Source organism: Vreelandella vilamensis, assembly GCF_031451755.1.
GTDB lineage: Bacteria > Pseudomonadota > Gammaproteobacteria > Pseudomonadales > Halomonadaceae > Vreelandella > Vreelandella vilamensis.
This window is the reverse complement of sequence record NZ_JARWAN010000015.1, coordinates 1-95756: the sequence shown is the minus strand read 5'-3', so window position 1 is coordinate 95756 and position 95756 is coordinate 1. Positions and strand designations below refer to the sequence as shown.

Below are 95756 nucleotides of genomic sequence, written 5' to 3'. Positions count from 1 at the left end.
ATACGTCGTTCGATAGCCTCAACGCGCCCACCATGCAGACGTAAAGCGCTAAATAATGGCCCTACCACTGCCGCGATGAATGAGGCGGGTTCATAAGGGGTGCGTCGCGGTTATTGCGGTTACGTTTTCTCAATATTGTCACGTGGCTGTCACCCTCATAACGCACGCTATGCGTTGGAGTTTGACGGAAGGTGACGACAGGTATGACCGCTCAGGAAGCACAGTGGCTAACACGCATCATCGCCGATGAGGCGCTCGATGTCCTTTTTCAGCCCATCGTGGATACCAGCCAACAAGCGATTTACGGCTACGAGGCGCTGGTGCGTGGCCCGGTGGCATCGCCGCTGCATTCACCGCTACGGCTCTTTGAGGTGGCTACTCAAGCCGGCAAGCTGGTGGAGCTGGATATTCTTTGCCGCCGATTGGCGATTCAGCGCTTTGCGGCGCTAGACTTGCCCGGCTTTCTTTTTCTCAACGTGATGCCGCTGACCATTGTCGAACGCGATTTCCGCGAGGGGCTAACGCTCGGCTTTATTAACGAGGCTGGCATTCCCGCGGAAAGAGTCGTGATCGAGCTCACCGAGCACGTACCAATCCATGACTACGCGCTGATGCGCCAAGCGGTGGATCATTACCGTGACATGGGGTTTCGCGTCGCCTTGGACGATCTGGGGGCGGGCCATTCCAGCCTGCGCCACTGGTCGGAGCTGCGGCCCGATTTCGTTAAGCTGGATCGTCATTTTATTTCCGGGGTCGACCAAGAGCCCGCCAAGCGCGAGTTCCTGCGTTCGATTATTGGGGTCGCGCGTAGTCTCGATTGCAAGCTGATTGCCGAAGGCGTTGAAACGGCCGCCGAGCATTTATGCCTGTGGGAACTCGACCGGGGTCTCTCATTGCTGCAGGGTTTTTACTTCTCCCGCCCCCAAAGCGAGCCGCCGATTAAGCTTTCGATGCCGCTGCCGGGTACCGCGCCGCTTCAGGCCATCGCCGGGCGCAATGCGCGCACGATTTGTCGGCAGGTGGCCGAGGTAGCCCCTGAGTGTTTGGTCCCCAACCTTGCCGAGCGTTTCCGCTGTCACCCAGAGCTTCGCTGTGTGGCCATAGTCAAAGACGGTAAACCGCTCGCGGTCGTTCGGCGCAGTCGCTTTTTAGCGCTCTTTACCAACCCCTTTAGCCACGCGTTGTACGCCAAAACCCGCGCGCTGGAGGTGGCCGATAAACGCATGCTAGTGGCCGAAGCAGAGATGCCGCTGGAAGTGCTGAGTCAGCGGCTAACCGATAGCCATGAGATTGAGCAGGAAGATTTTGTAGTGACGCAAAACGGCGGCTATTTAGGGATGGGGAATATCGTCGATCTGCTGCGCGAAATTACCGCCATTCAGGTCCGCCAAGCGCGTCACGCCAATCCACTGACTGGGCTTCCCGGCAATATTTTGATCAACGACACCTTGAACGATTACCTCAGTTCAGGTGAGGGTTTTGCCGCGGCTTACGTGGACCTGGATAACTTTAAAGCCTTTAACGATGTTTATGGCTATGCACGCGGGGATCACGTGATTATTTCCGTGGCGCGGCTGCTGCAAGCCCAAGTAGAGAGCGTCGGTGGTTTTATCGGCCACATCGGCGGCGATGATTTTATGCTGCTGTTACCGCTTGCCCATTGGGAGAAAACCACGCGTCAGATTTTGGCGCACATCGACGCTATTGCGCCGGGCTTTTACGAAGCGGCGGATCGCGAGCGGGGCGGCATCAAGATTGAAAATCGCCAAGGGGCCGTGAGCTTTTTCCCTTTTTTCAGCGTCTCGGTGGCGGTCAAACCGGTAGCCGCCGGCGCTGGCTTAAAAGCGTTGGATATCGCCAGCGACTTGTCGGAATTAAAGCACCAGGCAAAGAAAATCGCCGGTAACAGTCTGTTTGTTGAGCGTCGCGACAACTTTGCCGCGCTTCGGCTCGCCACGTCGTAACGTTGTCTTTTGCCGTCGTAAATGAGTAGGTTAGGGCGCCAGGTGGCGCCCTTTTATTTTGTCTTTGCGCTCGGTAAGCGATAATGCGCTTTTGACTTGCATCAATCTTTTTTGTTGCAAACGTCGCAAAAACGTCTTAGTTGCCTCTTTTCTTATGCGGGGTCCGCTATGATTCTCTTTTAGACGCTGCAAAACGGGGCTAAGGCTGACGAGTTTCAGGAGTAACGCAATGAGTACCCCTTCTCAGCACGATAATAATGCCAATGACATGACCAACAAAAAAGCCACAGATGACTTGATGAGCCTGCGCTTTGAGCAGTTTTATATTGCCGTTGAACAGAGTCCTGTGGCAACGGCCATTACCAATGCGGATGGCTGCATTGAGTTCGTCAACCAGCGATTTTTGGAGATTACCGGCTATTCCCGCGATGAACTGCGGGGTAAAACACCGGCGCTGATTCAATCCGGCATGACGCCGAATCGTGTGTACGATGATATGTGGTCAACGCTTCACGCCGGTAACGTCTGGAAGGGAGAGATTTTAAACCGGCGCAAAAACGGCGAGCTTTACTGGGAGGCACAAACCATCACGCCGGTGAAAAGCGCCGAGGGCGAGATTCTGAATTTTGTCGCCGTGAAAGAGGATATTACCCTCCGTCGTCAGCAAGAAAATGAACTGCGTTTAATGGCGACTGCCTTTGAAACCGGGCAAGCCACGGTGATTACCAATGCCGATATGGTGATTGAGCGCGTGAATCAGGCGTTTACCGATATTACGGGTTATGAAAGCCACGAAGTGATCGGAAAAACGCCGAAACTCTTTAAATCCGGACGTCACGATAAAGCGTTTTATCGACGGATGTGGCAAGCGCTTCACGAAACCGGCCACTGGCAGGGCGAAATATGGAACCGTAATAAATGGGGCGATATTTACCCGCTCTGGCAGTCGATTACCGCCGTGACGGATGCCGATGGGGAGGTGCGCCATTTTGTGTCGGTCTTCCACGATATTGCCGAGCGTAAACGTATTGAACACGAGCTTGAGGACCAAGCGACGCGTGACCACTTGACCGGTGCGTATAACCGTCGTGCCTTTGATTCCGCGTTAAGCCAGTGCGTAAGCGATGCCATGCATGCTCACCAGCCGTTTGTGCTACTGATGTTTGATATTGATCACTTCAAGCGTGTGAACGACACCTACGGTCACGACATCGGCGATGAGATTCTGCGCCAGTTAGCAGTGTGCATAAAAGGTTGTTTGCGCGACAGCGATATTATGGCGCGCTGGGGCGGCGAGGAGTTTGCTATTTTGCTGCGCAATACGCACCAACCGGGCGGTGAAACCTTTGCCGAGCGGATTTGCCAGCGGGTACGCAGCCGTTTGTTTTCGGGACACGGCATCACGATCAGCATTGGTGTAGGGGAATATCATCTTGGTGAAACCCAAGACATGTTGATAAGTCGCGTCGACCAAGCGCTCTATGCTGCCAAGCATCAAGGTCGCGATACCGTGGTGGCGTGTGAGCAGGAAGAAGCCGACAACGTAGAAGCAAGTGCATGGTGATCGGCGTATTTCACCCACAGCTCAGGAGCCGACAAGGATGTGCCAATTGATACCGCAGAATTACCAGACTGCGACGCCATCGGCGGAGGCTGAAGACCTGACGGAGGCGGTATTTCGCCAAGCTAACGAGGCGATTATTATCACCGACGCCGAAAATCGGGTCTTGCACATCAATCCCGCTTTTCGCGAGCTGACCGGCTTTACTCTAGAAGACGTACTGGGTAAAACGCCGGAAGCCTTTAGCATTCTGCCGCTTGATGACACCCAAACCACCCGGTTTATGCGCGAAGAGCTAAGGCTACGCGATCGCAGTAAAAGCCAAGTGAGTTATCAAAGCCACGATGGCCAATTCTATCCAGGCATGATGTCGATTAACCGTGTGCGCGACCTGCACGGTGAGGTAAATCACCACGTGATTGTGCTGGCGGATCTTTCCGCGATTCCCTCCCACGCGCGCCACTTAAGCCGTGAAGTGTATTTTGATGCGCTGACGGGGCTGCCTAATCTGCATCTTTTGACTCAGCTGATTCAAGAGTCCATGGCGCATGCTGATAAAAGCCAAACCCCGCTGGCGGTATGTTCTCTGGATATCGATTTTTTCAAAAAAGTGAACGACCAACTGAGCCCACAAGTGGGCGACGTGTTGCTATCAACATTTTCTCAGCGGATTAGCCATCTGCTGTTTGGCGATGATGTGCTCGCGCGCGTGGGTGGGGATGAGTTTGTTTTGCTGTTGCATTACGGGGTGGATGAGGCGTTTTTCGACAAGCTGTTGGCCTCTATTCGCAAGCCGCTAATGATCGAAGGGCAAAGCGTACGTTTAACCGCAAGCCTTGGGGTGACGCTTTACCCACAGGATGCCGTGCAGGGCGATGTGTTGCTGCGCCATGCCAACCAAGCAATGTACCGTGCCAAGCAGCGCGGCCGCGATACCTTCCACATTTTCGACCCAGATCACGACCGCTTGCTGCAAGTGCGCCACGAGCAGCGCCAGCGCTTTATTGTCGCACTGAAAAATGATGAGTTGCGCTTACACTATCAACCGCAGGTGGATATGCGCAGCGGCGAGGTGGTGGGGGTTGAGGCGCTGGTTCGCTGGCAGCATCCCGAGCATGGGCTGCTTCCCCCGGCGGAGTTTTTGCCGGTGATTGACGCGACCTCGTTGGAAGTCGACTTAGGCGAGTGGGTATTAGAAACGGCGATGCGCCAGCTAAGCCTGTGGTCGCAAAACGGGATCAAACTACCGATTAACGTCAATATTAGCCCGACCCATTTGCTGGTCAGCGGTTTTAGCCAGCGCTTAGCCGCGCTGTTAGCGCGCCACCCCGATGTGCCGCCGAGGATGTTAAAACTGGAAGTGCTTGAGAGTGCGGCGATGCACGATATTCAGTCAGCACTGGAGACCATGGCGGCGTGTCAGCGTCTTGGCGTTAATTTTGCCATCGATGATTTTGGCACCGGTTTTTCATCGCTGACGCATCTGCGCCAGTTACCGGTGAACTTGATCAAGATCGATAAGAGTTTTGTGCGCGATATGCTAAGCGATCAAGACGACATGGCCATTGTGGAAAGTGTTATTTACATGGCCAACCGTTTTAAGCACCCCATGCTGGCAGAGGGAGTGGAGACGCTTGCCCATGCCAAAGCCTTGCTCGCGCTGGGCTGCGAGCTGGCACAAGGCTACGGCATCGCCAAACCCATGCCAGCGGAAGCATTGCCTATGTGGCTATCCGATTGGCCCACGCGTGAGGACTGGAGTGCACTGACGCATTAGCGCGAGGCGAAAGAGGGCGTAAAAAAACGGGGTGTGGCCCACTGTGCCACACCCCGTTTTCGTGCTTCGCTGTGTTTGTCAGTACGTGCTGAGTTAATAGATGCTTAGTCAGTGCGTCAGCAGTACAAGGCTAGGCAGCGTGAGCGGCTGGGTCAGGGTTCGCCGTCGGGTCAACGGCGTTAGGCGGCTGAGCCACCGACGCGGCCGCTAAACTGCCTCGTGCCGACGCGGCACTTGCCGGGTCTGGCGCCATCATCGCGATAGCACCGGCGTTTTCATTGGTAGAAGGAGCACTGTCAGCCTGAGCAGTCGCTCCGGCAGCGTCAACGCTTTCATCGCGGTTTGATTCGGCGCCGGCGCGGGCGGTATTCATTTCACTTTGCTGCATGGCCGCTTCTAGCTTGGCTTCCAGCATGTACTGGCGTGCTTGAGACGCCACTTGACGGTCCTTCGATGAGGGCTCAGCAGGCGCCATTGCGGCGGAAATGACCGTCTGCATTTTATCGATAGTGGCTTGCGGGTCGCCGGGTACCGGGCCGTAATCAATCGGAACTTCGCCGGCGACGGCATAGCGCTCGCCATCCGGGCCGGCTTCATATTCATAGCTGGCACTACCGGTGTAAGGCCCTCCCGCCACTTCGTGAGCGCGTTCGTGCTGACGAACTTCTTGGTCGGTGCGCTTGAGCTGATCAAGCTGGCGAATTTCCTGGTCGTCCAATGGCGTGCCGTCGGGGCGCGTTGGGCCAGGGCTAACCGCGGATTCGCTTTTTTCCTCTTCGCGGCGTGGTTCGCCGGGCGCTTCCTGACTGCCATCAGCGGCGCGCTCTGTTGAGCGGCGGCTATTAGCACTTTCTTCCGTGGCGGTCGCGCTTTGGCTCGCCTCGCGATACGCCGTACTGCCTGGCGGCATCGCGCGTTGATCGGCCTGCGATAGCGTCATTTCTCCCGCACGCGCCGTGGCATTGGTGCGCGCATTTTCGGTTGCGGTAACCGACCAGTAGGTCGATGGTGTGCTAACGGGTGAAATTTGCATAAGCCTTACCGGGATACGAAGCGATAGGATAAAATTAAGTATCGACGACCCACGCGAAGACTGCAAGATTTAAACTAGGTGAGTAAACACAGGGCCATTTCGAGCAATGCATAGTATTGATATTGTGCTTCATCTCTCGTTTGACGAGTGTTTGGCTCACTACGAGGGGCGTATTGCCAATGTGCGCACGCGCAGTGTCGATGGACGCTGGGTGATTTTTCCCGCCGAGGCAATCCGCCGGGTGGTCACGCGCGACGGCGTGCATGGGACGTACCGACTTGCCTTCTCCGATGAAGGCAAGTTTATCAGCATCAAGCCGCTGCGCTAACGGGGCGTTGCGGCGTTGTCGTCAGCTCCCGCCTTCAGTTGGCCGATCTCTTGTTCCTGAACGCTGGGCAGTCGCTTGCCGCTCAGCTGAAAAACACCGCGCAGCAGCGTATCGTTGCCTACCGTGAGATTGTTCGTGGCGACGATGAAACGCAGCTGGCGCCGCGATATCTTAACCTGCGCGCTGGCCGTATAGCCTGGGTTGTTGGCAATCTTGCGCAGCGTGGCGAACGCCATGCCAATCGACCAGCTGCAAAAGCGTCGAATACCCGCTTCTGAGGCCGGGATACGCAGCGTGTACTCTTGAGCCAAGCGTAAATGATGATGGGCGACGGCGACCAGAAAGTGGATGCCGTCGCGATAGCCGGGGTGGTCTTGCCAGTGTTGTGTTTGTGTCAGGTCAATGCCGCGTGCCGCGAAGACGTCACGCGGGAGCCAGCAGATACCCCGCTGGCGGTCATCCCAAACGTCTTTCAAAATATTGGTCATTTGCAGCCCCTGGCCAAAGGCCAACGACAAGTGCCGCAGCTCCTCGCGCTGATCGTGGATACGCGGGTGGATATCGGCGAACAGCCGGGTCAGCATTTCGCCCACGCAGCCGGCGACCACGTAACAATAGTCGCGCAGGTAGCCGCTGTCTTTTAGGCCATACGGGTTTTTCAGGCGTTCGAAATCGGCCATGCCATGGCACATGGTGGTGACGCAGTCGCGCAAAGCCGCCTGTTGCTCGGCCGGCAGTTCGCCGAAGGCGCGCAGCACGCCGGGTGTTTGATTGATGAGCTCTCGTTCCAGTGGGTCTTGTATCAGGCCGGTACCGAGCAAGGCCTCGGAGAACTTTCGCGCGGCGCTTTCGTCATCCAGTCCTGCCAGCAGCCGCCGGTAGTGGGCGTCTTTGTCGTCGGGCGCCATGGCGGTGCTGTCTTCCACGGTGTCGGCAATGCGGCACAAAAGATAGGCATTGGTGATCGCCGGGCGCAGGGCTACTGGTAATTGCGGAATAGTCAGAGCAAACGTCCGGGAAACACCGGGCAGTAACCGGTTCTGTAGGGCGAGCGAGGCAGGCCTCATAGCAGCATCATCTCCGATGTCGGGAGCAGGTATTTTCCCCGCTCAAGCCAGGTCATAGTGAATGCCTCCGCTCTACCGGGATTGACGTGAAAAGGGTTATGGGCGATAACAAGGCCGCAAGATTAAAAGCGTACCGGCCTGGTCATCGACCTGCAACGGCTGATGCCATCCTCAATATCCCCGGCGGGGTAAGTACGACGTCAAACGCTTTATGTCAGCGGGGCGGTCACTGCCCTTGAGTATCTTTATGATTCACGTTCATTACCTGGAAAAGTCCCGTGCACATCGCATTCTCTGGCTGCTGGAAACGTTGGCCCTTGAATACGAGATTATCACCTACCCGCGTGATAGTAAGACCCAGCTCGCCCCCGACTCGCTCAAGCGTGTCCATCCATTGGGTAAGTCGCCGGTGATTACCGATGGCGATATTACCGTGGCGGAATCCGGCGCGATTATCGATTACCTGCTGAGCCGCTACGGCGAGGGGCGTTGCCAGCCAGGCGCTGACGAGACCGCAGAATGGGTCAATTACCGCTACTGGATGCACTACGCGGAAGGGTCGCTAATGCCGCTTTTGGTGATGCGCTTGGTGTTCGCTCAATTGCCTAAACAGTCGCCGTGGCTGATCAAGCCGATCGCCAAGGGCATTAACGCGACAGTGAATCAACGTTTTATCGCGCCGCAGTTAAATGATCACCTGGCCATGATCGAAAGTCATTTGCGTACGCGTCAGCAGTTTTCCACGGCTTGGCCAAGCGGTGCCGATGTGCAAATGAGCTTCCCCTTACAGGCACTGTCGATGTCACAATCGCTCAAACACTACCCCGCGACGGCGGCCTTTGTTGCGCGTATTGACGCCGATTTAGGTTGGCAGCGGGTCGTTGAGCGTGTCGGTCCGCTGACGCTGCCTGGTTAGGCGCTTTTTGGCCGCCCAGTGCCGGAAGAAGCGCTGTGGGAGGCCAGCACGGCCGGGCTTAAGCGCTAGCCAGGCGATTCGCTGCGTGATAGACTGCGCCATCCTCTCAGACAAGACCCGTGGACGGGCAGCCTAATTTGCTGCCGGTTGCACATTCTGGCTAGCGAAAAAGTTTAGCCAAATCAAAGCAGTGTTAATCCAACGCTGGCTTTGAAAACGTTACGGAAACGCTGTACTGAGGTTACGACCCAGGCGGCGATAATCAGTTAATCCGTTGCCAAAATAGGCAACCTTTTTTTCTCCAAGGAGATACCCTGTGGCGAACAGCAAGCAAGCTCGCAAGCGCGCCCGCCAGGCCGAGAACCGTCGCGTCCTGAAAGCTGGCCAGCGCAGCATGGTCCGCACCTACATCAAGCGTGTGATTAAGGCCATCAGCACCGGCGACCACGCGAAAGCGATGGAAGAGTTCAAGGTGGCGCAGCCGGTCATCGACCGCATTGCGGACAAAGACGTGCTGTCTAAAAAGAAAGCCGCGCGTCTAAAAAGCCGCTTGAACAAGCGCATTAAGGCACTGGCGGCGTAAGCCGGCAGGTGCCCTAAAAAACCGGCTGCGGCCGGTTTTTTTGTGTCTGTAACTGGCCTGGTTGAGGTGTGAGGGGGATGTAAAAGCCGTTCGGGAGCCTGTCGAAGACCATCTTTCGACAGGCACAGGGCGAGCGAAGATCATGGGCATCGGGAAGCGTGCATGAGCGAGCAAACACCAGCAGATTCAAAAATCACTCCCGCGCGCCGTGGCCTAATGGGCTCGGGGGTGATTGTCAGCGCCATGACCATGATCTCACGGGTGATGGGCTTGGCGCGCGACGTGGTGATCGCCGCGTTGTTGGGCGCGGGTAACGGCGCGGATGCGTTTTTTGTCGCCTTCAAAATCCCCAATTTTCTGCGCCGCCTGTTTGCTGAGGGCGCGTTTAATCAGGCGTTTGTGCCGGTGCTCTCGGAGTACTCGACGCAACGCACCCGGCAAGAGATTCGCGAGCTCTTAAACGCCACGGCAGGCAGCTTGACCGCGGTGCTGGCGCTGATCACGGCGGTGGCGATGCTCGGCGCGCCGTGGCTGGTGTGGATATTTGCCCCCGGCTTCGGCCGTGACCCGGAAAAGCTTGCGCTCACCGCCGATATGCTGCGGCTGACGTTTCCGTACCTGTTGCTAATTTCGCTGACGGCGTTTTCCGGCAGCGTGCTCAACACCTGGAACCGCTTTGCCGTGCCCGCCTTTACCCCGGTGCTGCTGAACCTGTCGCTGATCGGCGCGGCGCTTTTGCTAATGCCGCTGTTTGAGCAGCCCGCCATGGCGCTAGCCTGGGGGGTGTTGATTGCCGGGGCCGCGCAGTTGGCGTTTCAGGTGCCGTTTTTGCTGCGTTTGGGGCTTTTGCCCACGCCGTGGCCGCAGTTTGCCCACGAGGGCGTTAGGCGCATTCTCAAGTTGATGGCGCCGGCGCTGTTTGGGGTGTCGGTGTCGCAGATTAATCTGCTCCTCGATACCGTACTCGCGTCGCTGCTCGCGGCGGGCAGTGTGTCTTGGCTCTATTACTCCGACCGCTTGGTGGAGCTGCCGCTGGGTGTATTTGGCGTGGCCATCGGCACGGTGATTTTGCCCGCGCTCTCCAAGCGCCACGCCGAGCAGTCAAGCGCGCATTTTGCCGCCATGCTCGATTGGGCTATCCGGGTGGTGTTGCTGTTGGGGCTACCCGCCGCGCTGGCGTTAGCAGTGCTCGCCGAGCCGCTTCTGATTACGCTGTTTCACTACGGGGCGATGACCGATCACGATATTCAAATGGCGGCCATGAGCTTGCGCGCTTACGCCTTTGGGCTGTTGGCGTTTATGTTGATCAAAGTGCTGGCGCCGGGCTTTTTTGCCCGTCAAGATACCGCCACACCAGTGAAAGTCGGCATTATGGCGATGGTCGCCAATATGGTGTTTAACCTGTTGCTGATTTGGCCGCTAGCCCACGCGGGGTTAGCCTTGGCCACTGCGCTCTCGGCGTTTATGAACGCGGGGCTACTGGGCTATTTGCTGCGTAAGCAGGGCGTTTTGGTGCTTCAGCCCGGCTGGGGGCGTTTTGCCTGGCAGCTGATTGGCGGCAGTGCGGTGATGAGCGTGGGGCTTTACGTGCTTGCGCCAAATTGGCAAGCGTGGCTTGAGTTTGGGCTATGGCAGCGGGTGAGCTGGGTGGCGGCGCTGGTGGTGCTGGGCGCGGGGGTGTACTTTGCTTGGCTCGCCGCCTTTGGCTTACGCCTGCGTCATCTGAAAATGCACAGCTAACCCAGGTCAGGCATACTTTGCCGCCGGTGGGTTGGGTATAATCAGGCAATCTTTATTCTGTTCGTCCTTCGACAGGCTCAGGATGAACAGAAACCAGAACCGTTCGCCCTGAGCTTGTCGAAGGGGTGAGTTGAGCGCTTTATTTCAACGGCTTGAGGTGCCATGCGCGTCATTCGAGGACTGCACAACTTAACGTCAGCGGATCGTGGCTGCGTCGCCACCATCGGTAATTTCGATGGCGTGCACCGCGGCCACCAGGCGATTTTGCAGCAGTGTCGTGAGCATGCCGCGCGCTTGCAAGCGCCGTTGACCGTGGTGGTGTTCGAGCCGCAGCCGCGCGAGTTCTTCGCCGGTGAACAAGCACCGCCGCGCCTGACGCGCCTGCGCGAAAAAGTGCGCCTGCTGATGAAGCACGGCGCCGAGCGCGTGGTATGCCTGCCATTTAACGATGCCTTGCGCAGCCTTACCGGGCGTGAATTTATCGACCAAGTGCTGATTGAGGGGTTGGGCGTAAAACATTTAGTAGTCGGCGATGACTTCCGTTTTGGCTGTGATCGCCGCGGCGATTTCACCTTGTTGGAAGCCGTGGGCCGCGAGATGGGCTTCGGCGTTGAGCACACTCGCACGTTTACCATCGACGGTGAGCGCGTCTCCAGCACCCGCGTGCGCACGATGCTGGCGAGCGGCAACTTCCGCGCGGCGGCAACCCTGTTGGGGCGCGCTTATTCGCTCAGTGCCCGCGTCGTGCGCGACCAGCAGCTCGGGCGCACCATCGGCGTGCCCACCGCTAACCTGCCGCTGTTGCCTCAACCGCTAACGCTGCGCGGTGTGTTTGCCGTGGTTGCCGAGCGTGAAGATGGCACACGCTACCCCGGTGTCGCCAACGTGGGCTTTCGTCCTACGGTGGGTTCAGAACGCCCCACGCTGGAGGTTCACTTGTTTGATTTTGCCGGCGACCTTTACGGCGAGCGCTGCACCGTTTACCCCTGCGCACGGCTGCGCGGGGAGACCAAATTCGATGATTTTGACGCGCTAAAAGACCAGATCAAACGCGACCAGGCCCGCGCGCGACGCTTCCTGGCTGACTTTGCCAGGGGCGATGACATGCTGCCGCTGGCCTCGGCCCCGCTCGGGCGCGAGACTTCTTCTTTTGACTCCACCTCGGCTGGCAACGCCGCCGACGCTAACGATGGCTGACCGGACTATGGATTATAAGCACACGCTAAATTTGCCCGAAACCGACTTTCCTATGCGCGGCATGCTGCCCAAGCGGGAGCCCGGCCGAGTGTCGCAGTGGCAAGACATGAACCTGTATCAGCGCCTGCGCGAGACGCGCGCGGGTAAGCCGCTGTTTGTGCTCCATGACGGCCCTCCCTACGCCAACGGCAGTATTCATATCGGTCACGCCGTTAACAAGATTTTGAAAGACATCATCGTTAAGTCGAAAAACTTGGCGGGCTTTGACGCCCCTTACGTGCCCGGTTGGGACTGCCACGGCCTGCCCATCGAGCATAAGGTGGAAACCACCCACGGCAAGCACCTGGAACCCGAAAAAGCCCGTGGTCTGTGCCGTGAGTACGCCGCGGCGCAGATCGAAACTCAGCTGGTTGATTTCGTGCGCCTGGGCGTGGTCGGCGATTGGGATAACCCTTACCGCTCGATGGATTACGCCAACGAGGCCGGCGAGATGCGCGCGCTGGCCGATATGGTTAAGGCGGGCTACGTCTTCAAAGGCTTAAAGCCGGTCAACTGGTGTTTTGACTGCGGCTCGGCCCTGGCCGAAGCCGAAGTCGAGTACGCCGATAAAACCTCCGACGCCATCGACGTGGCTTTTCCGGTGGAAGAGGCGGGCAAACTGGCAATGGCCTTTGGTTTTTCTGAACTGCCCAAACCCACCGCCATCGTGATCTGGACCACCACGCCGTGGACCATCCCCGCTAACCAAGCGCTCAACGTCCACCCGGAATTTACCTACGCGTTGGTGGACACCGGCGAGCGGCTTCTGGTGTTGGCCGAAGAGCTGGTGGAAAGCTGCCTAGAGCGTTACGGCCTTCAAGGTGAAGTGATCGCCACCGCGAAAGGCGAGGCGCTGGATCGCATTTATTTCCGTCACCCGTTTTATGATCGCCTCTCGCCGGTTTATCTGGCGGACTACGTCGAGTCTGAAGTGGGCAGCACCGGTATCGTGCACACAGCACCCTCTTACGGCGTTGATGACTTCAACATCTGCCGCGACCACGGCATGAGCTTTGACGACATGCTCAACCCGGTGCAGGGCAACGGCGTGTATGCCGATGATTTGCCCTTTTTCGGGGGGCAGATGATCTGGAAGGCCAACCCGCAGATCGTCGACAAGCTGCGCGAAGTCGGCGCGCTGATGAATCACACACCGTATCAGCACAGCTACATGCACTGCTGGCGCCACAAAACGCCGGTGATCTACCGCGCCACGGCGCAGTGGTTTGTGGGCATGGACGTGGCAGGTAAAGACGGCAAAACTCTCCGTGAGCGCGCCCTTGAGGGTATCGAGGCGACGCAATTCACCCCGGCCTGGGGGCAGGCGCGCCTGCACTCGATGATCGCCAACCGCCCAGACTGGTGTATCTCGCGCCAGCGCAACTGGGGCGTGCCGATCCCATTCTTTTTGCACAAAGCGACCGGCGAGCTGCACCCGCGCACCATTGAGCTGATGGAAGAAGCCGCCAAGCGTGTCGAGAAAGAGGGCATCGATGCCTGGTTCCGTCTCGACCCCGCCGAGCTTCTGGGCGCGGAAGCGGCCGAGTACGACAAAGTTACCGACACGCTGGACGTGTGGTTTGACTCCGGCACCACGCACCGCCACGTGCTGCGCGGCTCGCACCCGCACGGCCACGAGACAGGCCCGCGGGCGGATTTGTACCTGGAAGGCTCCGACCAGCACCGTGGCTGGTTCCACTCCTCGCTGCTCACCGGCTGCGCCATCGACGGCCACCCGCCGTATCGCCAGCTGCTGACCCACGGCTTCACCGTCGATGCCCAGGGCCGCAAGATGTCCAAATCCATGGGCAACGTGGTCGCGCCACAAGAGGTAATGGACAAGCTCGGCGCCGACATTCTGCGCCTGTGGGTCGCCTCCACCGACTACTCCGGTGAGATGGCCGTATCGGATGAGATCTTGAAGCGCACGGCGGACGTGTATCGCCGTATTCGCAACACCGCACGCTTTTTGCTTTCTAACCTGAACGGCTTTGACCCGGCCAAAGACGCCGTGGCGTTTGGCGATATGCTGGCGTTGGATCAGTGGGTGGTGGATCGCGCCGCGCAGCTGCAGGGCCGTATTAACACCGCGTATGAAGAGTACCGCTTCCTCGATGTTTACCAGCAGGTGCACGGCTTCTGCGCCCGCGAACTTGGCGGCTTCTACCTCGACGTCATCAAGGATCGCCAATACACCACACAAACCGATTCGCTCGCCCGGCGTAGCGCGCAAACCGCGCTCTACCACGTGGTCGAAGCGCTTAGCCGTTGGGTGGCGCCGATTCTCTCCTTCACTGCCGAGGAGATTTTTGAACACATTCCGGGTGAGCGCGGCGATAGCGTGCTGCTGGAAGAGTACTACACCGGCCTTGAAACACTGGATGGCAACGCCGAGATGGGGCGCGCCTTCTGGGAGCACGTGCTGGAAGTGAAAAACGCGGTCAACAAACGCCTGGAAGACGCCCGTAACGCCAAGGTGATCAAAGGCAGCCTCGCCGCCGAGGTAACGCTTTACGTGGATGACACACTCCATACGATGCTTGCCAAGCTCGGCGATGAGCTGCGCTTTGTGATGCTCACCAGCGAAGTCACGCTCAAGCCGCTGGCTGAGGCGCAAAACGCCGAAAGCACCGAGCTTGAGGGCTTGAAAGTCGCCGTGGCGGCAAGCGACAACACCAAGTGCGAGCGCTGCTGGCACCACCGTGAAGACGTGGGCAGCCATGCGGAACATCCGGACCTGTGCGGGCGCTGTATCAGCAACTTGGCCGAAGGCCCCGGCGAGTCGCGCCGCTATGCCTAAGACGCAGCCTGAGACGCAAGCCGTATCGCCCATGCGGCGGCCGCTGCGTTGGCTGTGGCTGGCGCTGGCGGTGGTCGTGCTTGATTTGGCGACCAAATACGCCGCCAGCGCATGGCTTAACTACGCCGACCCGGTGGAGGTGCTGCCGTTTTTCAACCTGACACTGCTGCACAACACCGGCGCGGCATTTAGCTTTCTCGCCGATCACCCCGGCTGGCAGCGCTGGTTTTTTGCCACGGTGGCAATCGGTGCGAATATCGCGCTAACCGTGTGGCTCTCGCGGCTAAAAGCCGATGAAAAATTGCTGGCGGTCGCGCTGCCGCTGATCATCGGCGGGGCGTTGGGCAATCTGTATGATCGGCTGGTCCACGGCTACGTGGTGGATTTTCTCTCTTTCCACGTGGCGGGGTGGTACTACCCCGCGTTCAACATTGCCGATATTGGCATCACCCTCGGCGCGGCTGGGCTGATTTGGGAGTCGATCTTCGGCGAACGCCGGCGCAGGAAGCAGACGGATGAGTGATGGATAAGACTGACTTTATCCGGCGTAGAAAGAGGTACTGGACTTTACCTTTCCGTTGATCACCCTTAGTGAACTACCGCATCGAGATGCGCTATTAAGCAGCAGGAACCCTTTTGCTGTTATCGTGCAAGCGCAGCGCGAAGCTCATGTGACGCGGCAAAACCAACAGGCACGTCTACTGTCAAAGTTTGCGTTGATTAAATATCTACTGTTGACCGGCTACCAGCGCCAAGATGTTTTGGAACTACTGCGGCTGGTCGATTGGATGCTAGCGCTACCTCCGGAGCTAGAGTTACAGCTTGAAGACCAGGTGGCACGCCTTGAGGAGGAACAGAACGTGGCCTATGTTACATCGTTTGAGCGCATCGCCGAGAAGCGCGGTATGGAGCGAGGCATGGAACGTGGTATGGAGCGCGGCATGACGCGTGGCTCTCAGAGAACATTACGTAAGTTGCTCACGTTGAAGTTTGGCGAGCTTCCTTCCTGGGCGGAGCAACGTTTGGTGGAGGCGAACTCCGAGCAGCTTGATTTATGGCTTGAGCGCGTCCTTGAGGCCGAGCAGCTAGAAGCGGTTTTTGAATTACCATCACATTAACGGATACATGATGAGCGATTACGCAATCGGTGAAGGCATGGAAATCACCTTGCACTTCACGCTGAAATTAGAAGATGGCACCGTGGTGGACTCCACCAAAGAAAAAGCGCCGGCGACGTTTCAGTTTGGCGATGGCAACTTGCCGCCGGGGTTTGAAAACCCCCTCAAAGGCATGGCCGCAGGCGAAAGCGGCACCTTTGAGATTACGCCTGAGCATGCGTTCGGCCAGCATAACCCCCAGAATATCCAGACGTTGAAGCGCGATGACTTTGGTGACGAAACGCCGGAGCTGGGGATGGTGCTCTCGTTTGCCGATAAAGCGGGAACGGAATTGCCTGGCATGGTCAAAACGATTGACGGTGACCGGATTGAGGTGGACTTTAACCACCCGCTGGCGGGGCGTACCCTGACCTTTGACGTCGAGGTGCTGGACATAAAGCCCGCGACGACGCATTAACGGCACGACGCGTTTTTAGTTCCACTTTTCAGCGATGCTCGGCATCAAGGCGCGATTTATGCAATCACAGCAGCAAACACACCCCATCGAAATCAAACTGGCCAACCCGCGCGGCTTTTGCGCGGGGGTTGACCGGGCAATCGATATTGTTAACCGGGCGTTGGATGTGTTTGGCCCACCGATCTACGTGCGCCATGAGGTCGTTCACAACCGCTTTGTGGTCGATACGTTGCGCGAGCGCGGCGCGGTGTTCGTTGAAGAGCTGGATGAAGTGCCGGATGACGTCATCGTAATTTTCTCTGCCCACGGGGTTTCCCGCGCGGTGCAGGAAGACGCTGAGCGACGTGGGCTGAAAGTTTTCGATGCCACCTGCCCGCTGGTCACGAAAGTTCACATGGAAGTGCTGCGCTACGCCAAGCGCGGCCAGGAGTGCATTCTGATTGGCCACGAAGGCCACCCCGAAGTGGAAGGCACCATGGGGCGCTACGACACCTCCCACGGAGGGCGTATCTATCTGGTGGAAGATGAGCACGACGCGGCCAATTTAGAGGTCAAAGATCCCACAACGCTGGCGTTTGTGACCCAGACCACGCTCTCAATGAGCGACACCGCCAAGGTCATCGAGGCGCTGCAGGAAAAATTTCCCGAGATCAGCGGGCCGCGCACGGACGATATCTGCTACGCCACCCAAAACCGCCAAGACGCGGTGCGCGAGCTGGCCGCCGAGAGTGATTTGGTGCTGGTGGTGGGCAGCCCCAACAGTTCCAACTCTAATCGCCTGCGAGAGCTTTCTGAAAGTGTGGGTACACCCGCGTATTTGATCGACAATGCCGAGCAAATCGATGAGAGTTGGCTGGATAACGTGCAGCGCATCGGCGTCACCGCCGGCGCCAGCGCGCCCGAGGTACTGGTGAAAGGCGTGATCGAGCGGCTGAAGTCTCACGGCGCTGCCACACCGGAAGAACTCGAAGGCCGCGAAGAAACCATCACTTTCTCCATGCCCCGTGAGCTGCGTCAACAGGTGATCGCCAGCGGATGATGCAAAGTGTATCGGCTTGCGACATACTGAAAACGTATGAAACGCCGATAACAGGAGCATTACCCCGTGTCATTTACTCGCCAGCCTGCAAATCGCCAGCACGGTTTCACCCTGATAGAGCTAATGATTGTTGTCGTGATCATCGGCATCATCGCCTCCGTTGCTTACCCCAGCTACACGCGCTATGTAGAGCGCAGTCGTCTTAGTGATGGCAAAGCCGGTTTGATGCAGGCCGCGTCGGAAATGGAGCGCTGCTACACTTCAAATTATAGTTATCCAAGTGATTGCTTTTCAGATAGACCGTCACCTGAAGGTGTGTATACGATAACAATTTTTCAGCCTGATTCTGGTTCTGCCTCTACTTATCGAATTAAAGCAACTAATGGCACAAACGTGCCTGCTAACTGCGTGGAGCTGTGGATCGAGAGCGATGGTGATCGGGGGCCGGATGATTGCTGGTAAAGCCCTGTAGGAGCGCAATTTATTGCGCGAACGTGGGTAAATTCGCCCGATAAATCGGGTTCCTACAAGGCTGGCGCAGTATTTGACCGCTCGCCCTGAGCCTTTCGAAGGGTGAGCGGAAAGGGATAAGCTTCTAGGCAAGGCCCAATATCCTTCGACAAGCTCAGGATGAACGGCATCACTCAAGCGGCATCACGCACCAACGGGGAATCATGAAACAACGCGGCTTCACGTTAATCGAGCTACTGATTACTTTAGCCATCGCGGCAATTCTCGCCACGGTGGCCGTTCCCGCGTTTAATACTTTTCTCGCCCGCCAGCAGCTTGCCAGTGATGTGAACGAAATGATCTCGGTGTTGAGTTTTGCGCGTAGCGAAGCGATCAAGCAGCGTACCGATGTAAGCGCAAAAATATCCAGTGGGCCACCTTGGGCGATTACCGTGACGCGCAATAGTGATGATGGTAGTGATGGTCTGATGTTACGCCGTATAGAAGGTCGAAGAAGCGATATTGGTATTTCCAATGATACGGAGCTTACGTTCGGTTCGTTAGGCGCTAGAGAAAACTGCACCCCTGAAGACTGCCAATTTACAGTGAGTCACGATGATATGGTGACTTCTCGACTAATTGAGATAAGCCCGGCTGGCGGTATTCGCAGAGAGGTGCTCAAAAATGATTAAACAGCGCGGCTTTAGCCTAATCGAAGCACTGATCGCCCTCGTCGTTCTTTCCCTTGGGCTAATCGGCATGGCGGGGATGCAGCTCAAGGCACTGAATAGCGCTACCCAAGCTTATCAGCGTTCGGTTGCCACGCTTGCAGCCGTGGATGCGCAGGAAAGATTGTGGGCAGCGTTGGCACAATTACCCAGTGGAGACGATTGCTCCGATATTGATCCCCAAGATGCAGTATCGCCTGGTGATGAAAGTATCGAAGATATATGGATAGAGCACTGGTTTGATGGCAGTGAAACACCAATCCGAGGTTCCAACGGTACTATTTCTTCACTAGAAGGCGACTGCGAATTCAAGATCATTATTGCCCTCGATCAGGTTCCTGACAATACCGACGGCAATTTTACTTATACTTTTCGCTTGCCTGAGCTTTGAGGCTTCTCTATGTTAAACCAGCATCAAAAAGGTTTTACTCTCGTTGAACTAATGGTGGCTATGGCTATCGGTACACTGGTGATTCTGGGTGCTGGGCAGCTTTTTATTACGACACTAAAAACTTTCCAGAAAGTGGAAGAAATAAGCCGAAAACAAGAAGTGGTAGTGTTTGCTGCCAATACACTAGTGAATGGCTATCGAAAAGGTAATGGTAATTATGAATTGCAATCGACAAAAGATAGTAGTGGTAATGAGTTAGATGAATGCTCCATTTTTGACTTGGATATCGAACCTAATTCACAACCTATTGTTGGTGGATTGGCTGATGATTTTGATTGCGATAATAATCGTTTCGTCCAGGATGCTGGGTTAAATGGATATAGAAAGTTTACGCTAGATTTCGAACGTGACGGCGATACTTTGGAAACACTTTCCTTTCATGTAATGAATAGGTCCCAAGCCGTTAATCCAGTGCAATAGCCATTCCTATATTTCCCGAGGTGCTGTGATATGAACACGCAACCCATACCTAAAAAGCAAAAAGGGGCCGCCCTCGTTATCGTAATGGTATTGCTCGCCAGCGGCTTGATAATTGGTATTTCTGGCATGAGCTCTGCGCTAATTGATGAAAGGCTGGCGGGAAATTATCGCGCTTCAGCTTTAGCGCAGATGGCAGCTGAAGTAGGTGCATCGGTTAAAATTGAAAATGTTAAAGATGATTCAAGTTTCAATGTGTCTGGAAATACTAAAAGTTGTCGTAAAGCATCAGGAAGCGATGAGAATGGCGTGTATGAAGATATTTTAGATGATTTGGGTAGTTTTAATGGTTATGGACGCAGTGAAGTTGAGTACGAAACTTCATATTATGTTGGGTATTACTATGTAGGCTGTAAACAAGGCGATGAAGATGCTGACATTGTTGTGGGTCAAGTAAAAGAATCGGAAAGCTCCGATAGTGTTATCTCTATACATTTCATATTGGTTGCAAATAAACCTGATGACGGTGATGAAGACGATGTAGGACTGACTTTAGGTGGGTCTCCTGAAGCACTTGCACCTCTAGTTTGTTTGTCTAGTAGCTGTGGGTGGAACGATAATAATGTTTCAGGATATTTCGATGGAAGGACACATCCTGTTCCAAGTGATTTTGGATGTAATGGCGATAGCTGTCGAACTAGTCCTGAAGGAGAAGAGGGAGAAGCGATCAGCTATGATCCGGATTCAAAAAGTAAATGGGATGACTTTCTATATGGTCCCCCACCTCTAGAATTTAATAGGTCGATTACTGGCGGTGGTGGAGAAAAGTTATCCCAAGGTGAACGGGGCGTTTTTGAAAATATAGAAGTACTTTCTGGAAATAAGGGTAAAAATAGTGTGAGTGCTGGTGGGAATTTAAATACATCTGGGATAATAGTTATAAGAAATGGTGCAACGTTAGATGCGAATGGCACTGGGCATCATGAGGGTTTGATTATTGTCGAGGAAGGCGGAACGCTAGAAATGGGTAATAATTACAATGTGTATGGTGCTGTTGTGGCAATGGGGAATATAACTTTGGATGCGGGGAATGGCGGTCAGGGAGGTGTGCGGTATAGTACGTTTTCTTCAGGAGAAGATAGCAATGATGGCGATAATGCAGGCGGCTTAGTCTGGCTCCCACTCTAACTTCGGCTTTGCCCGTTCGCCTTGGCAATGGCGTCGCGTTATCATGGCGCCATTTGACCAAGAGCCTGAGCCATGACCCAACCCAAAACCCGTGTTCTCACCGGCATCACCACCACCGGCACCCCGCACCTTGGCAACTACGTCGGAGCGATCAAGCCGGCGATTGAAGCGAGCCAAGACCCTAGCGTGCAGTCGTTCTACTTTATGGCCGACTACCACGCGTTGATTAAATGCCAAGACCCGAAGCAAGTGCAGCAGTCGCGCTTGGAAATCGCCGCGACATGGCTGGCGCTGGGGCTGGACACCGATAACGCGATTTTCTACCGCCAGTCGGATATCCGCGAGATCCCCGAGCTTACCTGGATGCTCTCTTGCGTGTGTGCCAAAGGGTTGATGAACCGCGCCCATGCCTACAAGGCCGCCGTGGCGGAGAACGAAGAAGCGGGCAATCAAGACCCGGATAAAGGCATCACCATGGGGCTGTTCGGCTACCCGGTGCTGATGGCGGCGGATATCTTGATGTTCAACGCCAACAAGGTGCCGGTCGGGCGCGATCAGATTCAGCATATCGAGATGGCCCGCGATATCGCCGGGCGTTTTAACCACCTTTATAAAGGCCAATATTTCACCCTGCCCGAGGCGGTGGTGGATGAAAAGGTAGAAGTGCTGCGCGGCTTAGACGGGCGCAAGATGTCCAAGAGTTACCACAACACCATTCCGCTGTTTGTCTCCGAGAAGAAGCTGCAAAAGCTGGTGCGCAAGATCAAAACCAACTCACTCGAACCCGGCGAACCCAAAGACCCAGACACCTGCACGCTGTTTCAGATCTATTCTGCCTTTGCCTCAAGTGAAGAAACCGAGGCCATGCGCGCGCAGTACGCCGAGGGTATTGGTTGGGGCGATGCCAAAAACCAGGTGTTTGAATACCTTAACGCCCACCTAGCCGAGCCCCGTGAGCGTTACAACGCCCTGATGGAAGACCCCGGTCACATTGAAGCCGTGCTGCAAAAAGGCGCCGAGCGCGCACGGGAAGAAGCCACGGTGACCATGGACAAACTGCGTGATGCGGTTGGGTTGGGGCGGTTTATTTAACGCCATCCCATTCGCCCTGAGCCTGCCGAAGGGTGATAAAGCGCTGCTTTTTATCCTTCGACAAGCTCAGGATGACCGGTGGTGGCGCGTTCAAGATGGTCGCGCTTATATCTAGATAGAATAAAAACGTCACGATAAAGAATTTTAAGTTATTTTTTTCTAGCGTTATTCTGATCCCCATTTTTAAAGCGCCCGTTGCATAGCAGGCGCTTTTTCAACCTAAGGGGATGGTTATGTCTACCGCTTCTGCCTCAATGGCGGCATCGCAGCCGCGCTCCCGCGTGCCGTTGGTGGCGGGTGCGCTGATTGTGCTGGGCGCCTTGATGATTGGTGCCGTGTTTGATGCCAACACCGGCTTGCTGATGATTGTCGGTGGCCTTTTGGGCATGGTGCTCTACCACGCCGCGTTTGGTTTTACCTCGGCGTGGCGGGTGTTTATTACCGAGCGCAAAGGGCGCGGCCTGCGGGCGCAAATGGTGATGCTGGCGATTGCCGTGGTGTTGTTCTTCCCCGCGCTTGGGACGGGCTCGCTGTTTGGCACGCCGGTTTACGGCTTTGTCGCGCCGATTGGCGTCTCGGTCATTGTCGGGGCGTTTATTTTCGGGCTGGGGATGCAGCTTGGCGGCGGTTGTGCGTCGGGCACGCTGTTCACCGCGGGGGGTGGCAACGCCAGGATGATGATCACGCTGCTGTTCTTTATCGTCGGCTCCGTGATTGGCTCGGCGCATTTCGCCTGGTGGCAAAGCCTGCCCTCGTTTCAGCCGGTGTCGCTGGTGAACGTGGCGGGCACTGGGGGCGGCATTGCCATTAGCTTGGCACTTTTTGCCGCCATTGCCGCTTTCACCGTGGTCATGGAGAAACGTCGCCATGGGCAATTAGAGCAGGCGCCTGCGGTTAACAAGCACGGTATGGAGCGTTGGCTGACCGGCCCTTGGCCGTTGGTGGCGGGGGCCGTGGGGCTGGCGCTGTTGAACTTTGCCACCCTGGCCTTGGCGGGGCGCCCGTGGGGTATTACCTCGGCGTTTGCCCTGTGGGGCGCCAAAGCGTACACATTGGTTGGCGGTGATGTGAGCCAGTGGGGTTACTGGCAATTCTCCTGGAATGCGGCCGCGCTAGAAGCGAGCGTGTGGCGCGATATCACCACGGTAATGAACGTTGGCATTATCCTTGGGGCGTTAGCGGCGGCCAGTTTGGCGGGGCGTTTTGCGCCGAACTTCAAGATTCCGTTGAGATCTGTCGTGGCCGCTGTCATTGGCGGGCTGATGCTGGGCTATGGCGCGCGGTTGGCTTTTGGCTGCAACATCGGCGCCTATTTTAGCGGTATCGCCTCCGGTAGCCTGCATGGCTGGGTATGGCTGGTGGCGGCGTTCGCCGGCAATATGCTCGGCGTGAAGCTGCGGCCTTACTTCTTCGCGGGAGAAGCAGGGAAAAAACCGGCAGCAAAAACGTGCTAACTACCCGCCACCATTAATCAATGCGCCTCGGCTTTTGGTCGGGGCGTTTTCGTTTTAACGCACGGGGCATGCTAGGTTGTCATGACATTGGCAACGAGGCCCCTGGCGTGGCGAAGCTTTTTTTCAACGACCGTCTTCTCAACAGCACCCTTCCCAAAAGAGCCGCTATTGGCGCTGGCTACAATACCTCGGCGGCGCGCTGATTGTGGCGTTGTTGCTGGCGGAAAGAGTGGGCGTGATACGTGCCAAAGTCCTCCTAACAGGTAAAGAGTTTGCCTTAGGGCCGTGTTACATTATGGCTATGCTAACGTAAGTGCTTGGTTTTATTGCGCTGCAGCAGTCATCAGAGATAAAAATGCGGAGAGTGCCCATGACCCACGAAAAACGTCCCCTGTATATTCCTTATGCTGGCCCATCGCTTTTGGAGATGCCGCTGCTCAACAAGGGCAGCGCGTTCTCCCAGCAGGAGCGTCTGGCGTTTAATTTGATTGGGCTCTTGCCGCAAAAGGTCGAGACCATTGAGGATCAGCTAGCGCGCGCGTATCGCCAGTATCAGCAGTGCCGCAGTGACCTTGAGCGCCATATTCATCTTCGCGCGATTCAAGACGACAACGAAACGCTCTACTTCCGCTTGGTTTCTCAGCACTTGGAAGAGATGCTGCCGATTATTTATACCCCCACCGTGGGCAAGGCGTGCCAAGAGTTCTCTAATATTTATCGCAATCACCGGGGGCTTTTTATCGGCTACTCGGATCGCGAACACATGGACGACATTTTGCGCAGCGCCACCAAAGACAACGTCAAGGTGATCGTGGTGACCGACGGTGAACGCATTTTGGGGTTGGGTGATCAAGGCATCGGCGGGATGGGTATCCCGATTGGTAAGCTGGCGCTTTATACCGCGTGCGGGGGAATTAGCCCGGCCTATACGCTGCCCATCATGTTGGACGTGGGCACCAACAACCAAGCGCTGCTGGATGACCCCATGTACATGGGCTGGCGCCACGAGCGGGTGAGTCAGGAGGAATATGACGCCTTCATGGACGAGTTTGTGGCCGCGGTCAAACGCCGCTGGCCGAACGTGCTGCTGCAGTTTGAAGACTTTGCCCAAGCCAATGCGGTTCCGCTATTAGAGCGCTACCGCGACGAGCTTTGCTGTTTCAACGATGACGTGCAGGGAACGGCATCCGTCGTGGTGGGCACCTTGATGGCGGCTTGCCAAGCGCGGGAAGAGACCATTGCGGGGCAGCGCGTGGTATTTGTCGGCGGTGGCTCGGCCGGCTGTGGCATCGCCGAGCAAGTGGTGGTGTCGATGATGGCGGAAGGCTTAAGCGAAGCGGAGGCTCGCTCGCGCATCTACATGGTCGACCGTGACGGGTTGATGACCTCGGATCAAACGTGGCAGCGCGATTTTCAGCGCCGTTTAGCCCACGACCCGACACTGGTGGCAGAGTGGAACGGCCAGGCGTTGGAAGAGACCATCGCGCAAATCAAGCCGACCGTGTTGATTGGCGTGTGCGGTCAGCAAGGGATTTTTACCGAAGACGTGATTCGCACCATGCACGCCGGCTGCGAGAACCCCGTCATTATGCCGCTCTCCAACCCGACCTCCCGCGCCGAAGCGTTGCCAGAGGATGTTATCCATTGGACGGACGGCAAAGCGCTCGTGGCAACCGGTAGCCCCTTCGCGCCGGTGGTGCATAACGGCCGCACCTACCCTATCGCGCAGTGCAATAACGCCTATATCTTCCCCGGTATTGGGCTTGGGGTGCTCGCCGCGAATGCCTCGCGAGTGACCGATGAAATGCTGATGAGTGCGTCACGTGCGTTGGCACGCGAAGCGCCGCTGGTAAAAGAAGGTAAAGGGGCGCTATTGCCGCCGCTTTCGCGCATTAATGAGATCAGTAAGTCCATTGCCTTTGAGGTCGCCGCGCAGGCGCAACAAAACGGCGTGGCCTTGAAAACAAACGGTACCAAGCTGCGCGAGTCCATCGAGCGTAATTGTTGGTCGCCGGAGTATCGCGCTTACCGCCGTCGCGCGTTTTAATCTCAAACAAAAAAAGCCCCCACCGAGGTGGGGGCTGCAAGCATTGGATCGGTCGGTTGCCCGACTAGGCTGCGCCAATCATATTGCGCAACACATAATGAAGGATACCACCATGACGGTAGTACGCCAGCTCATTAGCGGTATCGATTCGACATTTGGCGTTAAGGTCGTGCACTTCACCGTCAGCTTTCAAGATTCTGACCTTAACATTGCCGCCTGGGCTTAGCTCGGAAAGCCCTTCGATAGAGACTTCTTCATCCCCGGTTAACCCGAGCGTTTGACGGCTCTCGCCTTCGGGGAACTGCAGCGGTACCACGCCCATGCCGATCAGGTTGGAGCGGTGGATACGTTCGAACGATTCAGCGAGCACCGCACGCACGCCGAGAAGCCGCGTGCCCTTGGCCGCCCAATCGCGCGAGGAACCAGTGCCGTACTCCTTGCCAGCAATAACGACAAGCGGTTTGCCTTCCTCTTTGTACTTCATGGCGGCATCAAAGATCGCCATCTGCTCGCCGCTTGGCACGTGGCGGGTTTCACCGCCGATCACGCCGTCGAGCATCTCGTTTTTGATCCGCACGTTGGCGAAGGTGCCACGCATCATCACTTCGTGGTTACCGCGGCGCGAGCCGTAGGAGTTGAAATCGACTGGCTTGACGCCGTGTTCCTGCAAGTAACGGCCAGCGGGGCTATCGGGCTTGATCGCACCGGCCGGTGAGATATGGTCGGTGGTCACTGAGTCGCCGAGCATCGCCAACACCCGCGCGTTTTTCACGTCGTCAATGGCGTCGGGCTCACGGTCCATGCCTTCAAAGAAGGGCGGATGCTGGATATAGGTCGACTCTGGCCACTGATAAACCTTGCTTTGCGGTACATCGATCGCTTTCCAGGTGTCGTCACCTTCAAATACCGCGCCGTATTCCTTGCGGAACATCTCGGTATTCACTTGCGCCACGGCTTCGGCGATCTCCGCTTGCGACGGCCAAACGTCTTTCAAGTACACCGGGTTGCCGTCGCTATCAAAGCCTAGCGCGTCTTGGGTAAGGTCGCACTGCACGTTGCCGGCGAGCGCGTAGGCCACCACTAACGGCGGCGAGGCGAGCCAGTTGGTCTTCACCAGCGGGTGAACGCGACCTTCAAAGTTACGGTTACCCGAGAGCACCGAGGCAACGGTTAAATCCCCATCGGTGACGGCTTTCTCGATTTCTTCCGGCAATGGGCCGGAGTTACCGATACACGTCGTGCAGCCATAGCCCACCAAGTTGAAGCCGAGTGCGTCTAAATCGTCGTTCAGGTTGGCGGCTTCGAGGTAATCGGTGACCACCTTGGAGCCGGGTGCGAGCGATGTTTTAACCCACGGCTTGGTGGTTAAGCCTTTCTTGCGGGCATTGCGCGCGACAAGGCCGGCCGCCATCATCACGCTGGGGTTGGAGGTGTTAGTGCAGGATGTGATCGCCGCAATTACCACCGCGCCTGGGTCGAGCTTGAACGCTTCGCCTTTGAAGTTGACGTCTTGGCTGTCGTCGTGCTCATAGCTGCGCTCGACGCCCACGGCGGTTTGGCCGCCTTCCGAGTCGAGTTTACCCGGCGATGATTGCGGTTCCATCGTTTTGCCGTCGTCTTGCATGACTTGGGCGAAAGCCGTCGGCATGTCTTTCAGCTCAACGCGGTCTTGCGGACGCTTCGGACCGGCAAGGCTGGCTTCAACTTCGTCCATGTCCAGGTGTAGCGAGTCGGTGAAGACCGGCTCGTCACCCGGCTCGCGCCATAAGCCTTGACTCTTGCTGTAGGCTTCCACCAGCGCCACCTGCTCGTCGTCGCGGCCGGTTAAACGCAGGTAGTTGAGCGTTTCATCGTCAACCGGGAAGAAGCCACAGGTAGCGCCGTATTCCGGGGCCATGTTGGCGATGGTGGCGCGGTCGGCCAGGGGTAAATCTTTTAGGCCGTCACCGTAGAACTCAACAAACTTACCGACAACGCCTTTCTTGCGCAGCATTTCGGTGACCGTCAGTACAAGGTCAGTGGCGGTGATGCCTTCGCGTAGCTTGCCGGTAAGCTTAAAGCCGATCACTTCCGGGATCAGCATCGACACCGGCTGGCCAAGCATGGCGGCTTCCGCTTCGATGCCGCCAACGCCCCAGCCGAGCACGCCCAAGCCGTTAATCATGGTGGTGTGGGAGTCGGTGCCCACGAGCGTGTCAGGGTAGGCAAAGGTCTTGCCGTCTTCCTGTTTCGTCCACACCGTTTGGCCAAGGTACTCCAGGTTGACCTGGTGGCAAATGCCGGTACCGGGCGGTACCACGCGGAAGTTATCAAACGCTTCCTGCCCCCAGCGCAGAAATTCGTAACGCTCGCGGTTACGCTGCATCTCAATATCGACGTTATCCTGAAACGCTGTCGCGTTGCCAAAATTATCCACCATGACCGAGTGGTCAATGACCAGATCCACCGGTGTCAGCGGATTGATGCGCGCCGGGTCTTCGCCAAGCTTGGCAACGGCGGCGCGCATGGAAGCAAGGTCCACCACGCCGGGCACGCCGGTAAAGTCTTGCATCAGCACGCGTGCCGGGCGGTAACCGATCTCACGGCTCGATTTGCCTTCTTTCTGCCAATCGACCAGCGCTTGCATATCTTCTACCGCAACGCTCTCGTCATCGGCGAAGCGTAACTGGTTTTCAAGCAGGGTTTTGAGTGTCTTAGGCAGGCGGTCGATGTTACCTAGCACGCTGGCGGCGTGAGGGAGGCTGTAGTAGTGATAGTGCTGGCTACCCACCGTGAGGGTCTGTAACGCCTCGGCTTGTAGCGATTCGGGACTCTTGCTCATAGGTTTCTCCTTTTCAACGATTCAGCCTAGCGGCCGTTTCGCAGAGCGACGATCTGGGTTTTCTTTTACCGTGTCTTCTCTTGGTGTTGGGTACCTCGACAATCGTTTTCGACAGCAGGCGACTCAATACACTAATAGCACATGGGTGTGTGGATAAATGATTTCAAGGCAATATTTGCCTAATCGATAAGATTGCGCCTTGTAATCACGCTGAGCTGGTACCATTTATTGACGCAAATCGTTTTCGGTCGCCCTGAGCTTGGCAAAGGGCGACCCCATTTCATTTCATCTAGGTGCTTGCATGGAAACACGTCACGAATGCTTGATTATTCTCGGCTCCGGCCCGGCCGGCTATACGGCCGCCGTTTACGCCGCGCGTGCCAATCTCAACCCGTTACTGATCACTGGTATCCAAGCGGGCGGTCAGCTCACCACCACTACCGATGTGGATAACTGGCCGGGGGATGCCGAGGGCGTGCAAGGGCCTGAGCTCATGGAGCGGATGAAACGGCACGCGGAGCGTTTTAACACCGAGGTGCTGTTTGATCATATTCACGAGGTTACCTTGGGCGAAAAGCCGTTCACCTTGAAAGGCGATAACGGCACGTACACCTGCGATGCGCTGATTATCGCCACCGGGGCCAGCGCGCGTTATCTTGGCCTTGAGTCCGAGCAAGCGTTTATGGGCCAAGGCGTGTCGGCGTGTGCGACCTGTGATGGCTTTTTCTACCGTAAGCAGGAAGTGGTTGTGGTGGGCGGTGGCAATACCGCCGTGGAAGAAGCGCTGTATTTGTCCAATATCGCCTCCAAGGTCACCTTGGTGCATCGCCGCGACACGCTGCGTGCGGAAAAAATCCTTCAAGATAAGCTGTTTGAAAAAGTGGAAAGCGGCAATATGGCCGTCGAATGGTTCCAAGAAGTCGACGAGGTATTGGGCGATAACACCGGTGTCACCGGCGTGCGGCTGAAGTCCACCCAAGACGGCAGCACCAAAGAGCTTCAAGCGCCGGGGCTTTTCATCGCCATTGGTCACAGCCCGAATACGGGGATGTTCGAAGGCCAGCTGGAGATGAGCGGCGGCTATATCAAGGTGAAATCGGGCCTTGACGGTAACGCCACCGCGACCAGCTTGCCGGGTGTGTTTGCGGCGGGCGATGTGATGGATCACGTCTACCGCCAGGCGATTACCTCCGCTGGCAGCGGCTGCATGGCCGCACTCGATGCCGAGCGTTATCTTGATGGGCTGAGCTAAGTGCATCGTCAGAAGTAAAGCGCTTACGATGAGGAGCAGTCATAGGGCTGCTCCGTCACCCGCAGGCGCCCGAGCTGACTCAGCACGAGTTCTTTTCCTTTTTCGGCGTTAGCCGGGCAGACAAAAAATCGCCCGTTATAGCCGCTGCTATGCCCTAGCGGCGTGAACTTGATGCGTCTCCAGTTGCGGCTGTAGCTGATCTCAGCCCTTGGCGTTGAGGGAAATACCCGCACGATATCGTCGGTGTCCAAGTTTTTCTGTTTGTCGCCGGTGAGCACGAGAATGGGGCCGCTCCATTCGGTAACACAATTTTGCCGTTTTTCATCCGACGGGCAGACCGTCACCTCCTGGCGTTGCGTAATCGCCGTGTTGCGTGCGAACGACAACGTGCTTTGAAGCTGGTTTACTGCCGCGCTGCGGGCGTTGCGCTCGCCAAAGGCAAGAAAGCTGGGCGTGGCTAACGTGGCCAGGATCCCCACCAGCAAGATGACCACCAGTAACTCCAGCAGAGTGAAACCTCGGGATGGGAGTTTCACGGTTAAGCCTCCCTGGCCGTGATGAATGCCGCTTGATTCCCTCGTCTGCGCGGTTATGCTCATGGTCGGCGGTCAGACGGCGGTGTCTTACTCATCAAGTTAGACGCTGCTGACCAACGTTATGTAAGCCAAAACGGACAAAACGTGTGAGCAATTTCTTAATTATTGGTGGCGGGGTTATCGGCATGATGACCGCGCTGCAGTTGGCGGATGCCGGTCAGCGGGTCACGTTGGTCGAGCGCCGTGAGTGCGGGCAGGAATCCTCTTGGGCCGGTGGTGGCATTGTGTCGCCGCTTTATCCGTGGCGCTACGCCACGCCGATTTCGCAATTGTCGCGCTGGTCAGAAGGCGCTTACCCCACGCTTTCTTTGCGCTTGCTGGAAGAAACGGGCATCGACCCGGAGTATCGCCAGAAGGGGCTTTTGTACCTCAACGTTGACGACGAGGCGAAAGCCCTTGCCTGGGCGCGCGCCATGGGTAAGCCGCTTAAGCGCGTCGATAGCGGTTTCGTGGCCGAGAAAGAACCGCACGCGGCGCCGAGCGAGCGAGCCCTGTGGATGCCGACACTGGGCAGTATTCGCAACCCGCGTTTGGCGCATGCACTGAAAGCGTGCTTGAGCGCGATGTCCGAGGTCACCTTGCGCGAAGGATGCGATGTACAGCGCTTTATCCGCCACGGAAACACCGTTAACGGCGTGGAAACCGCCCAAGGACCACTTTACGGCGAACACGTGATTGTTTGCGGTGGCGCCTGGGCAGCGGGGCTTTTGGCAACGCTTGAGGTAACGCTCCCGGTCAGGCCCATTAAAGGGCAGATGATTGCCTTTCAAACGCCGCCGGGGCTGGCCAACCGGGTGATATTGAAAGACGGGCGCTACGTGATTCCCCGCGCCGATGGGCTGGTATTGGCCGGCTCAACGCTGGAAGACGTCGGGTTTGATAAAACCACCGACGCCGAGGCGCTGGCGCTGCTGAAGCAGAGTGCCGAAGCCATCGTGCCCGCCTTGGCCGGTTACCCGGTGGCCCACCAGTGGGCAGGGCTGCGCCCCGGTTCGCCCGATGGCACGCCGTTTATCGGCGCGGTACCAGGCTTTGAACGGCTCTATGTTAACGCCGGGCATTTCCGCAATGGCTTGGTGTTGGCGCCCGCCTCGACGCATTTGCTGGTGGACCAGCTTCTGGGGCGTGAGGCGTTGATTGACCCGGCGCCATACCGGCTAGAAGGGCGCTTGTCTTAAGTCGGCTCGGTTTAGTCGCGCTTGTCAGAATCCTCGTGCGTTTCCTGGTTTTCTTCGGGAGCGGCATCGCGCTGCTTCTGAAGGAAGCGGTCGCGGTGGGCACTTGAGCAGAACCACTGATTTTGTTCGCGCAAGGCGTCCTCTTCCGGCACGTGAACGTCGCACCATTGGCAGCGCACCATCTGGCCGCCATCGCGGCGTTCGGGTTTTTGTTCCAGCGCTTCGCGATCAAGCTTCCACTCGCGATACATGCCATAAAGTTTGAGGCCGGCAAAAAACAGCACGGCGAAAATAATTAAACGAATGATCAACAGGTTCATCCTTAAAAACTCCCAGGGGTGTCAGCGCGACCTTTGCCAGCCGTTAGCCCTTGCGGGACAATGGGGTGAGTAAAGCGTCACTGTGATTTCACGATTCTCAAGAGATTTGAACGCCCATGCAAGACTTAACGCTGGTCATGGCCCAACTCGACCCTTTGGTCGGGGATATTCCCGGCAACGCCGCCCGCGCAATTGAAGCGGTGCGCGAGGCGCGCATCGAGCACGGCGCCGATATTGTTGTCTTTCCGGAACTGTTTCTTTCTGGCTACCCGCCAGAGGATTTACTGCTACGCCCGTCGATGGAGACGCGCTTACGGGAGGCGCGCGCGACGATGGCAGAAAAAGTCGCCCGCGATGTGCTGGTGATTATCGGTTACCCCGGCGTGCGCGAAGGGCATCGCTATAACCTCGCCGGCATTTTGTATAACGGCCGGTGGGAGGCCGAGTACGCCAAGCAGGCGCTACCGAATTATCAAGTCTTCGATGAGCAGCGCTATTTTACGCCGGGTCGCGAGCCCTTGGTGTATGAACACAAAGGGGCGAAGCTCGGGCTTTTGATCTGTGAAGATTTGTGGGACGGCGAGCCGGTTAACGCGGCTTGCGACGCCGGGGCGGAAGTGCTGATTAGCCTTAATGCGTCACCCTATCATCACGACAAACCCAACGAACGGTTGCGCCTGCTGGAAGCGCGTGCTGAAGAAGTGCAAACGCCGATTGTTTACGTCAATACCATTGGCGGCCAGGACGAGCTGGTGTTCGATGGTGGCTCGTGCTGCGTTGATGCGCACGGTGAGCTCAGCGTGCTGGCGCCGTATTGGCAAGCGGGATTGATGCCCGTGCAATTTTTACAGCAAAGTGCGGCGGTCTGGGTACCGCAGCCAGGCGAGATTGAACCCGAGGTCGAGCCGGAGGAGAGTCTGTACTGCGCGCTGGTGACGGGCCTTCGCGACTACGTCAATAAAAGCGGCTTCAAAGGGGTGGTGCTCGGGCTTTCCGGCGGGATTGATTCGGCGCTGTCGCTGGCGATTGCGGTCGATGCCCTTGGCCCGCAGCGGGTGCAGGCGGTGATGATGCCGTATCACTATACCGCTGATATTTCGAAGGAAGATGCCGCCGAGCAGGCCAAGATGCTGGGCGTCGAGTACGAGATTATGACCATCGAGCCGCTGGTGGATGCCTTCATGCTGACCCTGGCGAATACGTTCGCCGGCACCGAGCGCGACACCACCGAGGAGAATCTGCAATCGCGCTGTCGTGGCGTGCTGCTGATGGCAATCTCCAACAAGAAGGGCCTGATGGTGCTGACCACGGGTAATAAGAGCGAGATGGCGGTGGGCTACGCCACGCTCTACGGCGATATGGTGGGTGGCTATAATGCGCTAAAAGACGTGTATAAAACCTGGGTCTACCGCCTTGCGCGCTGGCGCAATACCGAGTCGCCCGCGGTGCCCGAGCGGGTCATTGAACGCCCCCCAAGCGCTGAGCTGGCGCCTGATCAGCAGGATAGCGACTCGCTGCCCGACTACGACACGCTGGACGCCATCTTGGTACGCTATATCGAGGGCGATATGAGCGCGGAAGCGATTATCGAGGCGGGCTTTAAGCGCGACGACGTGTACCAGATCGTCAAGCTCGTTGACCGTTGCGAGTACAAACGCCGCCAAGCGCCGGTTGGCGTGCGCGTCACCCCGCGTGGCTTTGGGCGCGATCGCCGCTATCCGATCATCAACGGCTGGCAGCCAGGGGAGTAACCCGCAGCCGCTGCGTCATCGTGAATCGCCGTCATGTGAGTAATCCAGCAAGTAAAAACGCCGCCTTTTTGCGTTAAGGCGGCGTTTCGGTTGTTCGCCAGTCAAGGCGCTGCGCGCCATAGAAAAAAAACCACGCCGCAGCGTGGTTCCATATCATGATTTCGTTGTACAGCAATTAGTTTTTACAGTAATCAGTTTGTACAGAACGGTTGTACAGAAAGTCAGTACGGAGATCTCAAGCAGAAAACTTGTACATAATTTTGTTATAAATAAGTCACTCAATGTTATTTAAAGGTGTTTAGGTTGAAATTCGCCGCCATTAAGTTGTTCGTGGTTCGGCGCGTTTTCCCGTAACACGTCAAGCACTTCTTGCACGCGGTCATTCATCCCGAGACCCATGTAACCTTCCACCATGGTAGCGAGGGCATCGTGAGACGCATTGGACTCGGGGTAATTCTCAATCACCCAGCGGCCGCGCTCCACCGCCGCGACAAAGGCCCCGCGACGCAGGTAGTAATCGGCAACATGCAGTTCGTGGCGGGCGAGAACTTCGCGTAAATAAATAATACGTTGTTGGGCGTCGGCGGCATATTCGCTACTGGGGTAGCGCTGGATGAGCTCGCGGAAATCGTTGTAAGCGTCGCGGGTGGCGCCCAAATCGCGTTTGGAAATATCGATTAAACGCAGGCGCTCAAGGCTAAAGCGGCCCGCCTGCCACGCGGCTAAACCGCGCAAATAGTAGGCGTAATCCACTTGCGGGTGATCGGGGTGCAGGCGAATAAAACGGCTTGCCGCTGCCCGGGCTTCTTCCCAGTCGTCGTTTTCGTAGTAAGCGTAAATCAACTCAAGCTGCGCTTGTTCGGCGTGAACGCCAAAGGGAAAGCGGGTATCGAGTGCTTCCAAACGCTCAATGGCAAGCGGGTAAAGGCTGCTGTCCAGCGCAGCGCGGGCGCTCTCGTACAGCTCCCGTTCTGCGACGTCAGCATATTTTCCCTCGTCGAAGGAGTCGGTTGAGCCGTTGCTGGCACAGCCGGCCAATAAAGCCAAACTTATGGCAAGTGCGCCAAAGCGGGTCGCAGCAGAAAAAACGCGCATGGTGATCCTCGTGACAATCCAGCCAATCGCCGAAAAGCGATAGCGGCCATGGTAGAATGAGTCGTTGATAGCCCACTATAAATCACCTCAGCGCAAAACGCAGGCGTAAAGCCATTGTTGTTAAAAACGTTGTTAGAAACTGAGGTGCGTTAAAGGAACCTTTATGCCCCGCACTGTTGAAGCCACACAGCGGGTACCGGCAACCCTTGCCGGCGCGCGTTTAGACCAAGCGGCGGCTGAGCTATTTAGCGACTATTCTCGCGAGCGTTTGAAAGCGTGGATCAACGCTGGCGAGCTTACCGTTGATGGTGCTCGTGTGAAGCCCAAAATGAAACTTCACGGCGATGAGACGTTAGACCTCTGCGCCACGCTGGAAGAAGAAGGTCGCTTTAAGCCGCAGGCGATTGCCCTTGACGTGGTGTTTGAAGATGACGACCTGATGGTGATCAATAAGCCCGCCGGCATGGTCGTTCACCCGGCGGCGGGTAACCCTGATGGCACGCTGCTTAACGCGCTGTTGCACTACCATCCGGAAATCGCCCAGCTGCCGCGCGCCGGTATTGTCCACCGCCTGGATAAAGACACCACGGGCTTGATGATGGTGGCGAAAACGCTGCCGGCGCAAACCGCACTGGTTGAGCAGCTGCAGGCGCGGACGGTGTCACGCCAGTATGACGCCGTGGTGATCGGCACGCCGGTGGCGGGTGGCACCGTGGAGGCGCCCATTGGCCGCCACCCAAAGGATCGCAAACGCCAAGCCGTGAATGCGTCGGGCAAACCGGCCGTGACGCACTTTCGCGTGGTGGAGCGCTTTCGTGCCCACACCCATGTGCGCTGCAAGCTAGAAACCGGCCGCACCCACCAGATTCGCGTTCACATGGCGCATGCGCGCTACCCGCTGATTGGCGACCTGGTCTACGGTGGGCGACCCAAGCTGCCGCCGGGAGCCGCCGAGCCGCTAAAAGAGATCTTGCGCGAATTTCCGCGTCAGGCGCTGCACGCGCGCAAGCTTTCTTTTATCCATCCGCAAACTCAGCAAACCATGACCTTCCGCGCGCCGCTGCCGGATGATCTGTTAATGTTGCTGGATTACCTGCGCGAAGATCACGCGACCATGCGCTAAAGCGCCTTAAGGAGCTGTCATGAGCGACGCCATTGACCTTCGTCCCACATTAATCACCCCCGATTGGCCGGCGCCGCCTAACGTAGGGGCTTTCGTCACCACGCGTGAGACCGGCCCCAGCCAGGGCGACTTTGCTGCCTTTAACTTGGCGCATAACGTCGGCGACAATTCGGACCACGTCGACCTGTGCCGGCGCCAGCTCCACAAAGAGCTAAGCGACGAGCGCCCGTTAATGTGGCTAAACCAAACCCATGGGGCGCGAGTGCAGCAGCACTTCGAGGAATCCCCGCCCGACGCGGATGCCGCGCTCGCCGACTCCCGCGACTACGCTTGCGTGGTGTTGACGGCAGACTGCTTGCCGGTGCTGTTTTGTGACCGTGCCGGGACGCGTGTGGCGGTTGCCCATGCGGGTTGGCGCGGGTTGGCGGGCGGTGTGTTAGAAGCGACGGTGGCCGCGCTCAACACGCCGCCAGACGACGTGCTGGTGTGGCTGGGGCCGGCCATCTCTAACGCCCAGTTTGAGGTGGGGCCAGAAGTGTACGACGCTTTTATTGCCGTGAACCCTGAAGCGGCGGAGGCGTTTGATCACAGCCCCTACCGCTTAGGGCACCAAATGGCCGACTTGTATCGTCTGGCGCGGCTGCGGCTAGAGGCCCTTGGTATCCATCATGTAAGCGGTGGCCATTTTTGTACAGCGTGTGAGTCCCGCTTTTATTCTTATCGTCGCGACAATGGCCGTACTGGGCGCATGGCCAGCGTGATCTGGCTCAAATAGTTCCTCGCTTGCGTATCGGCTCCTCTTGAAAGTGATGAGAATTGGCACCATAAATTATGTTAGGCGCGGCTCAACACGTGGCCGCAAGCATGATTTAGGGGCAAAACGGTGCGTCCAAACGCGCCGTCATCCCGAGAGGAGAGTTGTATGCGATTCGATAAATTTACCGCCAAGCTGCAAAACGCGATTGCCGATGCGCAGTCGCTGGCCGTAGGCCATGGGCACAACCAGCTAGAACCCGTTCACCTGCTGCTTTCGCTGATCGACAATCAAGATACCGGCATCAAAGCGCTGGTGCAGAAAGCCGGCGGCGATAGCTCGCGGCTGCGCGAGGGTCTTAACCAACAGCTAGACGACTTACCCAAAGTCAGCCAGTTTGACGGCGAGGTGCAGCCCTCGCGGGACTTGATCAAGCTCTTCAACCTGACCGACCGCGAAGCGCAAAAGCGCGGCGACCAGTTCATTGCCTCGGAGCTTGTGCTACTGGCAGCCCTTGAGATGGGCCAGGTTGCTAAGGCCTTAAAAGAGGCTGGCGTATCGCGCAAGGCGCTGGAAACCACCATTGAAGGCGTGCGCGGCGGCGAAAAAGTCGACGACCCCAACGCTGAAGATCAGCGCGAGGCGCTGAATAAGTACACCCTGGATCTTAATGAACGCGCCGCCAGCGGCAAGATCGACCCGGTGATCGGGCGCGATGACGAGATCCGCCGTACCATCCAAGTGTTGCAGCGCCGGACGAAAAATAACCCCGTGTTGATTGGCGAGCCGGGCGTGGGCAAAACCGCCATCGTCGAAGGCTTGGCCCAGCGCATCGTCGACGGCGAGGTACCGGAGGGGCTTAAGGACAAGCGCGTGCTGTCGCTCGATATGGGCGCGCTGCTGGCGGGGGCCAAGTTCCGTGGCGAATTCGAAGAGCGCCTAAAAGCCGTGTTAAAAGAGCTCTCTCAGGAAGAGGGCCGCGTGATTCTGTTTATCGACGAGCTGCACACCATGGTCGGCGCGGGCAAAGCCGAGGGCTCCATGGACGCGGGCAATATGCTCAAGCCGGCGCTGGCGCGCGGCGAGCTGCACTGCGTGGGTGCCACCACCTTGGATGAGTACCGCAAGTACATCGAAAAAGACGCGGCACTTGAGCGGCGCTTCCAAAAAGTCCTGGTGGACGAGCCCACCGAAGAAGACACCGTGGCGATTCTGCGCGGGCTGAAAGAGCGCTATGAAGTCCACCACGGCGTGGATATCACCGACTCGGCGATCATTGCCGCGGCGAAGCTCTCCACGCGGTATATTACCGACCGTCAGCTGCCCGACAAGGCCATTGACCTGATCGATGAAGCGGCCTCGCGTATCCGCATGGAGCTCGACTCCAAACCCGAGGAAATGGATAAGCTCGACCGCCGCCTGATTCAGCTCAAGATGGAGCGCGAGGCGCTGAAAAAAGAGACCGATGAGGCGTCGAAAAAGCGGTTGGAAGCGCTGAATAATCAGATCCACGAGCTGGACCGCGAATACGCTGACCTGGATGAAATCTGGAAAGCAGAGAAAGCCAGCATTCAGGGCGCCGCGCAGTTCAAAGCCGAGCTTGAGCAAGCGCGCATTGACCTTGAGCAGGCGCGTCGACAGGGCGATCTCGGGCGCATGTCGGAGATTCAGTACGGCAAAATTCCCGAAATCGAGAAGAAAATCGCCGAGAGTAATGAGGGCGAAGCCGCCGATACCGCCAGCCACCAGCTGTTGCGCTCCAACGTCACCGAAGAAGAAATCGCTGAGGTAGTCTCGCGCTGGACCGGCATCCCAGTGGCGAAAATGTTGGAAGGCGAACGCGACAAGCTCCTGCGCATGGAGGAGGCACTGCACGAACGAGTGATCGGCCAGGAAGAAGCGGTCGAAGCCGTGGCAAATGCGGTGCGCCGCTCCCGCGCAGGGCTTGCCGACCCGAACCGCCCCAACGGCTCGTTTTTATTCCTCGGCCCGACCGGGGTGGGCAAAACCGAGCTGTGTAAGTCGCTGGCAAACTTTTTGTTCGATACCGAAGAGTCGATGGTGCGCATTGATATGTCGGAGTTCATGGAGAAGCACTCCGTGGCACGGCTAATTGGCGCGCCTCCCGGCTACGTGGGTTACGAAGAGGGCGGCTACCTGACCGAAGCGGTGCGGCGCAAGCCCTACTCGGTGCTGCTGCTTGACGAGGTGGAAAAGGCCCACGCTGACGTGTTCAATATCCTCCTTCAAGTGCTTGAAGATGGCCGCTTAACCGACGGACAAGGGCGCACGGTGGACTTTCGTAACACCGTGATCGTCATGACCTCGAACATGGGGTCGGACATCATCCAGCGCATGGGCGGCGACGACAGCGACTACGAAGGCATGAAAAATGCCGTGATGGAAGTCGTCGGCAACCACTTCCGCCCGGAGCTGATTAACCGTATCGACGAGGTGGTGGTGTTCCACGCCCTCGGCCAAGAGCAGATTCAGGCCATCGCCGGCATTCAGCTGGAGCGCTTGAAGGCGCGCTTAGCCGAGCACGACTTGGGGCTTGAGGTCAGCGACGACGCCATGGCGCAGCTGGCCGTGGTGGGCTTTGACCCGGTCTTCGGCGCGCGGCCACTCAAGCGGGCAATCCAAAGCCGCATTGAAAACCCGCTGGCCCAAGACCTGCTGGCCGGCAAGTTTGCCCCTGGCAGCATCATTCGCGTCAGCGCGGAAGACGGCAAGCTGGTCTTTAACGCCTAAGACTCACGCTTCTTTACTTTCTCAGCCTCACCGGCTTCACCGGTGGGGTTTTTTTGTGCACGATCGCTTTTGATTAAGCGTGACGCGCTCATTCATCGCCTGTTCGAGTATCGCTAGTCGCCCAGGCACTAGCACACCTTCAACGGCGGTAATGCGCAGCATATATCCCGGTCGAAAACCTGAACAGCTTTTACGCCTTTTCATCGCAAATAGCCGGGCTAAACAGCGCCTGGGACGCGATCCCAAAGCCGCTCCTCTACGCTGGCGACTTCGATGTCAAAGGTTGTCACTTCTAACAAATTGTTGCACGCGGAAAAATTACTCGCTGTGCTCCCAATTTTTCGGTGAGTAAGGCGTTAAATGCCAATGATGGCCATGTCCAGGGCGCCAACAATCTGGTCTCTGAAATGCGATAAAGAACCCACCGGGTTTTTGAGATGCTTTTTAGAAACGGAGGAAATTTGTGGGGTCAACAATAGAAGTTCTTGGTCTGCAAAGCTGATTTCTGGCGTGAGCCCTTGCATGGCGTTGCCACCAAACGCAGAGCGTTTCCCCAAAGGAATGACGATGCGAGTTGTCAGTTCGCTCAGCAGGCCGCTCTGAATATCGACAAGGTAAGGGTAGTGCGCTTTGCTGGTTTTGCTTGGGTTGGGGTATACATCGAACTGTGCCATCAAAATTCCCTGAATTCGTCACTAAAGCATCCATGCTGTTCGACAGAATCGTTGTAACTTTTTATCGCAGCCTGGTTTTGTTCAACCCATTGTTCTGCTTTGCGTTTGGAGAGCTCTTCTTTCAGGGCTCGTTCCAGTGTAGCAGACAGGTTAATGTTCAGTTCACGGGTCTTACGCAGCAGGTCGCTATTGACTGAGAGATTCGCCGCTTTTTTCGGCGCGGCTGCGTTATAGAGTTCGGCCATTAGAGCCTCCAAGCGGCTATTTAATGCATGGGCTAATGTTATGCGCATGGCGGTGCGCATTCAAGCACGCTTGCTGCTTCGGACGGTAATCCGACAAAGCCATACTGTGCCCCTGCCAGCACGAAATTATTTGGGGTCGGCGGCGTGTTTTTCGTGGTGGTTACTCTAAAGCAGAAACGTCTCTGGTATCGCCTTGCGAGAGAGCAAGGGGAAGGGCTGGTATCTGATCGATTGTAGAGAGGGCACGCAGCATCAGATCTTGCACACGAAACTGTCGTTAAATTCATTGAAAGCCATCTTGATTACCCACGTCCACAACGACCACTGCGATGACTTGCCGGGTCTACTGGCGAGTGCGGCAATGAACGAACGGCCGGGAAGCGCCGCTAACCATTGTGACGCCCGCAGGCATCAGTTCGTGTAAAGGAAGATGTAAGTATTAGCGTTTGGTAATCGGCTATTCAAGTGGCCGCAGCTTACTGGGTTAGGCTGTCATTTCGTCACGTAACGGCAGGGAGAGGTTGACATGCCAAGGGCGCTAATGGAATCTTGTCACTTCCTGATTTGCGGGCGCGGAACCAACGGGCAACCCCCAATCCCCGCGCGAAGGGTGGGCGAATGCCTTTACCCGCCGAAGGACTTCCGGGCTTGGGCTAACCGCCCGACCTGGCCAACGCCCCGACGCGGCGATCTGCCGTGAGAGAGTGCAGGCCCTAACCGGGTCTAATGCCAGGGTTTGGCATCAGGTGCCGGCGTAACCGGCAGCGGCATACCGCCGCACTCGAAGAAAACAGGCATCCCGCCTGTGTATGGCACTCGAGACCTCCAGGGGAGAAACACTGTGGAACTGCTTTCCGGCGCAGATATGATCGCCCGCTTCTTGCAAGATGAGGGCGTTGAGTACATTTATGGTTATCCCGGTGGTGCCGCGCTGCATATTTACGATGCGCTGTTCCGCCAAGACAAAGTGAAGCACATTTTGGTGCGTCATGAGCAGGCCGCCACCCATGCGGCTGATGGCTTTGCTCGCGCCTCGGGCAAGCCCGGCTGTGTGCTGGTGACCTCCGGCCCCGGCGCGACCAATGCGGTCACTGGCATTGCCACCGCTTATATGGATTCGATTCCGTTAGTGGTGCTGTGCGGCCAGGTCATGAGCCACCTGATTGGCGATGATGCTTTCCAAGAGACCGATATCGTGGGCGTGACCCGTCCGATCGTGAAGCATAGCTTTGCGATTCGCCACCCGTCTGAAATCCCCGAGGTGCTGAAAAAGGCGTTTTACCTCGCGGCGACTGGCCGCCCTGGCCCGGTTGTGGTCGATATTCCCAAAGATATGACCGCCCCCACCGAGCGTTACGAATACGTCTACCCCAAAAAGATCAAGATGCGTTCGTATAACCCGGTCACGCGTGGGCACGCGGGGCAGATTAAGAAAGCCGTGGAGTTGATGCTCAAGGCCAAACGCCCGGTATTTTACACCGGCGGCGGGGTGGTGACCGGCAAGGCAAGCGAAGGGTTGACCGATTTGGTTAAGCAGCTTGGCTTCCCGATTACCACCACGCTGATGGGTATTGGCGCCTATCCGCAAAGCGACAAGCAATGCTTGGGCTGGCTGGGGATGCACGGCTCTTATGAGTCAAACATGGCCATGCACCACGCGGATTTGATCATTGCCATCGGCGCGCGCTTTGACGACCGGGTGACCAATAACACCTCGAAGTTCTGTCCCACGGCCAAGATCATTCACGTCGATGTCGATCCCAGTTCGATTTCCAAGACCGTGCGGGCCGATGTGCCGATTGTCGGGCCGTCTTCCAGCGTGATTAACGAGATGATCAGCTTGGTGCAGGGGAAATCGATTGCTAGCCCCGAGGCGTTAACCGATTGGTGGAAGCAAATTGACACGTGGCGCGCGGAGCGCGAAGGCAAACTCTACGAGCCTTCCAAGCCGGGTGAGGTATTAAAACCGCAGGAAGTGGTTGAAGCCTTATGCCGCGTGACGCGTGGTGAGGCATATGTCACCACCGATGTGGGCCAGCACCAGATGTTTGCGGCGCAGTACTACAAGTTCGATAAGCCTAACCGCCTGATTACCTCCGGCGGGCTGGGTACGATGGGGTTTGGCTTTCCGGCGGCGATGGGGATCAAGCAGAACTTTCCCGATGACGACGTGGTGTGCGTCACCGGCGAGGGCAGTTTCCAGATGATGATGCAGGAACTTTCCACCTGTAAGCAGTACGGTGTGGGAGTGAAAATCGTCAATCTCAATAACGCCTCGTTGGGCATGGTGCGTCAATGGCAGGATTTGAACTATAAATCGCGCCACGCGCACTCTTATATGGAGTCGTTGCCCGACTTCCATATGCTGATCGAAGCGTACGGTTTTACCGCCATTACCGTGAACACCATTGACGAGCTAGAGCCGGCGCTGGAACGAGCCTTCGCCAATAAGCACGAGCTTGTGTTCCTCGATGTGAAGGTTGACCCTTTTGAGCACGTCTACCCAATGCAGGTGCCGTTAGGCTCCATGCGTGACATGCTGCTGTCTAAAACGGAGCGTACCTAATGCGTCATATCATCTCGATTCTGATGGAAAACGAACCGGGTGCTCTGTCGCGTGTGGTCGGTCTGTTTTCGCAGCGTAACTTCAACATCGAAACGCTTAACGTCGCACCTACGGAAGACCCGTCGCTATCGCGCTTGACCGTCACGACGATAGGCGACGACCGCGTGATCGAGCAGATTACCAAGCACCTCAACAAGCTGATTGATGTGGTCAAACTGGTGGATCTCACTGAAGGCAATCACATCGAGCGCGAGCTGATGCTGGTGAAGGTGAAAGCGCTGGGCGCTGCGCGAGACGAGGTCAAGCGCACGGCGGATATCTTCCGGGCGCAGGTCGTTGACGTCACACCAAGCCTCTACACCGTGCAGATTACCGGAGACGCGACGAAGCTGGATGCGTTCCTCAACGCGATGGCGCCGCTGGGCATTCTTGAAGTGGCGCGTACTGGCGTGTCGGGCATCGCCCGTGGCGATAAGGTGCTGTCGCTGTAACGCGAGTGTGACCGAGTTAGCGTGCTTTAGCGCGACAAAAGAAAAATGCCCGCGCCGTGGAAACGGGGCGGGCTTTTTTTTGCAGGCTTTGTTAGCCGTCAGTGCGGTGGACGTTGGCTGGCGTGGAGCATTTCGCGGGCATGGGCCAGCGTCTGATCTGAGAGATTAACGCCCCCAAGCATGCGCGCTAGCTCGCTCACGCGGCCGCCCTCGTCGAGCAGCGCCATGTGGGTGAGCGTGGTATTGCGCTTGGCGCGCTTTTCGATATGCAGGTGCTGGTGAGCCTGGGCCGCGACTTGCGGTAAGTGCGTCACCGTCATGACCTGCCCATTGTCGCCAAGCTTGCGTAAAAGCTGGCCGACGATTTCCGCCGTGGCGCCGGATACCCCCACATCCACTTCGTCAAACACGAGGCTCGGCGTTGTTGAATGGCTCGCGGCGACGACTTGAATCGCCAAGCTGATGCGGGAAAGCTCCCCGCCCGAGGCAACTTTCGCCAACGGGCGCGCGGGTTGGCCAGGGTTGGCGCTGATCAAAAACTGTACGCGGTCTAACCCTTCGGGTGCCGGGGTGTCACGGTTTTCCAGGGTAACCTTGAAGCTTGCCTTGTCCATGGCCAAAAAGGCCAATTGCTGTTGCACTTCTTTACCCAGCCGCGTCGCGGCCTTTTGCCGAGCGTCGCTGAGCGCCTTGGCTTCGCCGCGGTAACGCTCGCGCAGGGATTCGACTTCCGCGCTTAGCGCATCCAGGTCGCTATCGCTGGCGTCGAGCTGGTTAAGCTCTTGGCTCAATTGCTGGTGCTGCGCGTAGAGCTCTTCGGGAGAAACATGGTGCTTGCGCGCTAAGCGATGAATATCGCCTAACCGGTCCTCCACCCAGGCTAAACGTTCAGGGTCGAGTTCGGTGTGGCCGGATAAGCGCGCGAGTTCGCTGGCGGCTTCTTCTACTTGAATTTGTGCGTCGCTGAGCATCGCGAGCGTGTTGGCCAGGGCGCCTTTGTCGCTACCGGGCAGCGCACTCAAGTGCTGATGGGCGCGGTGTAATAGCGATAGCGCGCCGCCGTCATCATCCGCGCAGCAGTCGGCGGCAAACTGTGTTTCGCGCAAGATTTCCTCGGCGTGGGCGAGCTGAAGCTGCTCGTCTTCAAGTGTAGGCAGCTCGTCTTCGCTTAGGGCAAGCTGATCGAGCTCTTCCACCTGATAGCGCAGCAGCTGGCGTTTGGCCTCAATTTCGCTGCCCGCTTCGCTGAGCTTTTTCAGCCGCCGGCGGGCGCTATGCCAGGCACGAAACGTTTCGGCGAGCCGATGGGTTTTGCCATTGAGCCCCGCGTAGTCGTCAAGTAAGGAAAGGTGAGTCTCTTCGCGCATCAGCGCTTGGTGAGCATGCTGGCCGTGAATCTGGATCAAGTGCTCACCGAGCGCTTTAAGGTCGCTCACGGTGGCGGGCTGTCCGTTGATCCACGCTTTAGAGCGGCCGTTTGCCGTGACCACGCGGCGCAGCAAGCACTCTTCACTGGGCAGCTCGCGCTCATCCAACCAGGCTTGTGCCGCCGGGAGATGGTGGATATCAAAGCGAGCCGACAGATCGGTGCGCTCGCAACCGTGACGCACGCTGCCGGCATCGGCCCGTTCGCCAAGGCAGAGCCCTAGGGCGCCGAGAAGGATCGATTTGCCGGCCCCGGTTTCGCCGGTGATCGCGGTCATGCCGCCGGTGAGGTCAAGCTCCAAGTGGTCAACGATGGCGAAATCCTGGATGGCTAACTGGGTCAGCATGGTTCCTCCTGGCGCCGAGCTATGCGGGTTTGAAATTATATACAGTGGATAATTTATACAGTAGCCGATATCACACTGCAATGCTTGTTGTGGGGCGGCTTTCTCAAGAGAAATGCATTGACCACTTGAGTTGAATGTCTTGGCCCCCATATACCTTGCAAACCGTAACTGACCAATGTTTTCCGTTTAGGAGTAACGCATGGCTAAAGAACCTCAAACCCCGCTAGACGAAGAGCTCGCGCGTGAAGAGCAAGAGCAGGAAGCCGAAACGCCAGAGCAACAGGCTAAAGAGCGCCTCGAAGAAGGCGAGCTAGAAGGCCTGATCGAAGACGAAGGCGATACCGTCGCGACGTCATCGGATAACCCCGAGGCGGAGGTCTTGGCAGCGGAAGTCGAAGAGCTAAAGCAGAGCCTGTCGGAGGCCAAAGATCAGGCGCTACGTGAAGCAGCCGAAGCGCAAAACGTCCGTCGCCGCGCTGAACACGAAGCGGAAAAGGCGCGGAAGTTTGCTTTGGAGAAGTTTGTCAAAGAGCTTTTGCCGGTGGTGGATAGCTTGGAGAAGGCGCTGGAGTCGATGGAGAGCGAAGCCTCCGAAGCGCACCGTGAAGGCGTTTCCATGACGCTGAAAATGCAGCTCGATGTGCTGAATAAATTCGGTGTTGAGTCGGTGGAGCCTCATGGCGAGCCGTTCGACCCGCAGGTGCATGAAGCGATAACAATGGTGCCCAACCCTGACGTGGAACCCAATACGGTGATGGAAGTCATGCAGAAGGGCTATCTGCTTAATGGCCGTTTGGTTCGCCCAGCGATGGTGGTGGTAAGTCAAAAAGCCGGTGAATAGGCATAAAAAACCCTTGAAATGCCACAAGCCACCCCCAAATAAAGGGCAACCACGCGGTAATTACTGCAATAACTATCGCAATAACGCTCGCAGATGCTGTTTAAGCGACTCGCGCAAAAGCGATTGCATAACGACCGCTAACGTAAAGGCATAACGTAATTTCACGTTTAACTAACGAATTTGAGGTTTCTACTATGGGACGCATTATAGGTATTGACCTGGGCACAACAAACTCTTGTGTCGCAGTGCTCGATGGCGACAGCGCCAAGGTTATTGAAAACGCCGAAGGCGGTCGCACCACGCCGTCTATTATCGCCTATACCGACGACGGTGAAACGCTGGTAGGTCAGGCGGCGAAACGCCAAGCCGTGACCAATCCGGAAAACACCCTGTACGCCATCAAGCGTCTGATCGGCCGTCGCTTTAAAGACGACGTCGTTCAGAAAGACATCAAAATGGTGCCGTACAAAATTACCGAAGCTGACAACGGCGACGCTTGGGTTGAGGTGAAAGGCAAGAAAATGGCACCGCCGCAGGTCAGCGCGGAAGTGCTGCAGAAAATGAAGAAAACCGCCGAAGAGTATCTCGGCGAAGAAGTGACCGAAGCGGTCATCACCGTGCCGGCTTACTTCAACGACAGCCAACGTCAGGCCACCAAAGACGCTGGCCGCATCGCAGGCTTGGATGTTAAGCGCATCATCAACGAGCCAACCGCCGCCGCACTGGCCTACGGTATGGACAAATCGCGCGGTGACAAAACCATCGCGGTATACGACCTGGGTGGCGGTACCTTCGATATTTCCATTATCGAAGTCGCCGATGTTGATGGCGAAACTCAGTTCGAGGTGCTGGCCACCAACGGCGACACCTTCCTGGGCGGCGAAGACTTTGACTTGGCGCTAATCAACTATTTGGTTGATCAGTTCAAGTCCGACAGCGGTATTGATCTGTCAGGCGACAACTTGGCCATGCAGCGTCTCAAAGAAGCCGCTGAGAAAGCCAAGATCGAGCTTTCAAGCGCCCAGCAGACCGATGTGAACCTGCCGTACATCACGGCCGATAACACCGGCCCGAAACACTTAAATGTCAAAGTGACTCGCGCCAAGCTAGAGTCGCTGGTGGAAGACCTGGTGCAGCGCTCGCTGGAGCCGTGCAAGGTCGCGCTGAAAGATGCAGGCCTCTCGGCGTCTGAAGTGGATGAAGTCATCCTGGTCGGCGGTCAAACCCGCATGCCGCAGGTGCAGAAGAAAGTCGCTGATTTCTTCGGCAAGGAATCACGCAAAGACGTTAACCCGGATGAAGCCGTCGCAGTCGGTGCGGCGATTCAGGGCGGCGTACTTGGCGGCGACGTCAAAGACGTACTGCTGCTGGACGTCACACCGCTAACCTTGGGGATTGAAACCTTGGGCGGCGTGATGACACCGCTGATCGAGAAAAACACCACCATCCCGACGAAGAAGACGCAAACCTTCTCCACCGCGGATGACAACCAGACCGCCGTGACCATTCACGCGGTACAGGGTGAACGTAAGCAGGTTTCGCAGAACAAGTCGCTGGGCCGTTTTGACCTTGCCGACATTCCGCCAGCACCGCGTGGCGTGCCGCAAATCGAAGTGGCGTTTGATCTCGATGCCAACGGTATCTTGAACGTCTCGGCGAAAGATAAAGCAACCGGCAAAGAGCAGTCGATCGTTATCAAGGCATCCAGCGGTCTGTCCGAGGAAGAAGTCGAACAGATGGTGCGCGACGCTGAAGCGCACGCCGACGAAGATAAGAAGTTCGAAGCGCTGGTGCAGCTACGCAACCAAGCGGACGGCATGATTCACGCCACGCGTAAGACGCTGGAAGAAGCCGGTGACAAGGCAACCGATGACGAGAAACAGAACATCGAAACGGCCATCTCCGAGCTGGAAGAAGCGACGAAAGGGGATGACCAGGACGACATCCAGAAGAAACTGGACGCCCTGACCGAAGCCTCAGGCCAGCTGGCGCAGAAGATGTACGCCGAGCAAGCGGAAGGCGAGCAAGCGGGTGGTGACGGTGCTGATGGCTCCAAGCCAGAAGACGACGTGGTTGACGCCGAGTACGAAGAAGTCAACGACGATCAGAAAAAGCAGTAATCACCCTCTTTCTGCCAAGGAAAGCGGTGACGCGGGAGACGACTCCCGCGTTGCTGTTTCCGCAGCTGAAATGCGTAGCTAACCAGGAGGCGTAGGACCTATGTCCAAGCGCGATTATTACGAAGTCCTGGGGGTCGATAAAGGGGCTGATCAGAAAGAGATCAAGAAGGCTTACCGCCGCCTGGCGCAGAAGTACCACCCCGATCGAAACCCAGACGATGACTCCGCCGCTGAGAAGTTCCGCGAGGTGTCAGAAGCGTACGAAGTCTTAACCGACAGCGAAAAGCGTGCCGCTTATGACCAATTTGGCCATGCCGGTGTTGACGGCCAAGGCGGCGGCGGTTTTGGCGGTGGCGGTTTCGGCGGCGGTGGTGCTGGCGACTTCAGCGATATCTTCGGCGATGTGTTCGGCGATATCTTTGGCGGCGGCGGCGGCGGCGGACGCCGTCGTGGTCCTAATGCGCCCGCGCGTGGCAGTGACCTGCGCTATAACCTAGAGCTGGATCTGGAGGATGCGGTCGCCGGCACCACCGTGGATATCCGCGTGCCGCGCCATATCAACTGCGACCGCTGCGACGGTGAAGGCGCTGAGCCGGGTTCTAGTAAAGAAACCTGCCCGACCTGCGCCGGTCACGGGCAAGTGCGCATGCAGCAGGGCTTTTTTGCAGTTCAGCAAACCTGCCCCACGTGCCATGGCTCTGGTCAGCATATCAAAGTGCCGTGTCACAAATGTAACGGCGAAGGTCGCGTTCGTGAGACGCGCACCCTCTCGGTCAAGATCCCCGCCGGCGTGGATACCGGTGACCGTATCCGCCTTAACGGCGAAGGCGAAGCTGGCATTAACGGTGGGCCGCCGGGCGATCTGTACGTGCAGGCCAATATCAAGCCGCACCATATCTTCCAACGTGAAGGCAGGCACTTGCAGTGCGATGTGCCGATCAACTTTGTTGATGCCGCCCTTGGGGGCGAGTTGGAAGTGCCCACACTTGATGGCCGTGTGAAGCTGAAGATTCCGCCGGAAACGCAAACCGGCCGGATGTTCCGTCTCAAGGGCAAGGGCGTGAAACCGGTTCGCGGCGGCGCGCCTGGCGATCTCTTGTGCAAGGTTGTGCTGGAAACGCCGGTCAATCTCAACGACGAGCAGAAAGACCTGCTACGCCAGCTACAAGAGAGTTTTGACGGCAGCAATAGCCACAGCCACTCGCCCAAGAAAACCGGCTTCTTCGACAGCGTGAAGAAGTTCTTTGAAGACATGAAGCCGTAAACGGCTTGTCTCAGGCAATTACCCCGGTGGCGGATGCTATCGGGGTTTTTTGTTTCTGGTATGATTTCGCCTATTTGCGGCTAAACGAAAAATGCAGGAGTTTTCATGACCCGAATTGCCATTGTAGGCGTGGCTGGCCGGATGGGCCGGACATTAGTCAATGCCGTGGAGCAGGACGCCGGCGCGACCTTGGCCGGTGGCGTCGTGGAGCCTGGCAGCTCCCTTGCCGGGGTGGATATTGGCGAGTTAGCGGGTGTGGGTAAAAAAGGCGTCGCCGCGGTGGATTCGCTGGAAGCGTTGGTGGACGATGTCGAAGTGTTGATCGACTTCACCGCCCCCCAGGTCACGCTTTCCAATCTGGCGTTTTGCGCCGAGCACGGCAAACGCATAGTGATTGGCACCACCGGCATGAGCGATGATGAAATTGCCCAGCTTGATCGCTTTCGCGACCGCGTGCCTCTGGTGTTTGCGCCCAATATGAGTGTGGGTGTGAACCTAACGCTGAAGCTTTTGCAGACCGCGGCCAAGGCGCTGGGTGATGAAGGCTACGATATCGAAGTGATCGAATCGCATCACCGCCATAAGGTCGACGCGCCCTCGGGCACGGCGCTTAAAATGGGGGAAGTGGTGGCCGAGAGCTTAGGGCGCAATCTTAAAGAGCACGGCGTATTTGAACGGGTGGGGCAGTGCGGCCCGCGTAGCGATAAAGAAATCGGCTTTGCCACCGTACGTGCGGGCGATATCGTGGGTGAGCATACGGTGATGTTTGCCACCGAAGGCGAGCGCATCGAAATTACCCACAAGGCGTCTAGTCGCATGACCTTTGCTAAAGGCGCCGTTCGCGCCGCGCGTTGGGTCGCCGATAAAGACAGCGGCCGTTACGACATGCAAGACGTGCTGGGCTTGGGGGCGTGAGGCTTCGCTCAGTGATGCTGCGATAACGGGGGCTAGCCGCTGGCGCCAAAATCCTGTAACATTCCAAAAATTTTGGCCGGGTGGCAAAGAAAGCAGCCCGCTGCATCAGTGTGATGGAGCAAGATGGCCGTATCATGGAAAAGAACAACAAGCGGGATGAGACCGGTTTTTTGATCGGCTTCGTCCCGCTTTTTTACGACCCGACGTTTGTTCGCAAACGTCGCTACCGGAACGCTGCGCCTGCGCCTAAGGGCGCTTATCCAGCATGGGAGGATATGTCTTGAATAACCCCGCATTGAGCAAACCCGCGATATTGGCCTTAGAAGATGGCAGTGTGTTCCACGGCATCGCCATCGGCGCCGAAGGAAAAACCAGCGGTGAGGTGGTGTTCAATACGGCCATGACTGGCTACCAAGAAATTCTCACCGACCCCTCCTATACCCGCCAGATTGTCACCCTGACCTATTCCCATATCGGCAATACCGGCGTTAACGCCGAAGACGTCGAATCCGGCGCGATTGCCGCGGCGGGGCTGGTGATTCGCGATTTACCGCTGCTCGCCAGCAGCTTTCGCAGCGAGCAGACGCTGTCGGATTATCTAGCAAGCCAGAACGTATTGGGCATTGCCGACATCGACACCCGCCGGCTGACGCGCATTTTGCGCAATAAAGGCGCGCAAAACGGGGCGATTCTGGCAGGCGCTGACGCAGAGGGTGATGACGCCGTTGAGCGCGCGCTGGCCGCCGCTAAGGCGTTCCCTGGGCTTAAGGGCATGGACTTGGCCAAGGTGGTTTCCTGTCAATCCCCCTACGAGTGGAGCGAAGGTGAATGGGTGTTAGGTGAGGGGTATCAAGACACGACCACCATCGAGCGACCCTTCCACGTGGTGGCTTACGATTACGGCGTTAAGCGCAACATTCTGCGCATGCTGGCCTCGCGTGGCTGCCGGTTGACCGTGGTGCCGGCGCAAACCCCCGTTGCCGAGGTGCTGGCCATGAACCCGGATGGCGTATTTCTCGCCAACGGCCCCGGTGACCCGGAGCCCTGCGACTATGCCATCAAGGCGATTCAGGAAATCCTGGAAACCCAGCTGCCGGTATTCGGTATTTGCCTTGGTCATCAGCTCTTGGCGCTGGCGAGTGGCGCCAAAACGGTGAAGATGAGCCACGGTCACCACGGGGCCAATCATCCGGTACAGGATGTCGACACCGGCACGGTCATGATCACCAGTCAGAACCACGGTTTCGCTGCTGACGAAGCAACCCTGCCCGCGAATGTGCGCGCCACTCACCGCTCGCTATTTGACGGCACCTTGCAGGGCATCGAACTTACCGACCGTCCGGCCTTCAGCTTTCAGGGCCACCCGGAAGCGAGCCCTGGCCCGCGCGACGTAGCGCCGCTGTTTGATCGTTTCGTCTCCATGATGTGGGCGCGTCGCTAAATCGTTCGCGACAACCACTGCGCAAACACCGTTCCAGATTCGTCGTTATTCGTCACCATTTTTGCGGGAACCGATATGCCTAAGCGTACCGACATAAAAAGCATTCTGATTATTGGCGCTGGCCCGATCGTGATCGGCCAGGCCTGCGAGTTTGACTACTCCGGCGCCCAGGCGTGTAAAGCGCTGCGTGAGGAGGGTTTTCGCGTCATTTTGGTTAACTCCAATCCGGCGACCATCATGACCGACCCGGCGATGGCCGATGCCACCTATATCGAGCCGATTACGTGGCAGGCGGTTGAGAAGATCATCGAGGCCGAACGCCCGGATGCGATTTTGCCCACCATGGGCGGCCAGACGGCGCTGAACTGCGCTCTTGAGCTGGAAAAGCATGGCGTGCTGGCAAAGTACGGCGTCGAAATGATCGGTGCTAACGCCGATGCGATTAATATGGCCGAAGATCGGGATTTGTTCGATCAGGCCATGAAACGCATCGGCTTGCAGTGTCCGAAAGCTAAGGTTGCTCACTCCATGGAAGAAGCGTGGGAAATTCAAGCCGAGCTTGGTTTCCCAACCATTATCCGTCCTTCTTACACCATGGGCGGTTCTGGCGGCGGTGTGGCGTATAACAAGGAAGAGTTCGAGGAAATCTGTACCCGTGGGTTCGAGCTTTCCAACAACCATGAGCTTTTGATCGACGAATCGCTGTTGGGGTGGAAAGAGTACGAAATGGAGGTCGTGCGCGACAAAAACGACAACTGCATCATCGTCTGCGCGATTGAAAACTTCGACCCCATGGGTGTGCATACCGGTGACTCCATCACCGTGGCGCCGGCGCAAACGCTGACCGACAAAGAGTACCAGATCATGCGCGACGCCAGCCTCGCGGTACTGCGCGAGATTGGTGTGGAAACCGGCGGCTCCAACGTGCAGTTTGGCATGGACCCGGACACCGGGCGCCTGGTAGTCATTGAAATGAACCCGCGGGTGTCGCGCTCCTCGGCGTTGGCCTCGAAAGCGACCGGCTTCCCGATTGCCAAGATCGCCGCCAAGCTGGCGGTGGGCTATACGCTGGATGAGCTTCAGAACGATATTACCGGCGGGCGCACCCCGGCGTCGTTTGAGCCGTCTATCGATTACGTGGTCACTAAAATTCCCCGTTTCACCTTTGAGAAATTCCCTCAGGCGAATGATCGCCTGACGACCCAGATGAAGTCGGTGGGTGAGGTGATGGCGATTGGTCGCACCTTCCAGGAATCGCTGCAAAAAGCCTTGCGCGGCATGGAAACCGGTAACGATGGTCTTGACCCGATCATTACCGATTTTACCCCAGAGAATATGACGATTATCCAGGGCGAGCTGCAGGCCGCCGGCGCGGAGCGTATTTTCTTTGTGGCGGATGCCATGCGCGCGGGCATGAGCGTCGATGAGATCTTTGCGCTGACCAATATCGACCGCTGGTTCTTGGTGCAGATGGAAGACTTAGTGCTCACCGAGCAGGCGGTGAGTCAGCGCTCACTGGCGGATTTTTCTGCCCGCGAACTGTATCAGCTTAAGCGCAAAGGCTTCTCTGACGCGCGCTTGTCCCGTTTGTTAGGGGTGTCTGAAAAAGAGTTTCGCAAAACGCGCCAAAAGCACGGTATTCGTCCGGTTTATAAGCGGGTGGATACCTGTGCGGCGGAGTTTGCGTCAGATACCGCCTACATGTACTCCACTTATGAAGAGGAGTGCGAGGCGGACGTTTCGGATCGCCAAAAGATCATGGTGCTCGGTGGCGGGCCCAACCGCATCGGTCAGGGCATTGAGTTTGACTACTGCTGTGTTCACGCCGCGTTCGCCATGCACGACGATGGTTATGAAACCATCATGGTCAACTGCAACCCGGAAACGGTTTCCACCGATTACGATACCTCTGACCGCCTCTACTTCGAGCCGGTGACGCTCGAGGACGTGTTGGAAATCGCCGACAAAGAGAAGCCTGTCGGCGTGATCGTGCAGTTTGGCGGTCAAACGCCGCTTAAGCTTGCCCGTGAGCTCGAAGCCGCGGGCGTGCCGATCATCGGCACCACGCCGGACGCCATCGACCGCGCCGAAGACCGCGAACGCTTCCAGCAAATGATCGACAAGCTCGGCCTCAAGCAGCCGCCTAATGCCACCGCGCGCAGCTTTGAGGAAGCGTTTACTAAAGCCGAAAAAATCGGCTACCCGCTGGTCGTGCGCCCAAGCTATGTGCTCGGTGGTCGCGCCATGGAGATTGTCTACGACGCCACGGAGCTTGAGAACTACATGACCCATGCGGTCAAGGTCTCTAATGATTCGCCGGTACTGCTCGATCACTTTTTGAGCGCGGCGGTTGAGATCGACATCGACGCGGTTTCAGACGGCGAGCAAGTGGTGATTGGCGGGATCATGCAGCACGTTGAGCAAGCGGGCGTTCACTCCGGTGATTCCGCTTGCTCCCTGCCGCCCTATTCGCTGCCGGCTGATGTGCAGAATGAGATGCGCGACCAGGTCAAACGTATGGCGGTGGAGCTCGGCGTTAAAGGGCTGATGAACGTGCAGCTGGCTTGGCAGGACGGCGAAATCTACGTGATTGAGGTCAATCCGCGCGCCTCGCGTACCGTACCGTTTGTGTCCAAATGCATTGGCACCTCGTTAGCGCAAGTGGCGGCGCGCTGTATGGCGGGCACAACCTTAGCCGAGCAGGGCTTTGAACGTGAGATCGTGCCGCACTTCTACAGCGTCAAAGAAGCGGTGTTCCCGTTCAATAAATTCCCCGGGGTGGACCCGATTCTCTCTCCCGAGATGAAGTCCACCGGCGAGGTGATGGGCTCGGGCGATACCTTTGCTGAAGCGTTCTTTAAGGCTCAGCTCGGCGCAGGCGAGGCGATCCCCGCGCTTTCTGGCGATCGCAAAGCGTTTCTTTCGGTACGTGAGCCTGACAAGGAAGGGATTATCGAAGTGGGGCGTTCTCTGCTAACATTGGGCTTTACGCTATGTGCAACACGCGGAACAGCTGCCGCATTGGAAGCCGCTGGTCTGAGTGTTACGCACGTCAATAAAGTCTACGAAGGCCGTCCCCATATCGTCGATCTGCTTAAGAACGACGAAATCGCCTACATCGTCAATACCACTGAAGGTCGCCAAGCCATTAACGACTCTTCGGTAATTCGCCGTACTGCTCTCGCGCGCAAGGTGCCCTATGCGACCACCTTGGCGGGTGCTAATGCCGTTTGCATGGCGCTAGAGTACGGGCGGGAGATTACGGTGCGGCGCCTTCAGGAATTGCATGCAGGAGCAAGTCAATGAACAAGGTCCCGATGACTGTCGCGGGCGAAAAAAGTCTTCGTGATGAGCTAAATTACCTTAAAGGTGAAGCTCGCCCTCAGGTGATTACGGCCATCGCTGAGGCGCGTGAGCACGGCGATTTGAAGGAAAATGCCGAATATCATGCCGCGCGTGAGCAGCAGGGCTTTATTGAAGGGCGTATTCAGGAGATTGAAAGCAAGCTCTCCAGCGCCCAGGTAATCGATGTGACCAAGCTGCCGAAAACCGGCAAAGTGATTTTTGGTGTTACGGTTGAGCTTTTAAACCTCGATACCGATGACGAGGTGACCTATCGCATCGTCGGCGAGGACGAGGCGAATATTAAACAGGGGCGTATTTCCGTTACATCTCCTATTGCGCGTGCGTTGATCGGCAAAGAAGAAGGTGACGTCGTTGCAGTGAAAACACCGGGCGGTGACGTCGAGTACGAAATTCAGAGCGTCGAGCACATTTAACCCCTTGGGGCTTATGTGCCACCTCTTAATGCAAAACGCCCCGCTGCTGCTAGCAGCGGGGCGTTTGCTTGCGACTTACACGCTTGATGCGATGAAGCGTTATCGGCGCCCGTGGTGATTCTCGAAGCGTGTAATGTTGGAAAGTTTCGGGTTTGCCTGCGGATTGTGGCGGTAAAGTAGCGCAATTTTGCCGATGGTCTGGACCTGTTCGGCTTCGCTTGCGTTAATTAGCTCTTGCAGCATGGCGGCGCGGTCATCGCGCTCGGGCAAGGCGAGCTTAACTTTGATCAGCTCATGGTCGCGTAAGGCGCGGCCAAGCTCCGCGAGCAAATTCTCCGAAACGCCGTTTTCCGAAACGGTCACGACCGGATTAAGGTGGTGACCAATGCTACGGAATGCTTTCTTTTGTGCCTGTGACAAGCTCATGGTATCTTGCGGTATCCCAGTTTGCGCTTAACGCTCCATCTTACGGCGAAATGCCGCAAGGTGAAAGCGCTCATCCCGACTTATACGATTAGATTCCCCCATGCAGCAAAAGCCCAAAGGCGGTAAACGCCAAGCAAGTCAAGCCAGCGGTAGCTGGATGAAAGAGCATTTCGATGACCCTTACGTCAAACAGCGCTGGCAAGATGGCTATCGCTCTCGGGCGAGTTATAAACTGCTGGCGCTGGACGACAAAGATAAGTTATTTCGCCCTGGGATGACGGTAATCGATTTAGGTGCCGCGCCGGGAGGGTGGAGCCAAGTCGCTGCGGAAAAGGTCGGCCCGGAGGGTGTGGTGATCGCCTCTGATATCCTGGAGATGGATGCGTTAGCCGGCGTCGACTTTATACAAGGTGATTTCACCGAAGAAAGCGTGCTTAATTCTGTGCTCGAACGGCTTAATCATCGCCCGGTAGACCTTGTGATGTCCGACATGGCCCCCAATATGAGTGGTATGGCGGCAATCGACCAGCCGCAGGCCATGTACTTGGTGGAGCTGGCGCTGGAGCTTGCGCGTGATACGCTTTCACCCGGTGGGCGGTTTCTGGCCAAAGTTTTTCAAGGTGAAGGGTTTGATGCGTACTTAAAAGCGCTGCGCGGCGACTTTAATAAGGTTGTCACGCGTAAGCCGGAGGCTTCTCGGGCACGTTCACGAGAAGTGTATTTGCTCGCTGACGGATTTAACGGCTAATGCACGCGGCGTGCAGCGCGTTACATGACTGATAGCGATGCTCTATCAGCGCGATTGCCAGACAAGTAATCGCAATGTATGCCACAGTATGTGCTTGGAGCACTCAGGTTTATACGTGTGGCATCACTGGCCCAAAGTGTATGTATTTTGCGTGTATATACTTTGGCAATGGTTGAACGCTTGATGCTGGTGTATGGTCTCAGTATTGAACGTTAACTGACAGATTTTTGTAATGAGGGTAGCCCCTTGAACGATATGGCAAAGAACCTGATCCTGTGGTTGGTCATTGCGGCCGTGTTGCTGACAGTGTTCAACAACTTCAATACGGAAAGCTCACCTCAAGCCATGAACTATTCACAGTTCGTGCAGCAGGTGCAAAATCAGCAAGTGCGCAGTGTCACTATTGATGGTTACACCATTAGCGGTGAGCGTACCGACGGCTCGTCGTTCCAGACGGTTCGCCCGGCAGCGGAAGATCCTAAGTTAATGGATGACTTGTTGGCCAACGACGTCACCGTCGTGGGTAAAAAACCCGACCAGCAAAGTATCTGGACGCGTCTGCTGATCGCGAGTTTCCCGATTCTGCTAATTCTGGCCATCTTTATGTTCTTCATGCGCCAGATGCAAGGCGGTGCGGGTGGAGGAAAAGGCGGCCCGATGAGCTTTGGTAAATCCAAAGCCAAGCTACTCTCAAACGACCAGATCAAAACCACCTTTGCCGATGTGGCCGGTTGTGACGAAGCCAAAGAAGAAGTCGAGGAGCTTGTCGACTTCTTGCGTGACCCCACTAAATTCCAGCGTCTTGGCGGCACCATTCCTCGCGGTGTGCTGATGGTGGGTCCGCCCGGCACCGGTAAAACGCTACTGGCGAAATCGATTGCGGGCGAAGCCAAAGTGCCGTTCTTCTCGATTTCAGGCTCTGACTTCGTGGAAATGTTCGTTGGTGTTGGGGCGTCGCGTGTCCGTGACATGTTTGAGCAGGCCAAAAAGCAAGCGCCGTGCATTATCTTTATTGATGAGATCGACGCCGTTGGCCGCTCTCGCGGTGCTGGCATGGGCGGTGGTAATGATGAGCGTGAGCAAACGCTCAACCAGCTGCTCGTGGAGATGGACGGTTTCGAGCCGAACGAAGGCATCATCGTCATCGCCGCCACCAACCGCCCTGATGTGCTGGATCCGGCGCTCCTTCGCCCAGGACGTTTTGACCGCCAAGTCACCGTTGGTTTGCCCGATATTCGCGGTCGTGAACACATCCTTGGTGTCCACCTGCGTAAGGTGCCGTTGGCCGATGACGTTAAACCGCAATTGATTGCTCGCGGTACGCCTGGCTTTTCGGGTGCCGATTTGGCCAACCTGGTGAACGAGGCTGCCTTGTTTGCCGCGCGCGGCAATAAGCGCTTGGTAAGCATGGAAGAATTGGAGCAGGCAAAAGATAAAATCATGATGGGCTCTGAGCGCAAGTCCATGGTGATGACCGATAAAGAGAAGCTCAATACGGCGTATCATGAGTCGGGTCACGCCATCATTGGCCTTGTGATGCCCGAGCATGATCCGGTCTACAAGGTCACGATTATTCCGCGCGGCCGTGCGCTGGGTGTGACCATGTTCCTACCGGAAGAAGACCGCTACAGCTTGTCGCGTCAGCAGATCATCAGCCAAATCTGTTCGTTGTTCGGTGGTCGTATTGCCGAGGAAATGACGCTGGGGCCAAATGGTGTGACGACAGGGGCATCCAACGACATTAAGCGTGCCACTGAACTTGCCCACAATATGGTCGCCAAGTGGGGCTTGTCGGATGAGATGGGGCCAATTCTTTATGATGAAGATGAGTCTCATCAATTCCTCGGCTCAAGCCAGGGCGGCGCCAAAATGAAGTCGGGTGAAACCACCACGCGGCTGGACAAGGAAGTGCGCAAGATCATTGATGGCTGCTACGAGCAGGCGTATAAGATACTCGAAGATAATCGCGCCAAGCTCGATGCCATGGCGGAAGCCTTAATGAAATACGAAACCATCGATGCCACTCAGCTGAACGATATTATGGAAGGGCGTGACCCACGCCCCCCTGAAGGCTGGGATGATCCGAGTGGTGGAGCACCCTCAAGTGGTGATTCAGCGGCGGATAAAGAGCCGTCTGCTCAGCAATCGCCGGATGGCTCGCATGATGCCGACGATGATGATGAGGACGAAGATGAGCCGAGTCGTCGCCCGTCCGACCCGCTAGGAGGTCCGGCAGGTTCTTAGGCCGGAGCCAGCGTAAGCGCAATACTCGCGTTTGTTTAACAAAGGCGCCCTATCGGGCGCCTTTTTGTTATCCTAACAAGTACACTTCAGACGCTACTCACACTAGGCTTTTGCATGACTTCAAACGCAGCTTCTCACCATGCGACCGAAGAGGTGCCACACCTGCGCTGCGGTCGTCATTTGCTCGATATTTCCTTTCCTCGTGTCATGGGGGTTCTTAATGTCACGCCTGACTCCTTTTCTGATGGCGGCCAACACAACGCGCTCGATGACGCGTTGCGTCACGCCGAACGAATGTTGGCAGAAGGCGCGGCGATCATTGATGTCGGCGGCGAATCAACCCGACCTGGCGCCGATGTGATTAGCGACCAGGAAGAGCTTGATCGAGTGGCGCCGGTGGTGGAAGCGCTAGTCCGTGAGTTAGATGCGTTGGTATCGGTGGATACCAGTAGCGCGCAAGTGATCCGTGAAACCAGCGCTTTGGGCGCTGGAATGATTAACGACGTGCGCGCGCTTGAGCGTGAGGGCGCGCTGCCCGCGGCAGCAGCGAGCGCTTTGCCGGTATGCTTAATGCATCGCCAGGGTGAGCCGCAGACCATGCAGCAGTCGCCACGCTATGAGCGCAAGATTGAAGTCGAGGTGGTTGATTACCTAACGCGGCGTATCGCGGAGTGCGAAGTCGCGGGGCTTAAGCGGCATCGCTTGTTGATTGACCCTGGGTTTGGCTTTGGTAAGACGGTAGAGCATAACCTGCGTTTGCTAAAGCATATGGATGCCTTGCAAGCGTTAGCGTTGCCGGTTTTGGTGGGGATGTCGCGCAAAAGCATGATAGGGAAAGTCTTAGGGCGCCCGGTGGAGGAGCGTTTGTTCGGGGGGCTTGCCCTTTCGGCGTTGGCCGTTGAGCGTGGCGCAAAAATTTTGCGGGTGCACGATGTGGGCGCCACTGTGGATGCGGTGAACATGACCTGGGCGGTGCTCCACGAAGGCAGTGCTCAAAACAGCGTTTTTTAATATGGCCGCTTTTAACATCGTCATTTTAAAAACAACAGACAGAGAGGGAGCGTGATGGCACGTCGCTATTTTGGTACGGATGGGATTCGCGGCACGGTTGGGCAGGCACCGATCACCGCTGACTTTATGCTGAAGCTAGGTTGGGCGGCCGGCCAAGTCTTACGCCGGGAGACGGGACGCACGCGTGTCTTGATCGGTAAAGATACGCGTATTTCAGGCTATATGTTTGAGTCTGCGTTAGAGTCGGGCCTTTCGGCGGCTGGCGTTGATGTGGCGCTGCTCGGGCCGATGCCGACGCCGGGGATTGCGTATTTAACCCGCACCTTCCGCGCGGACGCAGGCATTGTGATTTCTGCCTCGCACAATCCTTTTGCTGACAACGGCATCAAGTTTTTCTCGGCAGCAGGGACAAAGCTGCCCGACGACATTGAAGACCGTATTGAAACGATGCTGGATGCGCCCTTAACCACCGCGGATTCCGCCCAGCTAGGCAAGGCCATGCGCATTGACGATGCCGCCGGGCGCTATATTGAGTTCTGTAAATCCACGTTGCCTGATCGTTTAAGCCTGCACGGTTTAAATGTTGTGCTCGACTGTGCACACGGGGCGACCTACCACATTGCGCCTAATGTGTTTCGCGAACTTGGCGCGGAAGTTAGCACCATTGGTGCCACCCCTGACGGGATGAATATCAATGAACGAGTTGGCTCGACATACCCGGCAGCGCTGCGTGCGGCAGTGATTCAGCAAGGAGCGGACCTGGGCATCGCGTTTGACGGTGATGGCGACCGCGTGCTGATGGTTGATGCGGACGGCCGTGAAGTCGATGGTGACGATATTCTCTATTTGATCGCCCGTGATCGCTATCAGCGTGGCTTACTCAAAGGCGGCGTCGTGGGAACGCTGATGACCAATTTTGGTTTGGCGATGGCGTTGGAAAAGATGGCGGTTCCCTTTGAGCGCGTTAAGGTCGGTGATCGCTTTGTTATGGAGCGTATGGCGGAAAACGCGTGGGAGCTTGGCGGTGAGTCGTCAGGTCATATTGTGTGTGGTCATACCCAAACCACCGGTGATGGCATTGTCGCTGCGCTTCAGGTCGTGGGCATGATGGTGCGGGAAAATACAACGTTGCCAATGTTGCTGCGTGGGTTGGAAAAAGTGCCGCAGGCGCTCGTAAACGTCCAACTGCCTCCCGGTAGCGATGCCAAAAAACTGATGGCGTCTGAGGCGTTGCAGCAGGCCGTGGCGACAACGGAGGCCGAGTTGGCTGATGAGGGGCGAGTGCTGCTGCGCCCCTCTGGAACGGAGCCTTTGATCCGCGTGATGGTGGAGGGGCGTGCGCACTTGGATGTCGAGGCCCTGGCGCAGTCGTTGGCCGCTCACGTACAAGCGCTGCTGGGGTCAAGCGCAACGGCTTGACAGCGGTTGTTTTGATCAGGCCGGTCCTATACCATTTCGGCCCACATGAGTGAGGATGCCCCATGCGTACGCCCCTAATTGCCGGAAATTGGAAGATGAACGGCTCTGCCGAGTTGATTCACGCTTTCGCTGAGCATTTTCGTGATGCCATACTGCCGACAGCGCTAGATATCGCGGTAATGCCGCCGTTTCCTTATCTGCATGCCGCGTTCCAAGCGTTTCAAGGGTCGCCGCTTACGTTAGGAGCGCAAACGCTAAACCCGTTGAATTCTGGTGCGCATACGGGTGAAGTGAGCGGGCGTATGCTGAAAGAGTTTGGTGTTACGTATGCCTTAACTGGCCACTCCGAGCGTCGGCAGCTTTACCGGGAAACGGATGACCATGTTTATGCGCGCACGCTAGCGGCCCTTAATGTGGGAATCACGCCCATTCTATGCGTAGGGGAAACCCTTGAAGAGCGTGATAGCGGCAGCACCATGGACGTGGTGCTGCGCCAAGTCGGCCATGTGATGGCTCGGCTTGAGCCTGATCAGCGTGAACAGGTAGTGATTGCCTATGAGCCGGTCTGGGCGATTGGTACCGGGCGCACGGCAACGCCTGAGCAGGCGCAAGAAGTAATGAGCGGGATTCGCGCCTACCAGGGCGAATTTGATGCACAACTGGCACAGCAACTGCGCCTACTCTATGGCGGCAGCATGAATGCCAAAAACGCGGCTGAGCTACTCGCGCAGCCAGACATCGACGGTGGTCTAGTGGGCGGCGCCTCACTCAAGATCGACGACTTTCACGCTATTTGTCAGTCAGCAGGATAATTCCATGCAAGTTGCAATTTTAATGGTTCACGTGGTGATTGCGATCGCCTTGGTTGTTTTGATCCTGCTTCAGCAGGGGAAAGGCGCTGAAGCCGGCGCTGCCTTCGGCGGCGGTGCTTCGCAAACCGTCTTTGGTTCCCGTGGCAGCGGCAATTTTTTGGCCCGTTTTACGGGTATCCTGGCGGCTGCTTTCTTCGCGACCTCGATGGCGCTGGCGTACTTCGCTACTCAGGTTGGTCAGGCGGCGCCGGAAGCCGGTATTCCTGACGCGCGATTAATTGAGCAACAGCAAAACGTTCCAACGCTTGACGATGGCGACCAAAGCATGGATAATGCCTCGCCAGTGCTAGAGGAAAGCAGCAGAGAGTGATTTGACTGCGCTTTTTACTAGCCTCCCCTGATGCCGAAGTGGTGGAATTGGTAGACACGCTATCTTGAGGGGGTAGTGACCTTACGGTCGTGCGGGTTCAAGTCCCGCCTTCGGCACCATCTGATTTGCTGGCACGCCAGCTTCCTAGGTCAGGAACGGCGGTTGAGACGAAAAGAAGCCTTGACGAAATCTTGTTAAGCGCCTATTATCGTCCACCTAGATTGATGCGGGGTGGAGCAGTCTGGTAGCTCGTCGGGCTCATAACCCGAAGGTCATCGGTTCAAATCCGGTCCCCGCTACCATTTAAATCAATGCCGCTTGGTTTTGCTAAACATAGCGTTACTAAGCAAATTTTGATGGCGTTGATATTGAAAATGGTACTACAGGTTTCTCTAAAAAGCCCCTTCCTGTGAAGGGGCTTTTTGTTAGCAGCTGCTTTTGTGATGGCTGCTGACGACAGTATCTCACTAGCGGATGTCTACCGGATTACCGGGGACACGTTTCCGGGTAACGCCAATCAGCCACCTAGCTTTATTATCCACTCCTGGCCAGGTGCCTGATGCAACGGCTATAGGAGCTTTGTCTGTGGCCACAAAACACGCTGCGCTTTATGCGCTGATCGAACCCGTTGTTACTGCCATGGGCTTTGAGCTATGGGGTATCGACCACCTTTCCCAGGGAAAGCATTCGCGTCTGGTGATCTACATTGAGCGCGAAAGCGGTGTTAGCGTCGAAGACTGCGCCGATATTAGCCGTCAAGTCAGCGCCGTATTAGATGTTGAAGACCCTATCGCCGGTGAGTATCGACTAGAAGTCTCTTCGCCGGGTATGGCGCGTCCTCTTTATACGCTTGATCATTTCGCGCGTTTTCAAGGCCACCATGTGGCATTGAAATTACGTATGCCATTTGATGGTCGACGCAAATATAAGGGCTTGCTGGCCGGGATTGAGGGCGATGAAATTCTGCTCCAGCTGGATGGGGAAGAGTACTGCTTCCCCATTGAAAGCATCGATCAGGCCAGCATCGTGCCTCAGTTTGATGACTGAACGGGTGACGCGACCGGCGAGATGCCGGGCTTTTGCACATAAGGACAGGTTTTCTGGCGAGGCAAACGCATGAGTAAAGAAATTTTAATGGTCGTTGACGCGATCTCTAACGAAAAGGGCGTCTCCCGCGATGTCATTTTCGAAGCGGTGGAAGCGGCGTTAGCCAGCGCATCGCGTAAGCGCTTCGATAAAGAAGAAGCGAACGTACGCGTTCACATTGATCGGCGTACCGGTGATTACGAAACGATCCGTTATTGGACAGTCGTCGAAGACGACGAGTTTGAAACGCCCGACTACGAAATTAAAGAGAGCATCGCTGAACAGCGTGATCCGCCCTTGAAGCTGGGGGATGTGGTTGAGCAGAAGATTGAGAACGCCGAGTTCGGCCGCATTGCCGCCCAAACAGCAAAACAAGTGATCGTGCAGAAAGTGCGCGAAGCTGAGCGTGCTGAAGTCGTGCGTCAATACGCTGATCGTGAAGGCGAGCTGGTCGCGGGAATCGTCAAAAAAACCACGCGCGATGGCTTGGTGATTGACCTTGGCGACAACGCGGAAGCCTTCTTGCCGCGCAATGAAATGATTCACGGCGAGCGTTATCGCATGAACGAGCGTGTGCGAGCGCTTTTGGTTCAGGTTGATCCTGAAGCGCGTGGCGCACAGTTATTGCTCTCGCGTACCTGCCCTGAGCTTATTATTGAGCTGTTTAAAATCGAAGTGCCGGAAATTGCCGAACAGCTCATTGAGATCAAAGGGGCGGCTCGCGATCCGGGTTCCCGCGCGAAGATTGCGGTAAAAACCAATGATCGGCGCATCGACCCAGTAGGGGCTTGCGTGGGGATGCGCGGTTCGCGCGTCCAAGCGGTGTCTTCCGAGCTGCAAAACGAGCGTGTCGATATCGTGCTGTGGGACGACAATCCCGCACAGCTAGTGATCAACGCCATGGCGCCGGCCGATGTGGCCTCGATTCTGGTTGACGAAGACGCCCACGCGATGGATGTGGCGGTGGCAGAAGATAATCTCGCGCAAGCTATCGGCCGTAGTGGCCAAAACGTTCGCCTTGCCTCCGAGCTGACCGGATGGCGCATTAACGTCATGACCGAAGCCGAGTCTGAAGCGAAACGTGAACAAGAGATTGATAGTTTAGTGGACACCTTTATTCACCACCTGGATGTGGACGACGACGTCGCCCGCTTACTGGTTGAGGAAGGGTTTACCACGTTAGAAGAAATCGCCTACGTGCCACTCGACGAGATGCTGGAAATCGAAGAATTCGATGAAGCGCTGGTTGAAGTATTGCGTGCGCGGGCAAAAGACGAGCTGCTGACGATGGCAATCGCCTCAGAAGAAGTGCTAGACGGTGCCCAGCCGGCAGACGACTTGCTAGAAATGGACGGAATGGAACGTCACCTGGCCTTTATTTTGGCCAGCCGTGGCATCGTTACCATGGAAGATCTCGCCGAGCAGTCTGTTGACGATCTGGTCGATATTGAGGAATTGGACGAAGCGCGCGCAGCGGCACTGATCATGACTGCCCGTGCGCCCTGGTTCGAAGACGACGCGACATCCGATTCGAACACACAGTAAACAGGTCACGGGTTTTGGAGGGTCAAGATGTCAGATATGACAGTTAAAGATTTTGCAGTGAAGGTGGGGCGCGATGTACCCCGTCTGCTGGAACAAATGAAAGAAGCCGGGCTGGCGCATCGCTCGGAAACCGATGCTGTGTCCGAAGAGGACAAACGCACACTGCTCAACTACTTGAAAAAGAGTCACGGCGGTGAGGGTGATAGTGACAAAAATCGCGTCACGCTGACGCGTAAAACCCGTAGCAAAATTAAAACGGGCGAGCGCGGCAAAACGATCGAAGTGCAGGTGCGTAAGAAAAAGACGTACGTCAAGCGCTCCGAAGAAGAGACGCCCAAAGCGCCGGAACCCAAGCATTCTGGCCCACGCCAGCTGGTAGGGGACATGGCCGTTGCGGAAGCCGAGCGCAAAACGCGCGACGCCGAAGAGCGCCAAGCGGCGGAAGAAAAGCGCAAAGCGGAAGAAGCCGAGCGTAAACAAGCGGAAGAGCAAGCGAAGAAAAAGGCCGAAGCGCCGACGGAGCTTGACATCCCCGTACCGGAGCTTGAGACAAGCGAGCCTGCCGCAGAAGAGCCGCCGGCACCGCCGAAAGAAGGTCGCAGCGATCGTCGTACTGCGCCGCCGAAGAAAACGGCAGCGAAGAAAAAGGGTCGCCGTGACGATGAGGATGATCGTAGCGATCGCGAAGAGCGCAAGCGTGGTGGCGCGAAAAAAGCCAAGCGTTCTGAGCGTCGTGGTGGTCGTCGTGGTGGTGGCGCTAGCCAAGGTGGCGGCAAGCATGGCTTCCAGAAGCCGACGCAGCCGATCGTGCGCGAAGTCTCAATCCCGGAATCGATCAGCGTGGCGGACCTGGCCGACAAAATGTCGATCAAGGCCAACGAAGTCATCAAGGCCATGTTTAACATGGGCGCGGCAGTCACCATTAACCAGACCATCGACCAAGATACCGCGTCGATTGTTGTGGAAGAAATGGGTCACAAGCCCAAGCTAGTCAAAGATGACGCGCTAGAAACCGAGGTGCTTGAAGGGATCTCCTATGAAGGTGAAGAGATTACCCGTTCGCCGGTTGTCACGGTCATGGGCCACGTCGACCACGGTAAAACCTCGCTTTTGGACTATATCCGTCGTGCCAAAGTGGCTACCGGCGAAGCGGGCGGTATTACCCAGCACATCGGTGCGTACCACGTGGAAGACAACCACGGCGGTGTGACCTTCCTAGACACGCCAGGCCACGCGGCGTTTACCGCCATGCGTGCCCGCGGTGCCCAAGCGACGGACGTGGTCATTCTGGTGGTGGCCGCTGATGATGGCGTGATGCCGCAAACCATCGAGGCGATCGAGCACTCCAAGGCGGCCGAAGTGCCCATGGTGGTGGCGGTCAACAAGATCGATAAAGACGGTATCGACCTTGATCGTATTAAAAACGAACTGTCCCAGCATGGCGTCATCTCTGAAGAGTGGGGCGGCGACACGCAGTTTGTGCATGTATCGGCCCACACGGGTGAAGGCATCGAAGAGCTGCTGGAAGCGATCCAGCTGGTGTCTGAAGTGCTGGAGCTTAAAGCCGTGCCGGAAGCCCCGGGTAAAGGCGTCGTGGTTGAGTCGCGCCTCGATAAAGGGCGTGGCCCGGTAGCCACCGTGCTGGTGCAGAACGGGACGCTCAAGAAGGGCGATATCGTGCTTGCTGGCCTGCACTACGGTCGCGTGCGCGCCCTAACCAACGAGTTGGGCAAGCAGGTGGATGAAGTGGGCCCGGCCATGCCGGTCGAAATCCAAGGCTTGGACGGCACCCCGGATGCAGGGGATGACTTCATGGTGCTGGCGGATGAGAAAAAAGCGCGCGAAGTGGCTAACTTCCGTCAGGGCAAATACCGCGAAGTACGCCTTGCGCGTCAGCAAAAAGCTAAGCTTGAGAACATGTTTAGCCAGATGGGCCAAGACGAAGTGGCCAAGCTCAACATTGTTCTCAAGGTCGACGTACAAGGCTCGCTGGAAGCAATCAAAGGTGCGCTCGAAGAGCTCTCTACCGATGAAGTCGAAGTCGCGGTGGTGTCGTCTGGCGTAGGCGGTATTACCGGCACCGATGCCAACTTGGCACTTGCCAGTGACGCTATCGTGGTTGGCTTTAACGTCCGTGCCGATGCGGCCGCCCGCGAAATTATCGAGCGTGAAGGCTTAGATTTACGTTATTACAGCGTTATCTATCAGCTGGTCGATGAAGTGAAGCAGGCCATGAGCGGCATGCTGGCGCCGGAGTGGAAAGAAGAGATCGTTGGTGTTGCCGAAGTGCGCGACGTTTTCCGGGCACCAAAAATTGGTGCAGTGGCGGGCTGTATGGTGGTCGAAGGAACTGTTCACCGCAACAAGCGCATCCGTGTGCTGCGGGACAACGTCGTGATCTACGAAGGCGAGCTTGAATCGTTGCGCCGCTACAAAGACGACGTTCAGGAAGTCCGCAGTGGTGTCGAGTGTGGTATCGGGGTGAAGAACTACAACGATGTCCAGGTCGGCGACAAAATCGAAGTCTTCGACCAAGTGAAGGTCGAGCGCAGCCTATAAGGCCGCTGGGAGTTTTGCATGCGCGAATTTAAGCGTACCGACCGAGTGGCCGACCAGCTCCAGAAGGAGCTGGCGGTCCTTATTCAGCGCGAGGTCAAGGACCCGCGGTTGGGAATGGTCACCGTCAGCGGCGTGGAAGTGAGTCGCGATTTGGGATATGCCGATGTCTATATCACCTTGTTGGGTGAGCAGACACCGGAACGAATTAAAGAGAACCTGCAGGTGCTCAAGCGTGCAGCGGGGTTCTTGCGTAGCCAAATTGCCAAGCGCGTTAAGTTACGTCACGTGCCGGAGTTACGCTTTCATTACGATGAAAGCGTGGTGCGCGGGCAGCAACTGTCATCGCTGATTGAAGAAGCGGTAGCAAGTGACCGTGACCGTCAAGGCGATGACGACGAGGTAGATAGCGAGGAGACGCGCTAATGGCGCGTCGCCGCCGCGGTTTGCCGGTTAACGGTGTCCTTTTACTGGATAAACCCAAGGGCATGTCGAGTAACTACGCCTTGCAACGCGTACGTCGGCTCTTTCAAGCGCAAAAAGCGGGGCATACCGGCACGCTCGACCCAATGGCCACCGGCATGTTGCCGATATGCCTAGGTGAGGCCACTAAGTTTTCGGCCCACCTGCTAGAGGCAGATAAGGTATACACAACGCGAGTCGAACTGGGTGTTATCACTGATACCGGTGACGCCGAGGGCGAAGTGCTAGAGCGCCGTCAGGTAGCGGAGTTGTCAGACGCTGATATTGAGGCGGCGATTGCGCGCTTTCGCGGTGAGATCGATCAAGTGCCGCCGATGTATTCGGCGTTGAAGCATCAGGGCAAAAAGCTTTACGAACTTGCCCGTGAAGGTAAGCACGTTGAGCGTGCAGCCAGGCGCATAAGCGTGTATGATGCGCGCCTGCTGTCGCGGGATAAAAGCGCTTTCGAGCTGGAAGTCAGCTGTAGCAAGGGGACTTATATCCGCACGTTAGCCGAAGATATTGGTCAGGTGCTTGGTGCAGGCGCGCATATCAGTGCGTTAAGAAGGTTAAAAACAGGGCCGTTTGGCGCTGATACCTTTGGTACGCATGGCATGTGGACGCTTGAAGCCCTTGAGGCGCTCGGTGGCCAAGACGCAAGAGAAGCCGAACTGATGCCCGTTGATGCATTGGTAGACCACCTACCGGTGCTTGAGGTGGCTGAAAGTGACTATCAGCGATTGATCCACGGACAATCCGCTCGACGAGATGTCGCGGGGATGGCAATGGATACGCTGACACGGCTTTATCATGGCGAGGTTTTTATTGGCCTCGGCGTGGTGAAAGGTGCCGATGAAGTGGTACCCAAGCGGTTGTTGAACACAGCCGCCGCGTAAGTGTAATGTTTGCGCGCAATGCACGACTGAGACTGCAAATATGCGTGGTCTCACCCATTCATTTATATTAGGCATATTGCTTACTGGAGTGAAAGATGGCACTAACTGCTGAAAAGAAAGCCCAGATCGTCGAAGAGTACGGTCGCGGCGAAAGTGACACCGGTTCACCGGAAGTTCAAGTGGCTCTGTTGAGCGCCAACATCAATGGCCTGCAGGATCACTTCAAAACCAATAAGCAGGATCACCACTCTCGTCGTGGCCTGATCCGCATGGTTAACCAGCGTCGTAAGCTGTTGGATTATCTGAAGCGTAAAGATTTTGAACGCTATCAGTCGCTGATTCAGCGTTTAGGCCTGCGTCGCTAAGCCACGCTGGCGAAGACAAAAACGGGCAGCTCCTTGTGAGCTGCCCGTTTTTTTTATCTGGCGAGTATATAGGGAACGTCCATCAGGAACGTCCACCATGAAAGTATATGACAAGCGGTAGCTCTATGGCGTTTCAGCGCCTAGAATAGTCGGGAGTCAAAACGACCAAACGAAAAGACAAGTTGATATTAATGCGAAAGGAAGTTGCCGTGAATCCGGTTAAAAAAACGTTCCAGTACGGTCGTAGTACCGTCACGCTAGAAACCGGGCGTATTGCTCGCCAAGCAACCGGTGCTGTGATGGTCACGATGGATGATACCGTCGTATTGTGTACGGTAGTGGCCAAGAAAGACGCCAACCCCAGCCAGCCGTTCTTCCCGCTGGCGGTGTTCTACCAAGAAAAAACCTACGCTGTAGGCAAGATCCCTGGCGGCTTTTTCAAGCGTGAAGGGCGCCCAACCGAGAAAGAGACGTTGACTTCGCGGCTGATCGACCGCCCGATTCGTCCGCTCTTTCCCAAAGGCTTCATGAACGAAGTGCAAGTTGTTTGTACCGTTCTCTCTACTGATCGTAACCACGATCCCGACATTGCCGCAATGCTCGGTACGTCGGCGGCGTTAGGCATTTCCGGCGTGCCGTTTAACGGCCCGATTGGCTGTGCTCGGGTTGGTTTTAACGAAGACCAAGGCTATTTTCTCAATCCCACGGTCGAAGAACTGAAAACCTCTGAGCTCGACATGGTGGTGGCCGGCACTGAAAAAGCGGTTCTCATGGTGGAATCCGAAGCCCAAGAGCTCCTAGAAGATGAAATGCTGGGTGCGGTGCTTTACGGTCACCAGGAAATGCAGGTTGCGATCAGCGCCATCAACGAACTGGTCGCCGAAGCAGGCAAACCGCGCTGGGAATGGCAGCCGGCACAAGAAAATATCGCGCTGAAAACCGCCCTTGCCGAGGCGTTTGAAACCAAAGTCGGAGATGCCTACCGCATCACCGATAAAATGGCGCGTCAGGATGCGCTCTCATCGGCGAAAGACGAAGCGCTTGAGCAGTTTGCCGCTATCGAAGGCGATCAGACGGAAGGGAAATTCGATGTCGACGAAGTGAAAGGCGCCTTCGCTGGCCTAGAAAAGCGGGTGGTTCGCTCGCGCGTGGTGAAAGGCGAGCCGCGTATCGACGGTCGTGATAACCAAACGGTACGGCCGCTCGCGATTGAAGTCGGCACTTTGCCGAAAACCCATGGCTCGGCGATTTTTACCCGCGGTGAAACCCAAGCCATTGCCATTGCTACCCTTGGCACCCTGCGTGATTCTCAGCTGATCGAATCGCTTGAGGGTGAGCGCAAAGACCGCTTTATGCTGCACTACAACTTCCCCCCTTACTGCGTGGGTGAAGCCGGCTTCATGGGGGGGCCGAAACGGCGTGAAATTGGCCACGGCCGTCTGGCGCGTCGCGGCGTTCAAGCAATGTTGCCGTCGGAAGATGCGTTCCCTTACACCATTCGTGTGGTGTCGGAGATTACCGAGTCCAATGGCTCAAGCTCCATGGCGTCGGTGTGCGGCTCCTCACTGGCGCTAATGGATGCCGGTGTGCCGCTCAAAGCCCCGGTCGCTGGTATTGCGATGGGCCTGGTGAAAGATGACGACGGTTTTGCGGTGTTGACCGATATCCTGGGTGATGAAGATCATCTTGGCGATATGGACTTCAAAGTGGCCGGCTCCGAAGAAGGTGTCACGGCCCTGCAGATGGATATCAAGATCGAGGGTATCAACGAAGAAATCATGGAAACCGCGCTTCAGCAGGCTAACAAAGCGCGCTTACATATTCTTGAGCAGATGAATACCGTCATCAGCCAAAGCCGTACCGAGGTGTCAGATAACGCGCCGTCCATGGCGACGATCAAAATCGATCCGGACAAGATTCGCGATGTTATCGGCAAAGGCGGGGCGATGATCCGTAAGATTTGCGATGATACCGGTGCGTCTATCGATCTGGATGACGATGGTACTGTGCGCATTTACGCCGAAGACAAGAGCGCTGCTAAGGCGGCCATTGATACCGTGCTGGCCATTACGGCAGAAGCGGAAATCGGCAAGCTCTACTTGGGTAAGGTCGTGCGCATTGCCGACTTTGGTGCTTTCGTGAATATCATGCCGGGTACGGATGGTCTCGTGCATATTTCACAAATCGTGCCGGAGCGGGTCAACAACGTGCGTGATTACCTGAACGAAGGCGATGACGTGGTGGTGAAGGTGCTCGATATCGATAATCGCAACCGCGTGAAGCTCTCAATCAAAGAGATCACCGAGGAAGAAAAGGCCGCTTTTGAGGCTGAGCGTGCCGAAACCGCGCTGTAAAGTACGTCTTACAGTGTTCTGGCTTTAAGAAGCACCCAAAATGCTTCAAGCACGAAAAAAACCGCCCTGAGGCTTTTGGCCTTGGGGCGGTTTTGTATGCGGCTCTTAGTAAGTTGGCGGAATTTAGCGCTCGATGGCGAGTGCGACACCTTGGCCGCCGCCGATACATAAGGTGGCGAGACCTTTCTTGGCATCACGGGCGATCATTTCGTGCAGTAGCGTTACCAGCACGCGACAGCCAGAGGCGCCAATGGGGTGGCCGAGGGCAATCGCCCCGCCATTAACGTTGACCTTGCTGACATCCCAGCCTAACTCTTTGTTAACGGATAGGGCCTGAGCGGCGAAGGCTTCGTTGGCTTCGACAAGGTCCAGATCGTCCAAGCTCCAGCCAGCTTTCTCCAGGCAGCGGCGGGTCGCCGGCGCCGGGCCGATACCCATGATGGCCGGATCAACCCCGGCGTTGGAGTAAGCGGCAATACGCGCCAGCGGCTCAAGGCCGAGCTCTTTCGCCTTATCGGCGGAGCAAAGCATAACCACCGCCGCACCGTCGTTGAGTGCGGAGGCGTTACCAGCAGTGACTGTGCCGTCCTTTTTGAAGGCGGGCTTCATGCCGCTGAGTTTCTCGGCGGTCACTTCGCGCGGGTTCTCGTCGGTATCAAATACAACCGGGTCGCCTTTGCGCTGCGGAATCTCTACCGGGACGATCTGGCTTTTGAATTTGCCCTCTTTGATGGCGGTAGCGGCTTTCTGCTGCGACGCGGCGGCAAACTCGTCCATTTCCTCGCGAGTGATGCCGTACTTCTCGCCGAGGTTTTCGGCGGTGATGCCCATATGGTAATTGTTGAAAGCGTCCCAGAGGCCGTCGTGTACCATGGTATCGATGGCTTTCCAGTCGCCCATCCGCTGGCCATTACGCGAGTTAGGCAGCACGTGCGGTGAGGCCGACATGTTTTCTTGACCGCCGGCAATGATAACGCTCGCATCGCCGCAGCGAATCGCTTGAGTGCCAAGATGCAGCGCTTTCAGGCCAGAGCCACAGACTTTGTTAATGGTCATCGCGGGCACGGCTTCGGGGAGCCCTGCTTTGATGGACGCCTGCCGCGCGGGGTTCTGACCAACCCCAGCGGTCAGTACTTGGCCAAGCAATACTTCATCAACTTGCTCCGGCGCTACACCGGTAGAGCTAAGAATGTCTTTGATTACGAGCGCGCCAAGATCACTTGCGGAAATCCCGGCAAGGGAGCCGCCAAAAGCGCCGACCGCAGTACGGCGTGCTGCAACAATCACCACATCTTGCATAAGAAAACTCCTAAGTAACATGAATCACGTATTCATTGAGCCGGTTCGGCCTTTACATTAAAGCCTTCTTGTAGCATATGTGAAGGGGATGCGACCGGGCAATACGCTTTTTGCAGCAAATAAAAACGGGCCGTAAGAACGGCCCGTTAATCAATAAGATAGTGCGTGCCATCAGGCAAGCTGCACCGGAATGGCGTTGCTGGTGTGGCTGACGACGTTGCCTTCTTGCAAGTACACCAGCGCTGGCTGGTGGTTATCCAGCTCCGCTTCGGCATAGTGAGCGTAGCTACAGATGATAACGCGATGTCCTGGGCTCGCCAGGTGGGCAGCGGCGCCGTTAATAGAGATCATCTTGGAGCCTTCTTCACCGCGAATAGCGTAGGTAGTGAAGCGCTCGCCGTTTTCTACGTTGTAGATCTGAATCTGTTCGTTTTCACGAATGCCAGCCATATCCAGTAAATCGCCATCAATAGCACATGAGCCTTCATAGTTAAGAACCGCGTGAGTGACGCGAGCCATGTGAAGTTTGGCTTTGAGCATAATGGTTTGCATGGGATGTACCTTTATTACTGCGCTTACGCGGGGTCAGCGTCAGTGGGTGTGTCGGTGGAGACAGGGAGCGTTAATGTCAGGTTATCAATTAGTCGCGCGGGACCAAGCTTGGCGGCTGCGAGTAACACAGCCTCACCTGTTTTGGTGTCTACCGGGCCGAGTGCTCGATCACGCAATTCAATGTAGTCCGGTTTAAACCCGGCATCATACAGCGCTTGATGGCCCTGTTGTAGCACTTCGTGATGGTCGGCGCCCTTTTCAAGGGCGTCGCGCATCGTACATAGGGTGTAATAGAGCGAGGGTGCCTTGGCGCGCTCGTCAGGGCTTAGGTAACCATTGCGCGAAGAGAACGCGAGGCCGTCTTCATTGCGCACAATAGGGACACCGATAATCTCGATGGGCATGTGCAAATCGGCAACCATTTTGCGAATGACCGCCAACTGCTGATAGTCCTTCTCACCGAAACAGGCAATATCCGGCTGTACTAAGTTAAAGAGCATGGTGACGACCGTGGCAACGCCATCAAAATGGCCAGGACGATCACCGCCGCAGAGGCCTTCGCTGACCACGGGCACCTGTACGCTGGTCTGTGCATCGAGCCGATTGGGGTAAAGCGTCTGTGTCGTGGGCGCAAAGAGGACATCGCAGCCCGCGTCCGTTAATGCCTGTTGGTCGGCCTCAAATGTGCGTGGATAAGCATCAAGGTCTTCTCCTGGGCCAAACTGCATCGGGTTAACGAATAAGCTTGAGACCACCACATCGGCGTGCTGGCGTGCGGCTTCGATCAACGCTAAATGGCCAGCATGCAAGTTGCCCATGGTGGGGGCTAGCGCGATGCGCTGGCCGCGCTGGCGATACTCGCTAAGCGCATCACGCAGGTCTGAAATTTCTCGCAAGGTACGCATAAAAGCTCCGAAACGCAGCGAGCCACTGGCCCCGTTAGCGCTGTGTCGTGGTTAAAACTATGTAGTCGTTAAAGCCTGTCGTCGTTAAAACCGTGCCGTGGTTAAGAGCGGTGCTTGGTGCAAAGCGGTGCGCGATTAAAAGCAGTGCTCCGGGGCGGGGAATACGCGCTGCTTAACGTCGTGATGATAGCGCTGGAAAGCGCCTTGGATACTATCGGCCTCATTCAAGAAATTTTTCACAAAACGGGGGGTGCGTCCGTGGGTAATGCCAAGGATGTCGTGCATGACCAAAATTTGGCCGTCGGTGTCCGGACCGGCACCAATGCCAATAACCGGCACGTCGAGCGCCTCCGTCACGGCTTTGCCTAGACTCGCCGGAACGCACTCAAGCAAAATCACCGAGGCGCCAGCTTCAACCAACGTTTTGGCATCATGAATGATCTGATCGGCGCGCTCGGCATCACGCCCTTGCACTTTATAGCCTCCTAACTGATACACCGTCTGCGGCGTTAGCCCTAAGTGCGCACACACTGGCACGCCACGGCGCGTTAGCTCGCGGATACCCTCTGCCATCCACGCTTCGCCCTCGACTTTCACCAGTTCAGCACCGACGCGCATTAATTCGCCTGAATCGCGCAATAGCTGTTCGGTGCTTGCGTTGCTCATAAAAGGTAAATCGACCATCAGAAGGCTCGCCCCTTTGCCCTGGGCAGCGCAACGCGTGTGGTAACAAATGTCATCCAGCGTCACTGGCAGGGTGCTTTGCTGGCCTTGTAGTACCATGCCCAGGGAATCGCCGACCAACAGCACGTCAATGCCGGCTTGGCTGGCAGCGTGGGCGAAGGAGGCATCGTAAGCGGTCAAGCAGCTGAACGTTTCGCCTGCGCGTTTATACGCCTTTAGCGTGCTCAGGGTGACGGTTTTCATGGCGTGATCTCGTGTTCTGCGTTAGGCCTAAAGGCCTTGGTGGGCGCCTCTAAAGGGGCGCCACATATGACGTGGGCTGCAATTGTTACTCAAATTAGCGCTTGCTGTCGAGAGGGGTAATGTCATCGGTCAGTGGCGCTAACCAGTGTTCAAGCGGCTGCCCGTTTAGCGTCAAGTGCGGGGCTATCTCGATAAGCGGACGTAGCACAAACGCGCGCGTGTGCATTGCTCGGTGGGGCACGCAAAGCCGGGGATGCTCAATGTGGGTGTGGTTGAACAGCAAGACATCGAGATCCAGCGTGCGTGGCCCCCAGCGGTGCGCTCGTCGGCGGTGGTGGCGTTGTTCCAGCGCTTGCAACTGATCCAGTAAAGCCAGCGGCGAGAGACGCGTTTCCAGCGCGGCCACGGCGTTGATAAAATCAGGCTGATCCTGCGGCCCCACCGGCTTGCTGCGATAGAGAGATGAGGCCTCCACCAGGTGACTTAGCGGCAACTGGTCAAGCTCACATAAGGCTTGCGCTACCTGCTGAACGGGGTCATCCACGTTACTGCCCAGCCCAATATACGCCAGTGACGTGTTCGGCATGGGGTTACTCCGACGCTTGGCGTGGCTTACGCCGCCGCTTACGAGGCTTCTTTTTGGGCCCTTGGCTTGCCGGGTCGCCACCGGTTTTTTGTATCAGGCGGCGCTGTTCGTGTTCATCACCATCCTGAAACGCGGTCCACCAGTCGCCGAGCCCACGCGGAATCTCGCCTGCCTGCTCGCGCAGGAGGAGTAAATCATAAGCGGCGCGAAAACGTGGGTGTTCGCGGGTCTGAAACGCGCGCTTACCCTGGCGCTGGGGTAGCCGTGCCTGCAGTTCCCAAATATCGCGCATGGGCATGCCAAAACGTTTAGGGATTGACGTATGGTGCAATTGGCGCGAGATAACCTGTTGGGCAGCCGCCTGTAGCGCGGGAATGGCGGGCATGCCGTCGCTCTCAAGCTGCGCTTGGCGATGTGCCACCGGCGCCCATAAAAATGCCGCGAGCAGAAACGCCGGCGTCACCGGGCGGCTGTCGGCGATGCGCTTGTCGGTGTTCGTCAGCGCGGCTTCGATCAGCTGTTCGGCCCATGCGGCATCTGCCATGGCCTCTTCCGCTTCGGGGAAGAGCATGCCAAACAAGCCGTAATGGCTCAGCATCCGGAACGTCATTAAGCCGTGGCCGGCCATGAAAAGCTTAAGCACTTCATCAAATAAACGCGCGGGAGGAATTTGCAGCAATAATGGGGCGAGTTCGTAAATCGGCGCTTCCGTTTCGGGCGACAACGTAAAGTCGAGCTTAGACGCAAAGCGAACCGCACGTAGCATCCGCACGGGGTCTTCGCGATAGCGTGTCTCGGGGTCGCCGATCAGCCGCAGGGTGCGGGTTTCGATATCGCGCGCGCCATTGGCGAAATCGTGAATACTGAAATCGGCAATACTGTAGTAGAGGGCGTTGACCGTGAAATCGCGGCGCAGTGCGTCTTCTTCAAGGCTGCCCCAGACGTTATCACGCAACAGCAAGCCAGCGTCTGACTGTTGCGCGATGTGGTTGGCGTGCTCATCTTGGGGCTTGCCGCGGAACGTCGTGACTTCGATCACTTCACGGCCAAAACGCACATGAACAATACGGAAACGCCGCCCAATCAGGCGCGAATTGCGAAATAGCTCGCGTACTTGTTCGGGCGTCGCGTTGGTCGCCACGTCAAAATCTTTGGGCATTAGGCCCAAGAGGGCATCGCGGATGCAGCCACCGACGAGGAAGGCGTCAAAACCAGCACCATCAAGCCGATAAAGCACCTTGAGCGCGGCGTCACTGATGTGCTGACGGGACACGGGGTGCTCGGCGCGCGGGATAATACGCGGCGTTGGCTCACCGTCGGGATGTGTTGTTGATTCGCGCAGGGATTTCAAATGCTCTCCCAGGTTATGTAAGAGGTCGTTGCTCAGACAATGGGTAAATCCATTGAATATGCGGTGGATTTGACTCGCAAGATTTATAAAGTGGCTGAGTGTAGCCGACGCTTTGCGGCTTGCAAAGCGTACTAGCGTGTCAACGCGCGAGCAGGGGCGCTTAAACGCAGAAAGGGGAGGCCATGATGGCCTCCCCTATTAAGCAATCAACCAGCGTCCGTGCTGCTGTTTTTCTTCATGCTGGCGCATCGCCCTGAATACGTACCGCAGTCGGAGATCGACCGCCTCGTATTCAAAACAATAATCCAATCGCGATTTTCTCCACCCGACGTGTTGTTTTTGTTACCGGGCTGTACGTGTATTCAGGCGGTATTTTTGTTTTTCGCCGTGGCTACGTACGTCGCGTCCTAGTGGGCACCTTGCGTTGTGTTGTGTTGTTTTTGTTCGTATTGCGTGGCTTGTTTGCCGCACTGCAAGTTGAGATACAGTCTGTTGTTTTTGTTTGAACTGCTATCTCTGCCTGGCCCTGTTGTTTTTGTTGTGGCTCAGGTGGGTGCGGTATCGAGTGTTGTTTTTGTTAAGTCTCGTTTACGAGCGATTGCCGCACTGCCCATGTTTATCGTGTTTTTATTCTTAATAAGATAGTTGCACTTGATGTGCCAGTTTTTAAAAAAATAAATAATTTCAATGGCTTATATTTAATGTGAGCAATTAAGATGCGCCATCGTTAAGTAAGTGTTACCTATTTTCGGTCTGGTTTGAGCGGATGTTGTGCACACAGGTAACAGTGGTGGTGTAGTGCTTAGGGAAAATAATAAATAGGGAGTTTAGTGAAGTAGACATTGGTCTAGGCGAGTGACGCTAAGGCGAGCGACGCGCGGTTTTTTTGCGCGGAATCCCCAGGCGTTGACGCCGCTCCCAGAGGTTTTTACGACTGATGCCAAGCTTTTGTGCCAGCTCGGTTTCGCTCATATGGTCCTGATGCTCAAGCACAAAATGCTGGAAGTAATCTTCAAGCGAGAGGTCACCTTCCGCTGGGTCGTCGCCGCTTTCGGTGGGCTGCGGTGATGAGGTAGGTTTCGGGCGCGTGGCTGATGGTGCTAGGCCAAGATCATCCGGGTGAATCAAATGCCCTTCAGCCAGAATAACGCCGCGTTCGAGGGCGTTTTCCAGCTCGCGCACGTTGCCGGGCCAAGGGTAGTCGCGAAGGTCCTGGCGCGCGGCGCGCGATAGCCTAAGCCCTTCGCGGTGATGGCGTTTGCAGGCTTTGCTTAGCAGGATGTCGGCAATTTCGAGGACGTCATCGCCGCGCTCGCGTAGCGGGGGCAGATCAATCTGCATGACGTTTAAGCGATAATAAAGATCCAAGCGAAACTCGCCGCTTTTGGATAGCGCGCGAAGGTCGCGGTGGGTGGCGGCGATCAAACGCACATCCACGTGACGGGTCTCGACGGAGCCGATCTTGCGAATTTCGCCCTCCTGCAGCACACGCAGAAGGCGTGCTTGGGCATCCAGCGGCAGCTCGCCGATTTCATCCAGAAACAGCGTGCCGCCATCAGCGGCTTCAACCAACCCCGTTCGTGCCGCGCTCGCACCCGTAAAAGCGCCTTTTTCGTGACCAAAAAGCTCTGACTCGATCAACGTTTCCGGGATCGCCGCGCAGTTCACGCAAATCAGCGGGGCATTGATGCGTTGGCTTTGTTGGTGAATGGCGCGCGCTACCAGCTCTTTGCCGGTGCCGGATTCACCTTGAATCAGCACGGAGACATCGGCGGGCGCGGTTTTGCGAATGCGGGTATACACCTGCTGCATGGCGGTGCAGTCGCCGATCATGCTCTGACGGCTGCCCCGCTCATCGGTGATATCCGGTGGCTCACTTTTCTGCATCGATTGCTGATGCAGAATCCGTGAGACGGTTTCTAAAAGCTCCGCGTGATCAAACGGTTTGGCGACGTAATCCACTGCGCCCTGTTTGAGCGTCTCCACCGCCGAGCGCATGCTGGCATAGCTGGTCATGATCAGCACCGGGACCGGTGAGGCGCGCACAATCAGCGCGTTGCCGGGCTCACCGGGCAAGCGCAGGTCGCTGATGATCAGATCAAAGCCGTGGAGTTCTAGCGACGCGCATGCTTCAACGCTGCCGGCTTCGCTGACCTGGTAGTCATGACGTTCGAGCAGACGCTTTAGGGCGCTGCGAATGATCGCTTCATCTTCAACAATCAGAATCTTGGCCATGGGGCGTTATGTCATCCTGTTGGAAAAGCGGAAGCCATAGCGTGATGGCTGTGCCGCGCGAGTGGCCAGGCGGCGGTGACGCCACGTCAATCTTGCCCTGGTGCTCGGTAATGATTTGGTATGCCAATGAAAGCCCAAGCCCGGTGCCTTCCCCGGCGGGCTTGGTGGTGGTGAACGGTTCAAACAGCCGGTCGCGCACGGTTGGGTCGATGCCGTGGCCGTCATCGCTGACTTGCCACCAGGCGTGGTGTCCATCGATGCCAGCGCTAATGACGACGTGCCCATGCGGCTTAGAAGCGTCTCGGGCGTTGCCGAGCAGGTTTACCATCACTTGGGTGAGGCGCTGTGCGTCGCCGCGCACCACAATCTCTGCCGGGCATGTGTTAGTCAGCGTGACATCCTCGCCTGAGCGTGCCAAGTGGATCAAGTGCAGCGCGTCTTCGCTAATGGTCGTAAGGCTGACAGGGTCGCGGGGTAGCGGCACGGCTTGGCGTCCCCCGTGGGCAAAGCCGACCAGTGAGTTGACGATCTTGGTGACGCGCTGGGTCAACGCCTGAATATGGTCGGCGGTTTCCAGGAGTACCGGGTCGTCGGTGTCATAGCGCAGATTCTGTGCCAGCGATGAGATGCCGGTAATCGGGTTGCCGATTTCATGCGCGACTCCTGCCGCGAGCTGGCCGATGGAGGCTAAACGGGCGGCGTGAACCAGCTCGTCTTCAAGGCGCTTCATCTCGCTGTGGTCTTCAATCAGCACGACGCTACCGCCGCGGCTGTCGTCGCCGCTGAGGTCTGCCTTATGCAGAGTCAAAAAATAGTCACGGCCGTGTAGGTGCACCGGTTGTTTGTAAAGCGGGGCGTTGTGGTTCTCAAGGGCTCTGCCAAGCAGGGCGGGCCATGGCTCAGGCAGGCTATCACGCCGCGAGCCGATGACGCTCTCGCCGCTGATGCCGGAGAGCTCCGTGAGTGCTTGATTCCACATCAATAGCTCGCTGTCATCGCCAAACACGCAAAGTCCGACCGGCAAGTGGGTGAGGGTTTGGCGGTGATGACGGCGCAAACCATCGAGCTCGCGGGCAAGCCCGGTCAGTCGCGAGCGGTAAGCTTCTAAGCGGCTTTCAACGAAATGAATGTCATCGGTCACCGGTGCGTCGTCGTGACGGTAGGGCAGGTAGCGGTCGACAATATCCCGCGCCACCGATGGCCCCATTAACCCGGAAAGGTTCGCCTGAATGCGGTCGCGCAGGCGGCGCAGGGCATAAGGGCGCTGCTCTTGATGGTTGATATGTAGCGCCATGAGGGCACGGTTAACCTCACGCCGAGCCGCTTCGTCGCCCAACGCTTGGGCTAAATGCGTGGTGAAATCCTCTACGGTGGCAGCTTCCAGCGGCAGGCGCTTGGAGCGAATCACGGCGTCCACCGAGCAGGCTTCAGCGGCGGATTTTTCCCCTTCGGACGTGCGGCTAAACAGCGAGACCGTAATGAGCAGCACAATATTGGCCGCAAGTGACAATAGCGTTACCTGGTACCACAGCGGTGAGTCGGGCGGGAGCAATGGCGTGAACAGCAGTGTCGGCACCGGAATGGCGACAAAAAGGGGCAGCCACAGCCCCCAAAGCCAAATGAGAACACCCGCGAGCAAGCCCGCCACCATGCCGTTACGGTTGGCGCCGGGCCAGTAGAGCAGTGCCAGCATGCCGGGTAAGCATTGCGCCATGCCGACAAAGGCGGCAAGCCCAAGGGAGGTTAGGTCTTGATGCCGCCCCACGCCGGTGTAAAACAGCCAGCCGCTAATAATCACCGCCACGATAAGGCCACGGCGCAGCCAGCGTAGCCAGCCGTAAAGGTCCGTGCGCGCTTCCGGCGGGCTTGCCACCAGCACAATATGGTTGAGCACCATGCCCGAAAGCGCCAGCGAAATAATAATCATCGTGCCGCTCGCCGCGGCGAGCCCACCAAGAAATGCTAATGCACCAACCCAAGGATGAGAATGCATCAGATAAGCGGCGTACGCCGGAAGCGTAATGGGCGTGTCGGCTTGCGCCTGAGCCGCCCACCAAATCAGCGGTACCGGTAGCGCCATGAGCAATAAAAATAGCGGCAGTGTCCAGCTAGCTTGCAACAAAGTGTCGCGTGAAAGGTTTTCGGCGAAGGTGATGTGAAATAAGTGCGGCATCAAAAAGGCGGCGGCAAAAAAAAGCAGTAGCAGCGTGCGCCAGTGAGCCGGTTCCAGTTTGGACGTTTGGGTTTGCAACGCATGGCCTTCGCTTGTCAGCCACTGCTGAAGGTGCTGAGGGCCATCAAACACGCCCCAAAGGGCGATGGCCCCTAGGGTGAGCATAGCGACAAGCTTAATGATCGATTCAAATGCAATGGCGGCGAGCAGCGTGTCATGACGCGCATGCAGATGGCTGTGACGGGCGCCAAAATAGACCGCGAACGCGGCAATCATGACGCAAAAAAGCAGCGATACGTTCGCGCCTTTGGTGCTCTGTGTCATCACATCAATCGCTTCGCCGAGCGTTTTGACCTGAATGCCGAGAAGCGGCAGTACCGCCAGCAAGCTCACCAGCGTGACAAGCGTCCCCGCCCAGCGTGAACGAAAGCGAAAGGCAAACAGATCGGCCAATGACGCGAGTTGGTAGGTACGCGTGATGCGCTGAATCGGGACCAGCAGCACGGGCGCTAGCAGAAATGCCCCGGCAGCGCCTAGATAGTAGGCCAGGTAGCCAAACCCAGCGCTGGCAGCGAGCTCAATGCTGCCGTACATGGCCCAGGCGCTGGCGTACACGCCAAGCGCCAAGGTATAGACGGCCGGATGGCGGGTAATGCGAACCGGCACCCAGCCGCGCTCAACGGCAGCGCCGCAGCCGAACAGTAGCGCCAGATACCCCACCCCGAGCAACAGCAATGAGACGATATCAACGCTCATCGAGTTTCCTTTTCTGCTCAAGCCACACGGTAAGGGCGATCAACACGCCCCAGATCAGAAATGGCCGGTACCAGGCGATATCGGGGTTGCCCCAGCCGTTCATCAAAAGCGGCGAGAGGAGGTAGCCGCCAAACACTAAAAACAGCATGATTCGGTAAACGTACATCGCGACTCCTTTACGACGTTAGGGGGCCGGGCGCTCCGTCGTGGCGGTGATGCGCGATACTGACCAGTGCGCGACGCCCCAGGCGAGCTGTTCTGCCGGCGGCGCCTTAGCAAGCGCAAGCGGTGGCGCTTGATCCAGCGCCTGTAACGCCCAGAAAAGCTGGCGCCGGATCAACGCGGGGTTGTCAGCAAGCGGTGGCGCCAGGTTCTGCTTAGAGAGCTTTTGGCCTTCCGGTGTGACGATTAACGGCAGGTGCAGGTAGCGAGGCTCAGGGTAGCCCAGCGCGCGCTGGAGCTGACACTGCCAAGGGGTGTTATCAAGTAGGTCAATGCCGCGCACCACATCGGTGATGCCTTGTGCGGCGTCATCCACCACCACGGCAAGCTGATACGCCCAGAGCTTGTCTTTACGCTTTAGCACCACATCGCCCAGTTCTGCTGGGTCAAAGGTCTGAAGCCCAAAAAGGCGGTCTTTCCAGCGAATGGGGCGCTCGCCGAGATCGCTGCGCAGCCGCCAAGCCACTGGTTTCTCCGGTTCGCAAACACCGTTGCGGCACCAGCCAGGGTAGATAGGGTACTCGCGCCACTGTTTGCGCGAGCAGCTACACGGGTAGGCCAGACCCGCGGCGTTAAGCCGCTCCAGCGCCTTTTGGTAGTTATCATCACGCGTGTGCTGCCAGGTAACGTCGTTGTCCCAGTGCAAGCCAAACGCCTCTAGCTGGCGCAAAATCGTCTCCGCTGCCCCTTCTGGGCAGCGTGGCGGGTCGAGATCTTCGATGCGCACAAGCCACTCCCCACCTGCGGCGCGGGCATCAAGAAAGCTGCCGAGTGCCGACACCAGCGAGCCTAGGTGCAGCGGCCCAGAGGGCGTGGGGGCAAAGCGGCCACGATACGTTGAGAATGAAGGCATGGGTCTATCGTATCAGCCTACCGATAAATAAAAACGGGCACCTTTGGCGAGGTGCCCGTGAAACGTCAGCATGGGAGGGTTAACCGCCTAGCTGCTTCTCCTTGAGTTCGGCCAAGGTTTTGCAGTCGACGCAAAGCGTTGCCGTCGGGCGCGCTTCTAGGCGGCGGATACCGATCTCAACGCCGCAGGCTTCGCAGAAACCGTAATCGTCTTCATCGATTTTCTCTAGCGTTTCGTTAATCTTTTTCAGCAACTTGCGCTCGCGATCGCGGGTGCGCAGCTCCAGGCTAAACCCTTCTTCCTGGGTAGCGCGGTCGGCCGGGTCGGCGTAGTTGTTGGCGTCTTCTTGCAGGTGGCGAACGGTGCGATCCACCTCTTCCATGAGGTCCTGCTTCCATTCCAGCAGAAGCTGACGGAAGTGTTCCAGCTGCTGCTCGTTCATGTACTCTTCACCCGGTGCCGCTTCGTACGGGGTGATGGACGCTTCCGGTTTCTTTTCCGCTACTGGCATAAGACTGCCCCTTACGTAAATGACTGCTGATCGACCATTAGGCGAGGTAATGATCTTCCGCCAAAGGGATGCTTGTTTAGCTGAAAAATGGCGCCGTTGCAAGCATAATAGTGCGTCTTATACGATGGTTTACCCAATAGATGGTCGGCACGTTGGCAAAAATGCGCGCGGCACGACGGAGAAATAAGGATCGAATATGGCGTGGAATTCGCGAGTCGCGCAGGTGGCCCCGTTTCGGGTGATGCACCTGCTAGAAATGGCCCAAGCACGAGAAGCCACCGGGCATGATGTGATCCATCTGGAAGTGGGCGAACCCGATTTCCCCACGCCGGAACCGGTGATTGCCGCCGGGCAGGCAGCGCTCACGCAAGGCCTGACGCGCTATACACCGGCGGCGGGGCTGCCGGCGCTGCGTGAAGCGATTGCGCGCCACTACCACGAGCACTTTGGCGCCAGCGTCGACCCGGCGCGTATCATCGTCACCCCGGGTGCCTCTGGCGCGCTGCTGCTGGCCAGCCAGCTACTGGTAGAAGCGGGCGATCGCGTGCTGATGGCCGACCCCAATTACCCGTGCAACCGCCACTTCATGGCGCTTGCCGGCGCCGAGGTAGACGCGGTCTCGGTCGGCCGTGATAGCGGCTGGCAACTTAACGGCGCGCTCGTCGCCGAGCATTGGCAGCCGAATACGCGCTTGGCGATGCTGGCCTCGCCTTCTAACCCCACCGGGCATACGCTCAACGCCTCCGCGCTCGCTGGCGTGCAGGCAGCGGTCGCCGAGCGCGACGGCACGCTGCTGGTGGATGAAATTTATCAGGGCCTCAACTACGACGAGGCACCGCTCTCCGCGCTCTCGCTCACCGATGACGCCTTTGTGGTGAATAGTTTTTCCAAATATTTCGGCATGACCGGCTGGCGCTTGGGTTGGCTAGTGGCGCCAGAGGCGGCGATCGAGCCGCTAACGCGGCTGGCGCAGAACGTCTTTCTTGCCGCGCCGACGCCTTCGCAGCACGCCGCGCTGGCCGCGTTTACGCCAGAGTGCCGCGCTATTTTGGAAGCGCGCCGCCAAACGCTGAAAACCCGCCGCGATGTATTGCTCGACGGGCTTGCGCGTTTGGGCTTAGCGCCTGACGTGCCGCCGCAAGGCGCCTTTTATCTGTGGCTGGATATTTCCCGCTACAGCCGCGATAGCCAGGCGTTCTGCGAGCGGTTGCTGGAAGAAGAAAACGTCGCCATTACGCCGGGCATTGATTTTGCCGTACGCGGCGGTGAGCACCATGTGCGCATTGCGTTTACCAATGACGTCGCAAGACTTGAAGAAGCCGTTGCGCGCATTGCCCGTTTTGTGAGCCGGCTGTGACGCTGTGTTATCCCACGCTGATACCGGGTGTTTTGCTCAAGCGCTATAAGCGTTTTCTCGCGGATGTCCGCCTCGACGACGGCCGTGAGGTCGTCGCTCACTGCCCCAACACGGGCTCAATGAAAGCGGTCAATGTGCCGGGCTGCCGAGTGTGGCTTTCGCCTAGCGATAACCCCAAACGCAAGCTTGCCTGGACGTGGGAGCTGATTGGGTTGCCGCAGCCCGATGGCACACAGGCGTTGGCTTCGGTGCACACCGGGCGTACCAACCGTATCGTTGAAGCCGCGCTTAGCGACGGGACCGTTGCAGCGCTGACAGGCTACGCCACGCTCAAGCGCGAAGTGAAAGTCGACGAGGCGCGGCTCGATTTTTTGCTCTCAGACCCGATGCGAGGAAATGCCTATATCGAGGTGAAACAGGTCACGCTGAAAGAGGCCGACGGCCACGGCTATTTTCCCGACGCGGTGAGTGTGCGCGGCACCAAGCATCTGCAAACGCTTGCCCGGCTAGCACAGCGCGGCGAGCGGGCGGTGCTTGTATTTTGCGTGGCCCACGAGGGCATTGAGGATGTCGCGCCCGCGGCGCATATTGATCCGGCTTACGCTGCGGCGCTGAAAGACGCGCTGCGCCACGGCGTTGAGGTGCTCGCTTACGGCGTGACGTTCGAGCGTGAGGGGAAAGCGCCCACGGTGGTTAAGCTTTCGCGAGCGCTGCCGGTGCGGGTTTAACGTTCGATATAAAACCGTTGAGTGAAGTTGACCGGTTCGGGCTCGGCGTTACGGTCGTATTTAACGTCTAGCTCAAAGCGCATCGATTCGTCGTCGCGCAGGGTGAAGGTGGCCAGATGATAAATGGCATCGTCTTCGTGCACGGTACGAAAGCTTATCGACTCGCGATTCCCGGCGAGGTCCCCGACGCTGCCCTGTACGCTGGCATTAACGGGGCGCGTGCTGCCGTCTTCCTGCGTTTCGCGTACGCTGACGTTGACGAGCCCTAAGCCTGCGCTGCGCTGCAGGTTGTACGCTTGAGCGGTCTCTGGCGTTAAAAAGCGCGTGCTCACGGCGCTGTAATGAATTTGATAGTCACCTACCTGGGTATATTGCTCGGCGTGAGCGCTGAGCCCGGTGAGGCTTAAGCCGACAACGGCAAAGGTGGCGAGTAAAGCGCGTTTCAGCATGAGGTGTTATCTCCCATTTAAGTTGCGCGGCGACGAACCCGAAAGATGGCGATTTCGCCAAACAGGTTGGGCCACAGCCGCGAGGTCCAGTGACCGCGATGATCGCCGACGCCGACGGCACGATCCACGATCATCAGACCTTTATAACGGCACAGATGTTCAAAATCGTTGAAGGTCGACAGGTGAATATTGGGCGTATCAAACCAGGCATGTGGCAGCGATTTGGATACCGGCATATAGCCGCGCAGCCCCAAGTGAACCCGGTGGCGCCAGTAGGCGAAGTTGGGGAAGGTGATAATGCCCTCCTCGGCGACGCGCAGCATTTCATCGAGCATTTTGTCCGGGCGGCGAAGCGCTTGCAGCGCCTGAGTCATGATCACCTGATCGTAGCTGTTATCGCTAAAACTGCCCAAGCCATCGTCAAGGTTGTGTTCGATCACATTGACGCCGCGTTTGACACAGCCAGTGATGCCGTCCGGGTCAATTTCTAACCCATAACCGCTGACATTTTTGTGCTTGGCCAGCGCTTCGAGCAATACGCCATCGCCGCAAGCAAGGTCAAGAATACGAGCGCCTTGCGGCACCCAATCGTAAATGATGTCCAGGTCGGCGCGCATCACGACGTCACCTCCTTGTTGGCATGCGTGTCCAGGTTTAAGTCGCGTGCGGCGCGCTGCATAAACGCACTGAACATGGCGTGATAGCGCTCATCCGGCAGTAAGAAGGCATCGTGGCCGAAAGGAGAATCGATATTGGCAAAGCTTACGGGCTTGCCCGCATGAATCAACGCGTCCACCAATTCGCGCGAGCGCGAGGGTGGGAAACGCCAGTCGCTGGTAAAGCTCATGACCAAAAACGGGCACTGCGCCGGTGCCAGTGCGCGGGAAAGATCGCCGCCATAGATCGCCGCCGGGTCGAAGTAGTCCAGTGCCTTGGTCATTAACAAGTAGGTGTTAGCGTCAAAGGTAGTAGAGAAGGTGTCACCCTGGTGGCGCAAATAAGATTCCACCTGAAACTCGACGTCGAAACCGAAGTTTAAGTCGTTGCTGCGCAAATCACGGCCAAACTTGCTGCCCATCGCATCTTCAGAAAGATAGGTAATGTGACCTACCATGCGCGCCAGCTTAAGCCCGCGCTTGGGCACGGTATCGTGCTCACCGTACCACCCGGCATGAAAGTCAGGGTCGGAGCGAATCGCTTGGCGTGCGACCTCGTTAAAGGCGATATTTTGCGCTGAAAGGCGCGGTGTGGCGGCAATGACCACTGCGTTAGCGACGCGTTCGGGGTAGGCCATGCTCCACTGCATCACCTGCATGCCGCCGAGACTTCCCCCTACCGCGACGGCCCAGCGTTCAATGCCAAGATAATCTGCCAGCCGCACTTGGCTTTCGACCCAATCGCTGACGGTTATCATGGGAAAATCCGGCCCCCATTGGCGGCCAGTTCCCGGGTTGTGGCTCAGCGGCCCGGTGCTGCCGTGACAGCCCCCCAGGTTATTAAGCGACACGACAAAAAAGCGATTGGTGTCGATGGATTTACCCGGTCCAATATGGGCGTCCCACCAGCCCGGCTTGCGGTCGTCAGCGCTGTGAAAGCCAGCGGCGTGGTGATGCCCCGAGAGCGCATGGCAAATGAGCACGGCGTTACTGCGCTCGGCGTTAAGCGTGCCGTAGGTTTCATAGACCAAATCGTACTCGGGCAACACTTTGCCACACGCCAGTGAGAGCGGTGTGGCAAAATGCGCGATTTCTGGGGTGATAACGCCCACAGAATCCGCGGGGAGAGTGCTCGCCGAGTGAGTGTCCGCCGCCTCAGTGTAGGAATCAGGCATGAACTGCATAAACCCCGTTTGCTAGAACGATCTTTAATGACGTAAGTCTTGGGTAAACGACTAAAGCCCAATCAGTGCGCCGGAAATACCGGCCGCTCGCACAAGCGCGCCGACGACTAACCCATCGATCAGGTTGATGGCGATAAACACCACGATAGGAGACAGATCGATCATGCCCAGCGGCGGGATCACCTTGCGCACTGGCGCCATGATGGGCTCAACGAGCTGCATTACCAAAAGCGCGCCGGGGTGGCTGGCATTAGGGGCAACCCAGCTCAAGATGATCATCACGATCAGAGCAAAAAAGTAGATTTTTAAAATTGCATTGGCCAGCGCCGCCACCCCGCCGATCAACAGGCCAACGATGGGCGGCATACCCACGCCGATCACCATAAAGATCGCCATCATGCTTAGCACTTTCAGCACAAAACCGGCGGCCAAGGTGGCAAGGTCAAAACGCCCGGCGACCGGGCCGAGAAAGCCCTGAAAAAGCCCCACCACCGGCTGGGTGATTTTCACCACCGTTTGGCTCAGCGGGTTGTAATAATCGGCTTGTGAGGCCTGCAGTAAAAAGCGCAGCATCAAAATAAACAGGTAAATGTTGATCAATGAGTTGACCAGCATCAACCCCGCGCTGCCCAGTGAGTTGCCCATTATGTTCTCTCCGTCGTCACGTGGTGGTCCGTGGTAGTGCGTATGATATACGTCGTGTGGATGATTAAGTTTTGCCGCTTAGTTATTTGTGCTTAGCTCTTTGGCCATTTCTTGGGCACGTTTGGCGCAGGCTTGCATCGCCTCCTCCATGGTGCCGCGCAGGTTAGCCTCTTCCAGGTGGGCAATGGCCCGCTCGGTGGTGCCGCCCGGTGACATCACGTTTTGTTTTAGCGTCGCCGGGTCTTTGTCGCTCTGTTTGGCCATGGTAGCGGCGCCGAGGGCGGTTTGTATCGCCAAACGCCGCGCCGTTGCCGCAGGTAGGCCCAGCTTAACGCCCGCTTCTTCCATGGCTTCAAACATTAAGAAAAAGTAAGCCGGTGCGCTGCCGGAAACCGCGGTCACCGCCTCAAGTAACGCTTCGTCTTCTACCCACTCGACGATGCCGACCGCTTCCATTAACTCGGTGGCAACGTCGCGCTGCTCAGCGCTGACACGGGCGTTGGCAAAGAGGCCGCTGGCGCCGTAGCCCACCAGCGAGGGCGTATTGGGCATACAGCGCACTAACGCATTACCGCCGCCAAGCCATGCGTCGATGGTGTCGGCATCAAGGCCTGCGGCGATCGAGATAATCAGCGGCTTCTGGTGCTGAACGCTGTCGCGCATCGCCTCACACACCTGGCGCATGATTTGTGGCTTCACCGCCAGCACCACGACATCGGCCTGACTGACGGCAGCGTTGTTATCGGTATCGGTATGAATGCCCAGGCGCTCGCGCACGGGAGCCAGCATCGCGTCGTCGGGCGAGGTGGCGGTGATGCTCGAAGGGGAAAAGCCGCTGTCGATGAGGCCGCCAATGATGGCGCTTGCCATGTTGCCGGCGCCGATGAAGGTAATGTGATTCGCCATGGGATGTCCTTGTAACGTCAGTAGTGAATGAGACGGGGTGCTAGCGCGGGTTACGCGCGCCGAAAATCGCCGTGCCTAAGCGCACAAGTGTCGCGCCTTCCAAAATAGCGGCTTCAAGGTCATCGCTCATGCCCATGGAAAGCGTATCCAGCGGCGTCTCAGGTAGCGCTTGCTTGAGAGCTTCTTGCGCTTCGCGCAGCGCTGCAAGCGGCTTGCGCTGTGCGTCTAACGTCTCGGCAGGGGCGGGAATCGCCATCAGCCCGCGCAAACGCAAACGTGGCAATTCGGCCACTGCGGCGGCAAGCTCACCGAGCGCTTTTGGCATCACGCCGGCTTTGCTTTCTTCACGGCTGATATTGACTTGTAGACAGATATTGAGCGGGCCTAATGTTTCAGGACGCTGCTCGCTTAGGCGCCTGGCAATTTTGAGCCGGTCGACGCTGTGTACCCAATCAAAGTGCTCGGCCACCGCGCGGGTTTTATTGGATTGCAGCGGGCCAATAAAATGCCACACGATCCCGTCGAGATCGGCCAGATCCGCTTGCTTATCCAGCGCTTCTTGGAGGTAGTTTTCGCCAAACTCGCGCTGGCCAAGCTGCCATGCCTGGCGGATCATCAAGGCGGGCTTGGTCTTGCTCACCGCGAGGAGGCGGGCGTCATCGTGAGGCCGGCCAGCGGCGTCTAACGCGCGCGTTAAACGCTCACGTGCGCTGGCGAGTGACGTATCAAGCGCAATCTCTGTCATACTCAAGCACCTTACCGCAGCTGGGGAAGTGAAATGGATATTACCGAACTGCTGGCATTCTCGGCAAAGCAGAATGCCTCCGACCTGCACTTATCCGCAGGATTGCCGCCCATGATACGCGTTGATGGCGATATTCGCCGACTCAATGTGCCGGCGATGGAAAACAACGACGTACGCAAATTGATCTATGACATCATGGGCGATCGCCAGCGGCGTGACTACGAAGAGCACTTAGAAGTGGATTTTTCCTTTGAAGTGCCGGGCGTGGCCCGCTTTAGGGTTAACGCTTTTAACCAAGCTCGCGGCGCGGGGGCGGTATTTCGCACCATTCCCAATGAAGTGCTGTCGATGGAGGCGCTGGGGCTTGGCGAGGTGTTTGAGCGTTTCTCCATGCTGCCGCGCGGGTTGGTACTGGTAACCGGCCCCACTGGCTCGGGTAAATCGACAACGCTCGCGGCGATGATTGACTACGTCAATAACCACCGCTACGAGCACATTCTCACCATAGAAGACCCGGTGGAGTTTGTTCACACCAGTAAGCGCTGCTTGATTAACCAGCGCGAAGTACACCGCGACACCCACAGCTTTGCCGATGCCTTGCGCAGTGCCTTGCGTGAAGACCCGGATGTGATTTTGGTCGGGGAACTGCGCGATTTGGAAACCATTCGCTTAGCGCTGACGGCGGCGGAAACCGGGCATCTGGTGTTTGGCACCCTGCACACCACCTCGGCGGCCAAGACGATTGACCGGATTATCGACGTGTTTCCCGGCGAAGAAAAATCGATGGTGCGCTCAATGCTCTCTGAGTCGTTGCAAGCGGTGGTGTCGCAGTCGTTGCTCAAGCGCCAGGGCGGGGGACGCGTGGCGGCTCACGAAATCCTGATTGCCACCTCGGCGGTGCGTAATTTGATTCGCGAAGATAAGGTAGCGCAAATTTACTCGGCGATTCAAACCGGTGGCAGTCTTGGCATGCAAACTCTCGATGCCTCGCTGACGCAGCTGGTGAAAGAGGGCAAAGTCAGTCGTGAAGAGGCACAGGCACGCGCCAAGGGTGAGCTGTCGATCTGACGGTCGATGGCAGAAATTAAGGAGAGAACCATGAGCGAAATCGTCACACCGACCCAATGGTTGCACCAACTTCTCGGCATTATGGTCGAGCAGGAGGCCTCCGATTTGCTCATTTCGGTGGGGGCGCCGCCGAGCTTTAAAATGTCGGATGGCTTAACCCCGTTGGGGAAGCAGCCGCTCAGCGAGCATCAGGTAAAAGAGCTGGTGACAAACACCGTGCCGGAAGGACTGCGTCAGCGCTTTCAAGAGGATCGAGAAGCCAACTTTGCGTTGAGTCTTGGTGAAAAAGGCCGCTTTCGTGTCAGTGCGTTTCAGCAACGCAACCAGATGGCGATGGTGATTCGCCGTATTTCGCTGGAAATCCCGGCGTTGGAAAGCCTTGGTGTGCCCTCGGCGTTGGGCGAGTTGGCGCGGGCGAAACGCGGGCTGGTGCTGGTGGTCGGCGGAACCGGTACGGGTAAATCCACCACGCTGGCGGCGATGATCCAGCAGCGCAACGAGACCGTCGGTGGGCATATCATCAGCGTCGAAGACCCGATTGAGTACATTCACCCGCATAAACGCGCCATCGTGAATCAGCGCGAAGTGGGTATCGATACCGAATCGTTTGAAGTGGCGCTGAAAAACACGCTGCGCCAGGCGCCGGATGTGATCCTTATCGGTGAAATTCGCACGCGCGAAACCATGGAACACGCGCTAACGTTTGCCGAAACCGGGCATCTTTGTTTGGCAACGCTGCACGCTAATAATGCTAACCAGGCGTTAGATCGCATTATCAATTTCTTCCCGCATGAGCGCCACGAGCAGATCTGGATGGATCTGTCGCTCAATCTTCGCGCCATTGTGGCGCAGCAGTTGCTACCCAAGAAGAGTGGAGGACGCTGCGCGGCAATTGAAATCATGCTGCAGTCGCCGCGCATTGCGGACCTGATCAGTAAAGGCAAAGTCGGTGAAATTAAAGCCGCGATGACGAAATCCCGCGACGGTGGCATGCAGACGTTCGATCAGGCGCTGTTTGATCTACACCAAGCGGGAGATATCACCGAAGAGGTGGCGCTGGCGCACGCGGATTCGGCGAATGACTTGCGTATGATGCTCAAATACGGCGGCGCTGACGCTGATATGTCGCTTGATGAGCAAGTGCCTAGCGGTCTGGCGCTGCGCGACGAAGATGACTTTTAGCCGCTTGCCATAACGTTGCTCATGGGGCGTAAACACCGCCGAGCACCCGCGGCCCGGCGGCGCCAGTAACGCTGGGTAAATTGCTTGGCAAGTTGTGCAAACGCCGGTACGCCAGCCAAGCAAATGCCCCCGCCTCGATCCAGTCGGCAGGCCAGCCCCAGGCGTCCGGCGTGCTGAGCGTTGCCTTCGGCAGATAGCGCGCGAGCCGTTGGCATAAGTCACCGTTGTGGGCTCCGCCGCCGGCAATAACCAGCGTGAAAGGCGTCTCACCAATCAATTGCGTAATGCCTTGGGCAACGCTTGCGGCGGTCAGCTCCGCGAGTGTTGCTTGCACGTCTTGTGCTTTCTCTTCGCCGCTTAAATGGCGCGCCAACCAGGGTAGGTGAAACAGTTCGCGGCCGGTGCTGCGTGGCGGTGGTTGGTGAAAAAACGGCTCGCTCAAAAGCCGCTCAAGCAGCGCGTGATCGATTCTTCCACCGGCGGCCCAACGGCCATTGCCGTCGAATGTGCCGTTGTGGTGGCGTTGGTACCATACGTCCAGAAGCACGTTTGCCGGGCCAGTATCAAAACCCAGTGGCGACGCGGTTCCCTGTGATAACCACGTGATGTTGGCAAAACCGCCCAGATTTAGAATCACATGGTCTTGGTTATTCGCCTGAAAAAGCGCTTGGTGAAACGCCGGTGCCAACGGCGCCGCCTGGCCGCCGGCGGCTAAATCGCGGCGGCGAAAATCGGCGACCACACGACAGCCCGTTAGCTCGGCAAGCCGGCTCGGGTTGTCGAGCTGTAGCGTATAGGCTGGGCTGCCGTTGTAGCCGTTGGGGGCATGCTCAATCGTTTGGCCGTGGCTGCCAATGGCGCGAATATCACCGGGCGCGAGTGTCTGTTGGCGCAGTAGGGTATTCACGGCCTCGGCCTGCAGCTGGCAGAAAGCCTCTTCGGCGGTGGCAAGCTGGGCAAAGCTCGCCTGCTCGGCGTGACACAGCGTCAGCAGTGCTTGACGCAAGAGGGGCGGCATCGCGACGGCATGGGTCGCGATAAGACGCGGTGCGGTATTGGACGAGAGCTCAACCAGCGCCGCATCAATGCCGTCGAGACTGGTGCCGGACATTAAGCCGATATAGCGTTCAGACGCGTTTTGCATAGGGCTTTCTCTTGAAGCTAGCGCAGGATTGGGTGGTTTCACGCGTGTAAAGGCTCAACCAAACGTAGCGAGCATGGTAACATCATGCGCTATTTATCACCCCTAACGCCCTGCTGGGCGGATTGAGTCAATGGAGAAAAGCAATGAGCGAGGTGGATCAGGCGCTGGCGCTGCTGTCACGCGGCACACATGAAATTTTGGTGGAAGACGAGTTGAAGCAAAAGCTCGCCTCTGGCCGTAAGCTGCGCATTAAAGCAGGTTTTGACCCTACCGCGCCGGATCTTCACTTAGGCCATAGTGTTCTGTTGACCAAAATGCGCCAGTTTCAGGATCTAGGCCACACGGTCATTTTCTTGATCGGTGACTTTACTGGCCGCATTGGCGATCCAACGGGCAAAAATGTCACCCGCAAACCGCTCACCGAGGCAGAGGTCAAAGCCAACGCCGAAACCTATAAAGCGCAGGTGTTCAAAATCCTCGATGCGGAAAAAACGGAGGTGCGTTTTAACTCCGAATGGTTTAGTGACCTGTCTGCCGCCAAGATGATCGAACTCGCCGCACAGACTACCGTGGCTCGTATGCTGGAACGAGATGATTTTGAAAAGCGTTATAGAGCCAATCAGCCTATTGCGATTCACGAATTTCTCTACCCACTTGTTCAAGGTTACGACTCCGTCGCGTTAGACGCTGATATCGAACTAGGCGGCACCGATCAAAAATTTAACCTGTTAATGGGGCGCGAAATTCAAAAACACTTCGGCCATGAGCCGCAAGTGGTCATCACAATGCCGCTTTTGGAAGGCTTGGATGGCGTGCAAAAGATGTCCAAGTCGCTGGGTAACTATGTCGGCGTCGACGACACGCCAGGTTCGATGTTTAACAAGCTGGTCTCCATGCCCGATAGTTTAATGTGGCGCTATTTCGAGCTGTTATCGCTGAAGTCCAACGAAGAGATTGAGGCGCTTAAGCGTGAGGTCGAACAGGGCGCTAACCCGCGTGATATTAAAATGGTGTTGGCGCGTGAGCTGATTAGTCGCTACCACAATGAAGAAGCGGCGGCGAATGCACACAAGTCAGCGGGTAATCAGCTTGCCGATGGGGAGCTGCCCGAAGACCTGCCCGAAGTCGAGGTCGATTTTGACGGTGGTGAGCAGGCACCAATAGCCGCTGTGTTGAACCGTTCAGGACTGACCAAGAACAGTGCCCAGGCCAAAGACATGCTGAAAAATGGCAGTGTCAAAGTCGACGGCGAAGTCGTTGCCCAGGACACCATGCTGGCTACGGGTAAGGCATATGTCGTTCAAGCAGGTAAGAAACGTTACGCCCGTGTGACGCTTGTTTGAATTTTCTGTCACAAACCCCTTGCCAACCTGTCGGTGAACCCGTAGAGTACGCATCCGCTGCCGGGGACGCAGGGCGTTACCGGCGGTGATTGAAGGTGAAAACCTTCGGTTTGTCAGAGAGTTAGAGGTATAGGTAAAAGTGGTGTATTTCAGTCACTTTTTTACTTTCTTCACTCCACTCACTCAAAGCAGTGATTGACAAACACACGGAACGGCGTAGAATACGCCTTCCTCGCTGAGGCAAGCCATTCCGGTTATCGAATCGCTTTCCTCAACGAAATGCTCTTTAATAATGTGATCAGGTAATTCATGTGGGCGCTTGCCGATGAGGGTGATAAATCACCTAATATCAAGGCAAGCGACTCAACAAAGACTTTTGGTCTTTGAAGAACGTTTGAAAACCTTGAGCCAAGTTTGATGCGCTTTTGTTGCCTTCGGGTGACGAGTAAGCATCACAATGATTGTAAACTGAAGAGTTTGATCATGGCTC

General features: G+C 57.0%; 83 protein-coding genes and 2 tRNA genes. 57 read left to right on the top strand and 28 right to left on the bottom strand.

What is annotated here, in order from left to right; all coding sequences use genetic code 11:
- Positions 1–203 precede the first annotated feature (203 nt).
- From QC823_RS10455 to QC823_RS10445, 3 genes are all read left to right on the top strand, one after another.
- Positions 204–1964 (top strand): bifunctional diguanylate cyclase/phosphodiesterase, encoded by a 1761-nt coding sequence (locus tag QC823_RS10455; protein ID WP_309656289.1) that lies wholly within the window; start codon positions 204–206, stop codon positions 1962–1964.
- A gap of 229 nt (positions 1965–2193) precedes the next feature.
- Positions 2194–3528: a sensor domain-containing diguanylate cyclase gene (locus tag QC823_RS10450; RefSeq protein WP_309656288.1), complete on the top strand. Its 1335-nt coding sequence runs from the start codon at positions 2194–2196 to the stop codon at positions 3526–3528.
- A 37-nt stretch (positions 3529–3565) separates the two neighbouring features.
- Complete coding sequence (locus tag QC823_RS10445; protein WP_309656287.1) at positions 3566–5302, top strand: putative bifunctional diguanylate cyclase/phosphodiesterase; 1737 nt, start codon at positions 3566–3568, stop codon at positions 5300–5302.
- Positions 5303–5432: 130 nt separating this feature from the next.
- Here QC823_RS10445 and QC823_RS10440 read toward each other — a convergent pair whose 3' ends face one another.
- Entirely contained in the window at positions 5433–6335 is a 903-nt protein-coding gene (locus QC823_RS10440; protein ID WP_309656286.1) for a putative metalloprotease CJM1_0395 family protein, read from the bottom strand.
- A gap of 106 nt (positions 6336–6441) precedes the next feature.
- Between QC823_RS10440 and QC823_RS10435 the strand changes: the two genes are divergently transcribed.
- Positions 6442–6663, top strand: coding sequence for a DUF2835 family protein (locus tag QC823_RS10435; protein WP_309656285.1), 222 nt, complete (start codon positions 6442–6444; stop codon positions 6661–6663).
- Here the strand turns inward: QC823_RS10435 and QC823_RS10430 are convergent.
- Entirely contained in the window at positions 6660–7730 is a 1071-nt protein-coding gene (locus tag QC823_RS10430; RefSeq protein ID WP_309656284.1) for a phytoene/squalene synthase family protein, read from the bottom strand. The genes QC823_RS10435 and QC823_RS10430 overlap by 4 nt on opposite strands.
- Before the next feature lie 247 nt (positions 7731–7977).
- Here QC823_RS10430 and QC823_RS10425 point away from each other — a divergent pair, with 247 nt between their 5' ends.
- The 17 genes from QC823_RS10425 (at position 7978) to QC823_RS10345 (ending at position 25446) form a co-directional block, all read left to right on the top strand.
- Positions 7978–8646: a glutathione S-transferase gene (locus QC823_RS10425; RefSeq protein WP_309656283.1), complete on the top strand. Its 669-nt coding sequence runs from the start codon at positions 7978–7980 to the stop codon at positions 8644–8646.
- 316 nt (positions 8647–8962) lie between these two features.
- On the top strand, positions 8963–9229 hold the full coding sequence (gene rpsT, locus QC823_RS10420) for a 30S ribosomal protein S20 (protein WP_309656282.1): 267 nt from the start codon (positions 8963–8965) through the stop codon (positions 9227–9229).
- A gap of 162 nt (positions 9230–9391) precedes the next feature.
- Complete coding sequence (gene murJ, locus QC823_RS10415) at positions 9392–10969, top strand: murein biosynthesis integral membrane protein MurJ (protein WP_309656281.1); 1578 nt, start codon at positions 9392–9394, stop codon at positions 10967–10969.
- Between the two features lie 162 nt (positions 10970–11131).
- Positions 11132–12166, top strand: a complete 1035-nt coding sequence (ribF, locus tag QC823_RS10410) for a bifunctional riboflavin kinase/FAD synthetase (RefSeq protein ID WP_309656280.1) — start codon at positions 11132–11134, stop codon at positions 12164–12166.
- A 7-nt stretch (positions 12167–12173) separates the two neighbouring features.
- On the top strand, positions 12174–15005 hold the full coding sequence (ileS, locus tag QC823_RS10405; RefSeq protein ID WP_309656279.1) for an isoleucine--tRNA ligase: 2832 nt from the start codon (positions 12174–12176) through the stop codon (positions 15003–15005).
- On the top strand, positions 14998–15528 hold the full coding sequence (gene lspA, locus QC823_RS10400) for a signal peptidase II (RefSeq protein WP_309656278.1): 531 nt from the start codon (positions 14998–15000) through the stop codon (positions 15526–15528). Before ileS ends, lspA begins: the two co-directional genes overlap by 8 nt.
- A 148-nt stretch (positions 15529–15676) precedes the next feature.
- Positions 15677–16123: an RpnC/YadD family protein gene (locus QC823_RS10395; protein WP_309656277.1), complete on the top strand. Its 447-nt coding sequence runs from the start codon at positions 15677–15679 to the stop codon at positions 16121–16123.
- 10 nt (positions 16124–16133) lie between these two features.
- Positions 16134–16580, top strand: coding sequence for an FKBP-type peptidyl-prolyl cis-trans isomerase (gene fkpB, locus QC823_RS10390; protein WP_309656276.1), 447 nt, complete (start codon positions 16134–16136; stop codon positions 16578–16580).
- A gap of 58 nt (positions 16581–16638) precedes the next feature.
- Positions 16639–17619, top strand: a complete 981-nt coding sequence (gene ispH / locus QC823_RS10385; RefSeq protein ID WP_309656275.1) for a 4-hydroxy-3-methylbut-2-enyl diphosphate reductase — start codon at positions 16639–16641, stop codon at positions 17617–17619.
- 66 nt (positions 17620–17685) lie between these two features.
- Complete coding sequence (locus QC823_RS10380; protein ID WP_309656274.1) at positions 17686–18081, top strand: type IV pilin protein; 396 nt, start codon at positions 17686–17688, stop codon at positions 18079–18081.
- Positions 18082–18293: 212 nt separating this feature from the next.
- Entirely contained in the window at positions 18294–18761 is a 468-nt protein-coding gene (locus QC823_RS10375) for a GspH/FimT family pseudopilin (RefSeq protein WP_309656273.1), read from the top strand.
- Positions 18754–19188 (top strand): type IV pilus modification protein PilV, encoded by a 435-nt coding sequence (gene pilV / locus QC823_RS10370; RefSeq protein ID WP_309656272.1) that lies wholly within the window; start codon positions 18754–18756, stop codon positions 19186–19188. Before QC823_RS10375 ends, pilV begins: the two co-directional genes overlap by 8 nt.
- A 9-nt stretch (positions 19189–19197) precedes the next feature.
- On the top strand, positions 19198–19668 hold the full coding sequence (locus QC823_RS10365; RefSeq protein ID WP_309656271.1) for a PilW family protein: 471 nt from the start codon (positions 19198–19200) through the stop codon (positions 19666–19668).
- Between the two features lie 30 nt (positions 19669–19698).
- Entirely contained in the window at positions 19699–20853 is a 1155-nt protein-coding gene (locus tag QC823_RS10360) for a pilus assembly PilX family protein (protein WP_309656270.1), read from the top strand.
- A gap of 72 nt (positions 20854–20925) precedes the next feature.
- Positions 20926–21945, top strand: a complete 1020-nt coding sequence (locus QC823_RS10355) for a tryptophan--tRNA ligase (protein ID WP_309656269.1) — start codon at positions 20926–20928, stop codon at positions 21943–21945.
- A 233-nt stretch (positions 21946–22178) separates the two neighbouring features.
- The gene (locus QC823_RS10350; RefSeq protein WP_309656268.1) at positions 22179–23399 is read left to right on the top strand and encodes a YeeE/YedE family protein; all 1221 of its coding nucleotides are present in this window, start codon (positions 22179–22181) and stop codon (positions 23397–23399) included.
- A gap of 370 nt (positions 23400–23769) precedes the next feature.
- The gene (locus tag QC823_RS10345) at positions 23770–25446 is read left to right on the top strand and encodes an NAD-dependent malic enzyme (RefSeq protein ID WP_309656267.1); all 1677 of its coding nucleotides are present in this window, start codon (positions 23770–23772) and stop codon (positions 25444–25446) included.
- A gap of 64 nt (positions 25447–25510) precedes the next feature.
- On the opposite strand, the gene acnA is transcribed toward QC823_RS10345, so the two are convergent.
- Positions 25511–28267 carry an aconitate hydratase AcnA gene (acnA, locus tag QC823_RS10340; protein ID WP_309656266.1) on the bottom strand — a complete coding sequence of 919 codons (2757 nt, stop codon included), beginning with the start codon at positions 28265–28267 and terminating at the stop codon, positions 25511–25513.
- A 301-nt stretch (positions 28268–28568) separates the two neighbouring features.
- On the opposite strand from acnA, the gene trxB reads away from it, so the two are divergent.
- The gene (trxB, locus tag QC823_RS10335; protein WP_309656265.1) at positions 28569–29519 is read left to right on the top strand and encodes a thioredoxin-disulfide reductase; all 951 of its coding nucleotides are present in this window, start codon (positions 28569–28571) and stop codon (positions 29517–29519) included.
- Between the two features lie 23 nt (positions 29520–29542).
- Here the strand turns inward: trxB and QC823_RS10330 are convergent, their stop codons facing one another.
- Complete coding sequence (locus QC823_RS10330) at positions 29543–30055, bottom strand: GspH/FimT family pseudopilin (protein WP_309656264.1); 513 nt, start codon at positions 30053–30055, stop codon at positions 29543–29545.
- A gap of 146 nt (positions 30056–30201) precedes the next feature.
- On the opposite strand from QC823_RS10330, the gene thiO reads away from it, so the two are divergent.
- Positions 30202–31293 (top strand): glycine oxidase ThiO, encoded by a 1092-nt coding sequence (gene thiO, locus QC823_RS10325; protein WP_309656263.1) that lies wholly within the window; start codon positions 30202–30204, stop codon positions 31291–31293.
- 11 nt (positions 31294–31304) lie between these two features.
- Here thiO and QC823_RS10320 read toward each other — a convergent pair whose 3' ends face one another.
- Entirely contained in the window at positions 31305–31613 is a 309-nt protein-coding gene (locus QC823_RS10320) for a PP0621 family protein (protein ID WP_309656262.1), read from the bottom strand.
- A 116-nt stretch (positions 31614–31729) separates the two neighbouring features.
- Between QC823_RS10320 and QC823_RS10315 the strand changes: the two genes are divergently transcribed.
- The gene (locus QC823_RS10315) at positions 31730–33364 is read left to right on the top strand and encodes an NAD+ synthase (RefSeq protein ID WP_309656261.1); all 1635 of its coding nucleotides are present in this window, start codon (positions 31730–31732) and stop codon (positions 33362–33364) included.
- A gap of 288 nt (positions 33365–33652) precedes the next feature.
- Here the strand turns inward: QC823_RS10315 and QC823_RS10310 are convergent, their stop codons facing one another.
- Entirely contained in the window at positions 33653–34459 is an 807-nt protein-coding gene (locus QC823_RS10310) for an outer membrane protein assembly factor BamD (protein WP_309656260.1), read from the bottom strand.
- 163 nt (positions 34460–34622) lie between these two features.
- Here QC823_RS10310 and rluD point away from each other — a divergent pair, with 163 nt between their 5' ends.
- From rluD to clpB, 3 genes are all read left to right on the top strand, one after another.
- Positions 34623–35582, top strand: coding sequence for a 23S rRNA pseudouridine(1911/1915/1917) synthase RluD (gene rluD, locus QC823_RS10305; RefSeq protein ID WP_309656259.1), 960 nt, complete (start codon positions 34623–34625; stop codon positions 35580–35582).
- Between the two features lie 19 nt (positions 35583–35601).
- Positions 35602–36357 (top strand): peptidoglycan editing factor PgeF, encoded by a 756-nt coding sequence (pgeF, locus tag QC823_RS10300; protein WP_309656258.1) that lies wholly within the window; start codon positions 35602–35604, stop codon positions 36355–36357.
- Positions 36358–36504: 147 nt separating this feature from the next.
- On the top strand, positions 36505–39087 hold the full coding sequence (gene clpB / locus QC823_RS10295) for an ATP-dependent chaperone ClpB (RefSeq protein WP_309656257.1): 2583 nt from the start codon (positions 36505–36507) through the stop codon (positions 39085–39087).
- A 356-nt stretch (positions 39088–39443) separates the two neighbouring features.
- Here clpB and QC823_RS10290 read toward each other — a convergent pair whose 3' ends face one another.
- A complete protein-coding gene (locus QC823_RS10290; protein ID WP_309656256.1) occupies positions 39444–39761 on the bottom strand; it encodes a CcdB family protein in 318 nt (105 codons plus the stop codon).
- Positions 39761–40006: a type II toxin-antitoxin system CcdA family antitoxin gene (locus QC823_RS10285; RefSeq protein ID WP_309656255.1), complete on the bottom strand. Its 246-nt coding sequence runs from the start codon at positions 40004–40006 to the stop codon at positions 39761–39763. The genes QC823_RS10290 and QC823_RS10285 overlap by 1 nt, the downstream gene beginning before the upstream one ends.
- 193 nt (positions 40007–40199) lie before the next feature.
- On the opposite strand from QC823_RS10285, the gene QC823_RS10280 reads away from it, so the two are divergent.
- The 3 genes from QC823_RS10280 to ilvN all read left to right on the top strand — a co-directional run bounded on the left by QC823_RS10280 (position 40200) and on the right by ilvN (position 43063).
- Entirely contained in the window at positions 40200–40430 is a 231-nt protein-coding gene (locus tag QC823_RS10280) for an MBL fold metallo-hydrolase (protein WP_309656254.1), read from the top strand.
- 417 nt (positions 40431–40847) lie between these two features.
- Positions 40848–42572 carry an acetolactate synthase 3 large subunit gene (locus QC823_RS10275; RefSeq protein WP_309656253.1) on the top strand — a complete coding sequence of 575 codons (1725 nt, stop codon included), beginning with the start codon at positions 40848–40850 and terminating at the stop codon, positions 42570–42572.
- A complete protein-coding gene (gene ilvN / locus QC823_RS10270; RefSeq protein WP_309656252.1) occupies positions 42572–43063 on the top strand; it encodes an acetolactate synthase small subunit in 492 nt (163 codons plus the stop codon). Before QC823_RS10275 ends, ilvN begins: the two co-directional genes overlap by 1 nt.
- Before the next feature lie 98 nt (positions 43064–43161).
- Here the strand turns inward: ilvN and recN are convergent, their stop codons facing one another.
- On the bottom strand, positions 43162–44835 hold the full coding sequence (gene recN, locus QC823_RS10265; protein ID WP_309656251.1) for a DNA repair protein RecN: 1674 nt from the start codon (positions 44833–44835) through the stop codon (positions 43162–43164).
- A gap of 199 nt (positions 44836–45034) precedes the next feature.
- Between recN and grpE the strand changes: the two genes are divergently transcribed.
- The 7 genes from grpE (at position 45035) to greA (ending at position 55195) form a co-directional block, all read left to right on the top strand.
- The gene (gene grpE, locus QC823_RS10260) at positions 45035–45676 is read left to right on the top strand and encodes a nucleotide exchange factor GrpE (protein WP_309656250.1); all 642 of its coding nucleotides are present in this window, start codon (positions 45035–45037) and stop codon (positions 45674–45676) included.
- Between the two features lie 194 nt (positions 45677–45870).
- A complete protein-coding gene (gene dnaK, locus QC823_RS10255; RefSeq protein WP_309656249.1) occupies positions 45871–47796 on the top strand; it encodes a molecular chaperone DnaK in 1926 nt (641 codons plus the stop codon).
- A gap of 100 nt (positions 47797–47896) precedes the next feature.
- The gene (dnaJ, locus tag QC823_RS10250) at positions 47897–49060 is read left to right on the top strand and encodes a molecular chaperone DnaJ (RefSeq protein WP_309656248.1); all 1164 of its coding nucleotides are present in this window, start codon (positions 47897–47899) and stop codon (positions 49058–49060) included.
- A gap of 105 nt (positions 49061–49165) precedes the next feature.
- The gene (dapB, locus tag QC823_RS10245) at positions 49166–49975 is read left to right on the top strand and encodes a 4-hydroxy-tetrahydrodipicolinate reductase (protein ID WP_309656247.1); all 810 of its coding nucleotides are present in this window, start codon (positions 49166–49168) and stop codon (positions 49973–49975) included.
- A gap of 295 nt (positions 49976–50270) precedes the next feature.
- Positions 50271–51416 (top strand): glutamine-hydrolyzing carbamoyl-phosphate synthase small subunit, encoded by a 1146-nt coding sequence (gene carA, locus QC823_RS10240; RefSeq protein ID WP_309656291.1) that lies wholly within the window; start codon positions 50271–50273, stop codon positions 51414–51416.
- Between the two features lie 75 nt (positions 51417–51491).
- Positions 51492–54722: a carbamoyl-phosphate synthase large subunit gene (carB, locus tag QC823_RS10235; RefSeq protein ID WP_309656246.1), complete on the top strand. Its 3231-nt coding sequence runs from the start codon at positions 51492–51494 to the stop codon at positions 54720–54722.
- Positions 54719–55195 (top strand): transcription elongation factor GreA, encoded by a 477-nt coding sequence (gene greA, locus QC823_RS10230; protein ID WP_309656245.1) that lies wholly within the window; start codon positions 54719–54721, stop codon positions 55193–55195. The genes carB and greA overlap by 4 nt, the downstream gene beginning before the upstream one ends.
- Positions 55196–55294: 99 nt before the next feature.
- On the opposite strand, the gene yhbY is transcribed toward greA, so the two are convergent.
- Positions 55295–55621, bottom strand: a complete 327-nt coding sequence (yhbY, locus tag QC823_RS10225) for a ribosome assembly RNA-binding protein YhbY (RefSeq protein ID WP_309656244.1) — start codon at positions 55619–55621, stop codon at positions 55295–55297.
- Positions 55622–55721: 100 nt separating this feature from the next.
- On the opposite strand from yhbY, the gene rlmE reads away from it, so the two are divergent.
- The 15 genes from rlmE (at position 55722) to pnp (ending at position 71489) form a co-directional block, all read left to right on the top strand.
- A complete protein-coding gene (gene rlmE / locus QC823_RS10220) occupies positions 55722–56369 on the top strand; it encodes a 23S rRNA (uridine(2552)-2'-O)-methyltransferase RlmE (protein WP_309656243.1) in 648 nt (215 codons plus the stop codon).
- A gap of 246 nt (positions 56370–56615) precedes the next feature.
- The gene (gene ftsH / locus QC823_RS10215) at positions 56616–58613 is read left to right on the top strand and encodes an ATP-dependent zinc metalloprotease FtsH (RefSeq protein ID WP_309656242.1); all 1998 of its coding nucleotides are present in this window, start codon (positions 56616–56618) and stop codon (positions 58611–58613) included.
- Between the two features lie 114 nt (positions 58614–58727).
- A complete protein-coding gene (folP, locus tag QC823_RS10210; protein WP_309656241.1) occupies positions 58728–59624 on the top strand; it encodes a dihydropteroate synthase in 897 nt (298 codons plus the stop codon).
- A gap of 54 nt (positions 59625–59678) precedes the next feature.
- A complete protein-coding gene (gene glmM, locus QC823_RS10205; protein ID WP_309656240.1) occupies positions 59679–61043 on the top strand; it encodes a phosphoglucosamine mutase in 1365 nt (454 codons plus the stop codon).
- Positions 61044–61105: 62 nt separating this feature from the next.
- Entirely contained in the window at positions 61106–61855 is a 750-nt protein-coding gene (tpiA, locus tag QC823_RS10200) for a triose-phosphate isomerase (protein WP_309656239.1), read from the top strand.
- 4 nt (positions 61856–61859) lie between these two features.
- Positions 61860–62225 (top strand): preprotein translocase subunit SecG, encoded by a 366-nt coding sequence (gene secG, locus QC823_RS10195; RefSeq protein ID WP_309656238.1) that lies wholly within the window; start codon positions 61860–61862, stop codon positions 62223–62225.
- A 32-nt stretch (positions 62226–62257) separates the two neighbouring features.
- Positions 62258–62344: transfer RNA gene (locus tag QC823_RS10190), tRNA-Leu, on the top strand.
- Positions 62345–62450: 106 nt separating this feature from the next.
- Positions 62451–62527: transfer RNA gene (locus QC823_RS10185), tRNA-Met, on the top strand.
- 283 nt (positions 62528–62810) lie between these two features.
- Entirely contained in the window at positions 62811–63272 is a 462-nt protein-coding gene (gene rimP / locus QC823_RS10180) for a ribosome maturation factor RimP (RefSeq protein ID WP_309656237.1), read from the top strand.
- 69 nt (positions 63273–63341) lie between these two features.
- Positions 63342–64856, top strand: a complete 1515-nt coding sequence (gene nusA / locus QC823_RS10175; protein ID WP_309656236.1) for a transcription termination factor NusA — start codon at positions 63342–63344, stop codon at positions 64854–64856.
- Positions 64857–64883: 27 nt separating this feature from the next.
- Positions 64884–67415 carry a translation initiation factor IF-2 gene (gene infB, locus QC823_RS10170; RefSeq protein WP_309656235.1) on the top strand — a complete coding sequence of 844 codons (2532 nt, stop codon included), beginning with the start codon at positions 64884–64886 and terminating at the stop codon, positions 67413–67415.
- Between the two features lie 18 nt (positions 67416–67433).
- A complete protein-coding gene (gene rbfA / locus QC823_RS10165; protein WP_309656234.1) occupies positions 67434–67838 on the top strand; it encodes a 30S ribosome-binding factor RbfA in 405 nt (134 codons plus the stop codon).
- On the top strand, positions 67838–68770 hold the full coding sequence (truB, locus tag QC823_RS10160; RefSeq protein ID WP_309656233.1) for a tRNA pseudouridine(55) synthase TruB: 933 nt from the start codon (positions 67838–67840) through the stop codon (positions 68768–68770). Before rbfA ends, truB begins: the two co-directional genes overlap by 1 nt.
- Before the next feature lie 95 nt (positions 68771–68865).
- Positions 68866–69135 carry a 30S ribosomal protein S15 gene (gene rpsO, locus QC823_RS10155; protein WP_309656232.1) on the top strand — a complete coding sequence of 90 codons (270 nt, stop codon included), beginning with the start codon at positions 68866–68868 and terminating at the stop codon, positions 69133–69135.
- 191 nt (positions 69136–69326) lie between these two features.
- Positions 69327–71489, top strand: coding sequence for a polyribonucleotide nucleotidyltransferase (gene pnp / locus QC823_RS10150; protein WP_309656231.1), 2163 nt, complete (start codon positions 69327–69329; stop codon positions 71487–71489).
- A gap of 123 nt (positions 71490–71612) precedes the next feature.
- Here pnp and QC823_RS10145 read toward each other — a convergent pair whose 3' ends face one another.
- The 11 genes from QC823_RS10145 to dksA form a co-directional block, all read right to left on the bottom strand.
- The gene (locus tag QC823_RS10145; protein ID WP_309656230.1) at positions 71613–72788 is read right to left on the bottom strand and encodes an acetyl-CoA C-acetyltransferase; all 1176 of its coding nucleotides are present in this window, start codon (positions 72786–72788) and stop codon (positions 71613–71615) included.
- A 171-nt stretch (positions 72789–72959) separates the two neighbouring features.
- Entirely contained in the window at positions 72960–73340 is a 381-nt protein-coding gene (gene panD / locus QC823_RS10140; RefSeq protein ID WP_309656229.1) for an aspartate 1-decarboxylase, read from the bottom strand.
- A gap of 23 nt (positions 73341–73363) precedes the next feature.
- Positions 73364–74245, bottom strand: coding sequence for a pantoate--beta-alanine ligase (gene panC / locus QC823_RS10135; protein ID WP_309656228.1), 882 nt, complete (start codon positions 74243–74245; stop codon positions 73364–73366).
- 135 nt (positions 74246–74380) lie between these two features.
- Complete coding sequence (panB, locus tag QC823_RS10130) at positions 74381–75172, bottom strand: 3-methyl-2-oxobutanoate hydroxymethyltransferase (protein WP_309656227.1); 792 nt, start codon at positions 75170–75172, stop codon at positions 74381–74383.
- 94 nt (positions 75173–75266) lie between these two features.
- Positions 75267–75758, bottom strand: coding sequence for a 2-amino-4-hydroxy-6-hydroxymethyldihydropteridine diphosphokinase (folK, locus tag QC823_RS10125; protein WP_309656226.1), 492 nt, complete (start codon positions 75756–75758; stop codon positions 75267–75269).
- Positions 75759–75762: 4 nt separating this feature from the next.
- Positions 75763–77169, bottom strand: coding sequence for a polynucleotide adenylyltransferase PcnB (gene pcnB / locus QC823_RS10120; RefSeq protein WP_422823645.1), 1407 nt, complete (start codon positions 77167–77169; stop codon positions 75763–75765).
- An 801-nt stretch (positions 77170–77970) separates the two neighbouring features.
- Positions 77971–79344: a sigma-54-dependent transcriptional regulator gene (locus QC823_RS10115; RefSeq protein WP_309656224.1), complete on the bottom strand. Its 1374-nt coding sequence runs from the start codon at positions 79342–79344 to the stop codon at positions 77971–77973.
- Positions 79322–82273, bottom strand: coding sequence for an ATP-binding protein (locus QC823_RS10110; RefSeq protein ID WP_309656223.1), 2952 nt, complete (start codon positions 82271–82273; stop codon positions 79322–79324). The genes QC823_RS10115 and QC823_RS10110 overlap by 23 nt, the downstream gene beginning before the upstream one ends.
- Positions 82263–82439: a hypothetical protein gene (locus QC823_RS10105; protein WP_250083011.1), complete on the bottom strand. Its 177-nt coding sequence runs from the start codon at positions 82437–82439 to the stop codon at positions 82263–82265. The genes QC823_RS10110 and QC823_RS10105 overlap by 11 nt, the downstream gene beginning before the upstream one ends.
- Before the next feature lie 18 nt (positions 82440–82457).
- Positions 82458–83348, bottom strand: coding sequence for a tRNA glutamyl-Q(34) synthetase GluQRS (gluQRS, locus tag QC823_RS10100; RefSeq protein ID WP_309656222.1), 891 nt, complete (start codon positions 83346–83348; stop codon positions 82458–82460).
- Positions 83349–83427: 79 nt separating this feature from the next.
- Positions 83428–83859 carry an RNA polymerase-binding protein DksA gene (dksA, locus tag QC823_RS10095; RefSeq protein WP_250083007.1) on the bottom strand — a complete coding sequence of 144 codons (432 nt, stop codon included), beginning with the start codon at positions 83857–83859 and terminating at the stop codon, positions 83428–83430.
- A gap of 196 nt (positions 83860–84055) precedes the next feature.
- Here dksA and QC823_RS10090 point away from each other — a divergent pair, with 196 nt between their 5' ends.
- Both QC823_RS10090 and sfsA read left to right on the top strand, forming a co-directional pair.
- The gene (locus tag QC823_RS10090; protein WP_309656221.1) at positions 84056–85216 is read left to right on the top strand and encodes a pyridoxal phosphate-dependent aminotransferase; all 1161 of its coding nucleotides are present in this window, start codon (positions 84056–84058) and stop codon (positions 85214–85216) included.
- Positions 85213–85944: a DNA/RNA nuclease SfsA gene (sfsA, locus tag QC823_RS10085; RefSeq protein ID WP_309656220.1), complete on the top strand. Its 732-nt coding sequence runs from the start codon at positions 85213–85215 to the stop codon at positions 85942–85944. Before QC823_RS10090 ends, sfsA begins: the two co-directional genes overlap by 4 nt.
- Here sfsA and QC823_RS10080 read toward each other — a convergent pair.
- The 6 genes from QC823_RS10080 to QC823_RS10055 form a co-directional block, all read right to left on the bottom strand.
- Complete coding sequence (locus QC823_RS10080; protein WP_309656219.1) at positions 85941–86393, bottom strand: DUF4426 domain-containing protein; 453 nt, start codon at positions 86391–86393, stop codon at positions 85941–85943. The two genes, sfsA and QC823_RS10080, sit on opposite strands and share 4 nt — an antisense overlap.
- Before the next feature lie 17 nt (positions 86394–86410).
- Positions 86411–87010 carry a methionine biosynthesis protein MetW gene (gene metW, locus QC823_RS10075; RefSeq protein WP_309656290.1) on the bottom strand — a complete coding sequence of 200 codons (600 nt, stop codon included), beginning with the start codon at positions 87008–87010 and terminating at the stop codon, positions 86411–86413.
- Positions 87010–88224, bottom strand: coding sequence for a homoserine O-succinyltransferase MetX (gene metX, locus QC823_RS10070; protein WP_309656218.1), 1215 nt, complete (start codon positions 88222–88224; stop codon positions 87010–87012). Before metX ends, metW begins: the two co-directional genes overlap by 1 nt.
- A 60-nt stretch (positions 88225–88284) precedes the next feature.
- Complete coding sequence (locus QC823_RS10065) at positions 88285–88878, bottom strand: YggT family protein (RefSeq protein WP_309656217.1); 594 nt, start codon at positions 88876–88878, stop codon at positions 88285–88287.
- Positions 88879–88956: 78 nt separating this feature from the next.
- Positions 88957–89784, bottom strand: a complete 828-nt coding sequence (gene proC / locus QC823_RS10060; RefSeq protein WP_309656216.1) for a pyrroline-5-carboxylate reductase — start codon at positions 89782–89784, stop codon at positions 88957–88959.
- A 40-nt stretch (positions 89785–89824) separates the two neighbouring features.
- A complete protein-coding gene (locus QC823_RS10055; RefSeq protein WP_309656215.1) occupies positions 89825–90529 on the bottom strand; it encodes a YggS family pyridoxal phosphate-dependent enzyme in 705 nt (234 codons plus the stop codon).
- A gap of 33 nt (positions 90530–90562) precedes the next feature.
- Here QC823_RS10055 and QC823_RS10050 point away from each other — a divergent pair, with 33 nt between their 5' ends.
- Both QC823_RS10050 and QC823_RS10045 read left to right on the top strand, forming a co-directional pair.
- Complete coding sequence (locus QC823_RS10050; protein WP_309656214.1) at positions 90563–91597, top strand: type IV pilus twitching motility protein PilT; 1035 nt, start codon at positions 90563–90565, stop codon at positions 91595–91597.
- A 30-nt stretch (positions 91598–91627) separates the two neighbouring features.
- Positions 91628–92779 (top strand): PilT/PilU family type 4a pilus ATPase, encoded by a 1152-nt coding sequence (locus QC823_RS10045; RefSeq protein WP_309656213.1) that lies wholly within the window; start codon positions 91628–91630, stop codon positions 92777–92779.
- A gap of 19 nt (positions 92780–92798) precedes the next feature.
- Here the strand turns inward: QC823_RS10045 and QC823_RS10040 are convergent, their stop codons facing one another.
- Positions 92799–93923 (bottom strand): anhydro-N-acetylmuramic acid kinase, encoded by a 1125-nt coding sequence (locus QC823_RS10040; RefSeq protein ID WP_309656212.1) that lies wholly within the window; start codon positions 93921–93923, stop codon positions 92799–92801.
- A 143-nt stretch (positions 93924–94066) separates the two neighbouring features.
- On the opposite strand from QC823_RS10040, the gene tyrS reads away from it, so the two are divergent.
- Positions 94067–95266 carry a tyrosine--tRNA ligase gene (gene tyrS, locus QC823_RS10035; protein ID WP_309656211.1) on the top strand — a complete coding sequence of 400 codons (1200 nt, stop codon included), beginning with the start codon at positions 94067–94069 and terminating at the stop codon, positions 95264–95266.
- Positions 95267–95756 lie beyond the last annotated feature (490 nt).

What these genes read in the sequence shown, in the direction of transcription:
- tyrS (WP_309656211.1), top strand. Translation starts at nt 94,067, where the DNA reads ATGAGCGAGGTGGATCAGGCGCTGGCGCTGCTGTCACGCGGCACACAT.
- QC823_RS10040 (WP_309656212.1), bottom strand. Translation starts at nt 93,923, where the DNA reads ATGCAAAACGCGTCTGAACGCTATATCGGCTTAATGTCCGGCACCAGT.
- folP (WP_309656241.1), top strand. Translation starts at nt 58,728, where the DNA reads ATGACTTCAAACGCAGCTTCTCACCATGCGACCGAAGAGGTGCCACAC.
- QC823_RS10105 (WP_250083011.1), bottom strand. Translation starts at nt 82,439, where the DNA reads ATGTACGTTTACCGAATCATGCTGTTTTTAGTGTTTGGCGGCTACCTC.
- metX (WP_309656218.1), bottom strand. Translation starts at nt 88,224, where the DNA reads ATGCCTGATTCCTACACTGAGGCGGCGGACACTCACTCGGCGAGCACT.
- metW (WP_309656290.1), bottom strand. Translation starts at nt 87,010, where the DNA reads ATGCGCGCCGACCTGGACATCATTTACGATTGGGTGCCGCAAGGCGCT.
- folK (WP_309656226.1), bottom strand. Translation starts at nt 75,758, where the DNA reads ATGCCGAACACGTCACTGGCGTATATTGGGCTGGGCAGTAACGTGGAT.
- QC823_RS10445 (WP_309656287.1), top strand. Translation starts at nt 3,566, where the DNA reads ATGTGCCAATTGATACCGCAGAATTACCAGACTGCGACGCCATCGGCG.
- fkpB (WP_309656276.1), top strand. Translation starts at nt 16,134, where the DNA reads ATGAGCGATTACGCAATCGGTGAAGGCATGGAAATCACCTTGCACTTC.
- ileS (WP_309656279.1), top strand. Translation starts at nt 12,174, where the DNA reads ATGGATTATAAGCACACGCTAAATTTGCCCGAAACCGACTTTCCTATG.
- QC823_RS10045 (WP_309656213.1), top strand. Translation starts at nt 91,628, where the DNA reads ATGAGCGAAATCGTCACACCGACCCAATGGTTGCACCAACTTCTCGGC.
- pilV (WP_309656272.1), top strand. Translation starts at nt 18,754, where the DNA reads ATGATTAAACAGCGCGGCTTTAGCCTAATCGAAGCACTGATCGCCCTC.
- dapB (WP_309656247.1), top strand. Translation starts at nt 49,166, where the DNA reads ATGACCCGAATTGCCATTGTAGGCGTGGCTGGCCGGATGGGCCGGACA.
- QC823_RS10345 (WP_309656267.1), top strand. Translation starts at nt 23,770, where the DNA reads ATGACCCACGAAAAACGTCCCCTGTATATTCCTTATGCTGGCCCATCG.
- QC823_RS10315 (WP_309656261.1), top strand. Translation starts at nt 31,730, where the DNA reads ATGCAAGACTTAACGCTGGTCATGGCCCAACTCGACCCTTTGGTCGGG.
- infB (WP_309656235.1), top strand. Translation starts at nt 64,884, where the DNA reads ATGTCAGATATGACAGTTAAAGATTTTGCAGTGAAGGTGGGGCGCGAT.
- dksA (WP_250083007.1), bottom strand. Translation starts at nt 83,859, where the DNA reads ATGCCAGTAGCGGAAAAGAAACCGGAAGCGTCCATCACCCCGTACGAA.
- QC823_RS10090 (WP_309656221.1), top strand. Translation starts at nt 84,056, where the DNA reads ATGGCGTGGAATTCGCGAGTCGCGCAGGTGGCCCCGTTTCGGGTGATG.
- rluD (WP_309656259.1), top strand. Translation starts at nt 34,623, where the DNA reads ATGCCCCGCACTGTTGAAGCCACACAGCGGGTACCGGCAACCCTTGCC.
- QC823_RS10425 (WP_309656283.1), top strand. Translation starts at nt 7,978, where the DNA reads ATGATTCACGTTCATTACCTGGAAAAGTCCCGTGCACATCGCATTCTC.
- QC823_RS10065 (WP_309656217.1), bottom strand. Translation starts at nt 88,878, where the DNA reads ATGGGCAACTCACTGGGCAGCGCGGGGTTGATGCTGGTCAACTCATTG.
- ribF (WP_309656280.1), top strand. Translation starts at nt 11,132, where the DNA reads ATGCGCGTCATTCGAGGACTGCACAACTTAACGTCAGCGGATCGTGGC.
- QC823_RS10050 (WP_309656214.1), top strand. Translation starts at nt 90,563, where the DNA reads ATGGATATTACCGAACTGCTGGCATTCTCGGCAAAGCAGAATGCCTCC.
- glmM (WP_309656240.1), top strand. Translation starts at nt 59,679, where the DNA reads ATGGCACGTCGCTATTTTGGTACGGATGGGATTCGCGGCACGGTTGGG.
- dnaK (WP_309656249.1), top strand. Translation starts at nt 45,871, where the DNA reads ATGGGACGCATTATAGGTATTGACCTGGGCACAACAAACTCTTGTGTC.
- yhbY (WP_309656244.1), bottom strand. Translation starts at nt 55,621, where the DNA reads ATGAGCTTGTCACAGGCACAAAAGAAAGCATTCCGTAGCATTGGTCAC.
- pgeF (WP_309656258.1), top strand. Translation starts at nt 35,602, where the DNA reads ATGAGCGACGCCATTGACCTTCGTCCCACATTAATCACCCCCGATTGG.
- tpiA (WP_309656239.1), top strand. Translation starts at nt 61,106, where the DNA reads ATGCGTACGCCCCTAATTGCCGGAAATTGGAAGATGAACGGCTCTGCC.
- recN (WP_309656251.1), bottom strand. Translation starts at nt 44,835, where the DNA reads ATGCTGACCCAGTTAGCCATCCAGGATTTCGCCATCGTTGACCACTTG.
- rlmE (WP_309656243.1), top strand. Translation starts at nt 55,722, where the DNA reads ATGCAGCAAAAGCCCAAAGGCGGTAAACGCCAAGCAAGTCAAGCCAGC.
- QC823_RS10145 (WP_309656230.1), bottom strand. Translation starts at nt 72,788, where the DNA reads ATGCAAGATGTGGTGATTGTTGCAGCACGCCGTACTGCGGTCGGCGCT.
- QC823_RS10455 (WP_309656289.1), top strand. Translation starts at nt 204, where the DNA reads ATGACCGCTCAGGAAGCACAGTGGCTAACACGCATCATCGCCGATGAG.
- QC823_RS10290 (WP_309656256.1), bottom strand. Translation starts at nt 39,761, where the DNA reads ATGGCACAGTTCGATGTATACCCCAACCCAAGCAAAACCAGCAAAGCG.
- nusA (WP_309656236.1), top strand. Translation starts at nt 63,342, where the DNA reads ATGAGTAAAGAAATTTTAATGGTCGTTGACGCGATCTCTAACGAAAAG.
- dnaJ (WP_309656248.1), top strand. Translation starts at nt 47,897, where the DNA reads ATGTCCAAGCGCGATTATTACGAAGTCCTGGGGGTCGATAAAGGGGCT.
- proC (WP_309656216.1), bottom strand. Translation starts at nt 89,784, where the DNA reads ATGGCGAATCACATTACCTTCATCGGCGCCGGCAACATGGCAAGCGCC.
- pnp (WP_309656231.1), top strand. Translation starts at nt 69,327, where the DNA reads ATGCGAAAGGAAGTTGCCGTGAATCCGGTTAAAAAAACGTTCCAGTAC.
- secG (WP_309656238.1), top strand. Translation starts at nt 61,860, where the DNA reads ATGCAAGTTGCAATTTTAATGGTTCACGTGGTGATTGCGATCGCCTTG.
- rpsO (WP_309656232.1), top strand. Translation starts at nt 68,866, where the DNA reads ATGGCACTAACTGCTGAAAAGAAAGCCCAGATCGTCGAAGAGTACGGT.
- QC823_RS10355 (WP_309656269.1), top strand. Translation starts at nt 20,926, where the DNA reads ATGACCCAACCCAAAACCCGTGTTCTCACCGGCATCACCACCACCGGC.
- panC (WP_309656228.1), bottom strand. Translation starts at nt 74,245, where the DNA reads ATGCGTACCTTGCGAGAAATTTCAGACCTGCGTGATGCGCTTAGCGAG.
- QC823_RS10080 (WP_309656219.1), bottom strand. Translation starts at nt 86,393, where the DNA reads ATGCTGAAACGCGCTTTACTCGCCACCTTTGCCGTTGTCGGCTTAAGC.
- greA (WP_309656245.1), top strand. Translation starts at nt 54,719, where the DNA reads ATGAACAAGGTCCCGATGACTGTCGCGGGCGAAAAAAGTCTTCGTGAT.
- panB (WP_309656227.1), bottom strand. Translation starts at nt 75,172, where the DNA reads ATGAAAACCGTCACCCTGAGCACGCTAAAGGCGTATAAACGCGCAGGC.
- ispH (WP_309656275.1), top strand. Translation starts at nt 16,639, where the DNA reads ATGCAATCACAGCAGCAAACACACCCCATCGAAATCAAACTGGCCAAC.
- QC823_RS10285 (WP_309656255.1), bottom strand. Translation starts at nt 40,006, where the DNA reads ATGGCCGAACTCTATAACGCAGCCGCGCCGAAAAAAGCGGCGAATCTC.
- QC823_RS10430 (WP_309656284.1), bottom strand. Translation starts at nt 7,730, where the DNA reads ATGAGGCCTGCCTCGCTCGCCCTACAGAACCGGTTACTGCCCGGTGTT.
- carB (WP_309656246.1), top strand. Translation starts at nt 51,492, where the DNA reads ATGCCTAAGCGTACCGACATAAAAAGCATTCTGATTATTGGCGCTGGC.
- QC823_RS10440 (WP_309656286.1), bottom strand. Translation starts at nt 6,335, where the DNA reads ATGCAAATTTCACCCGTTAGCACACCATCGACCTACTGGTCGGTTACC.
- QC823_RS10375 (WP_309656273.1), top strand. Translation starts at nt 18,294, where the DNA reads ATGAAACAACGCGGCTTCACGTTAATCGAGCTACTGATTACTTTAGCC.
- QC823_RS10115 (WP_309656224.1), bottom strand. Translation starts at nt 79,344, where the DNA reads ATGGCCAAGATTCTGATTGTTGAAGATGAAGCGATCATTCGCAGCGCC.
- clpB (WP_309656257.1), top strand. Translation starts at nt 36,505, where the DNA reads ATGCGATTCGATAAATTTACCGCCAAGCTGCAAAACGCGATTGCCGAT.
- QC823_RS10435 (WP_309656285.1), top strand. Translation starts at nt 6,442, where the DNA reads ATGCATAGTATTGATATTGTGCTTCATCTCTCGTTTGACGAGTGTTTG.
- lspA (WP_309656278.1), top strand. Translation starts at nt 14,998, where the DNA reads ATGCCTAAGACGCAGCCTGAGACGCAAGCCGTATCGCCCATGCGGCGG.
- QC823_RS10450 (WP_309656288.1), top strand. Translation starts at nt 2,194, where the DNA reads ATGAGTACCCCTTCTCAGCACGATAATAATGCCAATGACATGACCAAC.
- acnA (WP_309656266.1), bottom strand. Translation starts at nt 28,267, where the DNA reads ATGAGCAAGAGTCCCGAATCGCTACAAGCCGAGGCGTTACAGACCCTC.
- QC823_RS10365 (WP_309656271.1), top strand. Translation starts at nt 19,198, where the DNA reads ATGTTAAACCAGCATCAAAAAGGTTTTACTCTCGTTGAACTAATGGTG.
- QC823_RS10310 (WP_309656260.1), bottom strand. Translation starts at nt 34,459, where the DNA reads ATGCGCGTTTTTTCTGCTGCGACCCGCTTTGGCGCACTTGCCATAAGT.
- QC823_RS10320 (WP_309656262.1), bottom strand. Translation starts at nt 31,613, where the DNA reads ATGAACCTGTTGATCATTCGTTTAATTATTTTCGCCGTGCTGTTTTTT.
- QC823_RS10360 (WP_309656270.1), top strand. Translation starts at nt 19,699, where the DNA reads ATGAACACGCAACCCATACCTAAAAAGCAAAAAGGGGCCGCCCTCGTT.
- murJ (WP_309656281.1), top strand. Translation starts at nt 9,392, where the DNA reads ATGAGCGAGCAAACACCAGCAGATTCAAAAATCACTCCCGCGCGCCGT.
- QC823_RS10350 (WP_309656268.1), top strand. Translation starts at nt 22,179, where the DNA reads ATGTCTACCGCTTCTGCCTCAATGGCGGCATCGCAGCCGCGCTCCCGC.
- ilvN (WP_309656252.1), top strand. Translation starts at nt 42,572, where the DNA reads ATGCGTCATATCATCTCGATTCTGATGGAAAACGAACCGGGTGCTCTG.
- trxB (WP_309656265.1), top strand. Translation starts at nt 28,569, where the DNA reads ATGGAAACACGTCACGAATGCTTGATTATTCTCGGCTCCGGCCCGGCC.
- truB (WP_309656233.1), top strand. Translation starts at nt 67,838, where the DNA reads ATGGCGCGTCGCCGCCGCGGTTTGCCGGTTAACGGTGTCCTTTTACTG.
- QC823_RS10055 (WP_309656215.1), bottom strand. Translation starts at nt 90,529, where the DNA reads ATGACAGAGATTGCGCTTGATACGTCACTCGCCAGCGCACGTGAGCGT.
- gluQRS (WP_309656222.1), bottom strand. Translation starts at nt 83,348, where the DNA reads ATGCCTTCATTCTCAACGTATCGTGGCCGCTTTGCCCCCACGCCCTCT.
- grpE (WP_309656250.1), top strand. Translation starts at nt 45,035, where the DNA reads ATGGCTAAAGAACCTCAAACCCCGCTAGACGAAGAGCTCGCGCGTGAA.
- panD (WP_309656229.1), bottom strand. Translation starts at nt 73,340, where the DNA reads ATGCAAACCATTATGCTCAAAGCCAAACTTCACATGGCTCGCGTCACT.
- rbfA (WP_309656234.1), top strand. Translation starts at nt 67,434, where the DNA reads ATGCGCGAATTTAAGCGTACCGACCGAGTGGCCGACCAGCTCCAGAAG.
- QC823_RS10110 (WP_309656223.1), bottom strand. Translation starts at nt 82,273, where the DNA reads ATGAGCGTTGATATCGTCTCATTGCTGTTGCTCGGGGTGGGGTATCTG.